Below are 115,343 nucleotides of genomic sequence, written 5' to 3'. Positions count from 1 at the left end.
AAGGACGAGTTGCTATTTTATCTGACGGAGACCCAACAGCGCTCATCGTACCTGTTACGTTATTCGCTTTCTATCAATCACCTGATGATTATAATAATCGCTGGATTGTCGGTTCTTTCGTCCGAATGATTCGCTTAGTGAGTTTTTTAATTGCCTTTCTCTTACCAGCTATATATATCGCAACAGTTGCTTTTCATCCTGATGTGTTGCCACTCGAACTCGTTTATACAATTAAAGCTTCATTAGAAAAAGTACCACTTCCCCCCATTTTTGAGGCTCTCTTAATGGAGTTAATTTTCGAGTTATTACGGGAAGCTGGTATTCGTCTGCCGAGCCGCGTTGGACAAACAATCGGTATTGTAGGTGGTTTAGTCATTGGTGATGCGATTGTAAAAGCCGGACTTGTTTCTTATACGATGATCATCGTTGTAGCTTTAACTGCAATCTCATCTTTTCTCGTTCCATCAAACGATATGAGTTCAGCAGTTCGCATCCTTCGTTTTCCATTAATGATTCTTGCTGCTATATTCGGATATGTCGGAATATCATTCGGTCTAATTATAACTTTCGTTCATTTATGTCAGTTACATTCATTTCATACACCATATCTTTCTCCCATTGCCCCAATGCGGATAAAAGATATGAAAGATTCTTTTGTAAGATTCCCAATTTGGTCATTTTGGGAACGACCTCATGATCCAAAGCCGAAAAAAATGCAACGACAACATGTAACGAGAGAGGATGAGAACGGTGACAAACACGCAAAGTAAAATTTCACTTGTTCAATTTACTTTTTTCGTTATTCAATGCCAAATCGGGGTTGGTATCCTTTCTCTACCAAATCGTCTTCACCCGATAGCGAAAGGTGGTGGCTGGATTTCTGTTCTCATCGCTGGGCTTGCCATTCAACTTATCATTTTACTTATGTGGCTTTTCTTAAAACGATTTCCTGATGCTGATATGTATGAAAGTGTTTGTATGCTATTTGGTAATAAATTTGGAAAACTATTAGGTTTTGCTTATGTTTTTTATTTTACCCTTATCGGTATGACGGTTATGTTAAATGCTTGTAATGTCATTAAAGTTTGGATATTACAAGCAACTCCTTGGTCTGCCATTCTCATACTATTTACAATAGCTTGTTGCTATGTAGCCTATAACACATTTAAAGTCATCGTACGGTTTTATGTCATGGCTTCTATTCTTATTTTCCCAATGGCACTGTTAATTGGACTTGGGCTCTCACGGGCTGACTTTTCTTATATTTTTCCCATTACAGAAGCTGGATGGTGGAATATTATTCAAGCATCGAAAGAAACAATTACAGCTATGTATGGTTTTGAAATTATTCTTATCGCTTTCCCAAAAGTAAATGGGACTGCTGTGGCAAAACTAAAGGCAATTTCTATCGCTAATGGATTTGTGACTCTCTTTTATACTTTTACTGTTTGGATTTGCTTTATCGTATTTAGTCCAAAGCAAGTTGAGCTTATTCCAGAACCAGTTGCTTACTTATTGCGCTCTTTACATATCGGGATTATAGACCGAACTGATTTACTATTCATACCAATTTGGATGATAACAGTTGTAGCTTCTATTGCTAGTTATTATTGCGCTGCTTCTATCGGAATTGGACATATATTCAATCTTGCTAATCATAAACAAGCTGTTCCAATCGTTGGAATTATTGCGTTTAGTGTAGCCTTATTTATAGATACACCTGAAGAATTAAAAGTAATTGCAACTTTCACTGATAAGTTCACCTATATTTTCATCGTTGTCCTCCCTCTTTTATTTCTACTTTATTCAGTAATAAGAAAGAAGAAAGGAGAACAGTATGTTCAAAAAAAGGGTTAAATTATTTTTTATATTATGTACTAGTTCATTCCTTTCTGGCTGTTGGGATCAAGAACCATTAAGAGAAGCGAGATTAGCTTATAGTATTGGATATGATATTACGGAAGAGAATAAACTACAGCAAACGCTTGAACTCGTAAAAAGTTCAAGCGGAGAGCAATCTTCATTCGAGAATGAAATACATTCAGCAAACGGGTATAACATACGGGATACAAGCGATGCCCTAAAAAAAAATGTGACTGGTAATATTCGCTACTTCAAATATGGTGTTCAATTACTAGGAACCAAAATTCTAAAAAAGGGTATACTACCCTATTTAGATGTCAGCTTTCGGGACCCAACAAACCCAACTGCTTTAGTAAAACTTATTGCAGTAGAGGGTGAAACATCCGAGATACTAGAAAAAAAGAAAGTAGGAAATTTACTAATTGGAGATTTTCTAAAGAAAAAAGTGAAAAGCTTAGAAGATATGAGTGTATTTCCAAAAGAAACTTTAGAAACAGCTGCTACAAAAATGTTAGATCCCGGTAAAGACTTTACCCTCCCTTCTATAAAAATAAAAGGAAAAGAAGTAATTACAAACGGGTTAGCTTTATTTAACAATGATAAATTAACTGGGCATTTACCTTTGAAACAATCTGTTTTATTCGTATTATTAACCGGAAAAATGGGAACAAGCGCTCGTATAACCCAAAAACTTACTAGCGATGAATCAGAGAAAACATCTGATTATTTAACAATGGAAATTAGCAATCGAAAGTTAAAACGAGACTTAAAAATAACAACAGATAAAAAAGGAAATGTTTATGCTCACATTAAGCTCCAACTAAAAGTAATAGCACTTGAAGCCCCAAGAGATAATATTTATAAAATGGGAGAACGAAAAAAACTAAATAAAGACTTATCGAAACAACTTACGAAAGAAGCGAAAAAAATAACAAACAAACTACAAAAAGCAAATTGTGATGCTTTCGGTATTGGAAGACATCTTATCGCATATCATCCTGACTTATGGAAGAAAAAAAATTGGAATAAAGATTATGCAAAAGTAAAATTCAAACCAGAAGTAGACGTAAATATTTTGTATAGTGGTGTCTTAAAATAAAAAGGTTGTATGCCGCGTGGGCATACAACCTTTTATTTCGTATATCGATATATAATTGATTCATATGATCTTAAGTTAAGTTTTGTAATATCCTTGCTGGAATCTTTATAATTCGACAGTAGTACTTCTTGTTTCATTCCATCTAATTGAACATGGGCTGGTACAGAATACGTTATTTCTTCTCCATAGAAGTTATTAATAATAAGTAATACTTCATTATTTACAGTACGTGTATATGCCCAAATCTTAGGGTGATTTTCATCTAAAATAGCATATTCTCCTTCTGTAATAACATCGTAAGTTTTTCTAAGTTCAATTAACTTTTTATAATGATAAAATACAGACTCCTTATCTTGTAATGCTTTCTCTACGTTTATTTCTTTAAAGGTTTCAGCTACTGAAATCCAAGGAGCACTTGTTGTAAAACCACTATTCACCTCTTCATTCCACTGCATCGGAGTACGAGAATTGTCACGAGATTTTTGTTTTAAAATCCCTATAATCTCTTCTTTTAATAAGCCTTCTTCCTGCTTTATATCATATATATTTAACGATTCCACATCCCGATACTGCTCGATGGATTCGAATTTAGGATTCGTCATACCTATTTCTTCTCCTTGATAAATGTAAGGCGTTCCTTGCAGCATGTGCATAGCTGTCGCTAACATTTTCGCAGATTCATTTCGGTACTTCCCATCATCACCGAAGCGTGACACGATGCGAGGCTGGTCATGGTTACACCAGAATAATGCATTCCATCCCCCGCCCTTTTGCATTTCAATTTGCCAGTTAGACATAATTTCTTTTAATTTAATAAAATCAAAATCAGCTTTCGTCCACTTATCACCATTCGGATAATCTACTTTCAAATGATGGAAACTAAACGTCATACTCAGTTCATTGCGCTCAGGGTTTGAGTATTTAATACAATTATCAATTGTCGTCGATGACATTTCTCCAACTGTAATTACCTCTTTCCCTTCAAATACATTTCTATTCATCTCTTGTAAATATTCATGAACACGCGGACCATCCGTATAATATTTACGTCCATCACTTGTCGCGGTACTTCCGTCATCGCTTAAGAAACGTTGGTCTTTTGAAATTAAGTTAATAACATCAAGGCGGAATCCAGTTACCCCTTTATCAAGCCAAAAGCGCATCATATCGTACACTTCTTCACGAAGCTTTTCATTTTCCCAATTTAAATCTGCTTGTGTCTCATCAAATAAATGTAAAAAATATTGCTTAGTCTTTTCATCGTACTTCCAAGCGGATCCACCAAACTTAGACTGCCAATTATTTTTTTCATCACGCCAAATGTAATAATTGCGATATGGACTATTTTTATCTTCTTTTGCTTCCTTAAACCACTTATGCTCCGTCGAACTATGGTTTACAACGATATCAAGCATAATTTCAATGTCACGTTCTTTCGCTTTTTCTAGAAGCTCTTCAAACTCTTCCATCGTTCCGTAAGATGGATCAATGCTATAATAATCACTTACATCGTACCCATTATCATTTTGTGGTGATTGGTATATCGGTGTTAACCAAATATAATCCACTCCGAGTTTTTTTAAATAATCTAGTTTCTCTGTAACCCCTTTTATATCACCGGTTTCTTTATTGTAATAACTATTAAAGCTCTTCGGATAAATTTGATAGACTACACTTTTATGCCAATCCTTCATGTTTAACTTCCTCCTACTTCTGTTTAACTCTTTTTGCAAATAACCATGTTAACGTAAATGGGATTACAACTGCGATAATCATTCCTACAATAAACATTGGAATCGATTTCGGAATGATCGAAATAAATGCTGGCAATCCGCCAATTCCGATAGCAGGTGCTAATACACCATTTAATGTAATGAATATCGCTGCCACAGCAGATCCTATAATTGCTGCATAAAACGGAAACTTATTTCGTAAATTCACACCAAACATCGCTGGCTCTGTAATACCGAAGTACGCGGAAATTGCTGATGTCGATGCCATACTTTTATCATTTTGATTTTTAGAAATCCAGAACATTGCAAGTGCCGCACTACCTTGCGCAATGTTAGAAAGAGCGATCATCGGCCAAATAAATGTACCGCCGTGTTGTGCAATTAATTGTAGATCAATAGCAATAAACATATGATGCATACCTGTAATTACAAGTGGTGCATACAATGCTCCAAATAATACTGCTCCAACTACTGGTACTGTTTCATATACGCCTACTAATCCAGCTGTTAATAAATCTCCGATATGACGTGTAACTGGACCGATAATTCCTAATGCTAATACACCTGTTACAACGATTGTTGTAATTGGTACAACTAATAATTGAATTGCATTTGGTACATGTTTCTTTAAGAAAATCTCTACTTTACTCAATACAAATGCTGCTACTAACACCGGTAAAATTTGACCTTGATATCCTACCTTTTCAATTTGGAACAATCCTAAAATATTGAAGTACTCAATCTTTTGACCCTCTAAACCAGTCGCTGCTTTTCCATAATCCCAGGCGTTTAATAAGGCCGGATGCACAAGCATTAAGCCCATAACAATACCTAGTATTGGACTACCACCAAAACGCTTCGTTGCTGACCAACCGACAAGTGCTGGTAAGAATACGAATGCTGTATTGGCCATCATATTAATTAAATCCCAAAGCCCACCTAAATTCGGATAAACATCTAATAAATTTTTACCATCAAAAAATAAGTCCTTTGCCCCTAATAAATTGTTAATCCCCATTAGTAAACCAGCTGTTACGATTGCTGGTAATATCGGCATAAATACATCTGAAAATACTTTTACAAACTTTTGAGCTGGATTTAACTTTTGATTTCCAGAATCTTTCACGTCAGCCACTGTCGCTTCCTTCATACCTGCAAGCGTTATCAATTCAGCGTAAACACGATCTACATCCCCTGGACCAATTACAATTTGAAATATTCCAGCATTATGAAACGCTCCCTTTACTAATGAAACAGACTGTAATTTATCATTATCTATTTTACTTTCATCTTTTAAAGCGATACGGAGCCTCGTTACACAGTGCGCAGCTTGTTCAATATTGTCTTTCCCACCAATATACTGCAACACTTCCTCTGCTGTTTTACGATAGTCTTTCCCCATATTCCCGTCCCTCTTTTCTTTTTTTGATACCGTTTACACTTACATATTAACTCGTATATATAAGTTAGTCAACACTCGTATATACGAGTTGATGTTTTTTTTATAAAAAAAAAGATGAAACGTTATTTCGTTTCACCTCTTTACTTTCTTCGCGCCACATCCGAAAAGTGAAAAATATCTAAGCGGTGACGTGATTCCGTATATTCGAACTGACTCCCATCATATAAATGAGTAAAGTTTTTCACAACGACAACATAATCTGTGCCATTTAAATCTAAATACTTTCGGTCATCATCTGTACACGGCTGCACTTCAATTACCCTCTGCGAATAACTAATATGTAGCCCTAATTCTTTCTCAATGTATTTATAAATTGATGCCATTGCAATTTCTCTCGTTAATCCTGGAATAAACTCAGATACAAAATGATTTATATCTAAAATTACTTTTTCTCCATCAATATTTCGTACACGTTTAATATGATCTATTTCTGTTTTTTCTTTCACGTTTAATAATTTTGCAACCTCTTTTGTCGCTTCTTCTTTCTCCATTTCCACGACTTCTGTAATACAATGACGTCCTAGACGCTCATTTTCTTCTTGAAAACTTACAATGCCACCGAAGTTAAACTCAATATTTTTTCGCTTTAATACAAAAACACCTTTTCCATGAATTTTTTGCACATATCCACGCTCTTGTAATAAATCTACTGCTTTTCTTACAGTACCTCGGCTTGCCTCATACTGCTTCATTAATTCTGTTTCTGATGGGATTTTGCATCCCTCTTTTAAGTGCTTATTATCAATAGACTTACTGATTTCTATATAAATTTGCTCATACTTACTCATCATCTACAATAGCCCCTTGTCACCTTCTAATTCTATATGTATTATACCATGCTACACTCTTCTGCCAATCTCTCACTTATTTTCCAATACAAGAAAAATATAGGTAAATATTTAATCTCTAAAACGTATTTTTATAAAAGTTTTTATATTTTTCTTTTCATTCAAAAAAACATGTAGTATACTAACTTCAAAATCAGAGGAGAAAGGGAGCAAAGAACTATGCTTACTTATACAACAATTGTAGTTACATTTGCACAAAAACATCATCATCATACGTAACCCTTGAAACCTAGCGGAAAATTTACGCGTAGGTACAAGGGTTATTCCCGTTGTACCTACGCTTTGGCGAAGAGCCATGTAGGTATTTTTTATCTACATGGCTCTTTTTTTATTGCCAAAAAGCTAGTAAAAAATGATGTTTAAGCAAATCTTACTACAAAGGAGTTAACAAAAATGGAAACGAAAAAATGGGGATTATGGGTTTTAACAGCTTTTGTTATCGGGAATATGGTTGGCGGTGGCGTATTTATGCTCCCAGCAAATTTAGCACAAGTATCAGGTCCAATGGGTTCTACACTCGCATGGAGTATTACAGGACTTGGCGTATTTATGATTGCACTCGTATTTGGAAATTTAGCAATTCGAAAACCAGAATTAAAAGCAGGACCACAAAGTTACGCTCAAGCGATGTTTCCTTCAAAAAAAGCAGGTAAAGTTGCAGGGTATAGTATGGCGTGGGGATATTGGGCTGCGAACTGGGCAGCAACAGCATCTGTTATTATTTCCTTTGCTGGATATTTATCAACATTTTTTCCAGTTTTACAAAGTAAGCAAATTCTCTTTTCAATAAATGGATTTTCACTAGAACTAGGAAAAGGGTTAACTTTTCTAGTATGTAGCCTTATGTTATGGGGAATTCAATATATTCTTTCTCAAAATATTGATCGAGCTGGAAATATGAATCTTCTTGCTACCATTGCAAAAATTATCGGATTTACAATGTTTATTGTGATTACATTATTCATTTTCAACGCCTCTAATTTCGGAGACGGTCAAACATTTATGAATGAAGCTGGACAATCCATCTCGTTAGGTGGACAAATCAATTCAGCTGCTATTGCAACACTTTGGGCGTTTATCGGCATCGAATCAGCAGTTATGCTTTCTAACCGCGCAAAATCACAGCGTGATGTAAAAAAAGCTACAATTTTCGGCCTAATTATTGCTCTTATTATTTACATGTCAATTACTTTACTTACAATGGGAGCTCTCTCGCAAGAAGCTTTAAAAGAGTCTCAAAAACCATTAGTAGACGCATTAAATTTAGCAATCGGCAATAAAGGCGCATATATAATGGCGTTACTAGCACTTGTATCTTTATTCGGATCTACTGTTGGCTGGATTGTTGTTAGTTCAGAAGTACCTTACCAGGCTGCCAAAAATGGACTTTTCCCTAAGTTTTTCAGTAAAACAAATAAAAAGGGTAGTCCTTCAAAATCATTATTTATTACAAATGTGATGACACAAATCTTCTTATTCTCAACGATTTCTGGCACTGTTTCAGAAGCATATAATTTCGCTATCGTTGTAGCAACATTAGCTTATTTAATTCCATACCTTGTTTCTACTCTGTACCAATTTAAATTGGTTATTACAGGAGAAACGTATGATATAATGCCAGGATCTCGAATAAAAGACGGGGTTATTACTACATTAGCATTTGTATACTCTATTTGGGTTATCAAAACGGGAACTGCTGATTTAAAAACGTTCTTCTTAGGAATTGGATTGTTTATATTAGGTCTTATTCTTTATCCCGTATTAATGAAAAACTCACAAAAAACGAATTAAAAAAAGAGAAGCTTTTAGCTTCTCTTTTCTATTAAAAATCCGTAATTAACTTTTCTTTTAACTCTCCTACGGATAAAGGTTTTGCATAATAAAATCCTTGTACATAGTCACAGCCCATGGATTGTAATAAACTTTCTTGTTCTACCGTTTCTACCCCTTCAGCAACTACTGCTAAATTTAAACTATGGGCAATTTCAATAACAGATTTTACAATCGTTCTTTCTGGCTGTGCATGATCATAATGAAATTCACGAATAAAATTACGATCAATTTTTACGATATCAAGTGGCAATTGTTTTAAATAATACAATGAGGAATAGCCAGTTCCAAAATCGTCTAAAGCAATTAATACGCCCATACTTCTTAATTCTTGTAATGTAGCGATAATATAATCAAAATGGCGAACAGCAATACTTTCCGTTATTTCTAAAATTAAACGATTCGGAGGAAAACCAGTTCTCCTTAAGATGCTACGTACAGACAAAATAAAACGCTTCTGCATTAATTGTTGTATGGATAAATTCACAGATAACCTTAATCCTTCTTGGTAATCCGGTAATGTTTTAAACAGGCGACACGATTTTTCTAATACCCAATCTCCTAATTTTATAATAAGTCCAGATTCTTCAGCTACTGGAATAAATTCGCTTGGTGAAATAGGCCCTTCTTCTGTCATACAGCGCACTAGAGCCTCAATGCCAGTATATTTCTTCGTTTTCAAATCAATGATAGGTTGTAATACTACATCTAATTCTTCATCACGAATTGCCTTTTGCAAAGCAAACTCGATTTTCATTCTACGATTTATTTTTGCACGTAACTCATCTGTAAAGAAACACGCCGCATTTCTTCCCTGTTCTTTCGCACTATACATAGCTAAATCCGAATTTTTCAATAGTGTTTCCACGTCTTGTCCATCTTGTGGATATGAACAAAGTCCTAGACTAGCTGAAATGTATACTTCATGACCTTCAAGCATAAATGGTGCCTGAAAACATGACAACACCGATGTCGCTAACTGCCGCATCTCATCTTGTGTATGTTCATTTGTTAACAGCACAAATTCGTCGCCACCTAGCCTAGCCAGAACATCTTTCTCTCCTAACACATAATGCAACCGTGAAGCAACTTCGCTTAAAAGTAAATCTCCTATCATATGACCTAACGTATCATTTACTAATTTAAAACGATCTAAGTCAAAGTATATTATGCCAAATTCCTTTTTCCCTGCAATCAGTTCATTAACAGTCGTTATTAGCTGTAATCGGTTCGGTAAACTCGTTAAAGCATCATGATATGCAAGTTCCCTATAACGGCTTTCACTCAATCGTAATCTCTGTTCTGCTTCTTTTCTACTACTAATGTCATTTCGGATCGCGATAAATTGATACGGCTCTCCTTTTTCGTTTAAAAATGGAACAATTGTGGTTTTAACCCAATAATATGTACCATCTTTTGCTTGATTTTGGATTTCACCTCTCCATACTTTCCCATTCAAAATACGCTTCCATAAGTTTTGAAAAAAAGTTTTCGGATGATATCCTGAATTTAAAATACGATGATCTTTTCCTATTAACTCTTCTCTTTTATATTTGGAGATTTCACAAAACTTATCATTTACATATGTAATAAGACCTTTTCGGTCTGTAATTGCAACAATTGAAGACTCATCTAATGCTAACTTTAAATCTCGCAATGAAGAGTCATATAATGCATGACCTCTTTGTTCTAGCATGCGCATCTCTCCTTGCTTCCTATCTAACTAAAACACAACTTGTTTCTTTTCATAGAAATAGAGATATTTCATTTTCTAATAATAACCCTTTACATACATCACATTTTGAATTATGCCGATTAAAATAACATAATATTATTTGTAAAAAAAAGCAATATAATACCGTTCCAATTATAATTAGTAGCTTCTCATCTCCCTAATTAGCTTGCCTTATTATACCGCATTCCTTTAACTTGCTCTATGCAACCCTTGTTTCCTACTCATTCCACTCGCGTCTAACCTCTATGCTTTTTAATAGCAAAATAGACATTAGAACATACTATATAACTATTCACGAATAATAATATAAAAGTTTAAATTGGTATATATGTTTTTGAATTACAATAATAAAATATTAACATATTTTTACCTTTATTTTGGAAGTATTTCATAAATAAATATAGTATTAAACAAAAAAGAGGATAACCTCTTTTTTGTTTAATACTGATATGGTATTTGCTGATAACCTGGGTATGGAACTGGATATGGTGCTGGATATGTTACTGGGTACGGTGCTGGATAATAACCTCCACTTGCTGCACCCGTTAATGCACCTGCTGTAAGCCCACCTAACATACCTCCCGCAAAACTTCCTGGGAAAAATCCGCCGCCCCATGAGCCGCCTCCACCCCAGCCCCATCCACCACCGTGATGATGATGGTGATGATCATAATGGTTGTGTCCTCCATGATGATTATGTCCGCCATTATGATGGTGTCCTCCATGATGATTGCGATAATACACTCCGTTATTTTCTATATAATTCATTATTCACCTCTCCCTTTCAATTTCCTCACTTTAATATTGTATGAATAATACGGATCTTGTTGGTAATCTGGATAATAAGCATAATTCGAGTAATATGGATAACCATATCCGCCATGACCAAATCCTCCAATTGGACGACCATACATTTTATTCATCCCTTTTGCTATATAAAGTGAAATTTTAATCGGCGCGGGCTTTGTCCCTCCCCCACTGATTATTAGCCCAAATCAATCGGGCATTTATGGACAATCATTTCCCGCCTAACTTCCTTGCACTCATCGAATTTTGAGATGGGATTTTTACTACCCAGCAAATAACGGGATAACAACGTAACAATATACTGTATGTAGGACAAATGCGGAAAGTATAGGACAAATGTCTATATTTTGTAAAAAAAACAAAACACTTTATAATAAGGATGTCAGATTATATCTTCTATTTAAGAAGTCTATATTTAAGAAAGATTAGAGGAATTATATAGAAATGAAGAAACCTATCGTTCAATTATTATTAATATTTACAATCGTATCTATCGTTCTTTTCCTATTAAATACATCGGTTATTTCGTTATATACGTTTGTCGGTGCTCTATGGTCCATCACAATCGTAGGAATTTCATTCGTTATTTTTATAGAAAATAGATCTCCCCAAAGTACTTTAGCTTGGTTTTTAGTATTAGCACTTCTTCCCGTTGTAGGTGTACTTTTATACTCTATTTTCGGGCGTAGCCGTTGGAGAAGAAAAAAACATCTCCATCGTTCAGAAGAACAAAGAAAATTATTCCGCGAAATATTAGAAGGAAGACGACTAGAATTATCACTCACAGTCCCATTACATGAACGTTCCATACATTTAACAGAAGTCGTACAAAAATTTGGAGGCGGGCCTGCCGCAGATAGAACGACGACAAAACTTTTAACAAACGGCGATCAAACCTTTTCAGAAATTTTGCAAGCAATCGAGAATGCAAAACATCACATACATATTCAATACTATATTTATAAATCTGATGAGATTGGTACAAAAGTACGAGATGCTTTAATACAAAAGGCAAGCGAGGGTGTTATTGTACGCTTCCTTTATGATGGACTCGGAAGTAATACGTTAAGACGACGATTTTTACAACCTATGAAAAAAGCTGGAATTGAAATTGTCGAATTTGACCCTATTTTTTCAGCTTGGTTACTGGAGACAGTTAATTATCGTAATCATCGTAAAATCGTCATTTTAGATGGAGAAATTGGTTTTACCGGAGGGCTTAACGTAGGTGATGAATATCTTGGTCGCTCAAAAAAATTCCCTGTTTGGCGTGATAGTCATTTAAAAATAGAAGGAAAAGCATTGTATAAATTACAAGCCATCTTTCTAGAAGATTGGCTTTATGCGTCTAGTGGATTGAATACTTATTCTTGGGATCAATTTATGAATAGACAATACTTCCCAGGAAAAGAAATTCTGGATGCAACAGGTGCGGTGCAAATTGTAGCAAGTGGACCAAGCTCAGATGATAAAAGCATTCGTAATACATTACTAGCTGTTATGGGCTCAGCCAAAAAATCTATTTGGATCGCTACACCATACTTTATTCCGGATCAAGAAACTTTAACATTATTACGCTTAAGTGCAATATCTGGCATAGATGTACGCATTTTATATCCTGGTAAGAGTGATAGTATTATTAGCGATCAAGCATCTCAATCCTATTTCACTCCACTTTTAAAAGCCGGTGCTTCTATTTACAGTTATAAAGATGGATTTATGCACGCAAAGATTGTACTCGTTGACGATAAAATTGCAACAATCGGAACAGCAAATATGGATGTACGTAGCTTTGAATTAAATTATGAAATTATTAGCGTACTCTATGAATCAGAAACCGTTCATGATATTAAACGCGATTTTGAAGAAGACTTTAAACACTCTACTGAAATTAAATGGAACTCATTCCAAAAAAGAAGTATCAAAAAAAGAATATTAGAGTCCTTTATGCGACTGATTTCTCCTTTACTATAAGCAATCAATGTGATATTGATTGCTTTTTCTTTTATATCTCCCCCTTCTCCTTTTCTTTGCATACCATATTAAAACAAGTTATCATAAGATGTATTACTTTATGAAAATAATGTTAGGTGGGAAATACATGTTAGAACAATTTCATATACATTCTGATTTAAAACAGCAGCTTTCTACAATTCATGAAAAGAATAAACAAGAAGCTGGTGAAAATGCTCATTTAATCGGTACTAAAATATATAAAGCATCTGATAACAGCATTATCGAAGATGCTATTACAGCACTTCTTCTTGGCAAAAATATTCTATTAAAAGGACCAACTGGTAGTGGTAAAACGGTACTAGCGGAAACTCTTTCTTCTTTATTCCAAAAACCAATGCATAGCATTAACTGTTCTGTCGATTTAGATGTGGAAGGTATTTTAGGATACAACACATTACAAACGAAAGACGGGGCATCTGAAGTTACGTTCGTTAACGGTCCTCTTATGAAAGCAATGAAGAACGGTCACTTCCTATATATTGATGAAATCAATATGGCAAAACCTGAAACGTTACCACTTCTTCACGGTGCACTAGATTACCGTAAAATGATTACAAACCCATTTACACAAGAAGTTGTATACGGTGATGACGAATATCGCGTAATTGCTGCGATTAACGAAGGTTACGTTGGGACAAGTGAACTAAACGAAGCATTAAAAAACCGTTTTGTTATTATTGAAGTTCCTTATATTCAAGGTGACACATTAAAAGAACTATTACTATCTGAATCAAAATTAAATGATGTTGCAACAATTGAAAAGTTCGTTGCATTTGCAAGCGACCTTATGCCTTTAGCTCGTGATGGCCGTGTAAGTGAAGAAGCAGCAAGTATTCGTGGTATTATCGACGCATGCGATTTAGGTGTATATATTCCTGTTATGCGCGCTATTGAGCGAAGCATTATTGCGAAATTAAATGATGAAACAGAACAAATGACTGTCCGTGAATTAGCAGAAAGTTATTTCTTTGAGGGATAATTCATGAGACAAATTTTTAGTGACAAAAAAATTGATGCGTCGCTGTTTCTACAAATGGAAAACTTAATGTATGCCCTTCTAAAAGAAGACGATGCCTATCTTGAATATGGCTATAAAGCATACTACGACGAAATTGAAAAAAAGGTTGTCATTAGTCACTTTTGGGATGATCGAAAAGAAGAAGATACAGTAATCGGATTAAAAAGCGAAGTGTTCTTAAAAGCACTTGGTAATAAACATTACTCGGACATGGCTTTAATTCGTTCTTACGCGATTGAATTACAAGAATCGCCCCTAAAGAAGTTCTTAACACAATTATTTGTTCTATTAGAAGATTTACGTGTCGAGGAAATCGTAAAAAACTTACGACCTGGCACGAAACATATTTTTAAACGCCGAAAAGAAATGTACCGCAATTACTTCGGCTCACAAAATGAAATAAACCGCGTTCGTAACTATCACGGTGATCGTCTATTTTGTCTATGTTACCTTTCATTAACGAGCGATAAATATGAAATGTTTACTAATGAATATTTCGAGCAAATTGAAGTAATTTTGCATGAGACATTCCAAGCCCGTAATACGGAAGATATTATGTATATCGTTGAGAAAATTCGCTACCGCTTAGAGGAGCTTCTTGAAAATGATATGCTTAACAATTATTTCGGACATGCTCCGCTTTATTTATCTGTCATTGCAGATGAAAAGAACTGCCGCGTTGAAGATTTAGCAAATGATGATACACAGCTCATAGATGACGATGACAATAAAAACAAAATGGATGAAAGCTTCTCCACATGGCATCGTGAAAATAAAAATAACGAAAACGAGAACTTTTTACGCTTTGAATTAGAAAGCGGAACAAAAACAAACATGATGGGTGATACTGCTCGTGAATCAGAAGATGGCGATCAAGCACTTGGTTCTGTACAAGGTACTTCTCAAAAAAGTACACAATCCAACTTTGATGGTGCTGATACAGAAGAAGCAAGAGCTTCACACGCTTCTAGCCAAAGCGAGGGTGCATATGGTAAGTATAATGTAGGTGCCTCTCATACATTTAAAGAAGCTCGCAAATCAAATCCTGACGAGAAAAAAGATTACCAAGCTATCAAATCAGTCGTTAATAAAGATGTAAAAGAATTAAAGAAAATTATCGAAAAAACGATTGAAAATAAAACGAATGCAAATAGTGATAAATACTACGGAAGACTTCGGAAGAAATTCCTTCGTATTTATACTGAAAAGCAGCCGCGCATGTTTTATAAAAAAGGACAAGAATCGCAAGAGCTCGACGTTGCATTCCAACTATTAGTGGATTGTTCTGGTTCTATGTATAACAAAATGGAAGAAACGAAGAAGAGTGTTGTCTTATTCCATGAAGCGTTGAAATCTTTAAAAATCCCGCACGCTATTAGCGGATTTTGGGAAGATGCTTCTAGTGCTAAACCTGAAGATAAACCGAACGTTATCCATGAGGTTGTAAATTACAAAAACTCAACGTTACCAAACGTTGGTCCAGAAATTATGCAACTTCGTGAAGAAGAAGATAACCGCGACGGATATATTATTCGTATCGTTTCTGAAAAGCTTGCGAAAAGACCAGAAAAACATAAATTTCTATTAGTCTTCACAGACGGTGAACCTTCTGCCCTAGACTATCAACAAGACGGAATTTTAGATACGCATGAAGCTGTGAAACTCGCTCGTAAAAGTGGTATGGAAGTAATCGGTATCTTCATCGAAGAAGGCGAAGTGAAAGAAGCAACTTATCAATTAATGAAAAACATTTATAATCATCACTTCTTAGTTGCAAATCATGCTGAAGATTTACGATTGAAGATTAAACCATTGCTGAAAAAACTATTACTGAAGACGATTGAATAGAAAAAGGAGCCTTTTGGCTCCTTTTTCTCGTTCAATTACTTTTTTTCTGGTTGAAACTTGTATGGAATAGCTACTTCTAACAATGACTCGAATCCTCCATCGTAGAATGGGAATCGTTCAGTTGCGATTGTTCGCTCCACCCACTCTATCGCAGAAATTTCTCCCTCATCTTCTGCATGTACCTCGCCCGTTAGTACTTTCGCTCGAAATGTAAAAAGTAGTGCGTGATTCCCGGATTCTTCAAAGAATTTTTCATTGATTGCAACAAGTCCACCTGCCATAGCAGTTAAACCTGTCTCTTCTTTTACTTCCCTTACTAGAGCTTCCTCTAACGTCTCACGCTTTTCAACAGCCCCGCCTGGCAATGACCAAACGTTTTGTTCTACATTATGTACCATTAATATTTTATCTGTTTCTTCGTCATGTATTAGTGCATATACGACATCAACTCTTTGCATGTTATTTTCACCCTCTCAAAAAGAATGAAGAGCCGATTCCTAAGAATCGACCCTTCCTATTAATTCATCACTAACTCAGCTGTGAGCTTTTTTTTTAACTTAGCCAACATGTCCGTTGTCATTTTGTCTAAATCGTATTCTGCTTTAAAGCCCCACTCTTTCATTGCTGCTGTTGCATCAATAGAGTTTGGCCAGCTATCAGCGATTGTTTGACGAGCTGGATCTACTGCGTAATCCATTGTAAACGTCGGAATGTGTTTACGAATTGATGCTGCAATTTGCTCTGGCTCGAAGCTCATTGCTGTAATGTTGAACGCATTTCTATGCACTAGCTTACTTGAATCAGCTTCCATTAATGAAATGATCGCTTGTAAAGCATCTGGCATATACATCATATCCATGTACGTTCCTTCAGCAATGTATGAGGTGTATGCACCTTTTTTAATCGCCTCATAATAAATTTCAACTGCATAGTCAGTTGTTCCGCCTCCTGGAGGAGCTACGTAAGAAATTAAGCCTGGGAAGCGTACACCGCGCGTATCAACGCCAAACTTTTGATGATAATAATCACATAGTAATTCTCCTGCTACTTTGTTTACCCCATACATCGTAGTAGGACGCTGAATTGTATCTTGTGGCGTATTATCTTTCGGCGTTGATGGGCCGAATGCACCGATAGAACTTGGCGTGAAAAACTTACAGTTTAATTCACGAGCTGCTTCTAATGCATTTACAAGTCCACCCATATTTAAATTCCAAGCAAATAACGGATTTTTTTCTGCTGTTGCTGAAAGTAAAGCTGCTAAATGAATAATTGTATCTACTTCATTACGCTTTGCAATATCATGTAGTTTTTGCCCATCTGTTACATCTAACGTTTCAAATGGACCAGACGTTACTACTTCACTATCTGTTTCACGAATATCTGTTGCAATAACGTTTGATGCGCCGTATACATCACGAAGTTTCATTACTAGTTCAGAACCAATTTGCCCTAAAGAACCGGTTACTAGAATTTTTTTCATTTTCCCCACTCCTCATTTGCAAGCTATTCAAAAGATGTCGTTACTTAAATGATGCCCATTTCTTTCCCTACTTTTTCATATTTAAGAATTGCTTCATCTAGCATTTCCTTCGTATGAGCTGCTGTAGGCATATTACGAACGCGTCCTGTTCCTTTAGCTACAGTTGGGAACACGATAGATTTTGCGTATACGCCTTCTTCATTTAGACGTCTACTAAATTCTTGTGTTAATACTTCATCACCAATAATACAAGGTGTAATTGGCGTTTCACTTTCTCCGATGTTAAAGCCAAGTTCTTTTAACCCTTGTTTTAAATAGCGACCATTTTCCCATAAACGATCGTGTAACTCTGTGCTTTCCATTAAGATTTCAATTGATCTCATGCAAGCTGCTGCATCAGCTGGTGTTAATGCTGTAGAGAATAAGAATGGACGTGAACGAACTTTTAACCAATCAATTAAGTTTTGTTTCCCTGCTACATATCCACCAATTACCCCAATTGCTTTTGATAATGTACCAATTTGGAAATCAACTCTATCAGAAAGACCGAAGTGCTTCACAGTACCTGCACCTTTTCCAAGTACCCCTGAACCATGTGCATCATCTACATATGTCATTAAATCTAGCTCTTCTGCAATCTCAACAATTTCTGGTAATTTTGCAATATCTCCATCCATTGAGAAAACACCGTCTGTAATAACCATTAATTTATTGTAAAGACCTGATTCTTTCGCCGCGATTGCTTTTTGGCGTAAATCTTCCATATCAGAATGTTTATAAACGATGATTTTCGCTCTTGATAGACGACTACCATCAATAATAGATGCATGATTTAATTCATCTGAAAGAATCGCATCATTTTTATCCATAACAGCTGAAATCGCTGCCATATTACAATTAAATCCTGATTGATAAGCAATTGCTGCTTCTGTATGTTTAAACTTTGCAATTATTTCTTCTAATTTAATATGCAAATCTAAAGTACCGTTAATTGTACGAACAGCTCCTGCTCCAACACCGTACTTATGAATTGCACCAATCGCTGCTTCTTGTAAGCGATTATCAGTCGCTAATCCAAGATAGTTGTTTGAAGATAAGTTAATATATTCTTTGCCGCCAATTGTAATAATCGGTCCATTTGGACTTTCAAGCGGATCAATTACGTTATAAAGCCCCTTTGATTTTAAATCCTCTAAATTTTCTTCTAAAAATTTCGCAAGTGTTTTACTAGACATCGTGAAGCCTCCCATCGTTCATGTAAGCGGATTATTGTCTTAATAGTTCTAATAATCCCTCTACTAGCTTAACACGTTTTCAGAATTTATTATAGAAAAATAGTTTAAAGAAACCGCTTACAAATTTTAATTATATATGATTCATTACAAGAAATCTATCATTTACATTCCATATTTGATAGAATTAAAAAAATATTTAGGGAGGCTTCAAACATGGCATTTACAGAATCCGATGTATATAATAACGAAGCTTTTTTTGAGCAATATATGAAACGAAGATACCGCGAAAATAGCCCCAATGAATCCATTGAAAAGCCAGCATTCTTTCAACTCATTGGTGATGTAAAAGGAAAACAAATTCTCGATTTAGGTTGTGGCGATGCTAAGTTTGGCGAGGAATTATTAGAAAACGGATGCCACTCTTACACCGGCATTGAAGGCTCTCAGCTTATGTATGAAAAAGCTAAAAAACAACTAGAAAATAAAAATGGATCTGTTCATTTGATAAACCTCAAAGATTATACATACTCCCCATCTACTTTTGATTTAGTCACATCTAGACTCGCTTTACATTATATTGAACATCTTCATATCATTTTTCAAAATGTGTACAAAACTTTAAAAACAAATGGAACCTTCATCTTTAGCGTTCAACATCCTGTTATTACCTCTTCATTTGAAAGCTTGCAAACGAGTGGTAAAAGAACGAACTGGTTCGTCGATGATTATTTTAAACTAGGTAAACGGGTTGAACCATGGATTGACCAAGAAGTTATTAAATATCATCGTACAACGGAAGAGTATTTCACATTATTACAGCAAGCCGGATTTACCATTATAAATCTAAAAGAAGCTACACCAAATCAAACCTATTTTCAAAGTGAAGAGGAATATGAACGACGTTTACGAATTCCCCTCTTTCTATTATTTTCTTGTAAAAAATAAAAAGACGATGAATCCCCATCGTCTTTTTTCGTTATCTCATTGCTTGAGCAACTTCTTTAACTAATCGTCTTCCTCTTCCGTGCGGGATACATAGTGGTGTTCCAAACAACGGATCCGTACTGATTTGACACTCCATACGGAATACATCCCGAACTAACTTCTGGTCAATAACTTCTTCTGGTTTACCTTGTGCATATATTCGTTTATCTTGAATAGCTACAATGTTGTCTGCATAACGGCATGCCAAATTCAAATCGTGTAATACCATAACAATTGTTCGTTGCTCTGTTTCATTTAATTCGAATAATAAATCTAGCACTTCAATTTGGTGAGTCATATCTAAATATGTAGTTGGCTCATCCAGTAAAATAATGTCTGTATCTTGTGCAAGCGTCATTGCAATCCAAGCACGTTGACGTTGCCCACCTGAAAGAGCATGCACATCCCGCTCAGCAAATTCTGTCATACCTGTTGCTGCAAGTGCCTTCTGTACCATTTCCTCGTCTTTTTCTGACCATTGCTTTAACCAAGTTTGATATGGATAACGTCCTTGCTTTACAAGTTGCAATACTGTAAGCCCTTCTGGTGCTTGGGGTCCTTGCGGTAAGATTGCCATTTGACGAGCAATTTGCTTCGTTTGCATACTTTGTAACGCTTGATTATCTAACAAAATATCACCATTTGTTGGCTTTAATAATCTAGCTAGTGAACGTAATAAAGTTGATTTTCCACAACCGTTAGAACCGATGAAGATTGTAATTTCACCTTTTGGAATTTCTAAATCCAACTCCTCGATAATAATTGTTTCACCGTAGGACAGCGTCAAACGTTTTGTCTCCAATGCTTTTTGCATATTCATCTCCCTTTATGAATTCCGACTTTTATAAAGTAAATAAATAAAATAAGGTGCACCAATTGCTGATGTAAATACCCCTGCTGGAATTTCAAGTGGTGTGAAAATTGTGCGCCCAATTAAATCCGCAGCGAGTACTAAAATTGCACCGACAATAGCTGCAACTGGGAGTAATGCACCGTATAAAGAACCAACTAATCTTCGCGAAATATGAGGTGCCATTAAACCAACAAACCCAATCCCTCCGGCAAAGGCAACCGCCCCACCAATTAAAGCTGTACTAAGTAATAACATAAATACACGCGACTTCGTTAAAGGAACACCAAGTCCTACCGCTATATCATCCCCTAGCTCTTGTGCATTTAAATGTCTAGCAGCGATAAAGGATATTACCGTTAAAATGAGAACCCAAGGCGCAAGTACCATCACATTTTGCCATGAAGAGCCGTAAACAGTACCTGTAATCCATACATTTGCTTGGCTCGCTTGATAAATTGGTGCTAGTAACATAAATAACGTTGTTGCCGCTTTCGTTAACGCCCAAAATCCAACACCAATTAAAACAAGACTAATCGGTGATAAGCCATCATTTTTCCATGCAAATAAATATACAAAAAGCGCTACAATCGTCGCTCCAGCAAAAGCTGCGAGCGGCATATAATGAATGCTTACTGTTAGCGCATTGTTTTTATCACTAAATATAGCTAAAAAGAGTACAACTGCTACGCTTGCACCACCTGTAATTCCAATGATATCAGGGGAAGCAAGCGGATTTCTAACGAGCCCTTGTAAAATACAACCTGCTACAGCAAGTGCAATTCCTACAAGGATCGCAATTAAAATACGCGGCATACGAAACTTATTTACAACCATATTTGACATCGCATCGCCATTTCCAGTAATCGCTTGCCATACGTCATAAGGAGCAATCTTCATATCTCCCATACCTGCACTTGCAAAAAATAATCCTATTAAAATTACTAATAAACTCACCAAGACGAGACTAGCTCGTTTATACATTAAAAACGAGAATCCATCTTTTCCTATACGAAACGGGATATACTTCTTCATTTGCTAAGCCCTCTCTTACGTGCAATATAAATAAAGAATGGGGCCCCGATAAATGCTGTCATAACCCCTACTGGTACTTCTTGTGGCATAATGACATATCTTGCGGCTATATCCGCTAAGATTAATAGTATTGCACCTAACAATCCGCTATAGGGCACTCTCCATCTGTGGTCAACTCCAACAAGAAATCTGGCAAAATGCGGAGTTACAATTCCTATAAATCCTATTGGGCCAGCAACCGCAACTGAACCACCCGACAACAATACAATAATGAGTAGTACGAATGATTTCATTAAAATTGTTCGTTGTCCGAGACCTTTTGCAACATCTTCTCCCATCATCAATGTATTTACTTTCCCTGCCATCATAAGAGAGGCAATCCATCCTACTAATAAATACGGAAATACAGATTGTAAAATTTCTATTTTTCTTCCTTGTACAGATCCGGCAAGCCAAAACAATACTTCTTCCATTGCCTTTTCATTCAAAACAAGCAACCCTTGTGTTAATGATGAAAATAAAGCACTTATCGCGACACCTGCTAATGTTAACTTAAGAGGAGTCGTCCCTTCTTTTCCTAAAGAACTAGAAGCAAATACAAGTACAGCTGCAATTGCCGCTCCTAAAAAGGCAATCCACGTGAAAGCCGATAATGACGTCACGGAAAAGATAACAATTGCTACAACTATGAAGAACGCAGCGCCTGAATTTAATCCAATAAAATCTGGTGAAGCAAGTGGATTCTTAGTTAAAGTTTGCATAAGACAGCCTGCAATGGCTAAACTAGCACCAACACTAGCTGCAATTAACGCCCTAGGCAGACGTACATTTTGAATAATAATATGTTCATTGGAACCATTAAAATGGAAAAAAGCATCCAATGCTAGTTTCCAACTCGTATTTGTATATCCGAAAATAATACTTCCCCAAATACAAATAACGACTGCAATGATTCCAACAAATAATCCAATCCATTTTGCTCGATTTGTTTTTAATAACATGCAGCGTTTCCCCTTCAATGTATAATGATACGTTGTTAGTGTATTTCAACTTAATTCTCATTGTCAACGGAAATGAGAATTATTTTCAGCCATATGTATTGACAATCAAAAGATAAAGGCTTAATATCATGCTTGCTATTGAAAAATATTCTCAACATGTAGGGGGTACATAATGAATTTCATGCGGAAGAAATCGTTTACAGTATTTGTATTTTTACTAGCATTTTCAATGCTTTTAAGTGCTTGTGGAAAATCAAATAACAAAGAAGAATCTACAAAAGAAGATAATAAAAAAGAAGTGGTTACTGTAGAACATGCAATGGGTAAAACAGAAGTTCCTGCTAATCCAAAACGTGTAGTTATCTTAACAAATGAAGGAACTGAAGCTTTACTTGAATTAGGTGTGAAACCAGTTGGTGCTGTAAAGTCTTGGACTGGTGACCCATGGTATCCACATATTAAGGATAAAATGAAAGATGTAAAAGTTGTTGGTGATGAAGGACAAGTTAACGTTGAAACAATTGCTTCTTTAAAACCGGACTTAATTATTGGTAACAAAATGCGCCACGAAAAAGTGTACGAACAACTAAAAGCAATTGCACCTACTGTGTTCTCAGAAACATTACGTGGTGAATGGAAAGATAACTTCAAATTTTATGCAAAAGCATTAAATAAAGAAAAAGAAGGCCAAAAGGTTTTAGCTGATTACGAAACACGTATGAAAGATTTAAAAGGCAAACTTGGTGATAAAGTAAATCAAGAAATTTCTATGGTACGCTTTATGCCTGGTGATGTTCGTATTTATCACGGTGATACATTCTCTGGTGTTATTTTAAAAGAACTTGGATTTAAACGTCCTGGTGATCAAAATAAAGATGATTTTGCAGAGCGTAACGTATCTAAAGAACGTATTTCGGCAATGGATGGCGATGTATTATTCTACTTCACATTCGATAAAGGCAATGAGAAAAAAGGTTCTGAACTAGAAAAAGAATATATAAACGATCCTCTATTTAAAAACTTAAATGCAGTAAAGAACGGAAAAGCATACAAAGTTGACGACGTTATTTGGAATACAGCTGGCGGTGTAATGGCTGCTAACTTGCTACTAGACGACATTGAAAAACGCTTCGTTAAATAAATTTATTCTAACCAGCTCCCCTCTTTTATGGAGCTGGTTTTTTCATTTCACTGAAGTGTCACATTATTTCATTTTGTATTTTTATTCCCAATATGTTATATTATAAAAGTAAATAGAATATATTTTCTCTATATCAGAATAAATATTTTAATCTAAATTTTCTGATTAATCACTATTTTAAATTCGTTTAGAATTCAATTACTACATTTGAAAACGCTTATTATCAAGTTTTCAGGGCAAAATACAATAACGGTTGAAGAAAATAGAACTTTTTTAGAAATTTTCTTTCTATTTCCATATAATTCTATTGACTTCTAAATATTTTGTAAATTAAAATGATTACATAAATATCCGTTATACAGGATTAGGGGGAAACAAAAATGGATGCAGCTTTAAAATTAGACAAAGCTGGAGAGCAACAATCACCAAAAAAACATCCACCAGGGTTATACTTGTTGTTCTTTACAGAAGCATGGGAAAGATTTAGTTATTACGGAATGCGTGGCTTATTAGTTCTTTATTTAACAACGAGCTTAGTAAGCGGCGGTTTAGGCTTTGATAAAGCAGTTGCAGTTCAAATTTACGGTATTTTCACAATGCTTGTATATTTCACACCTATTATTGGTGGCTGGTTAACTGACCACTTCATTACGAAACGACACGCCATTACTATTGGCGGTATCATTATGGCGATTGGTAACTTCGTACTATTTTCAATGAATACGAAAACTGGACTATTTTTAGGATTAGGATTATTAGTTATCGGTAACGGATTCTTCAAACCAAATATTTCGACTTTACTAGGTCAATTATATAGCGACAACGATTCTCGTCGTGATAGTGCCTTCACTATCTTCTACATGGGAATCAACTTAGGAGCTCTTATCGCTCCATTCATTTGCGGTTACTTCGCAGATTACAGATACGGTTTCTTAACAGCTTGTATCGGTATGATTATTGGGCAGATTGCATTTAACTTATTAGCACCTCGTTACTTAGGATCAGCTGGAACAACAGTTGTGGGTAAAAAATCTAAAGAACAAAATGCAAAAGCTGTTGAGAAAAAACCTTTAACACCACAAGAGAAAAAACGTACTGTTGCAATTTTAATTTTAACTTGTTTCGTTGTATTCTTCTGGGCAGGATTTGAACAAGCTGGTAGTTCTTTAACACTTTACACAGATAAGTTCGTAGATCGTACAATTGGTGGATTTACAATTCCAACACCTTGGTTCCAATCTGTAAACCCATTATTCATTATCTTATTAGCATTACCAGTTTCTGCATTATGGATTAAACTTTCAAAAACAAAAAATGGTGATTTAAAAATCCCTACAAAAATGGCTTTTGGTATGATTTTACTAGGAGTCGGGTACTTAGTTTTAACTTTAGCTGTTCTAAAAACTGGTAGCGATGAAGGTAACATTACAATGAAAGCAAACTTACTATTCATTGTATTCACTTACATGTTCCACACAATCGGTGAACTATTCTTATCACCAATTGGATTATCTATGGTAAGTGCGATCGCTCCTGTTAAATTAGCATCATTATTAATGGGTGTATGGTTAGCTGGTACTGGCTTTGCAAACTTATTAGCAGGACAATTAGCTGCTTTCACTCAATCTTTAGGATATTTAGAAGTATTTGCAAGCATCGGTGTTATCGTAATCGTACTAGGATTAGTACTTCTTATGTTCTCTAAGAAAATTGCACATATGATGGAATAACAAAAAGACGCTTCTAAAATTAGAAGCGTCTTTTTTATTATTTTTCCTCTAAAGCCGTCACGTCCACATGAACGCTCTCACCAGGATTAGATACGTCATACACTTGGGCACTCCCCTTCTGCTCATCACAGCTCTCAATCCATACTGGTACGCCCTCATATGTAACGTCAATTCTACTTGAAGAAGATAAGATTTGTTTCACACGTTGCACATCCATACTACTATCCCTCCTTTTGCTTACTACACTCCTTTGTATTTTTTCTTTTCCTTTTAGAATATATTCCGTAAGGCAGCATGTTGATTGATAGTCATTTCTTCCTCACATGTTAATATTTACTCTATCGCTACCTTTCTGACAAATAAAAAAAGACGTATATTCCACACGTCTTTTTCCATAATATTCAAATTTTAAGAAAATAATGTTTTTACTACTGCACTTACTTTATCATTATGGATTTGATAATACACTTCTAATCCTCGTCTCTCAAAGCGTACTACCTTATTTTGCTTTAACTTCGTTAAATGTTGTGAAACCGTTGATTGCGGAATTTCTAATACTTCCTGTAGTTGTGTTACATTACACGTTCCACGTTGCATTAGTTCCATTACTAGGCGTAGACGCAACGGATGCGCTAACGCTCTTAACATTTGTACATCTTCTTCTGAAATACGACATTCGAATTGATTTTGGCTCATAAAGTTCCCCTCATTTTCGTTTTTATTTTCGTTTTTATTTTCTTTTTATTTATTTATATATCTGTTCTTATATTTCCTGTTACGACATAACTTTATCAACCTATAACGCTGAAAATTTTTTCCACCTTCATCAGCATAGAATTCAGGAAAAAATCCTTACTGATTTTGAATATTATACTATATGATATAACGAAAAAGCAAAACAAAGGGCTACAAATACTTTGCTTGCAAACGTTGTTTTATCAGGCTTTTTGTTATATTTTCACCTCATTGAAACGCAAAGTAATGATATTGTAAAATACCGTCTATAATTGATAAACTTCCGTAAAGTAGTTGGAGTATACTTAACCTCTTTGTTACACTAAAAGGAATTTTCAGTAAAAAGAGATGCTCTAGTATTAAGAATTTACTTCTTATTTTTTATTCATATTACATTTGGCTGGAATGTTATTCAAAACCTCATAATGAAATAAACCACTCCTTCCCCCACTAGATCAAACAGGACAGATATGTGCAATATATCAAACTTTATATTCGATACAAAAGACGGCATCTACTATACACCTATTGGGACAATGACATATGAACAAAATACTCACTGAATAAAGTTTCACTTTAAAAAGCGCACTCAAATACATTTAAGTGCGCTTTTTGTCTACTTTATGAACAAAGCTTTCTTTTAACACTATTATGGAATAATTATACTTTTTTACGTTGACAATAGTGTTGAAGGAGAATATACTAAGCATGTAAGTTGATTGTGAATTGTTTCACAAATAATGTGAATTTCTTCACATAAAATAGATAGGAGTTGTCATTATTATGAGTACTTGGACACAAATTTATGACCCATTAAACAATATTTGGCTATCTGCACTAATCGCAGCACTTCCAATTTTTTGCTTCATTATTTGTTTAGTGGGATTCAAAATGAAAGGTTACATGGCTGGGCTTTACAGTGTAATTGTTGCTATTATTCTTGCTATATTTGTTTATAAAATGCCTACAACTGCAGCAGTAGCATCTGCCGGATTTGGTGTTTTATCTGGATTTTATCCAATTTGTACTATCGTTATCGCAGCTATCTTCCTTTACAAATTAACTGTTAAAACAGAACAATTCAATGTCATTCGTGATAGCATTTCAAGTATTACAAATGATCAACGTTTACAAGTATTATTAATCGCTTATTCTTTCGGCGCTTTCTTAGAAGGCGCAGCTGGTTTCGGTGTTCCGGTTGCTATTACAGCTGCATTACTTGTAGGTATGGGCTTTAATCCATTAAAAGCAGCGGGCATTTGCTTAGTAGCTAATATCGCTGGTGGTGCTATGGGGGCTATGGGTATTCCAGTTACAGTACCTGCACAATTAACTGGAATAGATGCATTAACTGTCGGTCGTCAAGCAGTTTACATTTTGCCATTCATTAGCATTGTTTTACCGTTCTTACTTGTTTCAATGGTAGATGGATTTAAAGGCATTAAAGAAACTTGGCAAGGTATTCTTGTAAGTGGTGTTTCTTTCGCAATTACTCAGTTCGTTGTAACTTACTTCTTAGGCGCTGAACTTACTAATATTTTCGCAGCAGTCATAAGTATGGTCGCTCTTGCATTATTTTTACGTGTTTGGCAACCAAAGTCTTCTGCTAAAGAAGAAAAACAAGAAGAAAAAGAATCTCATACATTCAATCAAATTTTATATGCTTGGTCTCCATTCGTATTCTTAACTGCATTTGTAACAATCTTTAATTTAAAACCAATTAAAGCTTTATTTGCTCCGGATGGTCCATTAGCAAACTTAGTATTTAACATTCAATTCCCTGGTCTTCATAATCAAGTTATAAAAACTGCACCAATCACAAAAGCTGATACACCTTTCGCAGCGATTTTCAAACTAGATGTATTCTCTTCTACAACTACTGCGATTGTATTAGCAATTATCGTTTCACTTATCGTTTACCGCGTAAAAGGTAAAATGGTTAAAGAATTAATGATTGAAACAATAAAAGAATTAAAGGTTCCAGTATATACAATTTGTAGCGTTATCGCTTTAGCTTACGTAGAAAACTACTCTGGTATGTCATCTACACTTGGACTTGCATTCTCTTCTACTGGAAATGCATTCCCTATTCTTTCTCCAATCTTAGGATGGATTGGCGTATTCATTACTGGTTCAGTAGTATCTAGTGGTTCACTATTCGCACCACTTCAAGCAGTAACTGCCGATCAATTAAACATCGTCCCATCTACTCTCGTTTCATTAAACGTAGTTGGTGGCACAATAGCAAAAATGGTTTCACCACAATCCATAGCAGTTGCTTGTGCGGCAGTTGGACTAGTTGGTAAAGAATCTGCTCTATTTAAAACAGTGATGAAATATAGTTTAATCTTCTTAGCTATTATTAGCTTACTTCAATTAAATGCTGTATTTAATATCTTTTAAAAATAAAACACCGATCCAAATGGATCGGTGTTTTTTCACATTACATCTTCTTATTCTTTAATAAAGAAGCACCAGCAATTTCAGGATGCGTCATTTCGAATGGATCTAAAATAATATCCAATTCTTCTTCTGTCAGTACACCATGTTCTAAGCATAACTCCCTAACAGATTTTCCTGTTTCAATTGCTTCACGTGCAATACGAGATGCTGCTTCATAACCAATGTGAGGGTTAACTGCTGTAATAATTCCAACACTTTTCTCAACATATTGCTTCAGCAATTCTTCATTTGCTGTAATTCCTTTAATACAGTATTCACGGAATACACGGAATCCGTTATTCATAATACTAATAGATTGAATTAAATTAAATACAAGCACAGGCTCCATTACGTTTAATTCTAATTGTCCTGCTTCTGATGCCAAGCAAATTGTATGATCATTACCAATTACTTGGAAAGCAACTTGATTAATTACTTCTGCCATAACTGGATTTACTTTACCTGGCATAATAGATGAACCTGGTTGGCGTGCAGGCAATTGAATCTCTGCTAATCCGACACGTGGCCCAGACGCCATAATACGAAGATCGTTTGCAATTTTAGACATATTCATCATACATACTTTTAATGCCGCAGATACTTCTGTGTATGCGTCTGTGTTTTGCGTTGCATCAACTAAATGCTCTGCGCCGACAAGTGGGAATCCGCTAAATGTTCGTAAATGTTTTACCACTTGTTCAATGTACGTAGGATTTGCATTTAATCCCGTACCAACAGCTGTCGCCCCCATATTCACTTCATATAAATGTTGACGAGACTGTTTAATTCTTTTTATATCACGCGCAAGCACGCGGCTATACGCTTCAAATTCTTGTCCAAGGCGAATTGGCACTGCATCTTGTAAATGTGTGCGTCCCATTTTAATGACGTGATCGAACTCTTTTGCCTTTGTACGGAAAGCAGCATGAAGTTCTTCCATTGTAATAAGAAGCTCTTCTAACATCATAAGAGTTGCAATATGAATTCCCGTTGGAAACGCATCATTTGTTGACTGAGCCATGTTCACATGCGTGTTTGGGCTAATTTTCGCATACTCACCTTTTTTGTATCCCATACGTTCTAATGCTCTATTCGCAATTACTTCATTTGTATTCATATTAATGGAAGTTCCAGCACCGCCTTGAATTGGATCCACAATAAATTGATCATGGAACTTTCCATCAACAATTTCTTGTGCCGCTTCCGCAATTTCTTGCCCAATATCTTTAGCTAAATAACCGGTATCCATATTCGCAAGTGCCGCCGCCTTTTTCACAATTGCCATTGCCGTAATGAGTGACGGATGAATGCGATATCCTGTAATTGGAAAGTTTTCTACGGCACGTAATGTTTGTACACCATAATAAGCTACACTTGGTACTTCCTTTTCACCTAAAAAATCTTTTTCTATACGTATATCCTTCGTTGCTATCATTTGCATCACCTATACTTTTTTCATTCTAAATCCTTATCTAAAAAATCCGCCATCTCAAAATACGAGTATTATTCAGAAGAATTTTTCAGTATCCACCTTCACTATATAGCACCTCTTTTGAAAGCGCAAACATTTGATTTTCTATATATCCTTTTTATTAAAGTTTATAGAAAATCATTCTTCTACTTTCTTTATCTCCACTCGTTTAATTTGATGCATATCCTTTTCAAGGACTTTAAAATAAAAGCCATGTTTCTCAATAACATCCCCTTCAGCAACGACTTGTTTTTGTACCATGATCCAACCACCAATTGTATCTACATCATCTGCAACCAAATGTATGCCAAATAAATCATTTACTTCACTAATAAGCACTTTTCCCTCTACAATTTTACATCCTTCGCTTATGTGTTCGATAGGCGGGTGTTCATCTTCATCGTATTCATCTCGAATTTCTCCAACAATTTCTTCTAAAATATCTTCTAGCGTGACAATGCCTGCTGTACCACCATATTCATCATATAATACAGCTAACGGAATTCGCCTTCTTTGCATTTGTAATAGCAAATCATGAATTGGGATATTTTCTAATACTTCAATAACTGGCCTTGTATATGGTGTAATCGAGCACTCTTCCTCTCGATTACCATCCATATAACGAATAAATAAATCTTTTACATTAACCATTCCGATAATCTCATCTTTATCTTCACCAAATACAGGATATCTCGTATATTTTTCTTGCGCAATTACTGTAATATGTGTTTCAAACGGCTCGTCCTCATATAATCCTACAACTTCCGTACGAGGTACCATAATTTCCTTTGCTACTCTATTATCGAATTCAAAAATATTATTTACGTATTTAAATTCTCTTTGATTAATCTCTCCGCTCTCATAGCTCTCCGATAAGATTAACCTTAATTCTTCTTCTGAATGAGCTACTTCATGTTCAGAAGCTGGATGTAATCCAAATAAACCTGTTACAAGCCTTGCCGAACCATTTAAAGCCCAAATAAACGGATACATAACTCGGTAAAAATAAATAAGTGGCTTCGATAATAATAAGCTAACTTGCTCTGACCTTTGTATAGCTAATGTTTTTGGGGCAAGTTCCCCAATAACAACATGTAAAAATGTAATCACTGCAAAGGCAATAATAAATGAAATTGTACTAGCAATTGCAGGAGATAATTGTAACTTTAAGAACAATGGCTCGAGTAAATGTTTTATAGTTGGCTCTCCTAACCACCCGAGCCCTAACGCAGTAATCGTAATACCTAACTGACATGCTGATAAATACTCATCTAAATTTGCAGTTACTTTTTTAGCAGCCAATGCACCTCGTCGTTTTTCAGTAACGAGTTGATCAATGCGACTGCTACGCACCTTAATAATTGCAAACTCAACAGCCACAAAAAAAGCTGTTAATGCAATAAGAATGGCTACCATCAATAATTTTAAAATATCCACGTATGTCCTTTAGCTTTCTTAGCTAAAGTTACACCTCCTTTTAAAAAGAAGTTTCACTTTAGTTTCTTCAATTATTAGAAAGCAACCCTATATAAAATTCACCAATTTTCAAACCTCATATAATTCTAAAGGTAAACCGTCAGGATCTTGGAAAAAGACGAATTTCTTCCCCGTTATTTCATCAATACGTATCGATTCCGTCTCAACACCACATTGATTTAAATGCGTCACAGCTTCTTCTATATTTATAACTGCAAATGCTAAATGTCTAAGACCAGCTGCTTCTGGAAAACTTGGGCGCTCAGGCGGACTTGGAAATGAAAATAATTCTATTTGATACTCTTCTCCTACACATAAATCCAACTTATAAGAATCGCGTTCCTTTCTATATACTTCATTTATCACTTTAAAACCTAATATTCTAGTATAGAAATCCTTTGACACTTCATAATTCGAACAAATAATTGCAACGTGATGCACTTTACATATATTCATGATTTCTCTATTCCTTTCTTTACCAAAGATGCATATTCTCCCTTGAAATGAAAAACATATATAGCAGAACATCTCTTTTAGGGGGCTTACTATGAAATTTATCACTTTTTTTGTCGGACTTATCGTCGTTTTCTTCCTTGCTTATATTGCTAGCAATAATAAGAAACACATTAAATTCAAACCTATTTTCATCATGCTTATTATACAGTTAATTTTAACCTATTTATTATTAAATACAGAAATTGGTCTCATACTTATCCGGTTCATTTCCAGCCTTTTCACAAAGCTACTCGAGTATGCTGCTGATGGTATAAACTTTGTGTTTGGCGGTCTTGCAAATAAAGGTGAGATGTCGTTTTTCCTTACTGTATTATTACCGATTGTCTTTATTTCCGTCTTAATTGGTATATTACAACATTTCAAAATACTACCATTTTTTATTCATTGGATTGGTTTCTTTCTTAGCAAGATAAATGGTCTTGGGAAATTAGAATCTTACAATGCCATCGCTTCCGCTATTGTCGGCCAATCAGAAGTGTTTATTACGGTAAAAAAGCAATTAGCACAAATTCCAAAACACCGTCTTTATACACTTTGTGCATCAGCCATGTCAACAGTATCTATGTCTATCGTAGGTGCCTATATGACGATGATTGAACCTAAATATGTAGTAACTGCACTCGTTCTCAATTTATTTAGCGGTTTTATTATCATACTCATCATTAACCCTTACGACGTTAAAGATGAAGAAGATATTTTGGAAATAAAAGGTGAAAAGCAAAGTTTCTTTGAAATGCTTGGCGAATATATTCTTGATGGTTTCCGGGTAGCCATTGTCGTTGGCGCCATGCTCATCGGATTCGTAGCATTGATTAGCTGCATTAATGACCTATTCCTCATTATATTCGGCATTACTTTTCAGCAATTAATCGGCTACGTATTTGCACCTATTGCATTTCTTATCGGTGTACCAAGTTCTGAAATTGTCGCAGCTGGTAGCATTATGGCAACGAAGCTTGTAACGAATGAATTTGTAGCAATGATGGATCTTAGTAAAATTTCCAATAGCCTTTCTCCCCGTACAGTTGGTATCATTTCTGTTTTCCTCGTTTCTTTTGCCAACTTTTCTTCTATTGGAATTATTTCCGGTGCAGTAAAAGGGTTAAACGAAGACCAAGGAAATGTTGTGGCAAGGTTTGGGCTTAAATTACTATATGGAGCTACTCTCGTTAGTATTTTATCTGCAATTATCGTAAGTATTATGTTGTAATTAGGTAAAATTTTATCATTTTCTTATCCCTATCTTTTGTATACAATAACGAATAGGTGTCTTATAAAGTGAAACTTTACTCAGAGGGGGCTATCCCCCTTTGAGTATTAGCCTTCACCAATCGGGCTTTTACGGGCAGTTAACTCCCACCTAACTTCCTTGCATTCGCTGGACTTTGAGGTGGGAGTTTTACTGCCCGTTAATGCGGGATAAATAATCAAGACATCTATTTTTTATACATGTACAATCGCTTTTATTTAGCGTAAAATATTTTTTATGTGTTTTAATACACCTAGATGTATACACTTTGATAGTTTTAAAGGAGAAAAAATGATGAAATCCGACACAAACAACAATATGCGAGCCAAAAAAGGACGCTCAAAGAAAAAACGCCTACTTTGGTTCCTTCTTATTCCATTACTAATTGTAGCACTTGGAGCAGGAGGTTACTCCTTCCATATATACAGTAAAGCAAAATCCATTTTAAATAACGCTTATTCTGAACTAGGTCGAGGAGATAAATCCAACAAACGTGAAAAAGCAGTTAAACCTATGACTGATAACATTTCCGTACTTATTATGGGTGTTGATGAAAGTGATATTAGAGAAAAAAATTATGGAAAAGCAACTCGTACGGATGCGCTATTACTTGCAACAATTAATAAAAACGATAAATCCGTTAAACTTGTAAGCATTCCACGTGACTCACGCGTCTACATTAAGTCACGTGATAAATACGATAAAATTACACATGCACACGTATTCGGCGGTGTAGACAGCACGATTGATACAGTAGAGAACTTTTTAGACGTTCCTGTTGACTACTACGTAAAATTTAACTTTAAATCCTTTATCAAAATCGTTGATTCCCTTGGCGGTATTACTGTCGATGTTCCTGTTGAGTTTTCAGAACAAAATAGTAAAGACGAAGCAAATGCAATTCATCTTAAAAAAGGACGTCAACATTTAAACGGAGAAGAGGCACTTGCACTAGCTAGAACTCGTCACATCGATAGCGATTATATGCGCGGTCAACGACAACAACTTGTTTTAGAAGCTATTGCCGAAAAAGCACTATCTCTTAATTCCATTAATAAAATCGGTGGCCTACTAGATGCTGTCGATAATGATTTAAAAACAAATTTAACTTTTGATGATATGATGACAATTGCAAAAAATTCAATGGATTCAAGTTTAAAAATGGACAAATTTCAAGTGGAAGGTACAGATAAATATATAGATGGTATTTATTATTACGTTCCAAACGAAAAAAGCGTCAATAATATATCGACAACACTTCAAGAACATCTCGGTGTTACGAATAAAAATGAGCATAAAAAATTATAATAAAAAGGCTGCTAGATTTTTCTAGACAGCCTTTTTATTATAATTTTCAACAAATTTTTCATGCATATTGTGACAAAAAGAGACAATTATTACAACAGTGTAACATTTTTTATAAAAACATTACACACACAATGGAAATAATAGTATACTAGAACTTACATACTGTTATTTCCATCATTTTTATACAAAAAATGTAATACATATATTTATACACAAATTTCTGGGGGGAAATAAATGAAGCTAAGTAAAATACTGATCGGTTCTGCAATTGCAGGGGGCATATTACTTTGTGTAGGCGGTATTGGTGGATATCAATATGTATCCAAATTAAATAATCAATTAAATAACACCGCATTACCAAATACTACGTTTGAAGGTATTTCTCTTGCTGGAAAAAATAAAGCAGATATTCAAGCAATTATTAATCAAAAAATAAATGAATTAGATCAAAAATCTCTTACCTACATATTCCAAGATGATAAACAAACTTACATATGGAAAAATTTAGGTATAAATTATAAAGAGAAAGATATCGTAAACAAAATCTTTAAAGAACAAGAAGGAAACGTAATGAGTCGTTACAAAATGCGGAAGCAAGCTGAAAACGATGAATTAAAACGTGACTATAAATTAACACCACAATTAAATACAACAGCTTATGAAACCTTTATAAAAGATAAATATAATGAAACATTAAAAAATCCTGTTAATGCAGAATTAAGTATTGAAGGCTCTACTGTAAATGTTAGTCAAAGTCAAAACGGAGAAAAAATTGATAAAGGCAAACTACGCGATTTAACAAACGAAGCTATTACTACTGGTAAATCAGATGTTACATTACCGGTTACATTAATAAAACCAGAACGTTCTACAGAAGATATACAGAAAATGGGGATTAAAGAAGTAATTGCTGAGTACTCTACTCCAATGGCTGGCCGTAATGGTAATCAATCCTTTAACGTAAATAAATCAGCTAATACTTTAAGTGGAGTTATTGTAGCACCTGATGAAACGTTTAGTTTTAATGGCCGTGTTGGTGTAACTGATGCTGCACATGGTTATAAATCTGCCGCAGTATATTCACAAGGTAAAGTTATACAAAGTGCAGGCGGAGGCGTTTGCCAAGTCAGCAGTACTTTATATAGCGCAGCTTTAAGGGCAGATTTAGGAATTGTTTCTCGAAGTAATCATTCTATGCCTGTAAATTATTTACCACTTGGGCAAGATGCAGCAGTGGCAGACTATGGTCCGGATTTAAAATTTAAAAACAATACAGGTAATCATATTTATATTCAAGCATTTTCAAATGGAGGTAGTATTACTACACGCATTTTCGGTACAAATACTGGTAAAAATGTTGAAGTTTCTTCTCAAGTAATTAGTAGAACTAATGATAAAATAACAGCGGTTACGTATAAAAAAGTAACACAAAACGGCGAAGTGCTATCAAATGGACAAATTTCAAAAAGCGTATATAAAAGTGCCCCAAAACAATGAGATACTATCAAACGGACAAATTTCAAAAAGCATAAAGAAAAAGGCGTGATCTACTCACGCCTTTTTCTTTTGCAGTAATAGTAAAAAAGTTTCAAGATGATCCTTCGTTTCTTCTAAAGACCATATACGATTCCCTTGCTTCGCAGCTAGTACGCACGCTTCTTCCCACGCGTTCTTGTTCTTCATATATACTAATTCATCGCGTAATTTCAAAACAATTTCTTTATCTTCTTGCTCTATAAACTCTGCCATCACGCTTACTATTTCATCCTCATGAATACTTAACGTACAGTATGATTTAAGAAAGTATTGTAATGTCGTATACATATGTACTCCCCCTTCTTATTTGTCAGATGGATAAGAAGTAATAATCTTATATCCTAAATCTCCTGACTTATCTCTCGCTAAAACAGTAACAGTTTTTACTAACTTATCTTTTACATTCATATTTTTCTTTATTACCGTTTTCCCGACCGGGAATGAATGAGTTGTATTTAATACGAGACGAGCCTCTTTAGAATTTTTTAACCAATCTTGAATTTCTTTATCATGTTGCTTCAAACTATCTTTTACAGCTTTCGTCGCTGTTTCTTTATCATAGTATGTACTTGCCGCTGATACTTTATCTGTCTTCAAACGATTCTTCAAATCCTCTTCTGATTTTCCTACATGCCTTTCAATCGTATGACCATTTTTAGGCGGCCCTTCCATTTCATCTAAAATATTATCACTAATTTTTTCTACTGACGTACCTTGATTCCCTGTTTGTTTCTCAGTTTTTTGTTCTTTTCCTGCACATCCACTTAAGATCAGCATCAATGCCAGTAAACTACTGAAGAAAAGACTATTTATTCGTTTCATCATATCACCTCTTCCATGATTATTATCGTAACTTCACTAAAAGTCAATTTCACAACGAAAAAACACATACATTTTTTAAACCCTTCAGCTATTTTGCTATATTTACCACTCTATCTTCATCAAACCACTGTTTTTCACCTACTTTAAAATATACCCCTATGATTTTATAATTATTTCCCGAATTAAAACACCATTTAAAAAACTGCATAAACCCTTTAAAAACAAGGTTTATGCAGTTTTTTTCAATAAATTATAATATACCCCCATTTTTATATACCTAATACCTATATATGGTATACAAACGCCGTTCTGTCAACGTTTTCTACATTATGTAAATTTCTCCTTGCCTATCCATTCGAAATATGGTGTAATGCAAAAAAAGATAAAGGATTTTATAATATGGCAGAAACGATTCAAAATTTCCTAACAGAATACTATTCAATTGCAATTCCACTTAGTATCTTAATCAATATCATCATCAGTCTTTTAGGTTTTATCCCTAGCATCTTTTTAACCGCCATTAATATACAGCTATTTGGCGTTACAAATGGCACACTCATTTCGATCGCAGGCGAAGCATTAGGGGCTATTATCTCGTTTTATATTTATCGCATAGGCCTTCAAAAGTTCACTCACGATAAAGTAAATAAGTATCCAAAGGTAGAGCGTCTTCTTTATGTAGAAGGTAGAGAGGCCTTTCTACTCGTTCTATCGTTTCGATTGATACCTTTCATCCCATCAAGTATCGTGACTTTATTTGCAGCTCTAGGGAAAATGTCATTACTCTCCTTCAGTATTGCCAGTACAATAGGTAAAATACCGGCCTTATTGATTGAAGTATATTCGGCATATCATGTTATGAATGGAACAAATGAAGCGAAGTGGATTGTAACAATCGCAGGTTGCATTGGATTGTTCTATTTGTGGAAAAAATGGAGAAAAAAATAAAGAAGGAGCCTATGCTCCTTCTTTATTTTTGAAGTATTTTATTAATATCTATCCCTTAAATCCTTAGTTTACACCAACAGCACTAAATGATTGCTTCACTGCATTTACTTCTGCAGAGTTAGCACCATATAAATCCGCTGCAGCTTGTACTGCACCAGCACGAGCTTGACTAAATGTAGTAGATTGCGTGAAATACTGTGTATTTGCACGGTAGTAAATCGCACCTAATTTATCTTTACCAATACCAGTTACAGTTACACCAGAATGCGTACCGCCATTTGCTAATAAATAAGCTTGCTTGTTAATAATACCACTGTTCGTATGAACCCCACCGTTATCACTAGTACCAGTGTAACGCTTAGAATAATGGTCTGGGTCACCATATTTCGCTGGATCACTCATAGAGCGAAGTGCATCTCCTGCTTTACCAGGCGTGTAAATATCTTCACCAATTTCCCAATCTGGATTACGATTATCATAGTATTCTACTAAAGTACCAAAGATATCAGAAATTGCTTCATTTAGCGCTCCTGATTCATTTTGATAAATTAGATCCGAGCTATTTTCCGTAACAGCATGCGTTAATTCGTGACCAATTACATCAATTCCACCAGATAATGAAGTGAATGTTACACCATCACCATCTCCGTATACCATTTGTGAGCCGTTCCAGAATGCATTATTATACTTACTTCCGTAATGAACTGTTGATTTTAATGGTGCTCCTGCATCATTAATAGAGTTTCTATTAAATGTAGCTTTATAATAATCATATGTTTTACCTGCATAGTAATGAGCATCTACTGCCGCTGCATCATACGCTGCATTGAAAACATTATCTGCATCTACCCATAATGTTCCCGGTAATGTAGTACGATTTTTCGCATCATATGTGAAAATTGTTGCCCCGCGCGTATTATCTTGCAAGTAGTACGATGATCCAGATAACGTTGTATTAAGCGATTTCGTATCTCCTAATACACCTTTACCAGTTCCCACTTTATTCGTTCCTGTTACTGGCTTTACAACAGCTTTTGCTTCCTGTTTAGGAGCACCTTGCTTAACTGGTGACTTATCTTCATTTGTTACATGATCAAGTTTATTATATTTATTTAACACTTTACCGCTGTCTGCTTCAATGAAATAGTAGTAGTTTCCTGGGCTCGGATCTAAGAAGTTTAGATTTACAACGTATGCATATGTTGTTTCTTCACCGTTTTGATATACATATAAGTCCGCTTTCGGTTCTACCTCATATTTCGGTGTTACACCTAAATCTTGCTGCGCGATTGCAATCGCTTTTGCGCCTTCAATCTTATTTTTATTTTTCAACTTTTCTTTCTTGTCTAAATCAGGTGCAACTGTTCCAGACAATACTTTTAAAGAACCATCTTTACTTACGTGAGCTACTTGAGTAGAACCCCATACAGGTACTCCTTCGTAAACTTGTTGCATACGTACTACTGTTGAATCAGTTACAGCATCTTTTTTCACTTGTTTCACTTTGAAAGAATCTTGCGCACTCTTTTCCCCTAGCTTATAATCACCTTTTGCTGCATTTAAATAATCAAACACAACAGATTCCGCTTTCTTGCCAGTTGCTCCAGTTAGATCACCAGAAATAAACTCAGGCGACTTCACTGTCTCATTGTACTTCTTCGTAGAGAGCACATTTTTTGAATCTGCAAACGCAGAGCCTGTCCCTCCAAATGTAGTAACTGCCATTCCTGCCGCTAACACTAACGCTAAACTTTTCTTTTTCATGAACCTTCCCCCTAATAAAAATTTTTTTGAAAAAGAGTAGTTTCATATTAGCATTATGTTTCCACTATTAATATACTAAAAATTCAAATAATTATTTTCTCAAGTTTTGTAGAATTTTGAGGAACAAATATTGAAAAAAAAGACCTCCTGAATTTGCATACTTAGTATGCAAATTCAACGGTACAGAATCAGTAGTATTCCCTCATCGATCGGAGCTTCAATTCAAAGCTTCAGCACCAAATGAAAAGTGGTTTATCGATATGACGTATCTATTATTTGGAGAGCGTACATTGTATTTATCAACGATTATGGATGCCTTTAATCGCGAAATTATTAGTTATGTCATAAGCGAATCACAAACACTGACATTAGCGATGAAGACATTAAAACAAGCAATAGGAGGGCAAAAAGTAAAAGATGTCATCCTTCACTCTGATCAAGGAAGTATTTATACAGCGAAGGAATTTCAAGCATATATTAAAGAAAAAGGCAATATCACCAGCATGTCCCGGAGAGGAAATTGCCATGATAATGCCGTCATGGAAAGCTTCTTTAGTCATTTAAAAAGTGAAGCTTTTTACTCACAAAAGATAACAAGAGTATCCAACACAACTTTGCGAAAGATTGCGCTAGAATACATTCATTACTACAATTGTGCGCGAATTCAAGAAAAATTAAACCACCTATCGCCTAAAGAATTTAGGCGATAGGTGGTTTAGATGTTTTGATATGTGTCCCACTTTCGAGGTTCACTTCAGTTTTTTATTAAGAGTTTACCACTTCAACTACATTCTCTCCTTGGCCATAGATATCCGATGTCCAAGCATACTGAGGTTCCAATACCACCAATACAGCTATCAAAGCTAAAGCACCAATAATTATTTTCTTCATATTATTTTCCTCCCTTTTCTTCTAATAAATTAATTGCTAATTTATAATAGTTATTACTTTCTCGAAACTCTAATAATTCTTCATGATACCCTGCCAGTTCTAAATACACCATTTTTAAATCCTTTTTATTCTCTGCACCTCTAAAAAATGGGATCGCCTCAACTTCTAAAAATCTTTTATAAACATCTTTAGTTTCAAAGTATTTATACTTAAGTACCAATAGTATATATAGCATACTTTTATACTTTTCATCCCTCTTCGCGACATCTATCCCTTTACTGATCCACTCTTTTGCCTCTTCAAATTCTTTTAATTCTATACACTGTAAAGCAATCTCATACACTGCATCAATATAATTTAAATCCTCTTCCTTCTTATACTGTAAGCATTGCAAATAATAATCTTTAGCCTTTGCATAGTCTTTTAAGTTATAGTACAAAAATCCTAAGTTATTTAAAGCAATAGCTGTTATGCTTTCTTTATCAGCAAAAGAATTTGCCTCTCTCAAAATATTATTATAAATAGAAAGCGCTTCATTATATTGCCTTTTCTGTATATAACTCAATGCAATAAGCAATTGACAATTTATTACATGCCGAAACTTATATTCATTCTTAAATCCTTCCATTGCTAAATTAGCAAAATGTAAAGTCATATGTTCAACTTCTAATTCATTGTAAACAAGAGCTAAATTGAAATATATTCCATTTTCGCGATACCCTTGCTCCTTCGCCATTACTTCCGTTCGAGCCAAGTACTCCAACGCTGTCTTATATTTATGTTGTAAGAAATAATATAACCCTTTGCTATACGTATATAATAATTTCTGGAATGGTGAATACTTTTTATACATCTTCTTTAAGCTTTCTAACTCTTCTTCAACAGCAGGAAAATCCCTTTTCATAATTAAATAACGTGTATACAGCAGTTTATAATAATTTATAATTTCAAAATCCAAAACATGCTTCATTTCACCTTGCAACTCTTCATATATGCGTTCTACTTGTTGCTTGTCCAAATGAACTAGTGCATTCAACCATTCATCCAGCTTCCCCTTCACATCTTCTTCTACATCTCTTAAATCCGTTACAGCAATCTCTAATCTTGCGCAGAGCAATTGTAGAATTTCTTCTGATGCTTCGATCTTTCCATTTTCGATCTTACTTAAGTATGAGACAGAACAAATGCCCTGACATAATTCTTCTTGTGTCATTTTTTGCTGTAGCCGTTTATAAAAGACTTGTTTGCCTATTTTTTCTAATGTTTGTTGCATTGTCCTCCTCCATTCTCATTACCCCCATTACTCTAATAATACATAAAATCTAGAGAAATATAAATTGATAAATGTTAATTTTCTAAAAAATATGCATTATTTCATTTTTTTCTCTCTTGACTTCGCATCAATATCTCTTCTTTGCTACGAACGTCGTAAAATTGGTATACTATAACCAAATTACGGAGGTGTTTTCGCAATGAATTATTATAAAGACGATAGTTATGCCTTACATACAGATTTATATCAAATCAACATGGCTTATACATATTGGAAAGATGGTATTCATAATCGCCGTTCTGTTTTTGATTTATATTTTCGAAAGCTTCCATTTGAGAATGGCTACGCTGTTTTTGCTGGTCTTGAAAAAATTGTAGAGTACATAGAAAATTTCAGTTTTACCGAGAGCGATATCGCTTATTTAGCAGAATTACAATTTGAAGAAGAATTCCTTCATTATTTACAAAATATGAAATTCACTGGGGTTATTCGTAGTATGCAAGAAGGTGAAGTTGTATTCAATAACGAGCCTTTATTACGTGTTGATGCACCACTCGGTGAAGCACAAATTATTGAAACTGCCCTTTTAAACATTGTGAATTACCAAACATTAATTGCAACAAAAGCTGCTCGTATGAAGCATGCTGCAAATAACGATGAACTTTTAGAGTTTGGCACAAGACGTGCTCATGAATTTGATGCTGCCCTTTGGGGAACGCGCGCTGCCTTTATTGGCGGTTTCTCATCTACAAGCAACGTTCGTGCTGGAAAACGCTTCGGGATACCTGTAGCCGGCACACATGCTCACTCTTTCGTTCAAGCGTATCGCGATGAATATGTCGCGTTTAAAAAATACGCTGAAACTCATAAAAAATGTGTCTTTCTCGTCGATACATATGACACATTAAAATCTGGTGTTCCAAATGCGATTCGTGTTGCAAAAGAATTTGGAGATCGTATTGATTTCTATGGCATTCGTCTTGATAGTGGTGATATGGCTTATTTGTCTAAAAAGGCAAGAATATTACTAGATGAGGCTGGGTTTACAAATACAAAAATTATCGCTTCTAGCGATTTAGATGAATACACAATTATGCACCTTAAATCTCAAGGAGCAAAAATTGACGTATGGGGTGTTGGAACAAAATTAATTACATCCTTTGAACAACCAGCATTAGGGGCTGTTTACAAACTAGTTGCGATTGAAGATACTGACGGGAAATTAAATGACACGATTAAAATTTCATCTAACCCTGAAAAGATTACAACTCCAGGGCTTAAACGAATTTATCGTATAGTCAACAGGGTTAATAATCATGCTGAAGGCGATTATATTGCGTTAGATTCTGAAGAGCCTGAAAAAGAAGAACGCTTAAAAATGTTCCACCCTGTTCACACATATATAAGTAAATTCGTAACAAACTTTGAAGCACGTGAACTGCATAAAGACATTTTCGTTAACGGTGAAAGAACATACGAACTACCAAGTATATTAGATATTCAAAAGTATAACGAACAGAGTCTCGCTCTATTTTGGGAAGAATACATGCGAACTTTAAACCCCGAAGAGTATCCTGTGGATTTAAGCCAAGAGTGCTGGGATCATAAAATGAATTATATTCAAACTGTTCGTGAACAAGTTGAAAAAAACATCCAAAAATAAACAGAGAAGTTTCCTCCTTCTCTGTTTTTTCAATACTATATGAATATTTGTAAAAAATATATTAAAATAACAAGGTGAATATTTTTTATTTGTAAAATTTAATATTACGTTATTAAAAACTAAAATAATATTTGATATTATTTTATTGAGTCACTTTCAACAAAATAACCGATAAAAAAGAGGACGCAATTGCGCCCTCTTTTTATAAATCTTTCACTCGTAGTACACGCATTGCATTTAATACTGCAATTAACGTCACACCCACATCTGAGAAAACAGCTTCCCACATTGTCGCTATACCAAAAGCACCAAGTAATAAAACTAATCCTTTTACACCTAATGCAAATATAATATTTTGCCATACAATGCTTCTTGTGCGTTTTGCAATTTTAACAGCTGTTGCAATTTTGGAAGGTTCATCAGTCATTATAACGATATCTGCAGCTTCAATCGCTGCATCCGATCCTAAGCCACCCATAGCAATACCAACGTCCGCTCGTGCTAATACTGGCGTGTCGTTAATACCATCACCAACGAAAGCAACTTTTTCTTTTCCACGCTTAGCCGCATCAATTTTTTCAATCTCTTCTACTTTTTGTTGTGGTAGTAGTTCTGCGTGAACTTCATCTAAACCTAATTCTTTTCCAACAGCTTCACCAACTGCTTTTGCATCCCCAGTTAACATCACTGTCTTCTTGATGCCTAGTTCTTTTAACTTTTGAATCGCTTGTTTTGAATCCTCTTTTACCTCATCTGAGATAACAATATAACCTGCGTATTTACCATCTACAGCAACGTGAACTAATGTACCTACTGTTTCTGGTTGCTTAAATTCAATATTTTCTTTTCTTATTAATTTAGCATTACCCGCGAAAATTTCTTTTCCTTGCACTTTTACAACTGTACCATGACCAGAAATTTCACTATAGTCTTCAATAGCATTTTCATCGATTGATTTTCCATATGCATTTCGAATAGATTGTGCAATTGGATGGTTTGAATATACTTCTGCAAACGCTGCATACTCTAACAGTTCTTCACTAGTAGTACCTTCACTTGGCTCCATTTTTGTAACTTTAAAGACACCTTTTGTTAATGTACCTGTTTTATCAAAGACGATATATTTCACATCATTCAATGCTTCTAAATAGTTACTTCCTTTTACTAAAATCCCACTTTTGGATGCACCACCGATACCTCCAAAGAATCCAAGAGGAATGGATACGACTAACGCACATGGACAAGAAATAACTAAGAATACTAACGCTCTATAAATCCACTCGGAGAATGTAGCACCTTCTAAAATAAGCGGTGGAATAAACGCCATGATCGCTGCTGTAATAACTACAACAGGAGTATAGTAGCGCGCAAATTTCGTAATAAAGTTTTCTGTCGGTGCTTTTTTACTACTTGCATTTTGAACTAAATCTAAAATTTTTGATACAGTAGATTCACCAAATTCTTTTGTAACTTCAATTGTTAATACACCATTTTGGTTTACAAAACCACTTAATACGTCATTACCAACTTCTACTTCACGCGGTACAGATTCACCTGTAAGTGCTGAAGTATCCATCATTGATGTTCCCTCGACTACTTTTCCGTCTAATGGTACTTTCTCACCCGGTTTTACGATAATATAATCGCCGATTTGTACATCTTCCGGTGATACTTGTTTCGTTTCATTTCCAACCTTTACATTCGCATAATCAGGGCGAATATCCATTAATGAAGTAATTGATTTTCGAGAGCGATTTACTGCAATACTTTGGAATAGTTCCCCTACTTGATAAAATAGCATTACCGCAACAGCTTCTGAATATTGTTGAATTGCAAAAGCTCCTACAGTTGCAATTGCCATTAAAAAGTTTTCATCGAATACTTGGCCGCGAGTTATGTTTCTTACCGCTCTCCAAACGATATCTCCACCTATTAATAAATACGCAAGGACGAATAATGGAATTGTTATCATTTGTGGTAAATCAGCTAAGGCAGCAATTCCTGTCAAAATTCCACCGACTACTAATCGCCCTATCATCTTTTTCACATTTGCTTCACCATGGTCGTGACTATGTCCGTGGTCATGGCCGCTCTTTTCTTCACGAACAACTTTCACATCTGGTTCTAACTTTTGAACGACATTCTTTATATCTTCTACAGTCGATTCTAACTCTCTTTTATTCGCAACTTCTACTCGTAATTTCTTTGATACGAAATCAACAGTTGCTTCTGAAACTGTCGGCATTTCCTTAACTTTATTTTCAATCTTCATTGCACAGTTCGCGCAATCTAAACCTTCTAATATAAAAACTTCTTTTGCAACTTTATTTTTTTGCTCTTCTTGCACTTTAATATGTGGTTCTAACTTTGTAACAAGCTGTTTTGCTTCTGTCACAACTTCATTTTCTTTATTTTGTGCTGTTTCTAAAACCATCGTCTTTGTTGCAAAGTTTACAGAGCAAGAATTTACTCCTTCTATATTCCCAACGCCTTTTTCAATTTTCATTGCACAGTTCGCACAATCTAAACCTTCTAACATCAGTTTCTTTTTCACTAATGCTTCTGCCATCGTTCTCCCTCCTCGCGTTTTTATTCTTCCTCGTTTACGTGTTCAAACGCTTGCTCGAAGATATGAATTACGTGCTGGTCAGCTAACGAATAATAAACGACCTTTCCTTCTTTACGATTCTTTACAAGTTTCGCTTGCTTTAACACACGTAGCTGATGTGAAATAGACGATTGTGTCATTCCTAATAAATAAGCTAAATCACAAACGCACATTTCAGCTTCAAATAATGCATGTAATATTCTCGTACGCGTACGGTCACCTAATACTTTAAATAGTTCTGCTACTTTACTTAAACTTTCATCAGTCGGAATTGTTTGCTTCACTTGATCCACGACTTCCTCATGAATTACCGTTTGAGAACAAGTTTCCTGCGGTGTTTCTACTTTATTTTCAGCCATTATAGCTCACCTCTTTAATTGAACATATGAACAACTGTTCATATATCTTATACTTTTATTATATGAGCGCCTACTCATATGTGTCAATAAAATCCGAAAGATTTTTTTGACAATTCCATTCATATTTCAACATATACATATCAATATTCTCCGCACCTATCATACTCTTCATACAAAAAGGATACACGAAAACTATCGTGCATCCTTCTCTTATTTCCCCTACATTAGCTACCCGTAAAAGCCCGATTGTTGAAGGCTAATAATCAACAGGAGATGAAGAACCCCCACTGATTAAAGTTTCACTGCATCCACAATTAACGAAGCAAATTCTAATGTACCATCTTGATTTCTATGATCAAAACGTTTCGAGCGATAAATAAAACCATCTTTCTCATTCCAATCATTATAATGAAACTTACCATTCTCATCACAGTATTCTAAAATCCTAACTTGAAAACCTGCCGATTCAAACATGGACGTGATTGTTTTATAGTTATGAACGATTTTATGACTTGCTGCTGGATGATCTAATGGCCCTGGTCCACCTACTTGTACACCTTGCTGATATTCTTCATCTGGGAAAAATGCATCTGGCACTGCACAACGAATATATCCACCCTCCGTTAAAAACTCATAACAAATTTTTGCAGCTTCGATTCCTTCTTCGTACGATAAATGCTCCCATACATGTTCCGCTAAAATTGCTGATAAAGAATTAGGTTGAAATTTATCAAGCCAAGTTTCTCTTCGCAATAAATTTAATTCTTCTTCATTCGTATGTAACCAACCAGGGTTATTATTATACTCCTCTGCTCCAACAACCACTTTCGTTTCTAGCATTCCTCTTCTCCCCTTTTTTCATATTCCGACATAAAAATTCGACAATTTAACATTTATTTCCTTCCTTATCCAAAAGAAAAAGCCTTGTGCGCTCCCTAGACGCACAAGGCTTACTATTTTATATCCCTTTAATTAGCTTGATCTAAATTATCCTGCGAACTTCCATCTTCTTTTAAATGACTATGTTTTTTCGAATAAACAAAGTATACAACTACTCCGATTGCTAACCAAACACCGAAGTATATCCATGTTTTTAATGGTAAATTTACCATTAAGAATAGACAACATGCAACTGAAATAATCGGTAAGATCGGTACAAGTGGTACCATAAATCCACGTTGTAATTTCGGATGCGTTTTACGAAGAATGATAACAGTTACACCCACCATGGCGAATGTTAATAACGCTCCAATATTCGCTAAATTCGACAATTCTTTTAAATCGATAAATCCAGCAATTAAAGCACTACCAATTCCCGTTAACCACACTGAAAATGTTGGCGCTTCAGTCTTCTTGTTAATTTTCGCAAAAGATTTTGGTAATAAACCGTCACGGCTCATTGCGAAGAATACACGCGTTGTCGCATAAATGTAAGCGAAAATTACAGCCATAATACCGATTACAGCTCCAATAGCAATTACACCAGCCACTTTATCTTGTCCTACAACTTCTAACACATATGCCATAGCTTCAGGTACATCTAATTCCTTATAAGAAACCATACCTGTCATAACGAGACAAACTACAACATAAATGATTGTACAAATAACTAACGAGGCAATAATACCAATTGGTAGATCACGTTGCGGATTTTTTACTTCTTCAGCAGAAGTTGCTAATGCATCAAATCCTAAGAAAGCAAAGAATACTGCTGCTCCCCCTGCGAACACTCCACTTAAACCGTAAGGTGCAAATGGTATCCAGTTTTCTGGTTTCACGTAGAATACACCAACTGCAATGAATAAAACAACAATACCAATTTTAATTAATACCATTATGTTATTCACACGCTTACTTTCTTTTGTACCTCGTGATAATAACCAAGTTATCACTAAGGTAACGATAACTGCCGGTAAGTTTACCATACCACCTTGCGCTGGAATCGTTAGCAATGCTTTTGGGATTTCAAGTCCCAATCCACTCACTAAATTATTGAAATAACCCGTCCATCCGCCAGCTACTGCGGCAGTCGTTACGACATATACGGATAACAATGTCCATCCCATTAAATGAGCAACAAACTCACCAATTGTTGCATACGAATATGTGTACACACTACCTGAAACAGGGAGTGTAGATGCAACTTCCGCATAACATAAAGCTGCAAATCCACAAACAATTGCTGCAATCATAAATGAAAAAATAACTGCTGGACCAGCATCTCTTGCTGCTACTAATCCAGTTAATACTAGAACTCCTGTACCAATTATCGCACCAATTCCTAGCATTGTTAGGTCGAATGCCCCTAGCGTTTTCGTTAAAGTTTTACTTTTACTTTCCCCTAACAATTGCGTAACGGATTTCTTTTTAAATAGGTTGGCCACGATGAATGCCCCCTTTTGCCAAGAAGAGCTAAGAGGTATTATCTCTTAGCTCTTATCATGTTGTTTTATATATTGTTCGATTTTGTTTTGTATAATGCTTCTATTAGCAAGATACTGTTTCTGCTTCTAATAATTCTTTAGCACCTTTGTACTCTACACCGTGAGCTTCTGCAACAGCTTCAAATGTTACATAGCCATCTAATGTGTTAATACCTTTTAATAATGCAGTGTTGCCTAGGCAAGCAGCTTTGTAGCCTTTGTTAGCAATTTGTACTGCATATGGTACTGTTACGTTTGTTAATGCAAGAGTTGATGTACGTGGAACCGCACCTGGCATGTTTGCAACTGCATAATGAACAACACCGTGTTTTTCGTAAGTTGGGTTATCATGAGTTGTAATACGGTCAGTTGTTTCGAAAATACCACCTTGGTCAATCGCGATATCTACAACAACAGAACCCGGTTCCATTGATTTAATCATTTCTTCTGTTACAAGTTTTGGCGCTTTTGCACCTGGGATTAATACTGCACCAATTACAAGATCAGACTCTTTTACAGCTTCTGCAATATTGTAAGGATTAGACATTAAAGTTTTTACTTGGTTTCCGAAAATGTCATCTAATTGACGAAGACGTTCTGCACTTAAGTCGATGATTGTTACATCCGCACCTAGTCCAACTGCAATTTTAGCAGCATTTGTACCAGCTTGTCCACCACCGATAATTGTTACTTTACCACGTTTAACCCCTGGAACACCTGCAAGTAAGATACCTTTACCGCCTTTGTTTTTCTCAAGGAACTGTGCACCAATTTGTGCAGCCATACGACCAGCTACTTCACTCATAGGTGCAAGTAATGGTAATGAACGGTTTTCTAATTGTACTGTTTCGTACGCAATAGCTACTACTTTCTTCTCGATTAAAGCTTTTGTTAATTCTGGTTCTGGAGCTAAGTGTAAGTATGTGAATAAGATTAAACCTTCACTGAAGTGTTTGTATTCGCTTTCAATTGGTTCCTTAACTTTCATAACCATTTCCATGTTCCAAGCTTCTTCAGCTGTATCAACAATTTTTGCTCCAGCTTCAACATACTGAGCATCTGTGAAACCAGATCCTAAACCTGCACCCTTTTGAATAAATACTTCGTGATTGTTACGAATTAAATGTACAACACCAGCTGGTGTCATTGCCACACGGTTTTCGTTGTTTTTAATTTCTGCTGGTACCCCAATACGCATAATGAAATGCCCCCTTATAATTAACAGAAAAAAGAAAGTCTTTTTTCTTTTTGTAATAATTAATAACTTATGTCCTTATTCTAGCATAACTTAAAAGTTATGAAAACGCTAACATATCATTTTTCTAAAGTTTTTATATTTAGAATAGTGTAAATATATAAAACATTGATTCTATTAGGAAGTTCGTTCTATTTCATTATCTATTACTCTATTTTTATTATATCCCTTCAAAATAAGCAGTAATCATTTATTATTTGACAATAATATAACAATGTAAAAACTCCAAATGAAGACGTATACATATACAGTTATTACTTTACACAATATTTTAGAAATATATTCTTTTTACAAAAAACAGCTGCTGGCATTTAGCCAGCAGCTGGATAACTTATAAATAACTTTGAAAACAAATCATCTGTTGTTTCAGTAATTTTATCAAACAGATCACTTTCTTCCGCTTCTTGCTCTTTTAACTCCTTAATTGTTTCACGTGCATCTTCAGGATAATCGGTAATGATACCATCTACGTTTAACTTATAATATGCCTTTAAACTCTCCATATCATTTACTGTCCATACGTAAATTGGCTTATTTAACTTCCTTGCTTCTTTTACTAATTTCTTATTTAACATGTATTCTTCTGCTACATAAAAGTCAGCTTTTACATTCTTTAAGTTAGCTCTACTTGCATACAGTATATATCCTACTTTTATATCTGAATTTGCACGCTTAAACTCTTTAATGAGTGGATAGTGTAACGTTTGAATTACACATTGCTTCTCAAATTCATTATCTTTAATCGCTTTTAATACTTTATTTACAAAGTCTTTTTCGCCCCCATGAAGCTTCACTTCAATATTGAGTTTGATTTTCCCCTTTGCAAGCTTAATGATTTCATCAAGTGTACTTATTTGTCCTGAAAATCCATCTTGACTAAGAGTAAGCTGTCTTAATTCATCCATCGTTAAATCTGACACATGCACATTGGCATTTGCAAGACGTTTTAACTTCAAGTCATGTATAACCGCTAGCTCACCGTCTTTCGTTTGTAATACATCTATTTCAGCGTAGTCTGCTTTTGCATCAATAGCACCTTGCACAGCTTCTTTCGTATTTTCTACCCCTTTTGATATATATCCGCGGTGCGCCATAATAATCGGTTCTTTATACGAATTTGAAATAAACGTTACAATGAAGGCAACGACCATTCCGGCCGTAATAATCCCTACAATATATACACTAATAAATTTCCAGCGATGTTTTTGAAAGAAACATTTATCCGCTTTCGTTTTCGAATAATCTAATCCTTCTTCTAATAAAACATCTTCAACCGGAACCTTTTGTAAGTACAATCTTGTTATAGCCATAATATAAAATGGTGTAACGATAAAGCTAAATAAATACAATGTACTTGTTAGGAATACAGAAATCGTTGATTCAGCTAATAAAGCAAATGTTCCTTTTGGGTTTGTAAATTCATACACACCCCATAGACACAATAAATATATTCCAAAAAACACAATATAAACAATTCCTATTGAAATAAAAAAACCTACTAAAAAGAATAGTACTTTAAAAAAGCTTTCTTTTACTAAAGCTGCACTTTTGCGTGCTGCTGTGCGAAACGGCTTTTGTTCTAAAACGACAATAGGTAGAACGAAAATCCAGCGAAGGTTCAAATACGCAACTACGGCAAAGAACGTGTAATAACCTACTTGTCCCATCGTCGTCTTAAACAGTTCTCCTGTAATAAAATTAGGAATTTGAATTTGCGGAATTAATGCCGTTTCGTATCCCATATTTAAAAGAGGTAATAATACGACAGCATATAAAATAAATCCTGGTAAGCAATATGTGAAAAGCGTAGGTAAGTACGTTACGGTTTTATATAAAATCGGGCGTAATTTCACCTTTTGTCTTTTATGAGCGAAATACGAAATAATAATAAGCACCGCAAATTCCGTAAAGATAAGAAACAGTGCTAACAAGGATAAAATTACGATTGCCAAAATGCCGTATGGTGTTTTCAAAAATGCTAATAATTCATCATTTGTCGCATTTGCGTAACCACCAAAATACAATAATTTATTAAAAATGATCCCAAACAGTGGAACAAACACAATCGCTGCTAACAATTTATAAGCAAGTTGAAAGGTTAATACATTCCAAAAAGCAAATTTTACTGTTTGAAAGGAATGGCTCATTACTCCTGGTATAGATAGTCTTTTACGGTGTTGCATATATTCCTCCACATTCTAAAACGATATTTGAGATGGATTCCACATTTCCATTTCTAATCCATCTTTTTAATAATAATATATTCCGCTTAACATGAACACTCTTATACATATAATGAAAAAAGTGATGGCTACTTCCCATCACTTTTTTCATCTACTCTATTTTTTCTCTAATCCTTGCCCAAATGCTTTCAAAAAGCTAAAACCGAATGTGATTGCTCTATTGATATCTGGATCTTTTAATACTTTAAAGAAATCCATCACTTTTGTTTTTTTACCACTATTTAATTCATCTGTTGCAAATTGCAATCCAGTAACTAAGCTCGATGTGATTTGTTTTGTTACCTCTGGGTCAACTGAAGATAAAGCCTCTCCTGCCCCCATCATATTGTTCAGTGCATTTTTCACTGGTTCACGATTTAATTGCTCAACAGCAATTTTCGAAACATCTTCTTTCGCAGCAAGTAAACTAATCGCCGCATCTAAAATACCAGCTTTCTGTAATTGCGCTAGTAATTGCATCGTTTCCTCAACTGCTTCACGGTTATTCGCTAATTCCGTGAACAGTTCCTCTGCTAATTGCTGTTTCTTCTCTTCTTCTGTTACAACTTTCTTTTTAATTAACGTAATTTCTTTTGCCACTATCTCCGCCCCCTAGTCCACCAGTGATACGTATTGTTTTCTTTGCCATTTTTGCTGAATTTCAACACCATTTTGTGGATGGCGTTTTTTATCTCGCGGGTTTGAAGATGGTAATGGACGATTTCCTTTTTCACGTAATACGCGCAGTTTCACCATCGTTTGTTTATAAGCTGGTGTACACGTATAAATATCTGTCGCTGTTCCTGTTAAAATATTAATAGCCTCTTCATTTACTGTTGCATGCATTGGTAAATATAACTCATTTCCCGTTACACGGTCTGTAACAAGTGCTTGTACTTTAATCTTACCAAACGGCGATGCTAATTCTACAAGACCACCATCTTTCACATTACGCTCTTTAGCAAGTTCAGGTGAAATTTCAACGAATACTTCAGATACTTTAGATAAAATACCAGCCGACTTATTCGTCATATTCCCTTCATGGAAATGCTCTAGCATACGACCATTATTTAATAGTAAATCATACTCATCCGGCGCCACAACTGGTGGTACCCATTCATCTAATGATAAACGAGCAAGTTTATCTGGGAAGTTAAATCCATCTACATATAATAGCGGTGTATCGCTACCATCATGGCTACCCCAACATAAACTATTCCATCCTTCTAAACGATCATATGTTGCCTGAGAATATAACGGTGCAAGCGATGCTATTTCATCCATAATCTCACTTGGGTTTTCATAATTCCAATCTCCGCCTAGTGCACGAGCTACTTTTTGTAAAATCCACCAGTCTGGTTTTGAATCACCAAGCGGCTTCAATACTTCATATAATCTTTGAATACGACGTTCTGTATTCGTAAACGTCCCTTCTTTTTCTAAGCTCGGTGCTGCCGGTAAAATAACATCAGCAAAACGAGCTGTTTTTGATAAGAACATATCTTGAACAACAAGGAAATCTAAATTCGCTAAAATATGTTGCACATGGTTCGCATTTGAATCTACTAAAGCCATTTCTTCACCCATAACATACATACCGCGCAGTTTTCCTTCTTCCGCCGCAAGTAACATTGCAATATTATTTAATCCTGGCTCTTTCGGAATCGTCGTACCGTACGCTTTTTCAAATTTAGCACGGAGCGTATCATCAGATACCGCTTGATAACCTGGAAGCCAATTCGGTAAGGTCGCCATATCACAAGCGCCTTGTACGTTATTATGTCCTCTTAATGGGTATGCACCTGCACCAGGACGACGGTAGTTACCCGTAACAAGTAATAAATTTGAAATTGCAGCTGAAGTTGTACTACCACCTGTATTTTGAGTTACACCCATTCCCCAAAGTACACAAGTACCGTCTGCTTCATATACCATACGAGACATTTCTTTCAGGTTCTCTTTAGAAATCCCCGTAATTTCTTCTGTGTAATCAAGCGAATACTTTTCTAACATTTTGCTATATTCATCAAAGTTCTTTACATTTTCAGCTAAGAACTTTTTATCATGCCAATCTTGATCGATAATATATTTCGTAATACCAGCAAGCCATACATAATCAGTTCCTTGACTCGGATGAACAAATATATCCGCACGCTCAGCCATTTCATGTTTACGAAGGTCTGCTACAATTAATTTTTGTTCGTGTAATTTATGAGCACGTTTCACACGCGTCGCAAGTACAGGATGTCCCTCTGTCGGATTCGCACCAACGATAATAACAAGACCTGCTTCAGCGATATCTTTCACTGTTCCAGCATCCCCACCCATACCGACAGTTTTAAATAAGCCGTCTGTTGCTGGAGATTGACAATAACGGGAACAGTTATCTACATTATTTGTTCCATATATTTGACGAGCTAGTTTTTGCATAAGATAATTCTCTTCATTCGTTACTTTCGAAGAAGAAATAAACCCAAATGCATCGCTGCCGTATTCTGATTTAATATGCTGCATGTTAGATGCAACAACTTCAAGAGCTTCTTCCCAAGAAGCTTCAACAAACATATCTCCTTGGCGAATTAATGGCTTTGTAATGCGATCTTCACTATTTACAAAGTCCCATCCAAATTTGCCTTTTACACATGTAGAGATACCATTAACCGGTGCATCTGAAACAGGTTGTACTTTTAAAATGTGACGGTCTTTCGTCCACACTTCAAACGAGCAACCTACACCGCAAAATGTACAAACTGTTTTCGTCTTTTTAACCTTCGTCTTGCGCATCGCAGATTCCACTTCTGAAACTGCTAAAATACTGCTATATCCTGGCTCTACATCTTTTACAAAATCAATCATCGGATCTAACACATCTGGTTTTAATCCTGTCATAAACCCAGCTTCACCTAGCATTGTTTTTTCCATTAACGCATTACATGGACAAACTGTTACACATTGCCCACAACTCACACAAGACGAGTCATTTATACTTACACCATTGTCCCAAATAACACGCGGGCGGTCTAAATTCCAATCAATCGATATAGTTTCATTGACTTGTAGGTTTTGACATACTTCTACACACTGTCCACAAGCAATACATTGATTGGGATCATACCGGTAAAACGGATGTGACATGTCCACTTCACACGCACTTACTTTCGGTTCATACGGGTATTTCTGTTCTTCAATTTCCATCATATGCACTGTATTATGCACTTTACAGTTACCATTATTGTTATCACAAACAGTACAATACAATAAATGGTTCTCTAATATTCGATCCATCGCCTCAGTCTGCGCCTCTTTTGCGCGCTGCGACTGTCTTTCAATATGCATACCGTTCTCTATTTGCGTTGAACAAGCACGCATTAACTTCCCATCTACTTCTACAATACATGTATCACAAGTTTGAATTGGATCTACTTCTGGTACATGACAAATTTGAGGATGTTCCAAGTTACTCTCGTTAAATAATTGTAGTATCGTCTTTTCACCTGATGCAGCAAATTCTTTACCATCAACGGTTACACGGACTGTCTGTTCTGCCATAGTTTCCCCACTCCTTACAACCAACTGTACAACACGTTTATGAATCCGTTTTCAAAAAAAAACAAGTTACTGTACATATTTTTGAAACGCTCTGCTGAAATCCTTTTCTTATGAAGTCGATTCTTGATGTTATAAGGTATAACTACGAAAGCTTGAAAATGTCACTATTCTACAGTTCTATTATATCGTACATATACAATAATAACCAAAATAATCTGTGATTTCCCTGCTAATAGGTGTTTTTATTTTTTCAATGTTTTATGATAAATGTGGGAGAAAAATACATATAAAAGGGGAATTTAATATGGAGTTTACGCAAGAGACATATACGATTGTACGCTATCAATCTAGCTCATTTTCAAAACAAGTTGATGAGATTGTTACAGAATCTCCTATTACTATTAAATTAAATGGTGAAGAATACGTAACAGTTGTATGCACACCAAATTACATTGAAGATATGGTAGTTGGTTTTTTAATTTCTGAAGGAATTATTTCTTCCTATAAAGATGTTGAAGAAATATGGGTTCAAAAAGAGAACGGAATTGTCCATGTAAAATCATCAAAAGTGAATCCACTCTATCAAACTTTATATAATAAACGATACATCACTTCTTGCTGCGGAAAAGGTAGACAAGGTTTTATTTTCGTAAACGACGCCGCAAAAGCAAAAGATTTACATGATATACATGTAAAAATTACTCCTGAAGAATGCTTTTACTTAATGAATGCCTTACAACAATCTTCCACTACATTTCGCCAAACCGGCGGTGTTCACAATACTGCGCTATGTGATCGAAACAATATCCTTATATCAAGAATGGATATCGGAAGACATAACGCATTAGATAAAATATACGGCTATTGTTTACGTAATGATATATCTGTTAAAGGAAAAATTATCGCATTTAGCGGACGTATTTCATCTGAAATTTTACTCAAAGTTTCAAAAATCGGCTGTGAAATTGTTCTATCCAAATCCGCTCCAACAAAACTAGCCTTGCAACTTGCTCATGACTTAGGCATTACAGTCGTAGGATTTATTAGAAATGACTCTTGTAATATTTACACACATCCAAAACGAATTGATGGCTATCAATTGAATGTTTAAAAAATAACTCCTCGATCGAGGAGTTATTTTAGTTATAAAAATGTAATATATTAAAGACTTGAATAGTTAATAAAGTTAATATATAATTTCATTACACAATTAAATCAAAACATTGTAGCATATATCTTTTTATTCTTTTACAAATTAAAAGAGACTGCTAAAAAACGCATACTCAATCTTATAAAAGTAATGGATTTATTTGAAATCCACCAAGGAGGTTACAACTATGGAAATTCGCTTATTAACAACAGAGGACGCAGAAATATATTTAAAAGTTTGTATGGAAGGTTTAACGAAGAACCCGGAAGCTTTTAGCTCTTCTTATGAAGATGTTCTTAAACATGAAAATCCTGTAGCTGCTATGGCAAAAAGATTAAGCAATCCGGATAAGTATACTCTAGGTGTCTTCAACGATAACGATTTGATTGGTATTGCTACTTTAGAAACAAAACCATTCATTAAACAAGAACATAAAGCAAAAATCGGCTCCGTTTTTGTTTCCCCAAAAGCACGTGGCCTTGGGGCAGGGCGAGCTCTAATTAAAGCAATTATTGAAAATGCCGATAAATTACATGTAGAACAACTTATGCTCGATGTTGTAGCTGGTAACGATGCCGCAAAAAAACTATATGAGTCATTAGGTTTCCAAACTTACGGCGTGCAAGAACGTTCATTAAAGCACAACGGTCAATATTGGGACGAAGAACATATGGTTTTATTCTTAAATGATTAATACTTCAATATAAAATGAAACTTTAATTGGTGTGGGGGATGTCTATCCCCACTGATTATTAATCCACAAATAGCGGGATAGTTTTCTAAAAGCATCTTCTTATTAAGAAAGATGCTTTTTTCATTACAACAATGTAATCTTCATGTCACCTTTATCGATCGTACCAATCCTTTCCATTCACTATACTAAAAATATAAAATGAACGAACAGCATTCAATTGATATGTAGAGGAGAATGTGACATGAAACAAAAAAAACGAGCTATCTTTTTAATATGTGCTACAGCAATGGTAACTTCTGGATTAGCAATTTTACCTTGGTTTATTATATAAAAATATGCCTCTTGATAAAGTAGAACTTTAATCCAGGAGGTCATTCCCCCACTAGTTATTACTCCACACCAATCGGATAAAATAAAAAAAGCTGATTGCTTGTTAACAAGTAATCAGCTTTTATATATTATAAAATTCCCAAAATTTTATTTACGCAACTTATAATAATAATCATAGATACGGCAACACACATTACAACCGTATTACGATCTTGCTTTTCTTTTTTTGAAACTTCTTCTTTTGGATTCATGTGTATTATCTCCTTTTAAAAAAAGTGTGAGATAGGAAATTTTTCTTATCCGATGCGAGGTGAATACGAAAACCCTCTCTATCTCACATACACAATAGAATGGAATTGTCATTTTATAAATAAAATGACATGACGTTATGTCGCAACATAGGGTATTTGTGTCGCTACGTTTTCTATTATAAATAATAGTTGTGCAAAACTAGTGCATTTTTTATGTCAATTGCCCTGAGCGAAAAAATCAGCCATCCATTCAATCACATAAAAAGAGTTTTTTATTATTTTCATGTAAACTATACAAGTAGAATGAATAGTTTGGGGTGCACAAGATTATGGTAAAAATTTTATTAGTAGACGATGAAGAACGTATGTTACGATTGCTAGATCTTTTCTTAAGCCCTCGCGGCTATTTTTGTATGAAAGCTAAATCTGGCCTTGAAGCGCTGGAATTAATCGAGCAAAAAAAATTCGATATTATTTTATTAGATGTTATGATGCCAAATATGGACGGATGGGATACTTGCTATCAAATCCGTCAAATTTCCAACGTTCCAATCATTATGCTAACAGCTCGTAATCAAAATTACGATATGGTTAAAGGCCTTACTATGGGAGCAGACGACTATATCACAAAACCATTTGATGAGCATGTATTAGTCGCACGAATTGAAGCTATATTACGCCGGACAAAGAAAGATGGCTTTGTTAGCTTCAATGGTATTGAGTGGGATAAAACGAAACATACTGTCACAGTGTATGACGAAAAAATCTCACTAACTCCTATCGAATTTTCATTACTTGGACTGTTTTTACAAAATACAAACCGTGCTTACAGCCGAGATGATTTAATCGAAAAAATTTGGGGCTATGAAACAGACATCGAATATAGAACGATTGATTCGCATATTCGCAATATCCGTGATAAATTACGTAAAAAAGGATTTCCAGTCGAGGATTATTTAGAAACCGTTTATAAAGTCGGATATAAATGGAAAAGTGAATAATTACTTAGGTCAGTGGAAATATCATACCACTGACTCTTTATTATGAATAAGGTATGGTGGGAAAATGAGTAAACTTTCACTTAAAATTGGGACATACTTTTTAATATTAGCTTTATGTATTGAAACAATTGCTTTCGTATCCTTTTACAAAAGTATTTCAAAAATGCGGATTACAGAAGAAACAGGTGCTCTATTAGAAAAAGGCAATCGGTATCGTGACAAAATTGTAAACCGCGCAAAATGGAATGAATATTCTAAACAAAAACCAAACACCGAACGACCTAAACGCCCTTGGTATCAAGAGTTCACTATCGAGCATGCAGCTGAAGAATTAATTGGCTCAGAATTAATCGCTAACACCGATACCACTATCATTATAACTGACAAGAACGGCAAAATCATTTCCACCTCAGAACCCGTAACAAAGGAAATGCAAAAACAACTTATTTGCAAAACGAAAAATATCCCCCAAAACGGGGTGATCGTAGAAAAAAACTGGAAAAAATCGAAATTCATCTCAACAGTAAGCCCACTTGAAATAACTGGATTTCAAGGTAACTTACATATGTTATTAAAGACATCTTTTTTAGAAAATATGTTAATTAAACTCATGGACCAATTTCTTATCATCAGTATTTTAACAATTATTTTAACAACGATTTCTGTCTTTGTTTTTTCTCGAGTTATTACAGAGCCGCTTATAAAAATGAAAAGAGCGACCGAAAAAATTTCAAAATTAAATAAGCCAATTCAATTAGGAATTAAACGAAATGATGAACTTGGAAGTTTAGCAAAAACGATTGAAGATTTATCGAGTGAACTTACGTATATGAAAAAAGAACGAAATGAATTTCTCGCTAGTGTTGCTCACGAATTATTAACTCCATTAACCTATATGAAAGGTTATGCAAAGGTAGCAAAGAGAGACTCTTTAACGAAAGAAGAACGCGAAGAATATTTACAAATCATTGAGGACGAAACGGATAGTGTAACCGATCTCGTACAAGATTTATTTATGCTTGTACAATTAGAACAACACCAATTTGTTATTAAAAAACAAACGATGCTTCTTCAACCATTTTTAGAAAGAATGGTTGAAAAAACAAAAACAACATTAACGAACAAACAAATGCAACTTCATGTATATTGTAAAAACGATTTAGAAGTTTGCATAGACGAAAGACGCATGGAACAAGTTATGTTAAATTTATTGCATAATGCTTATCAGCATTCACCAGAAAACACTACTATAACAATACGTGTACTAACGGAAGCAGATTATTTTACAATAAGTGTACAAGATGAAGGTGAAGGTATTCCAAAAGAAGATATCCCGCATATTTTCGATCGCTTTTACCGTGTTGATAAATCCAGAACGAGGGCTACTGGAGGAAAAGGTATCGGACTGGCTGTTGCAAAGGAAATTGTAGAATTGCATAACGGTTCCATTCTAGTAACAAGCCAATTAGGAGTGGGAACAAACTTTATAATCGAGATTCCTTTTGAATAAGATGCGTGTGAAAACACCAGTAGTTGTAAACACTACTGGTGTTATTTTGTTCATAAAATCTGCCCTTAGAAGCTAAGCTTTTGAAATTATTCTTATTTCAATATAAAATAAAGTGAAACTTTAATCCATGGAAAGGTTCACTCCATGGATTATTAGTTGAACCAATCGGGCATTTACGGGCAGTTACCTCCCACCTAACTTCCGCGCATTCGCCGAATTTTAAAATTGGAGCCTTACTGCCCGCGAATAGCGTGGTAAAGGTACATTTGTCAAAGATCTGGAGGGTGATATAATTGGATATCCATGTATTAACAAAAGACGAAGCAGAAATTTACTTAGAACTTCGCGTAGAAGGATTAAAGCAAAACCCTGAAGCTTTCAGCTCTTCTTATGAAGATATTATTAATAAAGAGTGTGCTATTGAATATAAAGCACAAAAATTAGCACAAGACGAAAACTATACACTAGGTGCATTTAAAAACGGAAAATTAATCGGAGTTGCTACACTGGAAACGAAACCATATGTAAAACAAGAACATAAAGCAAAAATTGGTTCCGTATATGTGTCTCCAAAAGCACGCGGACTTGGAGCAGGAAAAGCACTTATTAAAGAATGTCTTGAGCTTGCTAAATCTTTAGACGTAGAACAAGTTATGCTTGATGTTGTTGTCGGAAACGATGGTGCGAAGAAACTTTATGAGTCATTAGGCTTTAAAACGTTTGGTGTACAAGAACGTTCACTGAAATATAACGGACAATATTGGGATGAAGAGCATATGGTCTTATTCCTAGATGAAAATAAATAATAAAAAACATCCTCTCATATATGAGGATGTTTTTTTACTTTTTTATAAACCATGCCTTATTTAATAATTGAATCGCTTTCGCAATTTCTTCTTCTGATAAAATCGCAAATCCAAGTAGTACTATATTTTCAGGTGCAGTACCGTCTTTATAGTACGTAGACACAGGGTATATTTTGATACTATGTTTCGCAGCTTCTTTAATTAATTCTTTTTCCCGCATTCCATTATGCACCTTTAATAAAATGTGCAATCCTGAATCTTCTCCTATCACTTCAACACGATTTGAGAAGTACTTTTCTAGTTCAAAAACAAGTCGATCTCTCTTCTTTCGATAGACGACACGCATTTTATGAATATGTTTTTCCCAATATCCTTCATTTAAAAACCTTCTAATCACTTCTTGATCCATTCTTGAAACACTTTGTGTATAAAATAAATATTGTTGTTGATACTTTTTAATCAATTTCTTTGGTAACACCATATAGCTCATCCGTAATGATGGCAACAATGCTTTCGATAGCGTCCCCATATAAATAACTTTCCCGTCTGTATCTAACCCTTGCAGTGCCGGTATAGGTTTTCCCGAATAGCGAAATTCACTATCGTAATCATCTTCAATAATATACCTACCTTCTTCTTTCTTCGCCCATTGTAAAAGCTGCATCCTTCTCGTGATAGGCATAATCATTCCGCATGGGAATTGATGGGATGGAGTTACAAATACAATATTTGCATCGCTATTTTCTAAATCTGCCATACAAATTCCGTCCCTGTCTAAAGACAACATTTGAACCTTCTCTTCTCCCTGTTCAAAAACAACCATTTTCCTATGATAACCTGGGTTTTCAACTGCATAATTACTTCCTTTTAATAATTGAAACAGTAATTTCACTAATATTTGTGTTCCCGCTCCTAATACGATTTGACTAGCTGCACAACGCACACCTCTAGATTCATACAAATAGTTCGCAATTTCTTCTCTTAAGCTCCATTCTCCTTGTGGGTGACCAAGAAAGAGCAACTCATTATTATGAGGCTGCCATACGTCATTTATAATTTTCCGATACATGTTGAACGGAAAAGCATTTGTATCGACGCCTGTTTGTGTGAAATCAAATTTATAATCCCTCTCCTGAAAGGGTACTTCTTCTATTCTCTCTTCGTTTTCTTCTACATGAACCATTTGCTCAATCTTACATACAAAATAACCTTTTCTCGAAATTGATTCAATATAACCTTCTGCAAGTAATTGCTCGTAAGCTGCCTCTACTGTATTTTTACTTACTTGTAAATGTGTTGCTAACTTTCGCTTAGCCGGTAACTTCGTAAAAGATAGAATCGTTCCATTTTTAATTTCTTTTTTTATATACTCATACAACTGCACATACAATGCCTTCTTACTATTCATATTTAAATTAGGCGTTAATTCTAACATAATATCTGACCCCTTAACAAAACTAAAACCTGATACTTCTTACAGTACCAGATTTTATATATAATTCCTTTTATCATGTCACACATAAAAAATCAAATACTAAAGAGGAGATGCATGATCATGAACAAAAGTAGATGTATTGGACTCATTATGATTATTACAGGAGCCACATTATGGGGATTATCTGGACCGATGATTCAATGGCTATTTCAACATACGAACGTATCATCAATTGATTTTTTAACAATTCGCTTGTTGCTTGCAGGAGTATTTATTTTGTCTATCCTACTAATAAAGAAACAAAACATATTTCAAATTTGGAAACATCCTAGACATTCTATACAGCTTATTATTTTCTCTATTCTTGGCATGCTCGGTGCGCAATATGCCTTTATCGAAACAGTTCATATTAGTAATGCTGTCACAGCAACACTCTTTCAATTTCTAGGCCCTGTTCTTATTACAATGTATGTTGCATTTCAGCAAAGAAAATCCCCTACTTCTATGCAACTACTTGCAATTATAACTGCGCTAACAGGAACATACTTTATTATTACAAATGGCTCAATCGAAAATATTTTTTTATCCAAAGCAGCCATTATTTTCGGACTATTAACGGCAATTGGATTTGCATTTTATACCCTTCATCCAGCTTCTCTCATTAAAGAATGCGGAACAACTGTAGTAATTGGGTGGGGGATGTTAATCGGAGGAATTGCACTGCTTATTTATAATCGTTCATTTGGGTGGAATCAATTTTCACACACTCTTACACTAAAAACTTTTTCTATGCTTATTCTTATCATTATTAGTGGGACCCTTTCTTTCCTTCTTTATATTGGTAGTCTTAAATATTTAGCAGCAACAGAAACAAGTATTTTAACTAGTATTGAACCACTTGTAGCAGCCATCGTTTCAATCACTTGGCTAAATGAATCGTTTGGATCATATCAATTATTAGGCGGCGTATGTATCGTTCTGTCTGTTATTTTTTTGACGATGCCTCAAAAAGAGACCGAGCCAACCTACACAACTGAACAAATATAAAAAAATGTCAAAAGAGGTCGTACAAAACTTACGACCTCTTTTTATACTTTAAAGGAATTGTCCCGCTATCTAGCAAATACAATTACACTAACAATAATAATTAGGAGCGTGGCACCATGAAAAAAATCGGAACTATGCTACTTTTCTCCTTTCTCATCACTGGATGCACACAGGCTCAACCTGATTCAAAAGCACTAAAAAAAGAAGCCATAGTAATATCATCATCTCAGGTTAACGCACCTTCCTTTTTTCATCTTAGTGTTTTAAAAAATGTAAATTGGGAAGAAGCGCCCTCCTTCGTAGACGGAAAGATACCTTTAAAGGGGATTGAAAGAAGAATTGCAATTGCTGATACACCTATTGTCGCAAATGAACAAAATGAAATTATGTGGTACTTTCTAGACCCTGAAATACCAACTGGAAATTTATCTATTATCGCGCTAAAACAAGGATCTGTAACTCCAACACCAATACTCTATCAACAAGAAACTTCCAAACAAACTTGGACTACTTCAAATACAATCGATTCTACTACAAACGAACTCCCTCTCACTATATCGCTACCTTCATCCGGATTATGGGTATTAAATATATATGTGAATGAAAAATATTATGATCAATTTGTAATCACTGTTGAGTAAGTTGTCAAAACTAATCTACTTCCTTGCATCCACTGAATTTTGGGCGGGATAAATAATGCGGGAGCACGAATAACTCTACACTTCTTCATTATTTTGATTTCTTACCTCAAAAAAGCAGTGCCTTGAAGGCACTGCTTTTTACTATTTATAACTTGGCATTTTCGTAATTTGTGCCACACCTGAATCTATGGCTGCTTTCGCTACTGCTTCTGCAACATTCGGAACAACTCTTTTATCTAATGGATTTGGAATTACATAGTTCGCACTACGCTCTTCGTCCGTAATTATGTTAGCGATCCCATATGCTGCCGCTAATTTCATCTCTTCTGTAATATCAGTCGCGCGTACATCTAAAGCACCACGGAATATACCAGGGAACGCTAATACATTATTTACTTGATTTGAATAATCAGAACGACCAGTTCCAACTACAGCAGCTCCAGCTTCTAATGCATCTTCTGGGAATATTTCTGGAATTGGATTTGCCATTGCAAACACAATCGCTTTCTCATTCATCGTCTTTACAAGTTCTTTCGTTAATACGTTAGGCGCAGATACGCCAATAAAGATATCAGCCTGATGAATCGCTTCTTTTAATGTTCCACGCACATATTCTCGATTTGTCTTCTTTGAAACTTCAATTTGCGCTTCGTTCATCCATGTTTCACCTTCACAAACAATACCTTCTAAGCTAACTAACGTAATGTGTTTTGCACCAGCTTTTAATAATAATTTTCCAATTGCAATTCCTGCCGAACCCGCACCGTTAATAACAATTTTCACATTATCCATTTGTTTACTTACAACTTTTAATGCATTAATAACAGCTGCTAAGACGACAATAGCTGTTCCATGTTGATCATCATGGAATACAGGGATATTCGTTTCTTCTTTTAATCGTTTTTCAATTTCAAAGCAACGTGGTGCTGCAATATCTTCTAAATTAATACCTGCAAATGTAGGTTCTAAATTTTTCACAAGGGTAACGATTTCATCCACATTCGTCGTCCCTAAACATAACGGGAAAGCATCTACATTCGCAAACTTTTTAAATAAAATACTTTTCCCTTCCATAACAGGCATAGCCGCTTTCGGTCCAATATTCCCTAAACCAAGTACTGCTGTTCCATCTGAAACAACTGCAACCATATTCCCTCTTGCTGTATAGTCATACGCTGTTTCTTCATCTGCTGCAATTGCTTTACAAGACTCCGCTACACCTGGTGTATAAGTCAGGCTTAAATCATCCGCTGTATTAACTTCTACCTTACTTGTAATCTCAATTTTCCCTACCAACTCTTTATGCAATAACAATGATCTTTCATTAATTTGATTTTCTAACATACTTATAATCTCCCCTTAATTTGACAAGCTAGCTATATGAATATAGCTAGCTTGTTTGATCATGAAAACATTGTTAATAAGATTGTCGCTGTTACAACCATTGCTGCCCCGCCTAAACGCGTCGAAATTTGTGCGAAAGGCATTAATTCCATACGATTTGAAGCTGATAAAATAGCAACATCTCCAGTTCCGCCTAAACCGCTATGACATCCAGTTACAATTGCTGATTCAACTGGATACATTTTCATCACTTTTCCTATAAGAAAACCTGATGCTACCATTGTAAGAACAACCGATGCACAAACAACAACATATCCCACTGAAAGAACTGCCGCTACGTCTTTTAACGGAATATATAGCAATCCTAATCCGACCATTAACGGCCAAGTTAAATTCTTTGAAATAAATTTATATAAATGGAATGCTCCTTGCTCCATTTTTGCTGGCATTAGTTTAAAGTATTTCACAAGTGCTGCTGAGAAAATCATAATGATTGCCCCAGGAATACCGATGAACTTAGAAGCAAACCCTCCGAAGATGAAGAACGTACATGCAATTAATAAACCTGCTCCCATTAATGAGAAATCAATTGGCTTCTCTGTATTTTGTTCTTTTAATAATTCTGCTTGATTGTCTGTTTTCACTAATACACCATTACCACTAAGCTCAGGTCTCTTCTCACCTAAACGCTTCATATACCCTGCACTCACGATTGCAAACATATTCCCAATAATAGCTGCCGGAATAAGCTGTGATACGAATGTTGCTGATGATTCATTTAAAATGTCACTGTATGCTAATGACAATGGTAAAATCCCTTCTCCAATACCACCGCTCACAATTGGTACGATAATAAAGAAGAATGTATGCTTCATTTCAAACCCGAATAGTGAACCGACCAATAATCCTACTGCTACAGAAGCTAACGTTCCTACTACTAAAGGAATAAACATACGAACGAAACCTTGCACTAACACTTTACGATTCATTCCTAAAATACTTCCGACTACTAAACAAGAAATATATAAATATAAAAAGTTCGATTTTTTCATTAACATAGTCGCAGCTTCCATTGAAGCTGGATTCATCCAGTTAAAAAATACAAGTAATGATGGAATAAATAATGAGAGAATTGCTGGACCACCGATATTTTTTAAAATTGGAATTCTCATCCCAATGTCACCTAAGAAAATACCCATAATCATAATAACTGCAAAACCACCAATCATGTCTGCTGGCAATTTATTATATACAGATGCCCCATAAATAATAGCAGCCAATACTACATATAACGGTAAAGGTATAACACCGATTTTAACGTTCATAATTTTAGAAGCGAAAGATTCATTTTTCAATTCATTTCCTTCAGTAAATGATACCGCTTCCACATTCTTTTGAATTCCCATATGGCACCCCCTTGTTTTCTTAATAACAATATTAAAACGCTTTCAATAGTAAAAATAGTTTTTGTAAGTTTTGTAATTGGTTTTGTAATTAAAAAAAGTATAAGCGACTTATAATAAGTCGCTTATACGTAAAAACCTATTTTATTTTGATCAACACATCTTAATTTACTTACAGGTCTTCCCACATGCTGATACACCATTTCGTTTTCTAACACTCCAATTTCAGTCAAAAACATTACATACTTTCGAATAGAAACTCTTGAAATTCCTACTAATTGTGCCATTTCATCTGTTGTAAACGCTCGTCCATTCAGCGACTCGATCTTCTGCCAAATTAATTGCAACGTTTGCTTCGTTAATCCTTTCGGGAGCTCTTTAGTGACAGTAGGCTCTCTTTTTTCTTTTTGTAAAATTAACGAATCTAATTCCGATTGACTAATTTTTTGTTGTTCTTTCATGAAAGTAAGTTTTTCTCGATATATAGTTAATGCATCTTTAAATCGTTCAAATGTAAATGGTTTAATTAAATAATCTACTACGCCATATTGTAATGCTTTTTTAATACTCCCCATATCATGTACAGCTGAAATCATCATAATATCGATTTCTTTTTCTTGATTCCGAATATACATTAAAAGCTCAAACCCAGTCTCTTCAGGCATAAAAATATCAAGTAAGACTAAATCTATTCGTGATTTCTCTAATACTTCTATCGCCGATTTTACTGAGTTAACTGCTTGAACAAGTTCGAATCCTCCTACTTGCTCTAAATAATGTGTATTTAACATTGCTACCATCGGGTCATCTTCTACAATTAAAACTTTAATCATATTTGCTTCTCATCCCTACCTTTAGGTATTTCAATTGTTATCGTTGTTCCCTCTCCTAATAAGGAGGAAATGTGAATCTCCCCATTTATTCGCTGTATACTTTCTTTTACAAGATACAAACCATAACCGCGATTATCCCCTTTTGTGGAATAACCTTTTGTAAATAATGCATCCACTTCGTCTTCTTCTATACCTTTCCCCGTATCTTGCACTGTAATAGTTAATGTATTCTGATATTGCACCCCAATCTCAACTTGTTTCTTTTTGCAATGTATCACTGCCTCTAATGCATTATCTATTAAGTTCCCTACAATCGTAATAAGTTCATGAGTAATACTTTCATCATATATTTCCGGCAAGTAAGAATCTTCACTTATAATTAACTTAATATTTTTCTCCCTAGCATAGCTAAGTTTACCTAGTAAAAAACCAGCAAATACTGGACTTTTTATTCTTTTCATAACTCCACCAATTTCATATTGATGCTCTGATACCATGCCACTTATATACTTTTGTAATTCTTCATATTGTTTCATATGTGTAAGCCCTAATACGACATGCATTTTATTCATAAACTCATGAGATTGTGCCCGTAATGCTTCCGCATATAGCCTAATACCAGTTAGTTCCTCTGCTAGTTTTCTAATCTCTGTTTTATCACGAAATGTTGCAATCGCGCCAACTATTTCTCCTTTTACATATAAAGGAACACGATTCGTCACAATCGTAATTCCGTAAATATTTTGTTCTTCGTTTAATTGTACCTCTCCCGTTTGCAATACTTCTTTTATACGCGAATTCGGCATATATAGCTCAACGTCTTTACCTATAAAATCTTCTTCAAGTCCACTTTTTTTAAATAGACGTTTCGCTTCATTATTAATTAACGTTACTCTCGCCTCTTTATCTACAGCAATAATGCCTTCCTTTACAGATTGTAACATCGTATTTCTTTCTTCAAGAATTTTCGCTATCCTGTGCGGCTCAAGACCGAATAAACTTTTCTTTATATGTCTAGCTAGCAATATTGCTCCTATAATTCCGACTAGTACTCCAACTCCGACACCGATATAAATAATATGTCTACTTTCCTTAACTCTCTCTTTTACATTATCTGCCGAGATACCAACGGCTACCGCTCCAAGTTGTTCACCTGTTTCAGAAAATATAGGTACAAACACTCGCATTGAAATACCTAACGTTCCTTCTGCTAGCGATACATGTTCCTTTCCTTTCAATGCAGGCCCTTCATCTCCCCCAATAAAATGATGACCTATTTTTTGAGGGTTTGGATGTGATTTTCTTATTCCATTCATGTCCATAACTACAATAAATTGAACACCTGTGTTTTTTAATATTCTATTTGTATACGTTTGAATTGCAGAAGTATCTGCTTTTCCAATCAAACCATCGATTACAATCGAATCATTCGCCACAATATGGGCAATCGTTTTTGCTTTCTCTGCCTGGCTATCCTCCGTTGTCCGCTCTACATTATGACTAATTAATATATCTGTAACAAGTAAAGAAAAAATTACAACTGTACAAACTAGCAATGTAATCGTTTTCCATAAATTCCATAGTTTTTTTCTTTTTTTCATCCCACTAATGACTCCCCTAATTGCTGAATAGAAAAATAAGTAAGGTGATATTATTTTCACCTTACTTATTTGCTGTTATTATACTTTAAATTTACTAGTCATTGCTTGTAGTTCTTCGGCCATCTCAGCTAAGTTTTGCGAAGCCGAACTAATTTCTTCCATCGAATTTACTTGTTCTTCTGTTGAAGCTGCAACACTTTGCATACTAGCTGTATTTTCTTCTGCAGCCGCTGCAATTTCATCAATAGCATTTGTCACTTCATTTGCATCTCCAGCGATTCTCCTCGTTGTTTCTACCATTTGATTAACTTGAGAAACAATATGAGTAGTAGAACTTAAAATTTCTGTAAAACTTACTTTCGTTTTTGTTACAACATCTAAGCCTTGTTGAACTTCCCCACTCACATTATCCATTGCCTTAACAGTATGTTCAATATCAGCCTTAATTTCTGCAATTAAATTTGCAATCTCTCCAGATGATTCTCCTGATTGCTCTGCTAATTTTCTAACTTCATCGGCTACAATAGCAAATCCTCGTCCCTGTTCACCTGCTCTTGCTGCTTCAATAGCCGCATTTAAAGCTAATAAGTTTGTTTGAGTTGCAATGTTTTGAATTGCTTCAGAAATAGCTCCTACTTGCTTTGACTTCTCATCAAGAAGTTTAATAATAGCATCTGACTCGGATACCGATCTAGAAATAGACTGCATTTGTTTTGCGGTTTGTTCAACTAAATCTTCTCCCTCTTCAGCTCTTTCTCGCGCATGTAATGAGGAAATAGAAATTGACTCTGCGCTTCCAGTTACATCTTGAATTGCTGTATTTACTTGTTGTAATGTAGCCGCGCCTTCTTCAACACCTTGGCTTTGTGATTCAGCCCCACCTGATACTTGTTCCATTGCAATTGTAATTTGATCTGTCGCATCATTCGCTTGCTGTACGCTCGCTGTTAACTCTTCTGCCGATGCTGCAACATGCTCTGCTGAAAAGCTAATTTGGGTAATCACATCTTGTAAAGACGTAGACATTTCATTAAATGAATTCCCTAGTTTCCCTATATCATCCTTGGAGTGGATTGTAATTTTCTCGGTTAAATCTCCCTTACTAATTTTATGTGCCGATTCAGCTATTTTTCGTAATGGCCTTGTAATAGAATTTGTAATGAAATAAATTAATACACTACCAAATGCAATAGCGATAGCTATGACAATCAAAGTCTTATAAAACACTGGACTGGCAGCTTGCATAATTTCTTCGTCAAACATAACTCCAACTATTTTCCATCCTGTTTTCTCATTTGTTGCAAAGATTAAATTCTTTTTATCATCTTGTTCTGTATAAGATACATTTCCTTGTTTATCTTCATAAATTGGTTTAATCCAAGGATCAGTAACCTTTGAACCAGGCTTTCTAGACGGATGACTAACAATTTGCTTATTTTGATCTAAAATAACTGCATAGCCTTTTTCACCAATATTAATCATTTTTGAAACCTTTAGGATGTTATTCAAATTCAAGTTAATACCTATAACACCTTTACCATCTTTTACTTCTTTAGCAACTGTCACTACCATATTTTTTGTAGATGCTGATTGATACGGTGCAGTAACAATTACCTTTCCTTTATTTTCATGCGCTTCTTTATACCATGATCTATCTGTTGGATTATAGCCATCAGACATTTGAATAAATGGTTCTCTTATAAACTTCCCCGTCTGCGCTCCAATATAAATACCTTCTACTTCTGGATGAAGCTTTATATATTGTGCTAACTTCGTTCTTACTATTTCTTCTTGTCCATTTAGATATGTATCCTCTGTTAAGATGTCTGCAAAGTACGTCGCATCAACAAATTTCTCTTCTATATTTTGAGAAATAACAGTATTTAAAACTGAAATATTCTCCTTTGCTTTATCTGTCATTTGATGTTCAAAATTTGTTTTGGCAGTTTGATATGAAACACCACCGATAATAAGTCCTGGTATAGTTAAAATAATAAAAAATGAAATGATTAATTTTTTCTTGATACTCATACATTTAACCCAGTTAAATATATTTTGCATAATAAGCCTCCTTTATGTAATGTGAATACTTGTGTAATTTTATACAATTAACATATATAAAACAATATATAATGATAACATGTAATTTTTTCGTCAATTATGCATTTTTACATATTCACTACTTCTAAGCATTTTAATCATAAAAATAAGAGAACTTTAGCATTATATATGCTAAAGTTCTCTTATTTCTTAACAGCTTCTATTCCAAACAAAACACCCTACAAAACTTTTCTTATAATTCCTTAAATCTCTATCCTTCACCTTATAGCTATATTGTTAAAACTCTCCGTCCTAATTTATTTAGAGCTCTTTACATCACTAATTGCCTGACTCCCCATTTGCACCCATGCCTGTTCAAAGTTTTCTCTTGGTACTTTCACATCTAAGCTATCATCAAGCGGGTCTCGAATATATACAGATTCCTTATCGTACCCAATAAGTACAACACAATGTTCATTATATGTAATAGAAACATCCCCACTATTTGTTTTCCATGTAGTAAATTCATCTTCATCTAAAGGGGCATATGTTGCATTTGTAATCATGACTACCGGTTGCCCTGCTTTTACACTCTTATATATTTCCTCTATACTCTTTCCTGTTAAATCCACAGCTTTATTAGATAAATATTTTTTCGCTAACTGAAAAAGTGGCCCATGATATACACCATAACCGGATTCAGAAAAGGTATAAATATTTCCTACAAACCCTTCATTCGGATTTCCGCGTACACCATCAACCATAAAATCAACTTTTTTTATTTCATTTGCTAATTTCATCTTATCTACTGAAACGCCTGCGTATTGTAACATCATTGCTAAACTTGTCACTTCACACCCTCTATCCAGCTCTGGTAACTGCTGAATTAAAGGCACATTTGATAAGAGGATCTTTTCATCATTATTACTAAACTCCGTTCTTTTTCCGCTTTGTATGAAGGATGTTAATTTCTCCATATACTTTGTGATTCCATTTGTATATACACTCCATACTGCTACGCCAAGTAAAGCTATGCATATATACCACTTCAATTTTCGTATCACTCTCACGCCCTTTTTAATTCGTTAAATAAGAATAAAACGCGTCAGCATCCGTTCGAACCATCGGTACAAAATTTAGTTCTTTTCCTTTTTCAGGCTGATCTCTTTTTATTTTTTCTGCTAATTCTTGAATGTTCATATTCATTTTGTCCATATTAAGCTCATCTGCCATTTGTAGCACTTTTTGCTCATTAATTTCTCTTAATACTTGATATATATCTTTACCATACAAATCAATATGATATTTTTTTGCTTCTGCCTGTACTTTTTGTTCGTACACTTCTTGCGCTAACTCTTCTATCTCTTTTCCTTTTTGAGAAATATCTAACTTTCCTGCTTCTTCTCTTACTTTCGTTCCATAAATCTCTTCCGCAACCTCTTCTATTTCTTTTCCTTCAGTCGAAACGCCTAATTTCTCTGCTTCGTTATTAATTTTGATTGCATTGATTTGGCTTATTAAATCCACAATCGATTTGTTCTCTACAGATATCCCTAAGTTTAACGCTTCTTGCTTCACTTTTGTTTCATAGATTTCTTCTGAAAGAATTCCAACATCTTTTCCTTCAATCGAAATCCCTAACTGTTCTGCTTCTCTGCCTACTTCTGTTTCATGAATTTCTTTTTCTAGCGTAATTTGTTCTTTTCCTTCCGTTTCAATACCTAATTTCTCTGCTTTTTCTTCTGTATTTATTGCATGTATCTTTCCATTGTTTAATTGCTCTTTACTGCGCTGCGCATAGTCTGTCTTTCCTTTCGATGTTTCAGAAGGAGAGGCACCGCCTAATATACTTAAACTCATTACTCCAATAGTGAATACCGTCATCATTTTCTTCTTCAAAACTAATTCCTCCCTCTTATACTTTCTTTCCCATCATTCCCATAAAGTGAAACTATACTCAGTGGGAAGCTTCATCTTCCACTGAATATTAGCCTTCACCAATTGGGCATTTACGAACAACCCGACTCCAGCCGAGGTTTAAGGTGGGAGTTTTACTGCCCGGAAAATAGCGGGATCATTTTTTTAATACTATACATACATCTCATCACTGCCTGAGATAACATTATGATTTAAAAAATTTACTCACATACACCTCTCTAATCTCTTCTTCATGTAACGATCTTTCTTTATGCAATACATAATATAAATAGTTTCTTAACTTTCCCTTAAAAAAAGACGAACTTGTAAAAACAAGATCGTCTTCTTACTTATATTTTTTGATTTTTAGGGAGCACTACTTCAAAACAAGTACCCTCTCCCCATTTGCTCTCTACTAATATTTTTCCGTAATGCTTTTCTACAATCCACTTGGCGATTGAAAGACCTAATCCAGCTCCCTCTGATGTACTCCTTGCTTTATCCCCTTGATAAAAACGATCAAATAATTTGGGGATATCCTCTACTTTCACGCCTATCCCATCATCTTTCACCTGTATACAAATCAAGCTGCTCGTTTGTGTGCAATCAATTCGAATATGACCGCCTTCATTCGTATATTTCATCGCATTATCTAACAATATGACCATCATTTGATGAATCCGTTCTCTATCACCCATAAAAGACATGTTACGTTCTACTTTTAATATCATCTCTTTTTCTTGATAAGAAGCAATTTCTTTATATGGATCTACTATTTCTTCTAACAATTTACCCATTTCAAATGTTTTTTTATCCATCTCAATTTGATTAGAATCCGAACGTGCTAACAACAATAAGTTGCTAACTAGTTTCGATAACCGCCTGCATTCCTTAGATATTGTAGAAATGTCCATCGCTTTTTCTTCTATCGTAGCGGATGGTGACTGAAATAACACATCCGTTTTTGATTGAATAACTGCAAGTGGCGTTCTTAATTCATGCGATGCATCGGAAACGAACTGCTGCTGCTTCTCCCATGAATTTTGAATCGGTATGAGTGCTCTGCCAGCTAGGAAAAAGCCGATACCTATTGCACAGAGACTTCCTATACCACAACCTATAACGAGAATTAAAAATAAAGTATTTAACATTCCTTCTTCCGCTGTTATATCTCGCACGATTTGAACTATTTCTCCATCTTTTTGAAGCGCAAATGCTCTAAAATATCGTCCTTGCACTTCAATATCTTGCAAATCCTCTAACTTTTTTGGAGAAAACTTTTCCAAATTCTCTTCAAAAATAGAACGAAATTTACGATTATCGCCCTCTATTTTCACTATTTTCCCATTCCAAGTTATTCTAGTTACCCGCGGATCTCCAATTTGGATATTCTCCATGCGTTTTCTTGGTGGTATTTTAACATCTAGTTTTTCTCCATACTGAGCCATCATTTTTATAGATTGATCCACTTCATTATAAATACGCTTATATGTGTACGAATAAACAATACTACCTAATACTCCTATTAATAGGATAAATACTAATGAGTTCACTATAGTCAGACGAATGCGTGTTTTTTGAAACATACTTCCTTTTTTCATTTCTCTTTTAATATATATCCAATACCACGAACAGTTTGAATATCTTTCTGATAACCGAATGGCTCTAATTTTTTACGTAAATGATGCACATACACTTCTACAATTGCTACTGTCGTATCTGAATCAAATCCCCAAACACGATCGAAAATTTGTTCACGCATTAAAATCTTTCCGCTATTTTGAATGAGATACTCTAAAAGCTCATATTGTTTTAATGTCAACTTAATATCTTGTCCCTCTACTTGAACATCTTTATCTTTTCCAAACAATTCAATTCCTTTATATCGAATTGTCTGCTTTGTTGTTAAACTACCACTTCTGCGTAATAAAGCACGAATTCTCGCCTTTAGTTCTGGTGCTTGAAACGGCTTTACGATATAGTCGTCTCCGCCAAAATCCAATCCTTTCACTCGATCTTCTAAAGAATCTCTTGCTGTTAAAAACAGGACTGGCGTTTCAATTCTTTCATCACGTATTTTTTGAATTACTTCAAACCCGTCCATTCCTGGCATCATCACATCAAGTAAAATTGCATCATAAATGTTTTGCATTGCCAAAAACAATCCATCTTCTCCATTTAACGCTGTATCTACTTCAAATTCATCACGCAAAATTTGTACGATAGACTCTAATAACGAAGCATTATCTTCTACTACAAGTAAGCGCATATTCTCACCTTCCATACTATAGTTCAATTCTATTTATTATTACATTTCTGCTCTTCATAACGAAAGAATGTAATCCTATTATGTAATTTCATTTTCAACTATTTCCTTCTAAGTTTTTGCTAGATATAAAATTTTGAGCCTTTATTATAAAAACTCTTTCTTAAATTTTGCTTAATAAAAAATTGAAAGAAATAAGATTCCCCTTATCTCTTTCAATTTTTTACTACGTACACCTTTTTACTCGGCAACTCCAAACAATTTAATTGACCGCCATACACAGCCCCGCCATCAACTCCAATAATACGATTACTACCAAAATATACTCCGCAATTCTCACTACCATGAAGCGTTTTTGTTTCCGTATGGCCAAATACAACAACCTTTTCGCCACTATACCCACTATGAAATTCATTACGGATCCACATTAACGTATATGTTTCAGATTCAGAAACTCGTTTCATTGGCTCAACACCAGCATGTACAAATATATACTCTTCTGTTTCAATGTAATGATCTAATTCTTGAATAAATTTTACATGTTCCTCTAATACGTGAGATTGTAAAATTGGCTTTTGGAAGTCCCCTTCATTAACTGCAATATCTTCTTCTACAAATCCATAGCTATATAACGTTTTATCTCCACCATTTCTTTTTACCCAATGGTTCCATGAACGTTCCTCATCTGTCGTTAGCGCTTTAATCATCATATCTTCATGATTTCCCTTTAAAACGAATGCTCCTTCTTCTTTTAGCTCTTTCACCTTTTCAAGTACAGCACGTGCATTCGGACCACGATCCACATAATCCCCTAATAGAATTAATTGATCTTGTTTTGCGTTGTATTGTATTTCCTCAAGTAACTTTTTAAATTTATCAATCTCTCCATGAATATCACTAATGACAAGTATCCTATTCATTTTTCTCCTTCTTTCTAAATAAAGTTATTTCTAATTATAACTTTATTTAAAGGAATTTTCTGAACTCAATTACTAGAAAGTATTATTATTACAAATGCAGCTAATTTCCTTACAACACTGTAAGTCTCTTGTCATTCAATTCGATAGTTGTAATTACTATATTTCCTTATACTAAAAGTAAGAAATGAAACAAAAAACAAGGAGAGATGAGATATGAAAAAAGTGATGGAAGTTGTAGTAGCGGTGGTAGAGGTTTTCGTAAATGGTAAACAAGTTGCAATGGAGTTAAATAAATAATGAAAAGGACAATATTCATTCTAGACCCTTTACTCATATAAAAGAGATAAGAGTTCATCATTTCTTTGATCCCTTATCTCCCTATAAAGAAAGCCGTATCCCTTTAGGATACGGCTTTCTTTTATTTTTGGCTCGTACGAGCTGAAATGCTAATCGCTCTATCTGTTGCTTTTGCAGCTTCATCCAACGCTTCTTTACTATTCTTTCCGTCATACATTGCTTCTAATGCTTTTACAACTGCATCTCGTGATTCTGGGAATACATTAATTAATGCACCTTGAGTTGCTGGAGATTGCTTCGTCGCTTGTAATTGTTCTACTGTTACTTTTAGCTGTGGATATTTTTCATATTGCTCTTTTACTAACGATTCATTATATGCATCTGGATTAATTGAGAAATATCCTGTTGCAGTATGCCATTTTGCTTGTACGTCTGGCTTCGTTAAATATTTCATAAAGTCCCATGCACCTTGCTGCGTTTCTTCTGAAACCATATTCGTCATCCATAATGATGCACCGCCAATAACAACACCATTTCGCTTTGAATCTTCTGGATACGGAATATACGAAACACCTACATTAAACTTAGATGCATCGATTAAATCACGAACACCTGCTGAAGAATCTAAATACATAGCAACTTGTCCAGATTGGAACGCGGCACGAATATCATCCCAACTTGCTCCATACTTTCCTAGTGCACCAGCTTTATTCAATTCATCTAACATTCCAAATACTTTCTGTCCTTCTTTACCGTTAAATACCGCTTTCTTTGCAGCATCTTTACGGCCATTTTCATTATCTACATATAAAGCCCCTTGTGTCGCTAACAATTCTTCAAAGAACCAACCATAATTGAGCATAGAGAATCCATATTGTTTTACATTTCCGCCTTCTTTAATCGTTAACTTTTTCGCGGCTTCCTTTAATTCAGCATATGTTTGTGGAGCTTTCTCTGGATCTAACCCAGCCTTTGCAAAAGCATCTTTATTATAAATTAATACTGGCGTAGATGAATTAAATGGCATAGAATACATTTTTCCATCAACTGAATAATAATTTGTAATTGCTTTTTCTAATTTTGATGTATCGTACTTATCTTTTTTAATCCAACTATCGATAGGCGTAATCTTTTTGCTATCAATCATATATTTCGTTGTAATTTCACTCGATTGAACAAGAGCTGGAGCTTCTTTCGTAGCAGACATCGTTTTAAACTTCGTTAAAGACTCTTCGTATGTTCCTTGAAACTCTGCCTTTATCTCGTACTTATTCTGCGATTTATTATAGTCTGCAACAAGCCCATCTAGTACACCTTGTGTTTTTCCACCCATCGCATGCCAAAAACGAATTACAGTTTTATCACCATTTTTTTCAACTGGTGCTACTTTTGCCTGCGCTTCAGGTTTCCCCTCTGTTTTACTATTTGAACAAGCAGCCCCAGTTAATGCCATTGTGGCTGCCATTAAAAGAGCAGCACTTTTTTTCAATAAACTCATCTCAATCCCACCTTTTCCTATGTATGCTTATTTAATTGCACCTTTTGTTAATCCTTGTTGTAATTGCTTTTGCCCTAAAAATAGTAAAATCAACGTTGGAATGACGATAACCGTAACACCGGCCATTATGCTTCCCCAATCAGTTGCAACTTCTTGAGATTGAAGTTGCTTCACACCAATTTGAACTGTTCTGACTTTTTCATCAGTGGTCACTAAGAGCGGCCACAAGTACATATTCCATGTTGTTAAAAAGCCATATACTCCAAGCGTAATAAAACTCGTTTTACAATACGGAATTACAACGCTGAATAAAAACCTTACATTTCCAATCCCTTCAATAAAAGCAGCTTCTTTCAATTCATTCGGAAGCGTCATAAAATGTTGGCGTAGTAAGAAAATACCGAAAGCTGTTGCAAAAAATGGCACTGTCATCCCAGCAAAGCTATTGATCCAACCAAAGTTTTGAATCGTTAAAAAGTTCGGTACCATCGTTGCTTCCCACGGAATAAGCATCGTTGAAATAAACAAGAAGAAAATTACGTTTCTCCCTTTAAACTGAAGAAAAACAAAAGCATAAGCTGCTAAACTGGATACGATAAGTTGTCCAATCATAACAATCGTCGATACAATTAAACTGTTGTACAAGTATGTAAAAAGCGGTACTTTTTGAAAGATATTCATAAAATTATCGAAAGTAAATTGGGTCGGAAATAACCTTCTCATTTGAATATCATCTGGTGTCATAAAGCTTATTAAAAACGCATAGAGTACAGGAAAAAACACCATTACTGCACTAATAATGAGCAGCATGTATAATAGGAAATTTTGTTTCCACTGTTTAACGATCATTTATAATGCACCTTTCTCTCAGCAAACTTGAATTGAAGTAATGTAGCAATAAAAATGAAAACAAATAATACCATCGCTTGTGCACTCGCTGTTCCAAATTGATGATTCACAAATGCCTCTTTATAAATCGAATACACAATTAAATTCGTTGCATCATTCGGTCCACCGTGCGTTAAAATATCAATTTGTCCAAAGCTTTGGAATGCACTAATTAACGTTACTGTCACGATAAAGAATAAAGTTGGTGATAGCATCGGTAATGTAACGCGGCGAAGCTTATATAAATAACTAGCACCATCTATAGATGCACTCTCATATAAAGACGTATCAATATTTTGCAAACCACCTAATATAACTAAAAATGCAAATCCTGTATTCACCCAAACCGTTGTAACCGATACAGAAAACAGTGCCCAGTCCGGACTCGTTAACCATGCGATTGCCGGAAGATTCATAGCGGCTAATATATTATTAAATAACCCTACACTTGGATGAAATAAAAATAGCCAAATCACTGCGCTAGCAGCTACTGATATTCCCATCGTTGAAGAAAAGAGAACACGGAACAATCCAATACCTCTTACTTTTTCATTTGCAATTAATGCAAGAAATAAGGCGAATACAATACTAGTAGGCACTGTATATAAAACAAATAATAAAGTTGACTTTATACTTTTGTAGAAAGCAGGATCAGAAAATAAATATTGATAATTTTCTAAGCCAACGAAAAGATTGGCTTCTCCGTGTATATCTGTTAAATAAAAGCTATAGTAAATCGTCCTAAACAATGGATAGAAAAGAAAAATTGAAAATAACAAAATAGATGGAGCCAAAAACAATAATCCTATTCTTAAATCTTTCGTTCTGCCCCATAAACTCTTCTTTTTTGACACTGCTGTTTGAACTGGTAACTTCCCTACTTCAATCATTATTTCGCCACCACTTTCAACTCTTCTTCAGCCACCACTTTTAATCGTTCATTCTTATTTTGGTGAAAGAAACATAGTTTTTCTTGCGAGAATAATAATTTTACTTTGTCACCTTTGTTCAGGATTAACTGTCCGATGACTTTCGCACTCCAAGTTGTTCCATTTACCGCAAAGTTTAATATAGACTCATTCCCCAATACTTCTACAGATTGCAGCGTAACTTCTTGTCCTGCCTCAGACAATGCAATATGCTCAGGACGCATACCTATTCGAATTGTCCCTGCTGGTAATTGCTTTAACTGTCCAATAGATAATGGAATTTGCAATTGCCCTATATGTAATACGCCTTTTTCTTTATCCACTTCTCCATCATTTATATTCATAGAAGGAGAACCTATAAAACTTGCAACAAATTCGTTTGCTGGTTCGTTGTATATATCAAGAGGTGTTCCAACTTGTTGTATACTTCCTTTATTCAAGACCATGATACGATCTCCCATAGTCATCGCTTCTATTTGATCGTGAGTAACGTAAATCATCGTAATTCCTAGTCGTTGCTGAATTTCTCTAATTTCAATTCTCATTTGCGCACGTAATTTCGCATCTAAATTCGAAAGTGGTTCATCCATTAAACAAATCGGTGCTTGACTCACGATTGCCCTGGCAAGCGCAACACGCTGTCTTTGTCCGCCTGATAATTGGCCCGGTTTCATTTTCACATACTCTTTCAGCCCTACCATTTCAATAGCTTCCATTAATCGCTTTTGTCGCTCTTCTTTTTGTACCTTCCTTACCTTAAGTCCAAATAAAATATTTTCTTCTACAGTTAGGTGTGGATATAGTGCATAATTTTGAAATACCATTGATAGATTACGGTCTTTCGGCTCTAAATCATTTGCAACACGTTCATTAATCATTAAATCTCCCGAAGAGATTTCTTCTAAGCCAGCAATCATTCGTAGTAATGTACTTTTTCCACATCCCGAAGGTCCAACTAAAACGAAAAATTCTCCCTTCTTAATATGAACCGATACGTCTTTAACCGCTGTCTCTTCCGCATTTTTATATACCTTTGAAACATCTTTCAATTCGATCACAAGGTTGCACTCCTTTTTTCTTCTTGTATCCATACTTCATAATGACTCGTTGAAATCGCACTTGCTCCTGCACGAATGGCAGTTTCCGCATCTTCCCGCGTTTGAATCAATCCACCTGCAATAATGGGAAACTCTATTTTCTCTGCTAGCTGTTTAATAATAGAAGGCATAATTCCAGGCATAATCTCTACCGCATTTGGTTTAGTCGTTTTACAATTTTCAACTGATTTTGTAAGAGATAAAGTATCGACAATAAAAATTCGTTGAATCGTTTTTAATCCAATTTTATTGGCATTTCGAATTGTCGAACCTTTTGTTGAAATAATACCTTGTGCTCCGATAACATCTTGAATATACAAAAGGGCTTCCTCTGTGTTCGTATTTAAGCCTTGTATAAAATCACAATGAAGAAATACATCATGTCCATGTTTCTGTAATTCGTATACACGCTCTGGTAACTCCAGCATTGAACCAGTCATAAGAAAAACTGTTTTCGGTAATTTTTTGTATGCTTTATACCCTTTCCAATCCTTTATCATCGCGATATGAGGTTCTTTAAACATTTATTCCACCTAGCTTTTCTATTTTTATCCAAACTAAAAACACCTACTTACATAGAACACCTTTCTCCTTATTTGAACTCTAGGGAATAGAGCACACCTAAGAAAGTGGCACGTTATATGTAAGCGGGTGTTCTCAAATGTTCTCTACCCTAGTTATTTTGTTACCTTTACTATATTACGCATTTATTAAGTCAGTTTTGATAAATTGTTAATTAGGTGTTAATCGAATGTTAATATTCACCATATTACTTTTACAATAATCTAGATATACGAATAAACTCTAACAGAACACAACAATATTTACATTTCAATCAATATGTAAATTCATTCCATAGTTAATGAGTTTTAGTTTTCTCGCCACTGCTTGTGAAGCACAATTATCCCAAGAGGTACTATAAAGCGGAATACGTTTTTCTTCTTTTATTGACATTGCCCAAGCTCTAACGACATCAGCACCATATCCCTTTCCCTGAAAGCCCTCTACAGTTTCCACACTTGCCTCAGCAGCTATAGGCGTACTTCTTGCACTGCAGCATATAGAAACGACTTGTTCATTTTCAACAATTGCAAAATAAGGTTGCCTCCATTCCATCTGTTCTATTAGATTAGGAAAATTTTCTCGCATGAGCTCTTTATTCTTCTCTGTTATTTGTATCACCCTAGTCGGCTCATTTGAATTATTTGGAAACATGTAAGCAGGACCCATCCAAATATTCTCTACCGTTCTCTCTTCATTTAATACTTTCATGATCTTTGCTATCTCTATGTGATTTGAACGTTCTCGAATTAATTTCTCAATCTTACTTATTATTTCACCATCCAGACTACAATGATATCTCGTTATATTCCCTTCACGAGTTTTGCTAAGAAAAAAACGTGGTGCTTTCGGATTTCCCTGTTCATTTACACTCTTTATTCTTCCCACTTGATTATGAACAAATAAAACCTCTGCCTGAATTACTATTAACTCAAGTTCTGAAAATCGCATTTATGCCCTCCTTCATTACCCTGTGTAGCCTCCATATACCATCCATTCATACTCTATTTTCTGATGTTCAAAACAAAAATCCCATTTAAATACACATTACTGAATCAATCATACTAAAATGACTTCTTCATTCTGTCTATCTAAATGGGATTATTTCGTACTCTTTATGTCTTTTTCTTATTATTCCACCGATTGTGGTTGCGGCTGCACTACTTCATTCGCACCAGCTATTCTCAACACATTCGCAATATCTTTAAAACCTCTTTTTTCAGCATATTGCAGCGGCGTAATATTTTCCTTATTGGCCATATTTACATCTGCCCCGTGGTCAATAAGCATTTGAATTACTTTCTTATGGCTTTCACTACCATTTCCCAATACAATTGCTTCTATTAAAGCTGTACCACCACGTTCATTTTTATAATTCACATCAATATCTGTATGCTCTAATAATTCTTTAACAACCTCTACATGACCACGCTCAGATGCAGAAATGAGTGCTGTGCCACCTGACTTAGTCGTTTCTTTCGTATTAACTCCTGCATTAATTAATACTTTTACAATATCCGTATACCCTTCTCTACTTGCATAAAGGAATGGATTGCTTTGTTTCTCATCTTTGACTTCAATATTTGCACCTGCACCAATTAATGCTTTAACTGTCTCTACATGATTTTGGTACGTTGCTGCAAGGATAGGCGTTTCTCGGTTGTCACCTTCTACGTTTATATTCGCTCCATCCTGAATCAACTTCATAGCTGTCTCTGTGTCTCCAAGAGTCGCTGAAAGTAACAACTGTTTGTCCAGTAAATTTATACTTTTTTCTTCTTTAACTTCTTCTTGTTCTTTATGCTTTTCTTTTTTCTTTTCGTTTTTCACATGAACCGGTTTCGATTCTGGTTCCTCTTGCTTATCGCAAGCCACTACCGTCATTAAAAGTCCTAATAACATACATAATAAAATTTTTTGTTTTCTCACAACTACAGCTCCTATGAAAGATAATGTTTTCTTAACCATTCCTCCATCACATACAATAACTCTTCTTGAGTACATTTATCCATAAGCCCTTTATATTCCTTCTTTAATCGGATTATCTTAAGCTTTTCCTATGTTTCTCAACCTATTGGAATGATACGCCTGATGGCCTCATCATTAACATTATGAAGCAATTAGTTTAGCACGTTTTAACCGCATTTGTATACATTTCTAAAAAGTACATAAAGTGAAACTTTAATTAGTGGGGGTTTTGTTCATCTACCACTAATTATTAGTTGAACCAATCAGGCTTTTACGGGCAGTTGATCTCCACCTAACTTCTTTGCTTTCACTAAATTTTGAGGTGGGGATCTTACTGCCCGTTAATGCGGGATAAATGATTGCTTTAGGTCACTATACTCCATTGTAACCGTTCTTCTAAAAATTTTACACCTTTTCTATATTTGCACCTGAGTAATGCTAGAAAAAGACAACTATATAGTTGTCTTTTTCTAGTATTAATGATGCCCACCGTGATTCCCTGTTTTCGGTTTCCCCATCATTTCTTTATTCATTTCCCATTTATGCTCTGCTAGCTCTTTATACGAAAGAACCTTACCCTTATAGTTAGATACAAAGCTCTCTGCATCTTTTTTATTTTTAAATGAAATGACATTATAAGCCATTGGTGTCGTTATTGTTTTATCATATACGTAAGTAGCGTCTTCTAACGAAACCCAATCTTTCGAATCATAATCTCGAACAAATTGTTCTTTCGTCTTTTCGCCTGGATTAATCTCCATCCATTTATACATACAACCAATATCATCAAACTTTAACGCTTTTCCATTTTCTAAAATGATTTCTGTTGCAAATTGATTATCCGTTACCCCAATTTGGCAAATATCACACTTATCATGTTTCTCATCAATTGCCACAGCTGTTGTTCCCTTTTTCCCACACCCCACTATCGTAAATAAGAAACATAAACATATAGCAAGCACAACATACTTTATTCTCATCACTATTCCTCCCTAAAAACCGTATACTCCACAAGGAGAATATCAAAAACTTGTGTGGGATTTGTGAAAAAACAATGTGCTTTTTGTAATATAGAAAACAAAAAAGATGTGTAGCTATTTCTACACATCTTTCATTATTCACAGCCTGTAATTAATAAATCATCTTCTAACTTAACTAATAATGTATCTGTATTAATTTTCTGCCCAACTTCTACATTTACTAATCTTATATTTCCACTGATACCGACCGCGACTTTTTCAAGCTCACCATTATTTTTTCGGACCATCATTAATTTTTCCCACTCATATACATAAGAAGATTCATTAACAAAAATCTCTTCTATCTTCCCCTCATAAGAACTATAAACTTCTTCTATTCTCGTTTCCATTCAAAATCTACTCCCTACTTCGCACTTCACTATTTTCACCTTATTCTATCACTCTTGTTAGAAGTAAATTATATTTTTAAAAATTCAAAATTACCTTCGTGAACAATATGACCAAAATAAAAATTATGCTTCTAATGGTGTTATTTTTCAAATTATTTACCATTTGGATAGATGCTTTTATGATAAACAAAAAACATTGTTCTGAATTTTTACTTTATTTTGAAAGCGCAATCATTTTTTTAAGGGGGAGATCGGATGTTAGCTCTACTTGGATTTACAATGGTATTTGTCTTTATGTTTTTAATCATGACGAAACGTATGTCAGCATTAGTAGCATTAATATTAATTCCAATTACTTTCGCATTAATTGGCGGATTTTATGCAGACATGGGTCCTATGATGTTAGAGGGCATTCAAAAATTAGCACCTACCGGTATTATGCTTATGTTTGCCATTTTATATTTTGGAATTATGATCGATAGCGGTTTATTCGATCCTGTCATTAGTAAAATATTAAAATTTGTAAAAGGGGATCCTTTAAAAATTGTTGTTGGTACAGCCATTCTTACTATTATTGTTTCATTAGATGGGGACGGAACAACAACGTATATGATTACTGTTTCCGCAATGTACCCATTATATAAACGTCTCGGAATGAATCCACTTATATTAGCTGGGGTTGTTATGTTAGGGGCAGGTGTGACAAATCTTACACCTTGGGGTGGACCAACTGCTCGAGTTATGAGTGCACTTGGACTAGATGCATCAGAGCTCTTTACACCACTTATACCAGGAATGATTGCTGGTGCAATTTGGGTAGTTTTCGTTGCCTACTATCTTGGAAAAAAAGAAAGAAAACGTTTAGGCATTATGGATGTGCAATATTTAAAACAAATGCAAACAATGGATGAGCAAGCTGCCACAGTAGAAGCTGCCGTGCATAAACGCCCTAAACTTCTATGGATTAACTTTTTATTGACCGCTACATTACTTGTCTGTCTCATACTAGAAGTTATGCCGTTACCTGTTCTCTTTACAGTTGCTTTCGCTATTGCTGTTATGATTAACTATCCAAACTTAGAACAACAAAAAGAACGTATTGCCTCTCATGCAGGAAACGTATTAGCTGTTGTTTCACTCGTATTTGCTGCTGGAATTTTCACTGGTATTTTATCTGGAACAAAAATGGTAGATGCAATGGCTCAAAGTGTAGTAACTCTTATACCAGATGCACTTGGACCACAGTTGCCAATTATTACAGCTCTTCTTAGTATGCCGTTCACATTTTTCATGTCCAATGATGCATTTTACTTCGGGGTATTACCTATTTTAACGAAGGCTGCTGCTACTTATGGAATTAGTGCAGCTGAAATGGGACGCGCTTCCTTACTCGGTCAACCCGTTCACTTATTAAGTCCTCTTGTCGCTTCCACTTATTTATTGGTCGGAATGGCTAAAGTTGATTTTGGTGAACATCAACGCTTCACTTTATTGTGGGCCGTTGGAACGACAATGGTGATGTTGATTACTGGAATTGTAATTGGGATTATTCCAATATAAGACGCAAAAAACAGTAGAAGAAATAAATCCTCTACTGTTTTTGTTATGAAGAAACGAGAAAATACCTTCTCTCTGGTCTCCCTACACTTCCATATATAAGCTCTGCATGTACTTTCTTCCCAGATATTAAATACTCTAAATAGCGTCTCGCTGTTGATCGACTTACTCCAACCATCGAGCTTAACACTTCTGCGGTAATTCCTTCTTCATTAACTGTTAACATATGCTTTTTTATTTTCGCTAAAGTTAAAGGATCTATTCCTTTTGGAGCATATTCAACTGTATTTCCCTTCACACCTCTTTGAGACCATAAGTGTTCAATTTGTTCTGTAGATAATTGATTGCTTTTCTTTAACTGCCTAATCTTTTTTTGATAACTTTCTAAACTCGCTTTAAAACGGTCAAACATAAGTGGTTTTACGATATAATCAGTTACTCCACCACGTAAAGCATGCCTTACTACATCTGTTTCCGATGCAGCTGTAATCATAATAATATCTGTATCATGCAAATTATGCCTAATATATGTGACAAGTTCTGTTCCTTGTATATCAGGTAAGTACACGTCTAATAAAACGAGTTGTGGCTTCACAAGCTCTAGCCATTCCTTCGCTTGTTCCCCAGTCGTTGCTGTTCCAATTACTTTAAATCCTTCAATTTTTTCAGTAAAACGCCGATGAATGTCCGCAATCCGAATATCATCTTCTACAATTAATACTTCAATCTCCTCACCCATTACAACTCGCCTCTCTCTTTCGGTAATGCAATAATGAACAACGCACCACCTAAATCCCCTTTTTCAATTGCAATGCTTCCATTTAAATCTTCTACTAACTCTTTCACTTTTGCTAATCCATATCCTCGCTTCTCTCCTTCTTTCGTTGAAAAGCCTTTATAAAATATACTAGTAATTATTTCATCATGAATCCCTTGCCCCGAATCTTCCACTTCAATTAATATTTCTTCTCCGATATCTGTTACAAACATTCTAACTTTCTTATCATGCTCTTGATTTTTTTCAATTGCTTCAAATGCATTCGTAATTAAATTCCCTAAAATCGAAACGACATAATTACTCTCAATATGCGGACTTAATGTTTCTAAACTACTTTCTCGATCTAGTACAAAATCAATCTTCAACTCTCTTGCCCTATTATAAAATCCAATTAAAATTCCACCTAGCCATGGATTTTGAATTCGCTTCATAATAAATTGAACAAAATCTTGATATACCGCCGTCTCCTTATGAATGAGCTCTAGAGCATCTTCATATGACTCTAATTGGATAAGACCTGAAAGCGTATACAATAAATTGTTGTATTCATGGGTTTGTGCTCGTAACGCCTCTGTATATTGCTTCGTCTGAGATAACTCTGCTGTTAACTGATCCATTTCAGATTTCAAACGTAAGCTCGATACGACGCCGGTTACTTTATTATTTACTTTAATAGGTAGACGATTAGCAATAACAGCCTGCCCTTTTATATTTAATTGACGATCAAACTGTTCTTCACCAGTTTGAAGTACATCTAGTATGGATGAATTAGGAATTATATTTAAAATAAATGATCCAATGATATTTTTTCGGTTGTCTAGTGAAAGAATATCGTAGGCTGCTTGATTGACTAAACTAATCATGCCCTTTTTATCAATTACGATAATCCCTTCTCGTACAGATTGAATCACTGTACTATGCTCTTCATATAAAGATGAAATTTCTTCTGGTTCCATCCCAAACATCATTCTTTTTATACTTGCAGCTAAATATATGGAACCGATTATCCCCATTAACAAACCGATTATTGTAATCCAAAATACACGCTTTCCATACACTTCTACCGCTCCATGAATATCATCCATTGAAAATCCAACAGATACTACACCAATAATTTTATTATCCTGATTACGGATTGGAACTTTTCCGCGTAAGGAAGGTCCTAATGATCCCGTTGCTTTCGAAACGTAAGATTTCCCTTCTAATAGCACTCCTTTATTATCTCCACCAACCATTACTTCTCCTATTTTGTCTTTCTTGGGGTGTGCATAACGAATCCCTTCTTTATTTCCAACCACAATAAAATCAGCATCTGTATCAATTCGAATTTTTTCTGCAATCGGTTGAATAATAGAAGCTGGATTTTCTTTTTGAAAAGCTTCCGCGATTTCCGGTATAGCTGCAACTGTTTTCGCAACATGCAAAGCTCTTTTACCAATTTGCTCTTCTACTGTTTCAGATAATATGTAGTAAAACAAATAACTTGTTAACAAAAGCACAACAAGAATAAGTGTACTAATAGTTAATGTAATTCTCGGTTGTAGTTTTAATTTTTTAAATTTCAAAACCATTCCCCTAACATGGATAAAGATAGAATTTAAAGAAAATACAGTTTTTTAAATTGTTAAACTTAATCATAACACGGTTACTACACATTTCTTTATTTTTATCTCCATAAAAAAAGAAACGAAGTAAAATTACTACCTCGTTTCTTAATATTTTTTATTACACTTTAAACTTGCCAATCATCTCTTGCAATTCTTCTGCCATTTGTGATAAGTGAACTGCTGCTCCATTAATTTCATCTACTGAAGCTAATTGCTCTTCAGAAGAGCCAGCAATATTTTGAACACTTGCTGCATTTTCTTCAATCGTAGCTGCAATTTCATTAATAGATGCACTTACTTGTTTGGCATCTACCGTCATTTGTTTCGCTACTTCTACCATACTATCAATTTGCACAACTGTATCATTTGTAGATTTCAATATTTCAGCAAAGCTTTGCTTCGTTTCATTTGCAACTACAAGACCTGATTGTACTTCTGTTCCAACTTGATTCATAGAGCTTACCGTTTCTTTTATATCAAATTGAATCTCTTTCACTAGTTTTCCAATTTCCGTAGAAGACTGTCCTGATTGTTCAGCTAATTTTCGCACTTCATCCGCTACAATTGCAAATCCTCTTCCTTGCTCCCCAGCTCTTGCAGCCTCAATTGCAGCATTTAATGCTAATAAATTTGTCTGCTCTGCAATATGTTGAATCACTTCCAGAATTGCTCCGATTTGTTTCGACTTATCATCTAATAAAGCAATGACTTTATCTGAATTTGAAACTGACTCATGAATTAATTGCATTTGATTCACAGTTTGCTCAACTAACTTCCCACCATCTTCAGCTTTTTTCTTCGTATACATAGAAGCTGTTGATACTAATGAAGAACTATCAGCAACACGCTGAACTCCTTCTGTAACTTCTTCTAATAACGTCGCTCCTTCTTCAACTTCTCTCGTTTGTATTTCAGCCCCACTCGACACTTGCTCTATAGCTTGTGTAATTTGTTCTGTCGCTTCACTTGTCTGCTTCATGCTAGCTGTTAATTCTTCTGAAGATGCTGCTACATGACTTGCTGAAATATTTATATTGGAAATGACATTATGTAATGATGATGCCATCTCATTAAAACTTTCTCCTAACTGCCCGATTTCATCTTTAGAATGAACTGTAATAGATTCTGTTAAATCACCTTCACTAATTTTCCTAGATGATAGAACAAGTTGTTTTAACGGTTTAATAATAGAAGCAATTATGAAGTAAATTAAAACCCCACCAATCATTAATGAAATCCCAATAACAGTTATCGTTTTATAGAAAATAGGTTCAGCCGCTTGAATAATTTCTTTTGAAGGCATTATCCCCGCTATTTTCCATCCAGTTTTCTTATTCGTTTTAAAAGTAATGTTACGATCTTCACCATCTAATGAATAATGAAAATCACCAGCTTCCTGTTTATAAAATTCCTTACTAAGTTTCTCTTCTAACTTCTCACCCGGCTTCAGTGTCGGGTGTGCGACTACATTTTTATCTTGATCAAATATCGCTACATAACCTTCCTTACCGATATTAACCATCTTGGAAGTAGTTACAATATTATTGATAATTAAGTCAATCCCAAGAACGCCACTTTTATCCTCATTTTGTTTTGCCAGTGTGATAACAGTATTCCCTGTCGTTTTTGACTTATATGGAGCAGTTACAATCACTTCTCCGCTTTTTTTCACTGCCTCTTTATACCAATCTCTTTCTGTAGGATTATATCCTTCTGGCATTTGAATTGCCGGTGATTGAATAAATTGCCCGTTGCTAGACCCAGTATAGATAGCTTCCATTTCCGGATGTAACTTATTATATTCTTCTAGTTTATTTTGGATATTTTGTATTTGATCCGCTTGGTAACTTGATTGTGTAAATAATTTCGTAAAATAAGTTGCATCTACTTTTTTACTATCCAATTCCTTATTAATTACATTATCCAAAATTTTTATATTATCTTTCGCCGAGTTTAAAATCGTTTCATTAAAATTTGTTTTCGCCTGCTGATAAGACGTCCAACCAATTACAATACTTGGAAGAATTAAAATGATAATAAATGAAACAAGTAACTTTGTTTTTAAACTACTACTCCTTAACTTCCTTTGAAACATATTTCTACCCCTCCATACCGTTTTACATGCAATAAATTACAATTAATCCATTTATAAAAATTTTAAGATATAAATAGATTGACGAGACTCTCTATTTCTCTTTTACCCATCTTTCTAAATTTAAAGGATTATTGCATACTTACTTCATTCTATAAAAATTAAATAATTAAAACAATGTATAAAAATGTATATTATTCGAAATATTACGATTCATAGAAGAACCTCTAGCACATGCTAGAGGTTCTTCCTACCTTACTATTCTTTATCTTTTTCTACTTCTTTTTTCTTATCTTCTACTACAGATACGACAGGTTTATCATTCGATAACTGCTGTACTGCACCTTTACCTGCAAACCCTTCTAATAACTCTTTTAAATCAATACCAGAGGAAGCTTTTAATGTCTCCTGCATCGTTGCCATTAAATCAGTCGCATACCCTGCTACTTTTCCAGCACCGCTATTCTTACCACCGCCGCCTGTGTCGACAACTGTAATTTTATCAATGTTGCTAAGTGGGCTTGCGACTTCTTTCGCGTAACTTGGAAGCATTTTAAGAACCATATCCATAATTGCCGCTTGACCATATAATTCAAATGCTTCTGCAATTTTTTGTTTGGCTTCAGCTTCAGCCAAACCTTTTAATCTAATAACATCTGCTTCTGCTGTACCTTGTGCTTTTTGTACTTCCGCTTTCGCTTGACCTTGTGCTTTCTCAATCTCTGCTTTCGCTAAACCTTCTACACGAACTTCTTCTGCACGTGCTCTTGCTTCTGCTTCAATCTTATATTGATCCGCATCTGCTTTTTTCATTTGTTTTACTTTTTCCGCTTCTGCTGATTGTTCGACAGCATAGCGATCTGCATCTGCTTTTTTCTTCACTTCTGCATCATATTGCTTTTCACGACGTGCAATCTCTTTTTCTTCTAATTCAATTTGCTTTTCACGCTCAATGATTTTAACGCGCATTTGCTCTTCTGTAACACCTTGTTGCGCTTTCGCTTGTTGTAATTCGTAAGAAAGGTCCGCATCTGCACGAGCTTGTTCTTGATCTCTCTTATAGGACTGCACTTTTAATTCCTTATGTTTTTCAGCTTCAGCGATTTGTGCATCACGTTGATATTCTGCTTCTTTTGCTTCTTTCTCAGCACGAGCTTTTTCAATTCGTGCCTCTTTTTCACGCTCTGCATTTGCAACTGTTGCATCACGCTTAACCATTGCAATTTGCGGCTGTCCAAGCGCATCTAAGTATCCGTTTTTGTCCATTATTTCTTTAATTGTAAAAGAGACGATGCGAAGACCCATCTTCTTTAAATCTGTAGAAGCTACTTCATGCACCTTTTGAGCAAATTGCTCTCTATTACTATACGCATCTTCTACTGTCATAGAAGATAAGATAGCACGGAGATGCCCTTCTAAAACTTCTTTTGCTTCTATTTTTAACTCTTCCGTTTCTTTTCCTAAATATTGTTCAGCTGCTGTAGAAACTTCTTCAATTGTCGATCCTACTTTAATAATAGAAACACCATTTACTGTAATTGGTACACCTTGTTTCGTATACGTATCACGTGTACCAACTTCTAATTTGTAGTTTAATAGGCTTAAAGGCTCTGCTCTTTGCATAATTGGAACTACAAAAGTACCGCCACCGCGAATAATCTTAATCTTCTTTCCATCATCAGTGGTAACAACATTTTTCCCACCACCAAGCCAGTTCCCTGTAACAATTAACGCTTCATCTGGACCAACTGTTCGATACTTCGTAATGAATACTAAAATGAGTAGAATTAAAATTGCGAGTAAAACTCCACCGATAATTAATGGAATCGTCATGTAAATTCCCCCTTATAATTTTGGTTTCTTTAAAGAATAAGCGATGTTTTGTACAAGCAAAACACCATCTTGAACCCCCTCGATAATAACTTCGGTTCCTTGTGAAATGTCTTTCTTTCCAATTGTTTTAGCTGGGATTGCATTACTTCCAAATTGGGAGGAGATTAATACTTCACCAAATCCTTCTGTAGGAATTGTCGTAATGACTTCTCCCTTGCAACCAATGAATTCATCCATACGTTGTACGGTATTTTGTTCTGCTTCTGCAATCGGTTTTAAAATTAATATTTTCATTATGAAAACACCGATAAAAGATATAGCAAATGAACCAGCGAAAATAATAGTACTATTAAAGGAAAATAAATATTCTCCTATATAACTAATTCCACATAACATAGCGAAGAAACTAAGTAATAAGGTAACAACGGATACAGATCCGCCCCCAAAACTAAATATTGATTCAAATATATCTCCAAAGAAAATATAAATAACAGTGAGTATAGTCGCAATAACAAATCCATATAAATAAATTGTTTCAAGTGGATAACCAAACAAGAACATTTCTTATCCCCCTTTCTTAAACAATCCCTTTTTTGTTATGTGTATGCCTCACCTCTTTCAAAGATTATTAATCTCAATTTTCAGTTATTTACCCTTTAAAGAAAAACCTGTAAGACAGGTCTCTAAAAAAGAACAGGAGAAACCTATTGTGACAGGCTCCTCCTAGAAAATAACCGATATATTATATATCTATATAATATACTATTTTCCACAAAAAGTAAAGTTAAACATACATTGGAAAAGCACTTATTTTAGTGATAATGAGTACGTTCCATCGCCATTATCATATTTATATACATACAAGTAATACTTACCTGGTTTTGCATTTAATTTTGCTTCTATATGATTTCCATTAGCTTGACCGTAAGCAGCATAATTTTGCATATCTGATTCATGGTGAAGTACCCACGTCATCCCAATTCCATACTCATTTAAAACAGAAATATCGAGATCTTTCGCTGCTGCTACATTAAATGTATAAACATCGGTGTGATCCCCGCCGATAAGGCTACCTTTTATAGTAGTGTTTAGTCCGATACGATTTGCTTCCTCTTTACGATTATTTGGTTCAGATTCTGTTAAACTTCCATCTTTAATCGTAACAGTTGTTTCACTTCTACTCTCTTTTCCTTTATCATCTTTTACTCTTAACACTACTTTATAAGTTCCTTCTTTTTCATATGCATGTACTGGATTAACTTCTGTACTTGTTCTTCCGTCTCCAAACTCCCATGAATAAGAAACGATTTTTCCATCTTCGTCGTTTGATCCATCACTTTTGAATTGAATTCCTTCTTTTACAAGCCCATTATAAGGACCGTTTATATGAACTGTCGGAGCTTTATTTTCTCCGTCATCTTTTGCGATACCATGGAAGACTACATCATATTCAAATTCATTGGAACTATTCACACGATAATTGACGAAATATGCTGTAACCGTTTTGTAGCCGCTCCATTCTTTTTGCGCCAATTGTTCTAAAGCTTCATTTACTCTTTTACCCATTGCATTCCAGTCTTCTGATTCGCCTTTTGTTACACTACCTGTAAACGTACCTTCTAATGTAAATGTATTAAAGAATTGAGACTCGTGTTTTGTCATTTTTGCATCTTTCATAGACAACGTCTCACTAATTTCTTTCTTCACTTCTGTTAACGACTTTGGTGCATGTTCAGCTAAATAATCATCTGCTACTTCCGGTACAGTGTACTTATCTTGATTATCAATTAACTGCTGCATATACTCTTGATACTCTTTATTTAGCTTAGAATCTTTACTTAGATTTTCACGATATGCATCATAATTTTTCACGTCATTCGCACGAATTAAATCTTGAATTTTATCAAATGTTTCAAACTGATGCGTATATAAGTAAGACTGCAATGCGAACGAGTAGTTATAGAAATCCCAAGAACCATATTTAGCAAATAGTGTGCGCTCTGCTGTATAACGGCTTGCAGGATCAGATGATAATCCGCTAATGATGCTCTTTCTCGGTACTACATTATTTGTACGAGTAGATCCTGCGAAAAATTCTGCATTCCCTTCTTGGAACCAAGTTAATCTTTCATTTTGATACATATCTCCTCTTCCAAATAAACCGGGAACTTCATATCTCCCTTGAAGATAGTGAGTAAACTCATGACGGAATAACTCTTCTAAACTATAAATACTTTGCTCTGGCGTACGCTCATATGTAAAGAATGTACCTGTCTCTTCAATATAAATTCCACCGTTGTTTGTTTCATATCCATACAATTGTCTGTTTAACTGATATTCATCTGGAGTATTATAGATTACTATCGTTAATACGTCGTCTGCATTACCTTGTTCTAAAGCTTTGTCATTTCCGATTACGCGGTGATATTGCGCTTTTACTTCCTTCGCAGCCCAATATAATCTCTTAATTTTTTCTTCAGACACTTTATCCCCAGTTTTAAATACAATAGATCCATCGTCAAATGTATACGTTTTTGGTAAGTATTGCTCTTTTCCTTCTTTACGAATCTTCTCTAAATCTACCGTATTCCCGCTATAATCTTTCCCGTTATAATTTGTTGTAATTTGTTCTACCGCAACAAAGTACGGTTCACTTAAACGTGGATACATATGCATCGCTTGTGTAACAACCTCTAATCCTTTATTTGGATTGCTATGAAACTTCCCTAAACGGCTAGCAAAATAAATTCCATTATTAACGAGCCATTTATTTTCTGACGTTACTTCATTTAGAAGAGCAATACGATTTATTTCATTAATAAACCCATCTACTTTTCCATACCACATCGTTTCATTCGCTTCTTTACGGGCCTCATTTAAGTAAGACTGTATATCATAATCAATGCCTTGCATCATATCGTATACAGCTTGTCCTTTCATACGATCGTCTACATATGCATTAAAATTATCATTATATTGTTTTAAAATATTCGATGCGTATTGCACTGTTTCAACATCACTTGATGCATTACTAATTAATTTACCGTATGCAGATACTACTGTATCTTGCTCATTTGTTCCAAGCTTAAAGTTTGGATTTTTTGCGATTGCTTTTAAAGCCGGTAAACATTTGTCCTGGAAGCTTCTTTCATTTAAAGCGCTTAATTCATTATTATAAAATGCAAGATAAAAAGCTGAACGTAACACTTCAGTAAACGTTTGAATTCCTTTTGAATCATCTTTCGTAAATGTACTACCTCTATGGGCTAATTCGTCTATAATTACTTGCATTTTTCCGTTATCTTTATAAAAGGCTTTTGCATCTTCATTAAACTGGAATAAGTCTGTAATTTGATGCCACTTAATACTGCCTAACGTTTCAACTAACTCTTGATCATTCATTTTGTTTAAATCAGCCATTGAATAGCTTTCTTTAGCTTGCTTTACTGCCGAGTTCTTCGTAATAGATGCTGGTCGCTGTGAAAAATCTCCTACTTTTAAACGTTCTTGAAATGATAATGTTTCTTCGGCTTTAGAAGTGTGTCCAATCTCATCTACTGGTTTTTCAATTCCAACTGGTTTCGAATGCAATACATTATATGGCACCTTTTCTTCTGCTGATACATTCGTTTGAATTGCCCCTAACGATAGCGCCATTGTACTAATACTAAGCATCATTTTATTAATCTTTGATTTCTTGTTCATATCATTGCCCCCTATTTATATATTCCATTCACGAAATTAACATATTATCTGGATAAAAAGATGTAAAATGCAATATTTCATATTATTTCTTCATACAATTTGAACGTATCGTGAACGAAAAGTACTTACAATTTCCGCTACAGTTTCTCCATTATTTTAGTGATTAAAACATCCTCGTATCCATATCCTTCCCCTATTCAAAAAGACCTTATCATAAGCATATTTCAACATGAAATTGTTATGATAAGGTCTTCTCAAATAATTATATATTCTTTTGTAATAATAAGATAAAACGTTATTTATTTCTTAAATACTCTCTTTCTAAATACAAACATACTTAATGCTGAAAGAACAAATGCTAATCCAGAAAGTAAACTCGATGTGTTAGCTTGACTACCAGTTGCTGCTAAAGACTTCTGATTTTCCTCTTGCTTATTAGCTTGTTGCTTATTTGAAACTTTTTCTTGCGTACTCTCTTGTCCTACCACCTTCACCGGTCCAACTTGATTATCCCCTTTTGGCTCTTGATTCAATCCAGTTGTTGATTCTTTTACCTCTTCTTTTGTACCTTCAACTTCTTTTACTGGCTCTTTCACTTCTTCTTTTGTACCTTCAACTTCTTTTACTGGTTCTTTCACTTCTTCTTTTGTACCTTCAACTTCTTTTACTGGTTCTTTCACTTCTTCTTTTGTACTTTCAACTTCTTTTACCGGTTCTTTTACTTCTTCTTTCGTTTCTTCAACTTCTTTTACTGGCTCTTTTACTTCTTCTTTCGTTTCTTCAACTTCTTTTACCGGTTCTTTTACTTCTTCTTTCGTTTCTTCAACTTCTTTTACCGGTTCTGTCACTTCTTCTTTTTCAACTATATTTTGGATTACCGTTCCGTTAAAACTTATACTAATTTCATCAGAATCTAAATCAAATTTATATACCTTTTCACCTGGGGTACTCCATTTTATTACTCCGTTATTAAGCGTTCCGCCCTCACCTTTCATTTTGATATTGTCAATAGCTTCTCCTTCTAAGTCATATACAGGGACTTGAATTTCTTCATTTACTTTTGTTTCATCTAAAATGATTGTTTGTCTCCCGACATCAATTGAAAACCACTGCCCTAATTGTATTAGCGGTCTTACATCACAAATCTCATTCCCTGCTAAATTCAAGCTAAGTAAGTCCAGCATTGAACCAATAACCGTTACATCTTTAATATGATTGTCTGCAAGATTTAACCACTGTAAGTTTTTTAATGAAGATAACGGTGTTATATCTTCAATTTGATTATGAGATACATTCACAATATTTAATTGTTTCAAATTTGAGATGAACTCAATATTTTTCAAGCCTACTCCTTCTAAAGTGAGGTTTTCTAAGTTCGTCATGTACTCTAAACCTGTTACATCTTTTATCTCTTTTCCTTTTTCTTTAAGTATCTCTAATGTTTTAATCTGTAATAAATCTTATTTTGTTATAGGAGCGTTTAAATTCTCTCTACCTAAATTTTCTTTATTAATATGTTGTTGTAAATGTTTATCCAGGATTACATTTTGACTTTCTTTTTGTTTTTCAACTATTTTCTGGACAACCATCCCATTAAATCTTATTTTACTTTCACCAGAGCTTGTATCTAATCTAAATTCATATGTTTTTTCTCCAGGACTATTCCATTTTATAAATCCATTATTCAGAATGGCCCCCTCACTTTTTAAATTGATATTTTGAAGTGGCTCCCCTTTAAGATTGTATATTGGAATTTGTATTTCTTCATCTACGCTTGCTTCATCTAAAAAGATTTTTTGTCGTTGAATATCAATTGAAATTCGCTTACCCAATTCCTCAACAGGCCTTACGTCAGCAATTTCATTCGCTCCTAGGTTCATCTCATGTAAATCTGTTAAATTACTCAGCGGTGATATATCAGAGATATAATTCTCTTCTAAATTCAGTACTTGTAATTTTCCTAATTTAGATAATGGTGATATATCTTTTATTTCACTATCAGCAATTTCTAGTTCAATAAGATTACTCATTTTACTAATAGATTCAACATTACTAATTTTATTGTTCCCTATCCATAATAGTTCCACATTACTTAATTGGTTAATTCCAGTAAGATCACTGATTTGATTATTGGCTAAGTATAACTGTTTCATAGTTGATAATGTAAATAATGGCTGGATGTCTTCAATGTTATTACCAACTAAATCTAATGTTTTAATTTTTTTCATTTTACTTAATGGTGTAAGATCAGAAATTTTATTATCTCTTAAAAAAAGCATATTAATATTCTCTAACTGCTCAATTGGATGAATATTTTTAATTGGATTAGAAGTTAAATCTACGTACTTCAAATCTCTCAGTTTCGAGATGGCTGATATATCTGTTACATTAGATTCTCTTAACGTCAACTTCTCTAAATTTGTCATATGTTCTAAACCAGCTATTTCATTTATTCCTTCACCTGAATAAATGGATAATGTTTTAATCTTTAATAAATCTTCCTTAGTTATTGGATCATTTATATTTTCTCTATTTAAATTATGTTTATTAATATGCCTTTGTAATTGCTTATCTAATATTACATTTCCGCTTTCATCTTGTTGTTCCACTTTATCCTCTTTATTTTCCTTTTCTGGAACATTGTTTTCTAAATTTAAAGCATTTACTTCAAACTGCACTTGATATTTATTATCATAGGCCATCGTTGGAATATAAATATGCATTTGCATATTATATCTTTTTCCCAATTCCCCAACTTCAAATTGAATAACCTTCGTTCCATTTTTCTTTTTGTCTTCTGATATAATCTTTACATCATGAAACACACCAGGAGTATGAATATCCTCTGTTTTCAAGTATTGGAAGAAATCGCTATCACTTAACGTTGCTGTTACAATTTTCTTTCCATTCTCAATTGTTAATTTCGGATCCTTTATATAAACAGCTGCCATAGACTCTTCATTCGTTTTATCTTTATATGCTTTAATAACAGCGTCATATGTACCATCTTCTAAACCTTGTCCCGTTTTATTCGCCTCAATTGCTACCGCCGCTAAAGCAGGTGTCGAATACACAGCAAATGGAAGTGATAACGCCGCCGCTATAATCATTGCATTTATATGTTTTTTTTTATTTTTTTTCAACTTTACATCTCCTCCAATATATATAATTCAAAATGTAATCATTTCTCGAATAAATGATATTGATTTTCATTATCATTGTCAACTAAAAAAATAAAAAGTTTACAAAAAAATAATCCCTTTTAAAAGGGATTATGCCATTTTCTCTCCTGATTCTTCTTTAAAAAAGCTCTTCATCGCATGGAATACGTCTGCTTTTTGCTTTAAAATATAATATCTAAAGTTCTCATCTTTAATATTTTTATAGGCTGACATAAGCGTACTATGGCGGTTGTACTGATTCACTTCCCCATACCCAAACATATTACATTTCTTCATCAGCTCCTCAACAAGCTTTACACATCTCGCATTATCTGATGTTAAATTATCACCGTCTGAAAAATGGAATGGATAAATATTATAGCGGTCTGGTGAATATTTATTATCGATAAGCTCTAATGCCTTTTTATACACGGAAGAACATATCGTTCCGCCACTTTCTCCTTTTGAGAAAAATTCTTCTTCTGTAACAACTTTCGCTTCTGTATGATGAGCAATAAATTCAATATCAACTGTTTCATACTTTGTACGTAAAAATCTTGTCATCCAGAAAAAGAAGCTACGTGCCATATACTTCTCCCATATTCCCATCGATCCACTCGTATCCATCATCGCTAATACAACAGCTTTTGAATCTGGCTTTAACACTTCATTCCAAGTACGGAACTTTAAATCCTCTTGGTGAATTGGATGGAAAGATGCTTTACCACGCATTGCATTTCGTTTATATGCAGATATCATCGTTCGTTTCTTATCAATATTTCCCCATAGTCCTGTTTTTCTAATGTCATTAAATTCAATATGTTCAATCCGGTTTTCATCCATTTCTTTTCTCTTTAAATTAGGAAGCTCTAGCTCTTTGAAAAACGCTTGCTCTAATTCTAAAATAGAAACTTCAGCTTCATAATAATCTTCTCCAGCTGCATCTCCTGCACCTTGACCTTTTCCTGGGCCTTTTTGCTTTTGACCACCTGATCCATCTCTCGCAACGACATCACCAACTTTGCTATCACCAGTTCCTTGCCCAACGTGTTTGTTTTTATCATAATTGTACCGAATCTTATATTCATCTAAAGAACGAATTGGTATTTTTACAACATCCTTGCCATTAGACATAACAATGCTTTCTTCTGTTACAAGATCGGGTAAATTATTCTTAATTGCCTCTTGTACTTTTTCTTGATGGCGCTGTTGGTCGTCATATCCTTTGCGATGGAGGGACCAGTTTTCCTGTGAAATCGTATAATTTGGTTGATTTTCTTCGCTCATTCCTTTCCCTCCTTACTGTAATTGTCTTTCTCTATGAACAGCAATCTATAAATTTTGTTCTATAATGTTCAAGCTAAAATATTTGAAAGGTAACTGCCCATCGAAAATCACCCCATAAACATATATAACGTTTTACATACAATACTCCGAGCATCCTAAACAAAATTTTGCCACTCACATAATAGAAAGAAATATTCAGCCTCTGATAAGAAAGAAACACAATGCATTGTTGCACACATTTTCACTTTGCAACATATTGTATTGTGTTGGCTTTTTTCGTATGAATGGTTGGTTACTCTATCATATGCATATTGTAAAAATAATTGACAATAAATTCATGAAATTGCATCTTAATTTATTATATTTGGACAAGGTATGACACTTTACACATATGAATGGATAATAAAACGCTGTCCCGCAAAAAACAAGAGACAGCGTTTTGTTATCAAACTATCGATTTAGCAAGCTACCTACATAGCGTAATAATTCATTTGCCGAAGAAGAATTATAGCCATGCTCATCAATTAAACGTGCAACAACATCGTTGATTTTCTTAAGCTGATTTTCATCTGGTGTTTTCGTTGATGTTGTGATTTTCACGACATCTTTTAAATCAGCAAATAGCTTCTTCTGAATCGCTTCGCGAAGACGTTCATGCGAGTTATAATCGAAACGTTTTCCTTTACGCGCATAAGCAGAGATGCGAATTAAAATTTCTTCACGGAATGCTTTCTTCGCGTTTTCTGAAATTCCAATTTGTTCCTCAATTGAGCGCATTAGTTTTTCATCTGGGCTCATTTCTTCACCTGTTAATGGATCACGTAATTTCGATTTATTGCAATATGCTTCAACGTTATCTAAGTAATTATCCATAAGTGTCTTAGCCGATTCTTCGTATGAATATACGAATGCTTTTTGTACTTCTTTCTTAGCAATTTCATCATATTCTTTTCTTGCTAATGAAATGAAGTTCATATAGCGCTCACGATCTTCATTACTAATGGATGGATGCTGGTCTAATCCATCTTTTAAAGAACGAAGTACGTCTAGTGCATTAATAGATGGTACTTCTTTTCTAATAATTGTAGAAGAAATTCGGTTAATAACATAACGTGGGTCAATACCACTCATACCTTCATCTTGGTATTCCCGTTGCAATTCTTCTACATCAATCGCATTATAACCCTCTACCATTTCACCATCATATAAACGCATCTTTTTGTTTAAATCAATATCTGGACGCTTCGGATCTTTTAAACGAGTTAAAATTGTAAACATCGCTGCAACACGAAGTGTGTGTGGTGCAATATGCACATTCGATACATCACTTTCATGAATCATCTTCTCATAAATATGTTCCTCTTCACTCACTCGTAAATTGTATGGAACTGGCATTACAATAATTCTTGAATGCAATGCTTCATTTTTCTTATTTGCTATAAATGAGCGATACTCTGTTTCGTTCGTATGCGCTACAATTAATTCATCTGCTGAAATAAGCGCAAACCTTCCCGCTTTGAAATTACCTTCTTGCGTAAGCGATAATAAATGCCATAAAAACTTCTCATCGCATTTTAACATCTCTTGGAATTCCATCATCCCTCGGTTCGCCTTATTTAATTCTCCATCAAATCGATACGCACGAGGATCTGATTCTGAACCATATTCTGCAATTGTTGAAAAGTCTAGACTACCTGTTAAATCGGCAATATCTTGTGATTTTGGATCAGACGGGCTAAATGTACCAATCCCTGTACGGCGATCTTCCGAGAAGAAAATACGCTCTACAACTACATCCTCAATTCTTGACCCATATTCTTGCTCTAGACGCATTACATTTAATGGTGATAAATTCCCTTCAATTCTCACTCCATACTCATCAAAGAAATCATCCCGTAAATGATGTGGAATTAAATGTAGTGGATCTTCGTGCATCGGGCAGCCTTTAATTGCAAAAATCGCTCCACGATCTGTACGTGAGTATGTTTCTAATCCTCGTTTCAACATCGTAACTAATGTTGATTTCCCTCCACTAACAGGACCCATTAATAATAAAATACGTTTTCTAACATCTAATCTTTTTGCAGACGGATGAAAATATTCTTCAACAAGACGCTCTAGTGCATCCTCTAGTCCAAACAGCTGATTACTAAAGAAATTATATTTTCTTCTACCATCAACTTCTTCAATTCCGGCATCTTTTATCATATTGTAAATGCGAGAGTGTGCTGTTTGAGCCACCCATGGTCTTTCTTTCACAAGCTCCAAATACTCCGCAAACGTACCTTCCCATTGTAAACGTTCTTCTGCTGCTCGATGCTGTTCAATCTTTTTTAGAATATCCATTATAGCTCCTCCCCCATCTCCTTGTTCAATCGGATTATTATAAAAGGTATGCTAGGATGTCCTTAAACATTCTTTAAATCAAAACGAAATATATAGTAGTGCTATAAAATTCTCTCCAAAATTCAAAGAAAATTCTGTATAATATAGGTATTAAAGTTTTCACACTGCTATTCATTATAAATAAATTCTTTTCTTCTAAGAACCTTACATACATTTCAATTCATAAATAGAATTCGTAAATCGAAAAAGTAGGAGGAATATTAATATGAAATTATTATTAATTTTAGGTGTATCACTCACATTTCTTACAGCTATTTTCACATCTGGTTACAACGATAAACCAGGTACACATAAAAAGTGATGTGCTTTTAGCACATCACTTTTTTCTTTATACATCATGTATAATACATATTTTCCACATCATATTTTGATAAAGGGCGACTATAATAATAACCTTGTACAATTTCTACATTTTTTCCCTTCAAAAACTGTATTTGTTCGGCTTTTTCTACTCCTTCTGCAATTACATTCAATTCTAATGTATGAGCTAAATGAATAATTGCAGCCGTAATATTCGTATCACGTTCATCTACATGTATACCTTCCATAAAAGAGCGATCAATTTTCAAAGTATCAATTGGATATGTTTTCAAATAACTTAAAGACGAATACCCTGTTCCAAAATCATCTAAATGAATCTTTAAATTTTGTTCTTTTAATTGTAGCAACACTCTCTTTGATATGTCTTTATGTATAAGGGCTCCTTCTGTCACCTCTATCGCTAATAGATGAGCTGGTACATTGTACTTATTTAAAGCACGTGTAATCATCTCTATTAATGTAATAGATCGAAAATGTCTAGCTGAAATATTAACTGCAATCGGAACCACTTCATACCCTTTATTTAACCATTCACGTATTTGCTGACACACTTGATCTACTACCCACTCATCAAGCTTAATAATAAATCCTGTTCTTTCTGCCAGTGGAATAAATTGATTGGGAGGGACAAATCCTAATTCTTTATTCTCCCATCTTATTAAAGCTTCCATACTAGCTATTTTTTTCGTTTCAATATTAACCTGCGGCTGGTAATATAAGAAAAATTCATTTTTCTCTATAGCACGATGTAACTGATTTTCCATTACAAACCTTTTCTCACGTTCACAATCTAATCCTTTACAATAAAAATGATAATGCCCTTTTCCTTTTTCCTTTGCTTTTTCCAAAGCAGCATCAACTCTTTGAAAAAGTATTTTTTCATCGGCTCCATCTGTTGGTGCCATTACAATTCCAATTGATGCACTTAAATACACGTCCTCTTCTTCAATTACAAAATGTTCACTAATCTTTTCTAATATGTTTTTTGCAACTTCCTCTACATATTCTTTCGTTATATTTTCTATTAACATAACAAATTGATCATCATGTTCTCTAAATAAATGCATACCTTCTATTTCTAGATTGCTTAAACATTCTGTAACTTTTTGTAATACTTTATCTCCTTCTTTATGACCAAATGTATCATTAATAAGATGAAATTCATCCAAATCCATGAAAACTAGTGCAAGCTCTTTATTTTCATTTAAAAACTCATTTAGCTTGTTTGTGCATGAAATTCTATTCATTAAACCTGTTAATTGGTCATAATAAGCTAAGTATTCCGTCTTCATCTCATTTAATACTTGCCTTGTAACATCCCTCGTAACAATATACACCCCAACAATTTCACCGTTCACAATAATCGGGATTGTTCTCAAAGAAATATATAATTCATATCCTTCTTTATGAACATATTTCTTTGAAACAATTTGTTTTGCTCTCCCCTGTAAAGCTTCCTTAAATATAATTTGAAAGTCTTTTTCATATTCTTTAATAATAAAGTTAAAAATAAAGTTATTATTTAACTCTTCATATCGGTATCCAAATATTTCATACGTTGCCGGATTAGCATATGTAATTCTACCTATAGAATCTATAGATATAATGGAGTCATTATTATATTCTAGTAATGACTTAAATAACATTTGTTTTTCCTCTATCTCTGCTTTCTCCTCAATCTGAGCTGTAATATCCCTTGTAATACAAATAATAAATTGACATACCCCTTCTTCGTCGTATACAGGATTAACTGAAGACTCATAATGTAAATTACCAGTTGGGAAACTGATTACATCACAAAATGTGTGTGCTCTCGCCTCTCTCACCACTTTTATATATTGCTCTTGTAATATTTTCACCTTTTCTCCTGATAACACTTCTGCAAATGTTTTTCCGTAACATTCTTCACTTAATCCAGCATAATCCATCCCTATTTTATTTATATAAATATATTTAAAGATCTCATCATCAATAACTTTCACAATAAATACTAAATCTTGAATAGCATGTAATAGTCCTTGTCTTATTAAATCCATATCTATCATACTTAAAAAGGTATTTTGATTGTTATATTGTTCCTTCATATTTATCTCAACCCGTCTTATCTATTTTTAATCATATATCCCATTCTATATGAATATGTACCTTTTTTAAAATGTATGACTACATATTATTTTTATTTATAAAAAAAGCCGCCTAATGGCGACTTTTAATAAACGATTTCTAAATCTAATCCTGGATAATTTTGTTGACGAAACGCTTCATAAATTAAAATTGCTGCTGTATTAGATAAATTTAATGAACGTACTTTATCCGTCATTGGAATACGTAAACAATGATCGAAGTTTTCTTCGATTACATTAGCTGGTAAGCCATTTGTTTCTCTTCCAAACACGAAATAATAATCCTTCTCACGTTTGCTATAATCAAATGCTGTATGAGCTTTCTCACCATACTTTGTTAAATAGAAGAATTCACCGTCTTTATTTTTCTCATAAAACTCTTCAATTGAATCGTAATACGTAACTTTTACGTGCTGCCAATAATCTAATCCTGCACGCTTTAACATTTTGTCATCCGTTGAAAACCCAAGCGGTCTAATCAAATGTAATTCTGTTCCAGTTGCTGCACAAGTACGTGCAATATTTCCTGTATTTGCTGGAATTTCTGGTTGATATAAAACAACATGTACGCCCACGCGATATTCACCTCTGTTTTTTGTCTACTACGTATTATACCACTTGAACGAAAAATCTCTACCCATTAATAATATGAAAGAATTTATATTTCATTTGTGGTGTGTATTTACTAGAGTCCTCATAACTCCAATAACGCCGCCGGCTATTTGCTGAATGTGCATTTACAAGTGGCATACCATCTGCGTCTTTTGCTACTACAATCGTCGTATGATTCCACCTACCGTCATCTTCGAAATCGTAAGCAATGACATCACCAAGAATAAGGTCTTCCGGCTTTTCTACAGTTTCTCCTCGCAGGCCAACTGTAGAACCTGACAAGTACCAGTAAAAAGAGTGTGCGACAGCCCAGCTCCAACTCCACTGGTTCTCCCTTTGCCACCAACCTTTACGAATATTAGGATATCCGTTCATTGGTACTTCTCCAGTATGAAGACATTGAGAAATAAAATTTGTACAATTATCAGGAAAATTGCGATACACTGGGTTTCGATCATCCCACCAACGCTCTGCATATTTTACTGCCTCTAAACGATTATACTGATAAGAACCGTATTTCTCTTTCGTAACTTCTCTTTCTAATGTCTCACCTATTCCAATCTCTTCTGGCACTTCAATAGCATAATCACCTATTATCCGGCTATTATTTAAACAAACTCTTCGTTTTAATTGTTCCTCTTCGATATAAAATAATTCTTTATGCTTAATTAAATATTTAAAATGTACTTGATAATCAATTTCTTGATAATCACTACTATTTAGCTGTCTAATGAAAGAAACATCTGCTGTTGCTTTCACTATATCTGCACTACGTTTTTGAAACAATTGTTTCTTTCTTTGTGCTAGTTGTAATAAATCTTTAGCAATACCATCCACATTTGTTCGTTTCTCTGTTACATATGCTAAAAACTGTTGTACTTGTGTTTCAATATTTTCTTTTACAACCATTTCATCTCCCTCCCATATTACAATATGAAAAAGGGAGATATTATCTACTCTTTTTTCTGCGCTAACAATGCAAGCCCACGATTCATTTCATGAAGAACTTCTTCATCCTTTTCACGTTCCATCGCTTTCTCAATAGCTTCGCCTACTCCATCTCCACCAATTTTCCCAAGTGCCCACGCTGCTGTTCCGCGTAGTACTGGTCTTGGATCATCTTTCATAACACCGATTAAATCAGGAATTGCTGATGCTTCTTTAAAATGCGCCAATGCTAAAATCGCATTTCGTTGCAATGGCTTTTTACCTCTCCATGACCCTGACATAATCCCATATTTCTCTTTAAAATCACGATTACTAATTGTTAAAAGTGGTGTTAAGAGCGGTTTAACTAATTCAGGATCTGGCTCCATCTCAGGATGATTATGAAAATCCATTCCTTTATTTTTTGGACACACAGTCTGACACGTATCACATCCATATATACGATTTCCTATTTTATCGCGATATTCTTCAGGTAGGAACCCTTTCGTCTGTGTTAAAAAAGCAATACATTTCTTCGAATCTAACTGTCCACCCTGTATTAAAGCACCTGTAGGACAAACATCAATACATTTTGTACAGCTTCCACATTGATCTTCTATCGGCTGATCTGGTGGAAATGGAACGTTTGTAATTATTTCTCCCAAGTATACATACGAACCAAATTCAGGTGTAATAATAGCGCAGTTCTTACCACTCCATCCGATACCTGCACGTTCTGATACAGCACGATCGCTTAACTCACCTGTATCAACCATTGACTTCACTTCTATATCTGGAAGCTTTTCAATTAAATATGCCTCTAACTTTTGCAAACGATCTCGTAAAACAAGATGATAATCTTGTCCCCAAGAGGCACGACAAAAAATCCCACGGCGTTCTCCACGTTTACTTAATGGTGCGTTTTTTAATTTTGAAGGATACGCTAAAGCAATCGCAATAATTGATTTTGCACCTGGTAATAAAAGCTGTGGATTCGTTCTTTTTTCTATATCAGACTCTTCAAATCCAGATTGATAATTTAATTGTTGCTGCTGGATTAACCGCTGCTTTAGCTCCTCAAATGGAGAAGCACTCGCAAAGCCTATTTTATCTATACCAATTGTTTTACTATATGCAATTACATCTTGCTTTAATTGTTCAAAATCCATTCTTAATCGCCTCCTCAGATGAACCCATCCCTTATGTAACGACTATATTGGTTAGCAATTCACTTTTGGAATACTATTCTTTACTTCTATTTTCGCATACAATTATGCTTTTCAAACATTAAAAAACGCAATGCCTCGTTTATCTCAGAAACGAAACACTGCGTTGATCACAATTTATTAGAAAAACATTAAATAAAATTTGGAGCGGGTGAAGAGAATCGAACTCTCGACCAGAGCTTGGAAGGCTCTTGTTTTACCACTAAACTACACCCGCAAATATGAAATACATATAAGATATTAGAATAACTTATGTAAAGTAGTATAGCATGTAAAAAAAACGGAAGCAAGAATTTTATCGAAAAAAGTCGAAAAAGTGATGAGAGACCTCATCACTTTTTCAATTCTTTATCAATCGCCTTCTTCATACTATCGAAATCAGGATTTGCAAGATTCCCGTTTATATATACTGAAGGAGCACCTTGAACTTTTAATTTTTGAGCACGATCTGAATCTTTACGTACTTTTTCTTTTATTTCTTTACTGTGTAAATCTTTTTTAAACTGTTCTACATCAACTTTTGGAAGTTTCTCTTTCACAATGCTAAGAAGTAATTCTTCTGTAATCCATTCTTCCGTATCTTTCTTTTGACTTTGATAAATCTCATCATAGAAAGTCCAGAATGAATCTTTATCTTGTTTATAAATTGCTTCACCAGCTGCTGCGCCTAAATCAGAGTCTTTTCCAATAAATGGGAAGTTGATAAAATATAACTGCACTTTACCTTTATCAATATATTCTTCTTTTAATCGTGGTAATACCGTTACATCCCAAGTACGACATGCTGGGCATTTGAAGTCTCCAAATTCAACTACCTTAACCGGAGCATCATCTTTACCTAAAGATTGTTGCGTAGAATAAGCAAACATCTCATTCCCTTTATCTTTTTTGTCATTTATGATGCTATACGCAATTGTTCCGATTACAATCAATACTGCGATAGAAAAAACTACACCAAGAGCCATGAGTTTATTTGATTTCATATACATTCCTCTTTAAATTCATATTCTGTATACAGCATTGTACACAATACACATAATATCAACACTTATATACGTCACGCAATGAACACGCTCACATAAATTACAAAAACACAATAATTGTGACGATATTGTGTCACAATTTGTCACAATTTATTCAAAAAAAGAAGCTCCTATGCAAGAGCTTCTCTTAACTTACTGCTTTTTCACGCGCATTATTTAACATCGACTGCTCTGTTTTTATATCATGGCGAATTACTAATTTCTCACTAACTGCTTGCACATACTCATCATGATTGATATATCCTTCTTTTTCCATTAATCTCAAAACTACATTTCGTCTCTCGACCGCTTTATCATAATTTTGCGCAGGTGAGTAATAAGCAGGTGCTTTCACTACAGCAGCCATCATCGCACTTTCAGCCAACGTTAATTGGTTCACCGTTTTACCGAAGTAAAGGTTGGCTGCTTTTTCAATTCCCCATGCTCCTTCTCCGTAATAAATATTACTTACATACAATTTTAAAATTTCATCCTTCGTAAATGTACGTTCAATTTTTTTTGTATAAAAAATCTCTTTCCACTTACGAGAAAATGTACGTTCATTCGTTAAAAAAGCATTTTTCGATAATTGCTGTGTAATTGTGCTTCCTCCTTGCACAACACCACCAGCTTTTATATTCTCAACAGACGCCCTAATAATTGCTATATAATCTAAACCATTATGATGATAAAACCTTTTATCTTCTGTCGCGATAAATGCATGTGTTAATGATTCTGGCACCTCTAACTTAGGCGGTACATGTAATTTACTAATATCACTTTTCTCGATCATTATATTTCCAACGAATAATAACGTACAACTTAACAATAATAATAAAATAATGGCTTTATAAAAGAATTTAGTCATTGGATTTAATGCAACTTTTTGATGATAGTTCACTCTAGATAATACTCGTTCTTTCATCTTGAACACCTCTTTTCCACACAGCATATATATCTCTTAACTTAAGAATACCTTGTTGTAAAAAAATATCCCATCGATTTCTCTTACACCTACCTTACATCATTGTAAGGTATAAAAATGTATTGTATCACAGTCTTTTTTTATCTACTATTCATCTGAAATATTGAATATACATTATTTTAAAACATTCATAACAAACAGCAGCGTAGAAATTAAGAGCGTTATACTTCCTTGATTCCACTTTATTCTTTTATTATATCATCTATAAATTTCTATTTTTAAACATCTAGTAATCTAATTATATATGATATATCATAATTATACAGAACTAATGTTCTCGAAATCAATACTAGCTTTATTATCATTTTGACCTTTTTCTAAAGTAATATACATAAGAAAAGGGTAGCTATTTGAGATACACTCAAATAGCTACCCTTTTCTTACAACCTGCCTATAAGGTTATATGGCTGTACTTCCCACGTTTCGTATGGGATGAAATGCGCTGCTCTCATCGCATCAACTGTTCTTGATTTCATATGAGGACGCGTTATATACTCATCGATATTCTCTTCATTTAAAGCAATAAATTTAGCCTCTTGTATTTCTTCAGGTTGAATTTTTATATCACCACTCACATATGCCACTTTAAACACAACAGCTAAAATATGCATAGAAGCATTATAATAGACCCCTGTAATTCCGATAGGCTTCACCGATAATCCTGTTTCCTCTTTTATTTCCCTACAAACAGCTTGATCGAGTGCTTCTCCTTCTTCTACTTGTCCCCCAGGCATTTCCCACGTATCCGCTCGCCAATGTACTTTTGTTAAAAGCATCTCATTCTTTTCATTTGTTAAATAGCCTGCTACAGCAACGATATGCTTTGGTGTTTTATGCTCCATAGAAATACCTCCTAGAAATACAATCATTTAAAATACTATCTATAATCCTATTCCATAACTACAACAAAACACCTTTAAAACCTTATCATCTTAATTATTTCAATAAAAAAGACCCAGTTCGTTAAACGAAAGGGTCCTTTTTTATTATTCGCCTAAGTCTACGTTATGGTAAACTTGTTGTACATCTTCTAAATCTTCTAATGCATCAACCATTTTTTCAAATTGTACTTGAGCATCTTCAGGAAGTTCTACATCATTTTGTGCAAGCATTGTTAATTCTGCAACTGTAAATTCTTCAATACCAGCATCTTTAAGTGCAGATTGTACTGAGTGGAATTGATCAGGTTCAGCATAAACGATAACAGAATCTTCTTCTTCTAGAATGTCACGTGCATCTACATCTGCTTCCATTAAAATTTCAAGAACTTCATCTGATGTTTTACCTTCAAGACCGATAACAGCTGTCGCATCGAACATGTAAGCTACAGAACCATTTACGCCCATGTTACCACTGTTTTTGCTAAATGCAGCTCGTACATCTGCTGCGGTACGGTTTACGTTATTTGTAAGTGTATCTACAATTACCATAGATCCATTTGGTCCAAATCCTTCGTAACGAAGCTCATCATAGTTTTCTTCTGAACCGCCTTTTGCTTTTTCAATTGCACGATCAATAATTGTTCTTGGTACATTGTATGTTTTCGCACGCTCTAATACAACTCTTAACGTTTGGTTTGATTCAGGATCTGGCTCGCCTTGTTTTGCTGCCACATAAATTTCACGTCCAAATTTCGCGTATATACGGCTTGTATTTGCATCTTTTGATGCTTTTTTGTCTTTAATGTTGTTCCATTTACGGCCCATACTTTCACTCTCTTTCTCGTTTTAAATCTACATAAAAATATTAATATGAAATATAATGTGTATTCAACACATTTTTAAAAGAAATATAAAAAGTTCACTTTTGATTCATATTACAGACATAATATAAATCATTATCATTTTGTTCTTTCGACAAGTTATATTATACATGAATTTTTACGTTTATTACGAATTTTAGCATCACATAATATAATTTAACAAAAAAGACTCTAACATTTCTGTTAGAGTCTTTTTACATCGTCGATACCGATTGTCCGGGCCGCACCGACACTCCCGAAGGAACACGATTTTGAGTCTTTCTAGGTGACATTTATATAGTTATATAGAGCGTTCCCCCTAAAATCCTTTATTTTAAAGTATTTTAAAAATTTTGATCTTCTTTAAACATGATGAATTAAAATGAAACGAAGCCAAAATGGAATCACAATAAATAACTGATACTTTTTACTTTCATTTCTCTCTTGATTAAAATTATCATATTTCATTTATTACTTTATTTCTCGCTAAACAATAAGAAAAAGGGAAAAATCACCACCACATCCCCCTAATTACTTTTTATTGCTGTATAATTAAAACAGGAAAATAATTTTGGAATTCAAAGATTTGAAGGATGGGGGAGAATTATGACACATTTACATGAAAAAAAAGCACATGGTCTTAAAGGGATAGGAGAAAAGCTAAACCCAACTATCTATCAAGTGAGATTCATGAAATTAGATGAACCAATTCAATTTGAGTCATTCCCTAAATTAAAGGAATTAGGGGAATGGTTGAGTACTTCAACGCAAATGTGGTCGTGCCACTCAACTATGTACAAGTACAACAGAGAAGAGTTTGAAAAGAATTTTTTAGAAATTACAAAGTTAACAGTTGATAATGTGCTAATATCTACTGGTGGTGTCGGATTTAACTTCATGTCACCAGGGTGGAGAGATTCTCTATAAAATGAAACACTAAAGGGATAAAAATGAATGTTCATTTTTATCCCTTTAGTGTTTCACAGTTTGCTTTAACTGTATAGCATGAGCTTTGATAGTATTAGTCCTTATTTTGTAGTACGATGAAAACACAAAAAAACTCTATACAATTAGTATAGAGCCTGATGTTACGTCGTTCTTGATACCGATGGTCGGGGTCGAACCGACACTCCCGAAGGAACACGATTTTGAGTCGTGCGCGTCTGCCAATTCCGCCACATCGGCACAATAATAAAGGCGGCAACCGGATTTGAACCGGTGATAAAGGTTTTGCAGACCTCTGCCTTACCACTTGGCTATGCCGCCATATTTAATTTAATTGGAGCGGAAGACGGGATTCGAACCCGCGACCCCAACCTTGGCAAGGTTGTATTCTACCACTGAACTACTTCCGCAAAAATGGCTGGGCTAGCTGGATTCGAACCAGCGCATGACGGAGTCAAAGTCCGTTGCCTTACCGCTTGGCTATAGCCCATCGAATTCTTACTTAATTATATGTAAGTATCAATTAGATTATTTGTAATTTTAAAAATAAAAATGGGGCGACTGATGGGAATCGAACCCACGAATGCCGGAGCCACAATCCGGTGCGTTAACCACTTCGCCACAACCGCCATGTTGTGTAAATGTATTTGGCAGGGGCAGTAGGAATCGAACCCACACTGGAGGTTTTGGAGACCTCAGTTCTACCTTTAAACTATGCCCCTATGTAAATGGTGGAGGGGGGCAGATTCGAACTGCCGAACCCGAAGGAGCGGATTTACAGTCCGCCGCGTTTAGCCACTTCGCTACCCCTCCGAAACTTACATGGTGCCGGCTAGAGGACTTGAACCCCCAACCTACTGATTACAAGTCAGTTGCTCTACCAATTGAGCTAAGCCGGCGTATTGTATTAAGATAAATGGTGGCTCGGGACGGAATCGAACCGCCGACACGAGGATTTTCAGTCCTCTGCTCTACCGACTGAGCTACCGAG

General features: G+C 34.8%; 92 protein-coding genes, 9 tRNA genes and 4 pseudogenes (1 of these 105 running past the window's edge). 26 read left to right on the top strand and 79 right to left on the bottom strand.

Annotated elements, in window-relative coordinates:
* The 3 genes in view from gerKA to gerKC are tightly spaced (each overlapping or abutting the next) and all read left to right on the top strand, a layout consistent with a single transcriptional unit that may run on beyond the window.
* Positions 1-770: the 3' portion of a spore germination protein GerKA gene (gerKA, locus tag JDS98_RS18845; protein WP_199634199.1), read on the top strand. 733 nt of this gene lie to the left of the window's left edge; 770 of the gene's 1,503 nt are visible here — the last part of the coding sequence; the start codon falls outside the window, past its left edge; its stop codon occupies positions 768-770.
* The gene (locus JDS98_RS18840) at positions 751-1,857 is read left to right on the top strand and encodes a GerAB/ArcD/ProY family transporter (protein ID WP_000185804.1); all 1,107 of its coding nucleotides are present in this window, start codon (positions 751-753) and stop codon (positions 1,855-1,857) included. Before gerKA ends, JDS98_RS18840 begins: the two co-directional genes overlap by 20 nt.
* A complete protein-coding gene (gerKC, locus tag JDS98_RS18835; protein WP_000474021.1) occupies positions 1,838-2,962 on the top strand; it encodes a spore germination protein GerKC in 1,125 nt (374 codons plus the stop codon). The genes JDS98_RS18840 and gerKC overlap by 20 nt, the downstream gene beginning before the upstream one ends.
* 32 nt (positions 2,963-2,994) lie before the next feature.
* On the opposite strand, the gene treC is transcribed toward gerKC, so the two are convergent.
* From treC to treR, 3 genes are all read right to left on the bottom strand, one after another.
* On the bottom strand, positions 2,995-4,656 hold the full coding sequence (gene treC / locus JDS98_RS18830; RefSeq protein ID WP_199634198.1) for an alpha,alpha-phosphotrehalase: 1,662 nt from the start codon (positions 4,654-4,656) through the stop codon (positions 2,995-2,997).
* 13 nt (positions 4,657-4,669) lie between these two features.
* Positions 4,670-6,097, bottom strand: coding sequence for a PTS system trehalose-specific EIIBC component (gene treP / locus JDS98_RS18825; RefSeq protein WP_000513928.1), 1,428 nt, complete (start codon positions 6,095-6,097; stop codon positions 4,670-4,672).
* Between the two features lie 140 nt (positions 6,098-6,237).
* Positions 6,238-6,948 carry a trehalose operon repressor gene (treR, locus tag JDS98_RS18820; protein WP_000987222.1) on the bottom strand — a complete coding sequence of 237 codons (711 nt, stop codon included), beginning with the start codon at positions 6,946-6,948 and terminating at the stop codon, positions 6,238-6,240.
* Positions 6,949-7,398: 450 nt separating this feature from the next.
* Here treR and JDS98_RS18815 point away from each other — a divergent pair, with 450 nt between their 5' ends.
* Positions 7,399-8,796, top strand: a complete 1,398-nt coding sequence (locus JDS98_RS18815) for an amino acid permease (protein ID WP_000448439.1) — start codon at positions 7,399-7,401, stop codon at positions 8,794-8,796.
* A gap of 31 nt (positions 8,797-8,827) precedes the next feature.
* Here the strand turns inward: JDS98_RS18815 and JDS98_RS18810 are convergent, their stop codons facing one another.
* From JDS98_RS18810 to JDS98_RS18800, 3 genes are all read right to left on the bottom strand, one after another.
* Positions 8,828-10,531, bottom strand: coding sequence for a putative bifunctional diguanylate cyclase/phosphodiesterase (locus JDS98_RS18810; protein ID WP_000893352.1), 1,704 nt, complete (start codon positions 10,529-10,531; stop codon positions 8,828-8,830).
* A gap of 477 nt (positions 10,532-11,008) precedes the next feature.
* Complete coding sequence (locus tag JDS98_RS18805; RefSeq protein WP_001106411.1) at positions 11,009-11,338, bottom strand: hypothetical protein; 330 nt, start codon at positions 11,336-11,338, stop codon at positions 11,009-11,011.
* Entirely contained in the window at positions 11,338-11,484 is a 147-nt protein-coding gene (locus JDS98_RS18800; protein ID WP_000274355.1) for a hypothetical protein, read from the bottom strand. The genes JDS98_RS18805 and JDS98_RS18800 overlap by 1 nt, the downstream gene beginning before the upstream one ends.
* A gap of 337 nt (positions 11,485-11,821) precedes the next feature.
* Between JDS98_RS18800 and JDS98_RS18795 the strand changes: the two genes are divergently transcribed.
* The 3 genes from JDS98_RS18795 to JDS98_RS18785 all read left to right on the top strand — a co-directional run bounded on the left by JDS98_RS18795 (position 11,822) and on the right by JDS98_RS18785 (position 16,259).
* Positions 11,822-13,351, top strand: coding sequence for a cardiolipin synthase (locus tag JDS98_RS18795; RefSeq protein WP_199634197.1), 1,530 nt, complete (start codon positions 11,822-11,824; stop codon positions 13,349-13,351).
* Positions 13,352-13,478: 127 nt separating this feature from the next.
* On the top strand, positions 13,479-14,372 hold the full coding sequence (locus JDS98_RS18790) for an ATP-binding protein (protein WP_000892990.1): 894 nt from the start codon (positions 13,479-13,481) through the stop codon (positions 14,370-14,372).
* A gap of 3 nt (positions 14,373-14,375) precedes the next feature.
* Positions 14,376-16,259 (top strand): vWA domain-containing protein, encoded by a 1,884-nt coding sequence (locus tag JDS98_RS18785; RefSeq protein ID WP_098711634.1) that lies wholly within the window; start codon positions 14,376-14,378, stop codon positions 16,257-16,259.
* Between the two features lie 35 nt (positions 16,260-16,294).
* Here the strand turns inward: JDS98_RS18785 and JDS98_RS18780 are convergent, their stop codons facing one another.
* The 3 genes from JDS98_RS18780 to JDS98_RS18770 are packed head-to-tail and all read right to left on the bottom strand — an operon-like array spanning position 16,295 to position 18,977.
* Positions 16,295-16,717 (bottom strand): NUDIX hydrolase, encoded by a 423-nt coding sequence (locus tag JDS98_RS18780; protein ID WP_098711633.1) that lies wholly within the window; start codon positions 16,715-16,717, stop codon positions 16,295-16,297.
* Between the two features lie 59 nt (positions 16,718-16,776).
* Positions 16,777-17,742, bottom strand: a complete 966-nt coding sequence (locus JDS98_RS18775) for an L-threonine 3-dehydrogenase (RefSeq protein ID WP_000723133.1) — start codon at positions 17,740-17,742, stop codon at positions 16,777-16,779.
* 44 nt (positions 17,743-17,786) lie between these two features.
* Entirely contained in the window at positions 17,787-18,977 is a 1,191-nt protein-coding gene (locus JDS98_RS18770) for a glycine C-acetyltransferase (RefSeq protein WP_000095896.1), read from the bottom strand.
* 213 nt (positions 18,978-19,190) lie between these two features.
* On the opposite strand from JDS98_RS18770, the gene JDS98_RS18765 reads away from it, so the two are divergent.
* Positions 19,191-19,922: a class I SAM-dependent methyltransferase gene (locus JDS98_RS18765; protein WP_000885936.1), complete on the top strand. Its 732-nt coding sequence runs from the start codon at positions 19,191-19,193 to the stop codon at positions 19,920-19,922.
* A 31-nt stretch (positions 19,923-19,953) separates the two neighbouring features.
* On the opposite strand, the gene JDS98_RS18760 is transcribed toward JDS98_RS18765, so the two are convergent.
* The 3 genes from JDS98_RS18760 to JDS98_RS18750 are packed head-to-tail and all read right to left on the bottom strand — an operon-like array spanning position 19,954 to position 22,847.
* Positions 19,954-20,775, bottom strand: a complete 822-nt coding sequence (locus JDS98_RS18760) for an ABC transporter ATP-binding protein (protein ID WP_199634196.1) — start codon at positions 20,773-20,775, stop codon at positions 19,954-19,956.
* A gap of 12 nt (positions 20,776-20,787) precedes the next feature.
* Positions 20,788-21,846, bottom strand: coding sequence for a FecCD family ABC transporter permease (locus JDS98_RS18755; protein WP_000760041.1), 1,059 nt, complete (start codon positions 21,844-21,846; stop codon positions 20,788-20,790).
* Positions 21,843-22,847: a FecCD family ABC transporter permease gene (locus JDS98_RS18750; RefSeq protein ID WP_000925228.1), complete on the bottom strand. Its 1,005-nt coding sequence runs from the start codon at positions 22,845-22,847 to the stop codon at positions 21,843-21,845. The genes JDS98_RS18755 and JDS98_RS18750 overlap by 4 nt, the downstream gene beginning before the upstream one ends.
* A 172-nt stretch (positions 22,848-23,019) precedes the next feature.
* Here JDS98_RS18750 and JDS98_RS18745 point away from each other — a divergent pair, with 172 nt between their 5' ends.
* Together JDS98_RS18745 and JDS98_RS18740 are read left to right on the top strand one after the other, a co-directional pair.
* Positions 23,020-23,988 carry an ABC transporter substrate-binding protein gene (locus JDS98_RS18745; protein ID WP_001010273.1) on the top strand — a complete coding sequence of 323 codons (969 nt, stop codon included), beginning with the start codon at positions 23,020-23,022 and terminating at the stop codon, positions 23,986-23,988.
* A gap of 380 nt (positions 23,989-24,368) precedes the next feature.
* Positions 24,369-25,718, top strand: coding sequence for a peptide MFS transporter (locus tag JDS98_RS18740; protein ID WP_000338302.1), 1,350 nt, complete (start codon positions 24,369-24,371; stop codon positions 25,716-25,718).
* 37 nt (positions 25,719-25,755) lie between these two features.
* Here JDS98_RS18740 and JDS98_RS18735 read toward each other — a convergent pair whose 3' ends face one another.
* Together JDS98_RS18735 and JDS98_RS18730 are read right to left on the bottom strand one after the other, a co-directional pair.
* Positions 25,756-25,935 (bottom strand): acid-soluble spore protein H, encoded by a 180-nt coding sequence (locus JDS98_RS18735; protein ID WP_000383125.1) that lies wholly within the window; start codon positions 25,933-25,935, stop codon positions 25,756-25,758.
* A 191-nt stretch (positions 25,936-26,126) separates the two neighbouring features.
* Complete coding sequence (locus JDS98_RS18730; protein ID WP_000081428.1) at positions 26,127-26,414, bottom strand: ArsR/SmtB family transcription factor; 288 nt, start codon at positions 26,412-26,414, stop codon at positions 26,127-26,129.
* 822 nt (positions 26,415-27,236) lie between these two features.
* On the opposite strand from JDS98_RS18730, the gene JDS98_RS18725 reads away from it, so the two are divergent.
* A complete protein-coding gene (locus tag JDS98_RS18725) occupies positions 27,237-28,856 on the top strand; it encodes a lactate permease LctP family transporter (RefSeq protein WP_087969010.1) in 1,620 nt (539 codons plus the stop codon).
* A gap of 40 nt (positions 28,857-28,896) precedes the next feature.
* On the opposite strand, the gene aspA is transcribed toward JDS98_RS18725, so the two are convergent.
* The 3 genes from aspA to gloA2 all read right to left on the bottom strand — a co-directional run bounded on the left by aspA (position 28,897) and on the right by gloA2 (position 32,298).
* Positions 28,897-30,330 (bottom strand): aspartate ammonia-lyase, encoded by a 1,434-nt coding sequence (gene aspA / locus JDS98_RS18720; RefSeq protein ID WP_199634195.1) that lies wholly within the window; start codon positions 30,328-30,330, stop codon positions 28,897-28,899.
* Between the two features lie 174 nt (positions 30,331-30,504).
* Entirely contained in the window at positions 30,505-31,803 is a 1,299-nt protein-coding gene (locus tag JDS98_RS18715; protein WP_000353290.1) for a hemolysin family protein, read from the bottom strand.
* Positions 31,804-31,911: 108 nt separating this feature from the next.
* Positions 31,912-32,298, bottom strand: coding sequence for an SMU1112c/YaeR family gloxylase I-like metalloprotein (gene gloA2 / locus JDS98_RS18710; protein ID WP_098226552.1), 387 nt, complete (start codon positions 32,296-32,298; stop codon positions 31,912-31,914).
* Positions 32,299-32,389: 91 nt separating this feature from the next.
* On the opposite strand from gloA2, the gene JDS98_RS18705 reads away from it, so the two are divergent.
* The 3 genes from JDS98_RS18705 (at position 32,390) to JDS98_RS18695 (ending at position 36,412) form a co-directional block, all read left to right on the top strand.
* Positions 32,390-33,568, top strand: coding sequence for a NupC/NupG family nucleoside CNT transporter (locus JDS98_RS18705; protein ID WP_000668851.1), 1,179 nt, complete (start codon positions 32,390-32,392; stop codon positions 33,566-33,568).
* A gap of 330 nt (positions 33,569-33,898) precedes the next feature.
* Entirely contained in the window at positions 33,899-34,915 is a 1,017-nt protein-coding gene (locus JDS98_RS18700; RefSeq protein WP_142345873.1) for an LCP family protein, read from the top strand.
* Positions 34,916-35,149: 234 nt separating this feature from the next.
* Positions 35,150-36,412, top strand: a complete 1,263-nt coding sequence (locus tag JDS98_RS18695; protein ID WP_097957595.1) for a VanW family protein — start codon at positions 35,150-35,152, stop codon at positions 36,410-36,412.
* A gap of 54 nt (positions 36,413-36,466) precedes the next feature.
* Here JDS98_RS18695 and JDS98_RS18690 read toward each other — a convergent pair whose 3' ends face one another.
* Both JDS98_RS18690 and JDS98_RS18685 read right to left on the bottom strand, forming a co-directional pair.
* Positions 36,467-36,739, bottom strand: coding sequence for a hypothetical protein (locus JDS98_RS18690; RefSeq protein ID WP_199634194.1), 273 nt, complete (start codon positions 36,737-36,739; stop codon positions 36,467-36,469).
* 15 nt (positions 36,740-36,754) lie between these two features.
* Entirely contained in the window at positions 36,755-37,273 is a 519-nt protein-coding gene (locus JDS98_RS18685; RefSeq protein ID WP_000822375.1) for an RNase A-like domain-containing lipoprotein, read from the bottom strand.
* Between the two features lie 399 nt (positions 37,274-37,672).
* On the opposite strand from JDS98_RS18685, the gene JDS98_RS18680 reads away from it, so the two are divergent.
* A complete protein-coding gene (locus JDS98_RS18680) occupies positions 37,673-38,221 on the top strand; it encodes a TVP38/TMEM64 family protein (protein ID WP_000852219.1) in 549 nt (182 codons plus the stop codon).
* 63 nt (positions 38,222-38,284) lie between these two features.
* On the opposite strand, the gene JDS98_RS18675 is transcribed toward JDS98_RS18680, so the two are convergent.
* Complete coding sequence (locus tag JDS98_RS18675) at positions 38,285-39,985, bottom strand: M4 family metallopeptidase (RefSeq protein ID WP_000730356.1); 1,701 nt, start codon at positions 39,983-39,985, stop codon at positions 38,285-38,287.
* A gap of 176 nt (positions 39,986-40,161) precedes the next feature.
* Here JDS98_RS18675 and JDS98_RS18670 point away from each other — a divergent pair.
* A pseudogene (locus JDS98_RS18670) lies at positions 40,162-40,695 on the top strand (IS3 family transposase); the annotation flags it as partial.
* A 55-nt stretch (positions 40,696-40,750) separates the two neighbouring features.
* Here JDS98_RS18670 and JDS98_RS18665 read toward each other — a convergent pair.
* Both JDS98_RS18665 and JDS98_RS18660 read right to left on the bottom strand, forming a co-directional pair.
* Positions 40,751-40,876: an NprX family peptide pheromone gene (locus tag JDS98_RS18665; protein ID WP_000720171.1), complete on the bottom strand. Its 126-nt coding sequence runs from the start codon at positions 40,874-40,876 to the stop codon at positions 40,751-40,753.
* A gap of 1 nt (position 40,877) precedes the next feature.
* Entirely contained in the window at positions 40,878-42,149 is a 1,272-nt protein-coding gene (locus tag JDS98_RS18660) for a tetratricopeptide repeat protein (RefSeq protein WP_001187935.1), read from the bottom strand.
* A gap of 199 nt (positions 42,150-42,348) precedes the next feature.
* Here JDS98_RS18660 and JDS98_RS18655 point away from each other — a divergent pair, with 199 nt between their 5' ends.
* A complete protein-coding gene (locus JDS98_RS18655) occupies positions 42,349-43,812 on the top strand; it encodes a nicotinate phosphoribosyltransferase (RefSeq protein ID WP_001110357.1) in 1,464 nt (487 codons plus the stop codon).
* A 202-nt stretch (positions 43,813-44,014) separates the two neighbouring features.
* Here the strand turns inward: JDS98_RS18655 and JDS98_RS18650 are convergent, their stop codons facing one another.
* The 8 genes from JDS98_RS18650 to fdhF form a co-directional block, all read right to left on the bottom strand.
* Positions 44,015-46,381 carry a heavy metal translocating P-type ATPase gene (locus tag JDS98_RS18650; protein ID WP_000796584.1) on the bottom strand — a complete coding sequence of 789 codons (2,367 nt, stop codon included), beginning with the start codon at positions 46,379-46,381 and terminating at the stop codon, positions 44,015-44,017.
* A 20-nt stretch (positions 46,382-46,401) separates the two neighbouring features.
* Positions 46,402-46,779 (bottom strand): ArsR/SmtB family transcription factor, encoded by a 378-nt coding sequence (locus tag JDS98_RS18645; protein WP_000829679.1) that lies wholly within the window; start codon positions 46,777-46,779, stop codon positions 46,402-46,404.
* 291 nt (positions 46,780-47,070) lie between these two features.
* The gene (locus JDS98_RS18640; protein ID WP_000894486.1) at positions 47,071-47,619 is read right to left on the bottom strand and encodes a class I SAM-dependent methyltransferase; all 549 of its coding nucleotides are present in this window, start codon (positions 47,617-47,619) and stop codon (positions 47,071-47,073) included.
* A gap of 128 nt (positions 47,620-47,747) precedes the next feature.
* Entirely contained in the window at positions 47,748-49,163 is a 1,416-nt protein-coding gene (locus tag JDS98_RS18635; RefSeq protein WP_097957591.1) for an amino acid permease, read from the bottom strand.
* A 103-nt stretch (positions 49,164-49,266) separates the two neighbouring features.
* Positions 49,267-50,400, bottom strand: a complete 1,134-nt coding sequence (ald, locus tag JDS98_RS18630; protein ID WP_001219740.1) for an alanine dehydrogenase — start codon at positions 50,398-50,400, stop codon at positions 49,267-49,269.
* A gap of 368 nt (positions 50,401-50,768) precedes the next feature.
* The gene (locus JDS98_RS18625; protein ID WP_097872796.1) at positions 50,769-52,640 is read right to left on the bottom strand and encodes a glycerophosphoryl diester phosphodiesterase membrane domain-containing protein; all 1,872 of its coding nucleotides are present in this window, start codon (positions 52,638-52,640) and stop codon (positions 50,769-50,771) included.
* Positions 52,641-52,796: 156 nt separating this feature from the next.
* Positions 52,797-53,279 carry a helical membrane plugin domain-containing protein gene (locus tag JDS98_RS18620; RefSeq protein WP_001040512.1) on the bottom strand — a complete coding sequence of 161 codons (483 nt, stop codon included), beginning with the start codon at positions 53,277-53,279 and terminating at the stop codon, positions 52,797-52,799.
* A gap of 12 nt (positions 53,280-53,291) precedes the next feature.
* Positions 53,292-56,228: a formate dehydrogenase subunit alpha gene (gene fdhF, locus JDS98_RS18615; protein WP_097957588.1), complete on the bottom strand. Its 2,937-nt coding sequence runs from the start codon at positions 56,226-56,228 to the stop codon at positions 53,292-53,294.
* A gap of 304 nt (positions 56,229-56,532) precedes the next feature.
* Here fdhF and fdhD point away from each other — a divergent pair, with 304 nt between their 5' ends.
* Complete coding sequence (gene fdhD / locus JDS98_RS18610) at positions 56,533-57,339, top strand: formate dehydrogenase accessory sulfurtransferase FdhD (RefSeq protein WP_097957586.1); 807 nt, start codon at positions 56,533-56,535, stop codon at positions 57,337-57,339.
* A 226-nt stretch (positions 57,340-57,565) separates the two neighbouring features.
* Positions 57,566-58,072, top strand: coding sequence for a GNAT family N-acetyltransferase (locus JDS98_RS18605; RefSeq protein WP_087949286.1), 507 nt, complete (start codon positions 57,566-57,568; stop codon positions 58,070-58,072).
* A gap of 458 nt (positions 58,073-58,530) precedes the next feature.
* Here the strand turns inward: JDS98_RS18605 and JDS98_RS30490 are convergent, their stop codons facing one another.
* Positions 58,531-58,653 carry a hypothetical protein gene (locus JDS98_RS30490; protein WP_001068395.1) on the bottom strand — a complete coding sequence of 41 codons (123 nt, stop codon included), beginning with the start codon at positions 58,651-58,653 and terminating at the stop codon, positions 58,531-58,533.
* Between the two features lie 329 nt (positions 58,654-58,982).
* Here JDS98_RS30490 and JDS98_RS18600 point away from each other — a divergent pair, with 329 nt between their 5' ends.
* The 3 genes from JDS98_RS18600 to JDS98_RS18590 all read left to right on the top strand — a co-directional run bounded on the left by JDS98_RS18600 (position 58,983) and on the right by JDS98_RS18590 (position 61,970).
* Positions 58,983-59,654: a response regulator transcription factor gene (locus JDS98_RS18600; protein ID WP_000238941.1), complete on the top strand. Its 672-nt coding sequence runs from the start codon at positions 58,983-58,985 to the stop codon at positions 59,652-59,654.
* A gap of 64 nt (positions 59,655-59,718) precedes the next feature.
* Entirely contained in the window at positions 59,719-61,164 is a 1,446-nt protein-coding gene (locus tag JDS98_RS18595; protein WP_000041011.1) for a HAMP domain-containing sensor histidine kinase, read from the top strand.
* Between the two features lie 293 nt (positions 61,165-61,457).
* Positions 61,458-61,970 carry a GNAT family N-acetyltransferase gene (locus JDS98_RS18590; protein WP_000351217.1) on the top strand — a complete coding sequence of 171 codons (513 nt, stop codon included), beginning with the start codon at positions 61,458-61,460 and terminating at the stop codon, positions 61,968-61,970.
* 34 nt (positions 61,971-62,004) lie between these two features.
* Here JDS98_RS18590 and pdxR read toward each other — a convergent pair whose 3' ends face one another.
* The gene (gene pdxR / locus JDS98_RS18585; RefSeq protein WP_000891910.1) at positions 62,005-63,405 is read right to left on the bottom strand and encodes a MocR-like pyridoxine biosynthesis transcription factor PdxR; all 1,401 of its coding nucleotides are present in this window, start codon (positions 63,403-63,405) and stop codon (positions 62,005-62,007) included.
* Between the two features lie 120 nt (positions 63,406-63,525).
* Here pdxR and JDS98_RS18580 point away from each other — a divergent pair, with 120 nt between their 5' ends.
* Together JDS98_RS18580 and JDS98_RS18575 are read left to right on the top strand one after the other, a co-directional pair.
* On the top strand, positions 63,526-64,452 hold the full coding sequence (locus JDS98_RS18580; protein ID WP_199634193.1) for a DMT family transporter: 927 nt from the start codon (positions 63,526-63,528) through the stop codon (positions 64,450-64,452).
* A gap of 116 nt (positions 64,453-64,568) precedes the next feature.
* Positions 64,569-65,093, top strand: a complete 525-nt coding sequence (locus JDS98_RS18575) for a DUF4871 domain-containing protein (RefSeq protein ID WP_199634192.1) — start codon at positions 64,569-64,571, stop codon at positions 65,091-65,093.
* 141 nt (positions 65,094-65,234) lie between these two features.
* Here JDS98_RS18575 and JDS98_RS18570 read toward each other — a convergent pair whose 3' ends face one another.
* The 20 genes and pseudogenes from JDS98_RS18570 to JDS98_RS18480 form a co-directional block, all read right to left on the bottom strand.
* Positions 65,235-66,437: an NAD(P)-dependent malic enzyme gene (locus JDS98_RS18570; protein ID WP_000892431.1), complete on the bottom strand. Its 1,203-nt coding sequence runs from the start codon at positions 66,435-66,437 to the stop codon at positions 65,235-65,237.
* Between the two features lie 59 nt (positions 66,438-66,496).
* Complete coding sequence (locus JDS98_RS18565) at positions 66,497-67,843, bottom strand: 2-hydroxycarboxylate transporter family protein (RefSeq protein ID WP_000512730.1); 1,347 nt, start codon at positions 67,841-67,843, stop codon at positions 66,497-66,499.
* Positions 67,844-67,965: 122 nt separating this feature from the next.
* Positions 67,966-68,673, bottom strand: coding sequence for a response regulator (locus tag JDS98_RS18560; RefSeq protein WP_000598685.1), 708 nt, complete (start codon positions 68,671-68,673; stop codon positions 67,966-67,968).
* Positions 68,670-70,274 (bottom strand): sensor histidine kinase, encoded by a 1,605-nt coding sequence (locus JDS98_RS18555; protein ID WP_000746368.1) that lies wholly within the window; start codon positions 70,272-70,274, stop codon positions 68,670-68,672. Before JDS98_RS18555 ends, JDS98_RS18560 begins: the two co-directional genes overlap by 4 nt.
* A 78-nt stretch (positions 70,275-70,352) precedes the next feature.
* On the bottom strand, positions 70,353-71,171 hold the full coding sequence (locus JDS98_RS30885) for a methyl-accepting chemotaxis protein (protein ID WP_435051734.1): 819 nt from the start codon (positions 71,169-71,171) through the stop codon (positions 70,353-70,355).
* A gap of 120 nt (positions 71,172-71,291) precedes the next feature.
* Positions 71,292-72,194 (bottom strand): annotated as a pseudogene (locus JDS98_RS30880) (HAMP domain-containing protein); the annotation flags it as partial.
* 437 nt (positions 72,195-72,631) lie between these two features.
* Positions 72,632-73,378, bottom strand: coding sequence for a C39 family peptidase (locus JDS98_RS18545; protein ID WP_141523606.1), 747 nt, complete (start codon positions 73,376-73,378; stop codon positions 72,632-72,634).
* A 13-nt stretch (positions 73,379-73,391) separates the two neighbouring features.
* Complete coding sequence (locus tag JDS98_RS18540) at positions 73,392-74,213, bottom strand: hypothetical protein (protein ID WP_016107496.1); 822 nt, start codon at positions 74,211-74,213, stop codon at positions 73,392-73,394.
* 368 nt (positions 74,214-74,581) lie between these two features.
* The gene (locus JDS98_RS18535) at positions 74,582-75,817 is read right to left on the bottom strand and encodes a sensor histidine kinase (RefSeq protein ID WP_141523607.1); all 1,236 of its coding nucleotides are present in this window, start codon (positions 75,815-75,817) and stop codon (positions 74,582-74,584) included.
* An 11-nt stretch (positions 75,818-75,828) separates the two neighbouring features.
* Entirely contained in the window at positions 75,829-76,500 is a 672-nt protein-coding gene (locus JDS98_RS18530; protein WP_001238627.1) for a response regulator transcription factor, read from the bottom strand.
* Between the two features lie 212 nt (positions 76,501-76,712).
* Positions 76,713-77,417 (bottom strand): metallophosphoesterase family protein, encoded by a 705-nt coding sequence (locus tag JDS98_RS18525; protein WP_097957576.1) that lies wholly within the window; start codon positions 77,415-77,417, stop codon positions 76,713-76,715.
* Between the two features lie 418 nt (positions 77,418-77,835).
* Positions 77,836-79,212 (bottom strand): ABC transporter substrate-binding protein, encoded by a 1,377-nt coding sequence (locus JDS98_RS18520; RefSeq protein ID WP_097957575.1) that lies wholly within the window; start codon positions 79,210-79,212, stop codon positions 77,836-77,838.
* 27 nt (positions 79,213-79,239) lie between these two features.
* Positions 79,240-80,061 (bottom strand): carbohydrate ABC transporter permease, encoded by an 822-nt coding sequence (locus JDS98_RS18515; protein WP_199634191.1) that lies wholly within the window; start codon positions 80,059-80,061, stop codon positions 79,240-79,242.
* Entirely contained in the window at positions 80,058-80,990 is a 933-nt protein-coding gene (locus JDS98_RS18510) for a carbohydrate ABC transporter permease (protein WP_000573572.1), read from the bottom strand. Before JDS98_RS18510 ends, JDS98_RS18515 begins: the two co-directional genes overlap by 4 nt.
* Complete coding sequence (locus JDS98_RS18505; protein ID WP_142307021.1) at positions 80,990-82,087, bottom strand: ABC transporter ATP-binding protein; 1,098 nt, start codon at positions 82,085-82,087, stop codon at positions 80,990-80,992. Before JDS98_RS18505 ends, JDS98_RS18510 begins: the two co-directional genes overlap by 1 nt.
* Positions 82,084-82,650 carry a glycerol-3-phosphate responsive antiterminator gene (locus JDS98_RS18500; protein ID WP_097957572.1) on the bottom strand — a complete coding sequence of 189 codons (567 nt, stop codon included), beginning with the start codon at positions 82,648-82,650 and terminating at the stop codon, positions 82,084-82,086. The genes JDS98_RS18505 and JDS98_RS18500 overlap by 4 nt, the downstream gene beginning before the upstream one ends.
* 307 nt (positions 82,651-82,957) lie before the next feature.
* The gene (locus JDS98_RS18495) at positions 82,958-83,638 is read right to left on the bottom strand and encodes a GNAT family N-acetyltransferase (protein WP_097957570.1); all 681 of its coding nucleotides are present in this window, start codon (positions 83,636-83,638) and stop codon (positions 82,958-82,960) included.
* A 180-nt stretch (positions 83,639-83,818) separates the two neighbouring features.
* Positions 83,819-84,691 carry an ankyrin repeat domain-containing protein gene (locus tag JDS98_RS18490; protein ID WP_016107490.1) on the bottom strand — a complete coding sequence of 291 codons (873 nt, stop codon included), beginning with the start codon at positions 84,689-84,691 and terminating at the stop codon, positions 83,819-83,821.
* A gap of 440 nt (positions 84,692-85,131) precedes the next feature.
* Entirely contained in the window at positions 85,132-85,635 is a 504-nt protein-coding gene (locus tag JDS98_RS18485) for a nitrous oxide reductase accessory protein NosL (RefSeq protein WP_097957569.1), read from the bottom strand.
* A gap of 134 nt (positions 85,636-85,769) precedes the next feature.
* The gene (locus JDS98_RS18480; protein ID WP_000450026.1) at positions 85,770-86,024 is read right to left on the bottom strand and encodes a hypothetical protein; all 255 of its coding nucleotides are present in this window, start codon (positions 86,022-86,024) and stop codon (positions 85,770-85,772) included.
* A 255-nt stretch (positions 86,025-86,279) separates the two neighbouring features.
* On the opposite strand from JDS98_RS18480, the gene JDS98_RS18475 reads away from it, so the two are divergent.
* Complete coding sequence (locus JDS98_RS18475; RefSeq protein ID WP_097957568.1) at positions 86,280-87,584, top strand: CitMHS family transporter; 1,305 nt, start codon at positions 86,280-86,282, stop codon at positions 87,582-87,584.
* 43 nt (positions 87,585-87,627) lie between these two features.
* On the opposite strand, the gene JDS98_RS18470 is transcribed toward JDS98_RS18475, so the two are convergent.
* The 19 genes and pseudogenes from JDS98_RS18470 to JDS98_RS18385 form a co-directional block, all read right to left on the bottom strand.
* Positions 87,628-88,320: a response regulator gene (locus JDS98_RS18470; protein WP_000503458.1), complete on the bottom strand. Its 693-nt coding sequence runs from the start codon at positions 88,318-88,320 to the stop codon at positions 87,628-87,630.
* Entirely contained in the window at positions 88,320-89,924 is a 1,605-nt protein-coding gene (locus tag JDS98_RS18465; protein WP_000669467.1) for an ATP-binding protein, read from the bottom strand. Before JDS98_RS18465 ends, JDS98_RS18470 begins: the two co-directional genes overlap by 1 nt.
* 160 nt (positions 89,925-90,084) lie before the next feature.
* A complete protein-coding gene (locus JDS98_RS30765; RefSeq protein WP_370512681.1) occupies positions 90,085-90,945 on the bottom strand; it encodes a methyl-accepting chemotaxis protein in 861 nt (286 codons plus the stop codon).
* Between the two features lie 81 nt (positions 90,946-91,026).
* Positions 91,027-92,061, bottom strand: a pseudogene (locus JDS98_RS30760) (HAMP domain-containing protein); the annotation flags it as partial.
* Between the two features lie 255 nt (positions 92,062-92,316).
* A complete protein-coding gene (locus JDS98_RS18455) occupies positions 92,317-93,891 on the bottom strand; it encodes a flotillin family protein (protein WP_000154995.1) in 1,575 nt (524 codons plus the stop codon).
* Between the two features lie 12 nt (positions 93,892-93,903).
* Positions 93,904-94,452: an NfeD family protein gene (locus JDS98_RS18450; RefSeq protein ID WP_000478275.1), complete on the bottom strand. Its 549-nt coding sequence runs from the start codon at positions 94,450-94,452 to the stop codon at positions 93,904-93,906.
* Between the two features lie 246 nt (positions 94,453-94,698).
* Positions 94,699-97,596, bottom strand: a complete 2,898-nt coding sequence (gene colA, locus JDS98_RS18445; RefSeq protein ID WP_199634190.1) for a collagenase ColA — start codon at positions 97,594-97,596, stop codon at positions 94,699-94,701.
* Between the two features lie 299 nt (positions 97,597-97,895).
* Positions 97,896-100,739, bottom strand: a pseudogene (locus tag JDS98_RS18440) (leucine-rich repeat domain-containing protein).
* Positions 100,740-100,868: 129 nt separating this feature from the next.
* The gene (gene yhbH / locus JDS98_RS18435) at positions 100,869-102,044 is read right to left on the bottom strand and encodes a sporulation protein YhbH (protein WP_001288242.1); all 1,176 of its coding nucleotides are present in this window, start codon (positions 102,042-102,044) and stop codon (positions 100,869-100,871) included.
* A gap of 450 nt (positions 102,045-102,494) precedes the next feature.
* The gene (locus tag JDS98_RS18430; protein ID WP_000353271.1) at positions 102,495-104,390 is read right to left on the bottom strand and encodes a PrkA family serine protein kinase; all 1,896 of its coding nucleotides are present in this window, start codon (positions 104,388-104,390) and stop codon (positions 102,495-102,497) included.
* A gap of 395 nt (positions 104,391-104,785) precedes the next feature.
* Positions 104,786-106,855, bottom strand: a complete 2,070-nt coding sequence (locus JDS98_RS18425; RefSeq protein WP_199634189.1) for a sensor domain-containing protein — start codon at positions 106,853-106,855, stop codon at positions 104,786-104,788.
* 125 nt (positions 106,856-106,980) lie between these two features.
* Entirely contained in the window at positions 106,981-107,469 is a 489-nt protein-coding gene (gene trmL, locus JDS98_RS18420; protein ID WP_000538149.1) for a tRNA (uridine(34)/cytosine(34)/5-carboxymethylaminomethyluridine(34)-2'-O)-methyltransferase TrmL, read from the bottom strand.
* Between the two features lie 58 nt (positions 107,470-107,527).
* Positions 107,528-108,415, bottom strand: coding sequence for an amidase domain-containing protein (locus JDS98_RS18415; protein WP_000260519.1), 888 nt, complete (start codon positions 108,413-108,415; stop codon positions 107,528-107,530).
* A gap of 44 nt (positions 108,416-108,459) precedes the next feature.
* Complete coding sequence (gene queG / locus JDS98_RS18410; protein WP_000345226.1) at positions 108,460-109,602, bottom strand: tRNA epoxyqueuosine(34) reductase QueG; 1,143 nt, start codon at positions 109,600-109,602, stop codon at positions 108,460-108,462.
* Positions 109,603-109,802: 200 nt separating this feature from the next.
* Positions 109,803-109,876: transfer RNA gene (locus tag JDS98_RS18405), tRNA-Gly, on the bottom strand.
* 115 nt (positions 109,877-109,991) lie between these two features.
* Positions 109,992-110,642 (bottom strand): DsbA family protein, encoded by a 651-nt coding sequence (locus JDS98_RS18400; RefSeq protein WP_000841321.1) that lies wholly within the window; start codon positions 110,640-110,642, stop codon positions 109,992-109,994.
* Between the two features lie 187 nt (positions 110,643-110,829).
* Positions 110,830-111,606: a transglycosylase domain-containing protein gene (locus JDS98_RS18395; protein ID WP_000664700.1), complete on the bottom strand. Its 777-nt coding sequence runs from the start codon at positions 111,604-111,606 to the stop codon at positions 110,830-110,832.
* Positions 111,607-112,046: 440 nt separating this feature from the next.
* Positions 112,047-112,508, bottom strand: a complete 462-nt coding sequence (locus tag JDS98_RS18390) for an NUDIX hydrolase (RefSeq protein WP_097957559.1) — start codon at positions 112,506-112,508, stop codon at positions 112,047-112,049.
* A gap of 144 nt (positions 112,509-112,652) precedes the next feature.
* Positions 112,653-113,372, bottom strand: coding sequence for a YebC/PmpR family DNA-binding transcriptional regulator (locus JDS98_RS18385; RefSeq protein ID WP_000532958.1), 720 nt, complete (start codon positions 113,370-113,372; stop codon positions 112,653-112,655).
* 641 nt (positions 113,373-114,013) lie between these two features.
* Here JDS98_RS18385 and JDS98_RS18380 point away from each other — a divergent pair.
* Entirely contained in the window at positions 114,014-114,334 is a 321-nt protein-coding gene (locus JDS98_RS18380; RefSeq protein WP_098711868.1) for a DUF3884 family protein, read from the top strand.
* A 176-nt stretch (positions 114,335-114,510) separates the two neighbouring features.
* Here JDS98_RS18380 and JDS98_RS18375 read toward each other — a convergent pair.
* The 8 genes from JDS98_RS18375 to JDS98_RS18340 form a co-directional block, all read right to left on the bottom strand.
* Positions 114,511-114,592, bottom strand: a tRNA-Leu gene (locus JDS98_RS18375).
* Positions 114,593-114,602: 10 nt separating this feature from the next.
* A tRNA-Cys gene (locus JDS98_RS18370) sits at positions 114,603-114,673 on the bottom strand.
* 14 nt (positions 114,674-114,687) lie between these two features.
* A tRNA-Gly gene (locus JDS98_RS18365) sits at positions 114,688-114,762 on the bottom strand.
* 5 nt (positions 114,763-114,767) lie between these two features.
* Positions 114,768-114,842: transfer RNA gene (locus JDS98_RS18360), tRNA-Gln, on the bottom strand.
* A 63-nt stretch (positions 114,843-114,905) separates the two neighbouring features.
* Positions 114,906-114,981 (bottom strand) — tRNA-His (locus JDS98_RS18355).
* Positions 114,982-115,000: 19 nt separating this feature from the next.
* A tRNA-Trp gene (locus tag JDS98_RS18350) sits at positions 115,001-115,074 on the bottom strand.
* Positions 115,075-115,081: 7 nt separating this feature from the next.
* Positions 115,082-115,165 (bottom strand) — tRNA-Tyr (locus JDS98_RS18345).
* 10 nt (positions 115,166-115,175) lie between these two features.
* Positions 115,176-115,251 (bottom strand) — tRNA-Thr (locus tag JDS98_RS18340).
* Between the last annotated feature and the right edge of the window lie 92 nt (positions 115,252-115,343).

The sequence above is a fragment of the Bacillus cereus group sp. N11 genome, from assembly GCF_016483605.1.
GTDB classification, from domain to species: Bacteria; Bacillota; Bacilli; order Bacillales; family Bacillaceae_G; genus Bacillus_A; species Bacillus_A toyonensis.
This window is presented reverse-complemented; position numbering and strand designations above follow the sequence as displayed.

Bases quoted from the DNA above. Each gene is read 5' to 3' on its own strand.
- gerKC (WP_000474021.1), top strand. From the start codon at position 1,838: ATGTTCAAAAAAAGGGTTAAATTATTTTTTATATTATGTACTAGTTCA.
- treC (WP_199634198.1), bottom strand. From the start codon at position 4,656: ATGAAGGATTGGCATAAAAGTGTAGTCTATCAAATTTATCCGAAGAGC.
- treP (WP_000513928.1), bottom strand. From the start codon at position 6,097: ATGGGGAAAGACTATCGTAAAACAGCAGAGGAAGTGTTGCAGTATATT.
- treR (WP_000987222.1), bottom strand. From the start codon at position 6,948: ATGATGAGTAAGTATGAGCAAATTTATATAGAAATCAGTAAGTCTATT.
- JDS98_RS18815 (WP_000448439.1), top strand. From the start codon at position 7,399: ATGGAAACGAAAAAATGGGGATTATGGGTTTTAACAGCTTTTGTTATC.
- JDS98_RS18810 (WP_000893352.1), bottom strand. From the start codon at position 10,531: ATGCTAGAACAAAGAGGTCATGCATTATATGACTCTTCATTGCGAGAT.
- JDS98_RS18805 (WP_001106411.1), bottom strand. From the start codon at position 11,338: ATGAATTATATAGAAAATAACGGAGTGTATTATCGCAATCATCATGGA.
- JDS98_RS18800 (WP_000274355.1), bottom strand. From the start codon at position 11,484: ATGTATGGTCGTCCAATTGGAGGATTTGGTCATGGCGGATATGGTTAT.
- JDS98_RS18795 (WP_199634197.1), top strand. From the start codon at position 11,822: ATGAAGAAACCTATCGTTCAATTATTATTAATATTTACAATCGTATCT.
- JDS98_RS18790 (WP_000892990.1), top strand. From the start codon at position 13,479: ATGTTAGAACAATTTCATATACATTCTGATTTAAAACAGCAGCTTTCT.
- JDS98_RS18785 (WP_098711634.1), top strand. From the start codon at position 14,376: ATGAGACAAATTTTTAGTGACAAAAAAATTGATGCGTCGCTGTTTCTA.
- JDS98_RS18780 (WP_098711633.1), bottom strand. From the start codon at position 16,717: ATGCAAAGAGTTGATGTCGTATATGCACTAATACATGACGAAGAAACA.
- JDS98_RS18775 (WP_000723133.1), bottom strand. From the start codon at position 17,742: ATGAAAAAAATTCTAGTAACCGGTTCTTTAGGGCAAATTGGTTCTGAA.
- JDS98_RS18770 (WP_000095896.1), bottom strand. From the start codon at position 18,977: ATGTCTAGTAAAACACTTGCGAAATTTTTAGAAGAAAATTTAGAGGAT.
- JDS98_RS18765 (WP_000885936.1), top strand. From the start codon at position 19,191: ATGGCATTTACAGAATCCGATGTATATAATAACGAAGCTTTTTTTGAG.
- JDS98_RS18760 (WP_199634196.1), bottom strand. From the start codon at position 20,775: ATGCAAAAAGCATTGGAGACAAAACGTTTGACGCTGTCCTACGGTGAA.
- JDS98_RS18755 (WP_000760041.1), bottom strand. From the start codon at position 21,846: ATGAAGAAGTATATCCCGTTTCGTATAGGAAAAGATGGATTCTCGTTT.
- JDS98_RS18750 (WP_000925228.1), bottom strand. From the start codon at position 22,847: ATGTTATTAAAAACAAATCGAGCAAAATGGATTGGATTATTTGTTGGA.
- JDS98_RS18745 (WP_001010273.1), top strand. From the start codon at position 23,020: ATGAATTTCATGCGGAAGAAATCGTTTACAGTATTTGTATTTTTACTA.
- JDS98_RS18740 (WP_000338302.1), top strand. From the start codon at position 24,369: ATGGATGCAGCTTTAAAATTAGACAAAGCTGGAGAGCAACAATCACCA.
- JDS98_RS18735 (WP_000383125.1), bottom strand. From the start codon at position 25,935: ATGGATGTGCAACGTGTGAAACAAATCTTATCTTCTTCAAGTAGAATT.
- JDS98_RS18730 (WP_000081428.1), bottom strand. From the start codon at position 26,414: ATGAGCCAAAATCAATTCGAATGTCGTATTTCAGAAGAAGATGTACAA.
- JDS98_RS18725 (WP_087969010.1), top strand. From the start codon at position 27,237: ATGAGTACTTGGACACAAATTTATGACCCATTAAACAATATTTGGCTA.
- aspA (WP_199634195.1), bottom strand. From the start codon at position 30,330: ATGATAGCAACGAAGGATATACGTATAGAAAAAGATTTTTTAGGTGAA.
- gloA2 (WP_098226552.1), bottom strand. From the start codon at position 32,298: ATGAATATATGTAAAGTGCATCACGTTGCAATTATTTGTTCGAATTAT.
- JDS98_RS18705 (WP_000668851.1), top strand. From the start codon at position 32,390: ATGAAATTTATCACTTTTTTTGTCGGACTTATCGTCGTTTTCTTCCTT.
- JDS98_RS18700 (WP_142345873.1), top strand. From the start codon at position 33,899: ATGATGAAATCCGACACAAACAACAATATGCGAGCCAAAAAAGGACGC.
- JDS98_RS18695 (WP_097957595.1), top strand. From the start codon at position 35,150: ATGAAGCTAAGTAAAATACTGATCGGTTCTGCAATTGCAGGGGGCATA.
- JDS98_RS18690 (WP_199634194.1), bottom strand. From the start codon at position 36,739: ATGTATACGACATTACAATACTTTCTTAAATCATACTGTACGTTAAGT.
- JDS98_RS18685 (WP_000822375.1), bottom strand. From the start codon at position 37,273: ATGAAACGAATAAATAGTCTTTTCTTCAGTAGTTTACTGGCATTGATG.
- JDS98_RS18680 (WP_000852219.1), top strand. From the start codon at position 37,673: ATGGCAGAAACGATTCAAAATTTCCTAACAGAATACTATTCAATTGCA.
- JDS98_RS18675 (WP_000730356.1), bottom strand. From the start codon at position 39,985: ATGAAAAAGAAAAGTTTAGCGTTAGTGTTAGCGGCAGGAATGGCAGTT.
- JDS98_RS18665 (WP_000720171.1), bottom strand. From the start codon at position 40,876: ATGAAGAAAATAATTATTGGTGCTTTAGCTTTGATAGCTGTATTGGTG.
- JDS98_RS18660 (WP_001187935.1), bottom strand. From the start codon at position 42,149: ATGCAACAAACATTAGAAAAAATAGGCAAACAAGTCTTTTATAAACGG.
- JDS98_RS18655 (WP_001110357.1), top strand. From the start codon at position 42,349: ATGAATTATTATAAAGACGATAGTTATGCCTTACATACAGATTTATAT.
- JDS98_RS18650 (WP_000796584.1), bottom strand. From the start codon at position 46,381: ATGGCAGAAGCATTAGTGAAAAAGAAACTGATGTTAGAAGGTTTAGAT.
- JDS98_RS18645 (WP_000829679.1), bottom strand. From the start codon at position 46,779: ATGGCTGAAAATAAAGTAGAAACACCGCAGGAAACTTGTTCTCAAACG.
- JDS98_RS18640 (WP_000894486.1), bottom strand. From the start codon at position 47,619: ATGCTAGAAACGAAAGTGGTTGTTGGAGCAGAGGAGTATAATAATAAC.
- ald (WP_001219740.1), bottom strand. From the start codon at position 50,400: ATGCGTATTGGGGTACCAGCAGAAATTAAAAACAACGAAAACCGTGTG.
- JDS98_RS18625 (WP_097872796.1), bottom strand. From the start codon at position 52,640: ATGCAACACCGTAAAAGACTATCTATACCAGGAGTAATGAGCCATTCC.
- fdhF (WP_097957588.1), bottom strand. From the start codon at position 56,228: ATGGCAGAACAGACAGTCCGTGTAACCGTTGATGGTAAAGAATTTGCT.
- fdhD (WP_097957586.1), top strand. From the start codon at position 56,533: ATGGAGTTTACGCAAGAGACATATACGATTGTACGCTATCAATCTAGC.
- JDS98_RS18605 (WP_087949286.1), top strand. From the start codon at position 57,566: ATGGAAATTCGCTTATTAACAACAGAGGACGCAGAAATATATTTAAAA.
- JDS98_RS30490 (WP_001068395.1), bottom strand. From the start codon at position 58,653: ATGAATCCAAAAGAAGAAGTTTCAAAAAAAGAAAAGCAAGATCGTAAT.
- JDS98_RS18600 (WP_000238941.1), top strand. From the start codon at position 58,983: ATGGTAAAAATTTTATTAGTAGACGATGAAGAACGTATGTTACGATTG.
- JDS98_RS18595 (WP_000041011.1), top strand. From the start codon at position 59,719: ATGAGTAAACTTTCACTTAAAATTGGGACATACTTTTTAATATTAGCT.
- pdxR (WP_000891910.1), bottom strand. From the start codon at position 63,405: ATGTTAGAATTAACGCCTAATTTAAATATGAATAGTAAGAAGGCATTG.
- JDS98_RS18580 (WP_199634193.1), top strand. From the start codon at position 63,526: ATGAACAAAAGTAGATGTATTGGACTCATTATGATTATTACAGGAGCC.
- JDS98_RS18575 (WP_199634192.1), top strand. From the start codon at position 64,569: ATGAAAAAAATCGGAACTATGCTACTTTTCTCCTTTCTCATCACTGGA.
- JDS98_RS18570 (WP_000892431.1), bottom strand. From the start codon at position 66,437: ATGTTAGAAAATCAAATTAATGAAAGATCATTGTTATTGCATAAAGAG.
- JDS98_RS18565 (WP_000512730.1), bottom strand. From the start codon at position 67,843: ATGGGAATTCAAAAGAATGTGGAAGCGGTATCATTTACTGAAGGAAAT.
- JDS98_RS18560 (WP_000598685.1), bottom strand. From the start codon at position 68,673: ATGATTAAAGTTTTAATTGTAGAAGATGACCCGATGGTAGCAATGTTA.
- JDS98_RS18555 (WP_000746368.1), bottom strand. From the start codon at position 70,274: ATGAAAAAAAGAAAAAAACTATGGAATTTATGGAAAACGATTACATTG.
- JDS98_RS30885 (WP_435051734.1), bottom strand. From the start codon at position 71,171: ATGGAACAAGTATCAGGTGGGGCTGAATCACAAAGCCAAGGTGTTGAA.
- JDS98_RS18535 (WP_141523607.1), bottom strand. From the start codon at position 75,817: ATGTTTCAAAAAACACGCATTCGTCTGACTATAGTGAACTCATTAGTA.
- JDS98_RS18530 (WP_001238627.1), bottom strand. From the start codon at position 76,500: ATGCGCTTACTTGTAGTAGAAGATAATGCTTCGTTATTAGAGTCTATC.
- JDS98_RS18525 (WP_097957576.1), bottom strand. From the start codon at position 77,417: ATGAATAGGATACTTGTCATTAGTGATATTCATGGAGAGATTGATAAA.
- JDS98_RS18520 (WP_097957575.1), bottom strand. From the start codon at position 79,212: ATGAGTTTATTGAAAAAAAGTGCTGCTCTTTTAATGGCAGCCACAATG.
- JDS98_RS18515 (WP_199634191.1), bottom strand. From the start codon at position 80,061: ATGATCGTTAAACAGTGGAAACAAAATTTCCTATTATACATGCTGCTC.
- JDS98_RS18510 (WP_000573572.1), bottom strand. From the start codon at position 80,990: ATGATTGAAGTAGGGAAGTTACCAGTTCAAACAGCAGTGTCAAAAAAG.
- JDS98_RS18500 (WP_097957572.1), bottom strand. From the start codon at position 82,650: ATGTTTAAAGAACCTCATATCGCGATGATAAAGGATTGGAAAGGGTAT.
- JDS98_RS18495 (WP_097957570.1), bottom strand. From the start codon at position 83,638: ATGCGATTTTCAGAACTTGAGTTAATAGTAATTCAGGCAGAGGTTTTA.
- JDS98_RS18490 (WP_016107490.1), bottom strand. From the start codon at position 84,691: ATGTACTCAAGAAGAGTTATTGTATGTGATGGAGGAATGGTTAAGAAA.
- JDS98_RS18485 (WP_097957569.1), bottom strand. From the start codon at position 85,635: ATGAGAATAAAGTATGTTGTGCTTGCTATATGTTTATGTTTCTTATTT.
- JDS98_RS18480 (WP_000450026.1), bottom strand. From the start codon at position 86,024: ATGGAAACGAGAATAGAAGAAGTTTATAGTTCTTATGAGGGGAAGATA.
- JDS98_RS18475 (WP_097957568.1), top strand. From the start codon at position 86,280: ATGTTAGCTCTACTTGGATTTACAATGGTATTTGTCTTTATGTTTTTA.
- JDS98_RS18470 (WP_000503458.1), bottom strand. From the start codon at position 88,320: ATGGGTGAGGAGATTGAAGTATTAATTGTAGAAGATGATATTCGGATT.
- JDS98_RS30765 (WP_370512681.1), bottom strand. From the start codon at position 90,945: ATGAAGCAGACAAGTGAAGCGACAGAACAAATTACACAAGCTATAGAG.
- JDS98_RS18455 (WP_000154995.1), bottom strand. From the start codon at position 93,891: ATGACGATTCCATTAATTATCGGTGGAGTTTTACTCGCAATTTTAATT.
- JDS98_RS18450 (WP_000478275.1), bottom strand. From the start codon at position 94,452: ATGTTCTTGTTTGGTTATCCACTTGAAACAATTTATTTATATGGATTT.
- colA (WP_199634190.1), bottom strand. From the start codon at position 97,596: ATGAACAAGAAATCAAAGATTAATAAAATGATGCTTAGTATTAGTACA.
- yhbH (WP_001288242.1), bottom strand. From the start codon at position 102,044: ATGAGCGAAGAAAATCAACCAAATTATACGATTTCACAGGAAAACTGG.
- JDS98_RS18430 (WP_000353271.1), bottom strand. From the start codon at position 104,390: ATGGATATTCTAAAAAAGATTGAACAGCATCGAGCAGCAGAAGAACGT.
- JDS98_RS18425 (WP_199634189.1), bottom strand. From the start codon at position 106,855: ATGAAGGAACAATATAACAATCAAAATACCTTTTTAAGTATGATAGAT.
- JDS98_RS18415 (WP_000260519.1), bottom strand. From the start codon at position 108,415: ATGGTTGTAAAAGAAAATATTGAAACACAAGTACAACAGTTTTTAGCA.
- queG (WP_000345226.1), bottom strand. From the start codon at position 109,602: ATGGATTTTGAACAATTAAAGCAAGATGTAATTGCATATAGTAAAACA.
- JDS98_RS18400 (WP_000841321.1), bottom strand. From the start codon at position 110,642: ATGAAATCAAATAAACTCATGGCTCTTGGTGTAGTTTTTTCTATCGCA.
- JDS98_RS18395 (WP_000664700.1), bottom strand. From the start codon at position 111,606: ATGAAAGAACGAGTATTATCTAGAGTGAACTATCATCAAAAAGTTGCA.
- JDS98_RS18390 (WP_097957559.1), bottom strand. From the start codon at position 112,508: ATGGAGCATAAAACACCAAAGCATATCGTTGCTGTAGCAGGCTATTTA.
- JDS98_RS18385 (WP_000532958.1), bottom strand. From the start codon at position 113,372: ATGGGCCGTAAATGGAACAACATTAAAGACAAAAAAGCATCAAAAGAT.
- JDS98_RS18380 (WP_098711868.1), top strand. From the start codon at position 114,014: ATGACACATTTACATGAAAAAAAAGCACATGGTCTTAAAGGGATAGGA.